This is a genomic window from Pseudomonas sp. CBS (assembly GCF_024734645.1).
Lineage (GTDB): Bacteria > Pseudomonadota > Gammaproteobacteria > Pseudomonadales > Pseudomonadaceae > Aquipseudomonas.
Map to the genome: position 1 here is coordinate 5,152,907 of NZ_CP102929.1, position 115,343 is coordinate 5,268,249.

Sequence of the window (115,343 nt, forward strand, 5' to 3'; positions counted from 1 at the left end):
CACTGGATGCCGTACACCGCCAACCGCAACTTCCATCGTGACCCGCGCCTGATCGTGGCGGCCGAAGGCAGCTGGTTGACCGATGACAAGGGGCGCAAGGTGTATGACTCGCTGTCGGGTCTGTGGACCTGCGGCGCTGGGCACACTCGCAAGGAAATCCAGGAAGCGGTCTCCAAGCAGCTGGGTACGTTGGACTACTCGCCGGGCTTCCAATACGGTCATCCGTTGTCGTTCCAACTGGCAGAAAAGATTACCGACCTGACCCCGGGTAACCTGAACCACGTGTTCTTCACGGACTCCGGTTCCGAGTGTGCCGATACCGCCGTGAAGATGGTGCGTGCGTACTGGCGCTTGAAGGGCCAAGCGACCAAGACCAAGATGATCGGCCGTGCCCGTGGTTATCACGGTGTGAACATCGCCGGTACCAGCTTGGGCGGCGTCAACGGCAACCGTAAGATCTTTGGTCAGGCGATGATGGATGTTGACCATCTGCCTCACACCCTGTTGGCGAGCAATGCGTTCTCCCGTGGCATGCCGGAGTTGGGCGGTATTGCCTTGGCGGATGAGCTGCTCAAGCTGATCGAGTTGCACGATGCGTCGAACATCGCCGCAGTGTTTGTTGAACCGATGGCGGGCTCTGCTGGCGTGCTGGTTCCGCCGCAGGGTTACCTGAAGCGTCTGCGTGAGATCTGCGATCAACACAACATCCTGTTGGTGTTCGACGAAGTGATCACCGGCTTCGGTCGTACCGGTTCGATGTTTGGTGCCGACAGTTTCGGTGTGACTCCGGACCTGATGTGCATTGCCAAGCAAGTCACCAACGGCGCGATTCCGATGGGCGCGGTGATTGCCAGCACCGAGATTTATCAGACGTTCATGAACCAGGCGACGCCTGAGTACGCGGTGGAATTCCCACACGGTTACACCTACTCGGCTCACCCGGTGGCTTGCGCGGCCGGCCTGGCGGCACTCGACCTGCTGCAGAAGGAAAACCTGGTGCAGAGCGTGGCCGAAGTCGCACCGCATTTCGAGAATGCGCTGCACGGCCTGAAGGGCAGCAAGAACGTGATCGACATTCGTAACTACGGCTTGGCCGGGGCGATCCAGATTGCCCCGCGTGACGGTGATGCGATTGTGCGTCCGTTCGAAGCCGGCATGGCTTTGTGGAAAGCCGGCTTCTACGTGCGCTTTGGCGGCGACACCTTGCAGTTCGGGCCAACCTTCAACAGCAAGCCGCAGGACCTGGATCGCTTGTTCGATGCGGTCGGCGAAGTGCTGAACAAGATCGACTGATTTCTCCTTCTATATAGAACAACTTTTCAGGAGCCCTGCATGAGCCTCATCCAGCATTTGATCAACGGCCAACTGGTGACCGAGAACGGTCGCACGGCTGACGTGTACAACCCATCGACTGGCCAGGTGATTCACCAGGTGCCGTTGGCCAGCCGCGAAACCATTCAAAGCGCCATCGACTCGGCCAAGGCGGCCTTCCCGGCCTGGCGCAACACGCCACCGGCCAAGCGTGCCCAGGTGATGTTCCGTTTCAAGCAATTGCTGGAGCAGAACGAAGCGCGTATCTCCCAACTGATCAGCGAAGAGCACGGCAAGACTCTGGAAGATGCGGCGGGCGAACTGAAGCGCGGGATCGAGAACGTTGAGTATGCGTGCTCTGCGCCGGAGATCCTCAAGGGTGAGTACAGCCGTAACGTTGGCCCGAACATTGACGCATGGTCTGACTTCCAGCCGTTGGGTGTGGTGGCCGGTATTACGCCATTCAACTTCCCGGCGATGGTGCCGTTGTGGATGTACCCGCTGGCGATCGTCTGCGGCAATTGCTTCATCCTCAAGCCGTCGGAACGTGATCCAAGTTCTACGCTGCTGATTGCGCAACTATTGCAGGAAGCGGGCTTGCCTAAAGGTGTGCTGAGCGTGGTGCACGGCGACAAAGGCGCGGTGGATGCGCTGATTGAAGCGCCGGAAGTCAAAGCGTTGAGCTTTGTGGGTTCGACTCCGATTGCCGAGTACATCTATTCGGAAGCGACCAAGCGCGGCAAGCGTGTGCAGGCGTTGGGCGGGGCGAAGAACCATGCGGTGCTGATGCCGGATGCGGACCTGGATAACGCGGTCAGCGCCTTGATGGGTGCGGCGTATGGTTCGTGCGGTGAGCGTTGCATGGCGATCTCTGTTGCGGTGTGTGTCGGCGATCAGGTGGCGGATGCGTTGATTGCCAAGTTGGTACCGCAGGTCAAGGCGCTGAAGATTGGTGCGGGCACCACGTGTGGATTGGACATGGGGCCGCTGGTGACCGGCCAGGCGCGGGATAAAGTCAGTGGCTATATAGAAGACGGTGTGGCTTCAGGCGCTGAGTTGGTGGTCGACGGTCGTGGGTTGAGTGTTGCAGGCCATGAAGAAGGTTTCTTCCTGGGTGGTAGCTTGTTCGATCGCGTGACCCCAGAGATGCGCATCTATAAAGAAGAGATCTTCGGGCCGGTGCTGTGTGTAGTTCGGGTGAGCAGCCTGGAAGCGGCTATGCAACTGATCAATGATCACGAATATGGCAACGGTACCTGCATCTTCACCCGTGACGGTGAAGCGGCGCGGTTGTTCTGTGACGAGATCGAAGTGGGCATGGTTGGCGTCAACGTGCCGTTACCGGTGCCGGTGGCGTATCACAGTTTTGGTGGCTGGAAGCGTTCGCTGTTTGGCGACTTGCATGCTTATGGGCCGGATGGGGTGCGTTTCTACACCCGTCGCAAGGCGATTACCCAGCGCTGGCCGCAGCGGGCCAGTCATGAGGCGTCGCAGTTTGCCTTTCCTAGCTTGTAAGTTCGGTCAGTAGAAGGCCGGCCCCTTGGGGCCGGCCTTTGCTTTTCAGGGCTTTTTTGACCGATATGACAGTATTGTGAAAAAAGGTGTTGACGGCAGATTCTGGAAGTCTATAATTCGCCCCACTTCCGGCGCAGTCGAAACGGAAAACTCCTTGGTAAACAAAGAGTTATGTAGGTTTCGACAGCGAGCTGCTTCAGATCATCGAAGCCCAGAAGGAGTTAATAAGGCGGTGTTGTTTAGCCCTATTAACGGTTCGATCTTCTCGGTCGAAAGCGGAGAAAAAGAGGTGTTGACAGCAGCGTGTAACGCTGTAGAATTCGCCTCCCGCTAACGAGAGATCGGAAGCGCAAGTGGTTGAAGTTACAAAGGAAACTTTGAAAGCTTCTTAAAAAAACCGCTTGACAGCAACAGAGGCTGCTGTAGAATGCGCGCCTCGGTTGAGACGAAAGATCTTAACCAACCGCTCTTTAACAACTGAATCAAGCAATTCGTGTGGGTGCTTGTGGAGTCAGACTGATAGTCAACAAGATTATCAGCATCACAAGTTACTCCGCGAGAAATCAAAGATGTAACCAACGATTGCTGAGCCAAGTTTAGGGTTTCTTAAAAACCCAAAGATGTTTGAACTGAAGAGTTTGATCATGGCTCAGATTGAACGCTGGCGGCAGGCCTAACACATGCAAGTCGAGCGGTAGAGAGAAGCTTGCTTCTCTTGAGAGCGGCGGACGGGTGAGTAATGCCTAGGAATCTGCCTGGTAGTGGGGGATAACGTTCGGAAACGGACGCTAATACCGCATACGTCCTACGGGAGAAAGCAGGGGACCTTCGGGCCTTGCGCTATCAGATGAGCCTAGGTCGGATTAGCTAGTTGGTGGGGTAATGGCTCACCAAGGCGACGATCCGTAACTGGTCTGAGAGGATGATCAGTCACACTGGAACTGAGACACGGTCCAGACTCCTACGGGAGGCAGCAGTGGGGAATATTGGACAATGGGCGAAAGCCTGATCCAGCCATGCCGCGTGTGTGAAGAAGGTCTTCGGATTGTAAAGCACTTTAAGTTGGGAGGAAGGGCAGTAAATTAATACTTTGCTGTTTTGACGTTACCGACAGAATAAGCACCGGCTAACTCTGTGCCAGCAGCCGCGGTAATACAGAGGGTGCAAGCGTTAATCGGAATTACTGGGCGTAAAGCGCGCGTAGGTGGTTCGTTAAGTTGGATGTGAAATCCCCGGGCTCAACCTGGGAACTGCATTCAAAACTGACGAGCTAGAGTATGGTAGAGGGTGGTGGAATTTCCTGTGTAGCGGTGAAATGCGTAGATATAGGAAGGAACACCAGTGGCGAAGGCGACCACCTGGACTGATACTGACACTGAGGTGCGAAAGCGTGGGGAGCAAACAGGATTAGATACCCTGGTAGTCCACGCCGTAAACGATGTCAACTAGCCGTTGGGAGCCTTGAGCTCTTAGTGGCGCAGCTAACGCATTAAGTTGACCGCCTGGGGAGTACGGCCGCAAGGTTAAAACTCAAATGAATTGACGGGGGCCCGCACAAGCGGTGGAGCATGTGGTTTAATTCGAAGCAACGCGAAGAACCTTACCAGGCCTTGACATCCAATGAACTTTCTAGAGATAGATTGGTGCCTTCGGGAACATTGAGACAGGTGCTGCATGGCTGTCGTCAGCTCGTGTCGTGAGATGTTGGGTTAAGTCCCGTAACGAGCGCAACCCTTGTCCTTAGTTACCAGCACGTAATGGTGGGCACTCTAAGGAGACTGCCGGTGACAAACCGGAGGAAGGTGGGGATGACGTCAAGTCATCATGGCCCTTACGGCCTGGGCTACACACGTGCTACAATGGTCGGTACAGAGGGTTGCCAAGCCGCGAGGTGGAGCTAATCCCAGAAAACCGATCGTAGTCCGGATCGCAGTCTGCAACTCGACTGCGTGAAGTCGGAATCGCTAGTAATCGCGAATCAGAATGTCGCGGTGAATACGTTCCCGGGCCTTGTACACACCGCCCGTCACACCATGGGAGTGGGTTGCACCAGAAGTAGCTAGTCTAACCTTCGGGAGGACGGTTACCACGGTGTGATTCATGACTGGGGTGAAGTCGTAACAAGGTAGCCGTAGGGGAACCTGCGGCTGGATCACCTCCTTAATCGACGACATCAGCTGCTCCATAAGTTCCCACACGAATTGCTTGATTCATTGAAGAAGACGATAAGAAGCAGCCCGAAATTGGGTCTGTAGCTCAGTTGGTTAGAGCGCACCCCTGATAAGGGTGAGGTCGGCAGTTCGAATCTGCCCAGACCCACCAATTTTGTGTGGGAAACGCCTGTAGAAATACGGGGCCATAGCTCAGCTGGGAGAGCGCCTGCCTTGCACGCAGGAGGTCAACGGTTCGATCCCGTTTGGCTCCACCACTACTGCTTCTACGTTATGAAAGCTTAGAAATGAGCATTCCATCGTTGTGATGGTGAATGTTGATTTCTAGTCTTTGATTAGATCGTTCTTTAAAAATTTGGGTATGTGATAGAAAGATAGACTGAACGTTACTTTCACTGGTAACGGATCAGGCTAAGGTAAAATTTGTAAGTAATTGCGAATTTTCGGCGAATGTCGTCTTCACAGTATAACCAGATTGCTTGGGGTTATATGGTCAAGTGAAGAAGCGCATACGGTGGATGCCTTGGCAGTCAGAGGCGATGAAAGACGTGGTAGCCTGCGAAAAGCTTCGGGGAGTCGGCAAACAGACTTTGATCCGGAGATGTCTGAATGGGGGAACCCAGCCATCATAAGATGGTTACCTTACACTGAATACATAGGTGTATGGAGCGAACCAGGGGAACTGAAACATCTAAGTACCCTGAGGAAAAGAAATCAACCGAGATTCCCTTAGTAGTGGCGAGCGAACGGGGACTAGCCCTTAAGTGGCTTTGAGATTAGCGGAACGCTCTGGAAAGTGCGGCCATAGTGGGTGATAGCCCTGTACGCGAAAATCTCTTAGTCATGAAATCGAGTAGGACGGAGCACGAGAAACTTTGTCTGAATATGGGGGGACCATCCTCCAAGGCTAAATACTACTGACTGACCGATAGTGAACTAGTACCGTGAGGGAAAGGCGAAAAGAACCCCGGAGAGGGGAGTGAAATAGATCCTGAAACCGTATGCGTACAAGCAGTGGGAGCAGACTTTGTTCTGTGACTGCGTACCTTTTGTATAATGGGTCAGCGACTTATTTTCAGTGGCGAGCTTAACCGAATAGGGGAGGCGTAGCGAAAGCGAGTCTTAATAGGGCGTCTAGTCGCTGGGAATAGACCCGAAACCGGGCGATCTATCCATGGGCAGGTTGAAGGTTGGGTAACACTAACTGGAGGACCGAACCGACTACCGTTGAAAAGTTAGCGGATGACCTGTGGATCGGAGTGAAAGGCTAATCAAGCTCGGAGATAGCTGGTTCTCCTCGAAAGCTATTTAGGTAGCGCCTCATGTATCACTGTAGGGGGTAGAGCACTGTTTCGGCTAGGGGGTCATCCCGACTTACCAAACCGATGCAAACTCCGAATACCTACAAGTGCCGAGCATGGGAGACACACGGCGGGTGCTAACGTCCGTCGTGAAAAGGGAAACAACCCAGACCGTCAGCTAAGGTCCCAAAGTTATGGTTAAGTGGGAAACGATGTGGGAAGGCTTAGACAGCTAGGAGGTTGGCTTAGAAGCAGCCACCCTTTAAAGAAAGCGTAATAGCTCACTAGTCGAGTCGGCCTGCGCGGAAGATGTAACGGGGCTCAAACCATACACCGAAGCTACGGGTATCACCTTCGGGTGATGCGGTAGAGGAGCGTTCTGTAAGCCTGTGAAGGTGAGTTGAGAAGCTTGCTGGAGGTATCAGAAGTGCGAATGCTGACATGAGTAACGATAATGGGTGTGAAAAACACCCACGCCGAAAGACCAAGGTTTCCTGCGCAACGTTAATCGACGCAGGGTTAGTCGGTCCCTAAGGCGAGGCTGAAAAGCGTAGTCGATGGAAAACAGGTTAATATTCCTGTACTTCTGGTTATTGCGATGGAGGGACGGAGAAGGCTAGGCCAGCTTGGCGTTGGTTGTCCAAGTTTAAGGTGGTAGGCTGGAATCTTAGGTAAATCCGGGATTCTAAGGCCGAGAGCTGATGACGAGTTATCTTTTAGATGACGAAGTGGTTGATGCCATGCTTCCAAGAAAAGCTTCTAAGCTTCAGGTAACCAGGAACCGTACCCCAAACCGACACAGGTGGTTGGGTAGAGAATACCAAGGCGCTTGAGAGAACTCGGGTGAAGGAACTAGGCAAAATGGCACCGTAACTTCGGGAGAAGGTGCGCCGGTGAGGGTGAAGGACTTGCTCCGTAAGCTCATGCCGGTCGAAGATACCAGGCCGCTGCGACTGTTTATTAAAAACACAGCACTCTGCAAACACGAAAGTGGACGTATAGGGTGTGACGCCTGCCCGGTGCCGGAAGGTTAATTGATGGGGTTAGCTAACGCGAAGCTCTTGATCGAAGCCCCGGTAAACGGCGGCCGTAACTATAACGGTCCTAAGGTAGCGAAATTCCTTGTCGGGTAAGTTCCGACCTGCACGAATGGCGTAACGATGGCGGCGCTGTCTCCACCCGAGACTCAGTGAAATTGAAATCGCTGTGAAGATGCAGTGTATCCGCGGCTAGACGGAAAGACCCCGTGAACCTTTACTATAGCTTTGCACTGGACTTTGAATTTGCTTGTGTAGGATAGGTGGGAGGCTTTGAAGCGTGGACGCCAGTTCGCGTGGAGCCAACCTTGAAATACCACCCTGGCAACTTTGAGGTTCTAACTCAGGTCCGTTATCCGGATCGAGGACAGTGTATGGTGGGTAGTTTGACTGGGGCGGTCTCCTCCTAAAGAGTAACGGAGGAGTACGAAGGTGCGCTCAGACCGGTCGGAAATCGGTCGTAGAGTATAAAGGCAAAAGCGCGCTTGACTGCGAGACAGACACGTCGAGCAGGTACGAAAGTAGGTCTTAGTGATCCGGTGGTTCTGTATGGAAGGGCCATCGCTCAACGGATAAAAGGTACTCCGGGGATAACAGGCTGATACCGCCCAAGAGTTCATATCGACGGCGGTGTTTGGCACCTCGATGTCGGCTCATCACATCCTGGGGCTGAAGCCGGTCCCAAGGGTATGGCTGTTCGCCATTTAAAGTGGTACGCGAGCTGGGTTTAGAACGTCGTGAGACAGTTCGGTCCCTATCTGCCGTGGACGTTTGAGATTTGAGAGGGGCTGCTCCTAGTACGAGAGGACCGGAGTGGACGAACCTCTGGTGTTCCGGTTGTCACGCCAGTGGCATTGCCGGGTAGCTATGTTCGGAATAGATAACCGCTGAAAGCATCTAAGCGGGAAACTAGCCTCAAGATGAGATCTCACTGGAACCTTGAGTTCCCTGAAGGGCCGTCGAAGACTACGACGTTGATAGGTTGGGTGTGTAAGCGCTGTGAGGCGTTGAGCTAACCAATACTAATTGCCCGTGAGGCTTGACCATATAACACCCAAGCAATTTGCGTCGAAGAGACCAGATTGCGGTGTGTGAAGACGAAACGAACCGAAAGTTCGAGATACTCACAAAACACCGAAGCTATCACATACCCAATTTGCTGAAGCGAGGCCATCTGGCCACGACTCAGTACCCGAATTTCTTGACGACCATAGAGCATTGGAACCACCTGATCCCATCCCGAACTCAGCAGTGAAACGATGCATCGCCGATGGTAGTGTGGGGTTTCCCCATGTGAGAGTAGGTCATCGTCAAGATTAAATTCCAGAACCCCTGATTGCTAACGCAATCAGGGGTTTTGTTTTGGGCGGTCGGAAAGTATGGCAAGCGCCCCCAAGTGTTCCTCACTTGCAGCCTACGGTTGCCTTCAATGCTAAAGTCCATCCCTCGATTTTGCTTTTCCCAAGGAAGCCGTTATGCCGGATGCGACGTCCCTCAGTGCTGGATTCATGGTGGTTCACGGCAACCGCCTGGATGAGCTGCGCAGCCTGGTTGTCAGTTGGATGCGTCGCTACCCGCTGGCTCCCCTCGAAAACGAAATCGCCCTGGTACAAAGCAACGGCATTGCCCAATGGCTCAAACTGGCGCTGGCTTCAGACCCTGAAGATGACGACATGGGCGGCTGCGGCATCGCTGCCGCTATCGATGTACAACTTCCAGGCAGCTTCATGTGGCAGCTCTATCGCATGGTCCTGGGCAAAGACGAAATCCCGCCCAAGTCCCTGCTCGACAAAGCCCCACTGACCTGGCGTCTCATGCGCCTGCTCCCCGAACTGATCGACCAGCCCCACTTCGAGCCCCTGCAACGCTTCCTGACCCACGACACGGACCTACGCAAACGCTACCAACTGGCAGAGCGCCTCGCCGACCTGTTCGACCAATACCAGGTCTACCGCGCCGACTGGCTGGAAGACTGGGCTGCCGGGCGCCATCAACTACGCAATGGCCGAGGCGAATCCAAACCCCTGAGCCCAGCCAACTGCTGGCAAGCCGAACTATGGCGCGCGCTGCTGCTGGATGTCGGAGAGGAGGGCATGGCCCAGAGTCGCGCCGGCGTTCACCAGCGCTTTATCGAGCGCATCAACACCCTCGAACAAGCGCCCGCCGGCCTACCTTCGCGCGTGATCGTTTTCGGTATTTCGTCATTGCCAGCCCAAGCCTTGGAAGCACTCGCCGGCCTCGCCCGTTTCAGCCAAGTGCTTTTGTGCGTGCACAACCCTTGTCGCCACCACTGGTCCGACATCGTTGCCGATAAAGACCTGCTCCGAAACGAATACAAACGCCAGGCCCGCAAAGCCGGAATGCCGGTCACCATCGACCCGCAAACCCTGCACCAGCACGCCCACCCGTTGCTCGCGGCCTGGGGCAAGCAAGGTCGCGACTACATCAACCTGTTGGACAGCTACGACGACCCCAACAGTTACCGCTCGGCATTCCGCGACGGCCGTATCGACCTGTTCAGCGAGAGCGAGCCCACCACTGTGCTCAACCAGCTCCAGGACGACATCCTCGAACTGCGCCCGCTCAACGAAACCCGCGAACTTTGGCCAAGCGTCGACCTGAAGCGCGACACTTCCATCCGCTTCCATATCGCCCATAGCGCCCAACGCGAAGTAGAAATTCTCCATGACCAGTTACTCCAGCGCTTCAGCGCCGACCCGACGCTACGTCCACGGGACATCATCGTCATGGTCCCCGACGTGGACAGCTACGCGCCGCACATTCGTGCCGTATTCGGCCAACTTGATAGAAGCGACCTACGCTTCATTCCGTTCACGCTCACAGACCAAGGCCAGCGCGGCCGCGACCCGCTGCTGATCGCCGTCGAACACTTGCTCAAGCTCCCCGACAGCCGCTTCCCGGTCAGCGAAATCCTCGACCTGCTCGACGTACCGGCCCTGCGCGAACGCTTCGGCATCAAGGAGCGCGACCTGCCGACCCTGCACCGCTGGATCGAAGGCGCAGGCATCCGCTGGGGCCTCAACGCCGAACAGCGCGCCGGCCTCGGTTTGCCCCAGGAGCTGGAGCAAAACAGCTGGCGTTTCGGCCTGCGCCGCATGCTCCTGGGCTACGCCGTCGGCACGGGCTCTGCCTGCGATGGCATCGAGCCTTATGATGAAATCGGTGGCCTCGACGCCGCCCTGATCGGCCCGCTGGTCGCACTGCTCGACGCACTGCACGACGCCCACCAGGCACTGTCACAACCCGCCGCGCCGACAGAATGGGGCGAGCGCCTGCAAAACCTGATGCAGCTGTTCTTCCTCCCGAGCAACGAGCACGACGACTACCTGTTGGGTCAACTCGAGCAACTGAGAGAAACCTGGCTGGAAACCTGCGAGTCCGTCGGCTTGCACGACGAATTACCCCTGACCGTAGTCCGTGAGGCCTGGCTGGCAGGGCTCGACCAGGGCCGACTGTCCCAACGCTTCCTCGCAGGTGCTGTCAATTTTTGCACCCTGATGCCCATGCGTGCGATCCCGTTCAAACTGGTGTGCCTGCTGGGCATGAACGACGGCGACTACCCGCGCGCGCAACCGCCGCTGGACTTCGACCTGATGGGCAGCGACTACCGCCCAGGTGATCGATCACGCCGCGAAGACGACCGTTACCTGCTGCTCGAAGCCCTGCTCTCGGCCCGCGACCAGCTCTACATCAGCTGGGTTGGCCGCAGCATCCGCGACAACAGCGACCGCCCGGCATCCGTCCTGATCGGCCAGTTGCGAGACCACATCGCCAGCGGTTGGCACACCACCAGCGGTGAACCCCTCTTGGAAGCCACCACCCAGGAACACCCGCTCCAGCCCTTCAGCGCCCGCTACTTCCACGAAGGTGATGAGCTGTTCAGCTACGCCCGGGAATGGCAGTTGCTCCATGCAACAGCGGACAATCTCCCAGATACCGGCAGCCTGGCACCCTACATCCAGGAAGAACCGCTGAGCCTCGGCCAACTGCAGGACTTCCTGCGCAACCCGGTCAAACACTTCTTCAGCCAGCGCCTGAAAGTGTTTTTCGAAGCAGCCGAAGTCCCGCTGGAAGATGAAGAACCCTTCGTCCTCGACGCACTGCAGCGCTACAGCCTGAGCGACAGCCTGCTCGCCGCCGCATTGACCCGGCCCGACAACCTCGACGAAGCCCTCAACGCCCAAGCCCTGCGCCTGCAAGGCAGCGGCTTGTTGCCCATGGTCGGTTTCGGCGAATGCCTGCGCAAAGAACTGATCGAGCCCTTGCCGGATCTGCTGCACCGTTATCAGCAACTCCTGGCTCTCTGGCCAACTCCACACACCAGTGCTGAACCGATCAGTTTTGAGTATCAGGGCATCCAGCTGGAAGGTTGGATCAGCGGCCTGCATCAACGCAGCGACGGCAGCTTTCTAAGTGTCACCGCCATTCCCAACAGCATCGGCTCGATCAAGACCCGCAAGTGGCATCGCCTGATTCGCCCGTGGGTGAACCACCTGGTGGCCTGTGCCTGCGGACTGCCATTAAGCACCGGCCTGGTTGCGAGCGACGACACCCTGCTACTGGCCCCGCTGGAGCAAGCCACCGCTCAGGAGCTCCTCGGCAACCTGCTGCTCGCGTGGAAAACCGGCATGAGCGAACCGCTGCCTATCGCCGTTAAAACAGCGTTCGCCTGGCTCGGCCAAACCGACCCTGCCAAAGCGCAAGCCGCGGCGAGCAAAGCCTATGAAGGCGACGGCCAAACCACCGACGGCGAGCGCCGTGAAAGTCCCGCGCTCAGCCGCCAGTTCCCCGACTACGCCGCCTTGATCGCCAGCGAAGAATTCGAGGGTTGGTGCGAAACTCTGTATCGACCGTTGATCAACGCCCCCTGGCGATCACTCACCAGCGCGGAGGCCAGCGCATGAGCGGCACAAAACCCCTGGCCCTGGCGTTCCCGCTCAAGGGTAGCCAACTGATCGAAGCCAGCGCCGGCACGGGCAAGACGTTCACCATCTCGGCGCTCTACCTGCGTCTGGTACTCGGCCATGGCGGTGACGAGTCGGGCTTTGGCCGCGAGTTGCTGCCGCCGCAAATTCTCGTCGTGACCTTCACTGATGCCGCCACCAAAGAGCTGCGCGAACGTATCCGTATCCGCCTGGCGGAAGCCGCACGTTTTTTCCGTGAAGAAATCGAAGAACCCGATGCACTGATCGCCGAACTGCGCGACCAATACAGCCCCGAACAATGGCCCGGCTGCGCCAATCGCCTGGACATCGCTGCCCAATGGATGGACGAAGCGGCCGTCTCGACCATCCACAGTTGGTGCCAGCGCATGCTGCGCGAACACGCTTTCGACAGCGGCAGCCTGTTCACACAGACCCTGGAAACCGACCACAGCGACCTGCTCGGCGAAGTGCTACGCGACTACTGGCGATTGTTCTGCTACCCGATGCACGACGACGCATTGAACTGGGTGCGCAACAATTGGGGCGGCCCGGCAGCACTGATGCCACGGGTACGCGCGTTGTTCAACAGCGAGCGGCCCACGGATGAAACTCGCGACCCCGCCGAGCTGATCAACGAATGCCTACAAGAACGCCGCCAAGCCCTCGTCGCGCTCAAGGCACCCTGGCAACAATGGGCAGAAGAGTTGCGCAACATTTGCTTGCAGGCCGTCGCTGCCAAAGCCGTCGATGGCCGCAAGATGCAAGCGCGTTATTTCGAGCCCTGGTTCGAAAAGATCAGCGCCTGGGCGGCTGATGAATCTCTTGAGCAACTGGACATCGGCACTGGTTTCACCCGTCTGACGCCAGACGGCATGGCCGAAGCCTGGAAAGGCGAACCACCACGTCATCCGGGTATCGACGCCATGGCCAGTCTCAAGGCCAGCCTCGACGCCCTGCCAACGCCCGATGCCGCCGTGCTGCAACACGCCGCCGGCTGGGTAGGAAAACGCTTCGAAGAAGAAAAACGCCGGCGCGCCGAAATGGGCTTCGACGACATGCTGATCCGCCTCAACGCCGCCCTGCAGGCCGACGGCGGCGAGCGCCTGGCCAGTGTGATCCGCGAGCAGTTCCCGGTCGCTTTGATCGACGAGTTCCAGGATACCGACCCGGTGCAATACAGCATCTTCGACAGCATCTACCGCATCGAAGAAAACCACCTCGACAGCGGCCTGTTCCTGATCGGCGACCCGAAGCAGGCGATCTACGCGTTCCGTGGCGCCGATATCTATACCTACCTGCGCGCGCGCCAATCCACTACTGGCCGCCATCACACTTTGGGCACTAACTTCCGTTCCAGCCACGCCATGGTCGAGGCGGTAAACCATGTGTTCCAGCGCGCCGAAAAAGGCCGCGGCGCGTTCCTGTTCCGCGAACCCGACGGTACGAATCCGGTGCCGTTCCAGTCAGTACTTTCCCAAGGCCGCAAGGAACACCTGCAGGTCAACGGTCAGACGTTGCCCGCACTGAACCTCTGGCACTTGCCTACCGATCAGCCGATCTCCAGCGTGCTCTACCGCCAACAGCTGGCCGCGACCTGTGCCAGCCAAATCGTTGCATTACTCAACGGCGGCCAGCAGGGAGCTGCGGGATTCCTGAGTAAAGACGGTAGCTTCAAGGGCGTGCTGCCGTCAGACATCGCCATCCTGGTGCGCGACGGTAAGGAAGCCCAAGCTGTGCGCGGTGAGTTGGCTGCTCGTGGCGTACGCAGTGTTTACCTGTCTGATAAGGATTCGGTGTTCGCCGCTCAGGAAGCCCACGACCTGCTGGCCTGGCTCAAAGCCTGCGCCGAGCCGGATGTCGAGCGCCCGCTGCGCGCTGCCCTGGCCTGCGTCACCTTGAACCTGTCACTACCCGAATTGGAACGTCTGAACCAGGACGAACTGGCGTGGGAAAAACGCGTGATGCAGTTCCGCGACTACCGCACGATCTGGCGGACTCAAGGTGTGCTGCCGATGCTTCGTCGTCTGTTGCACGACTTCCAATTACCGCAAACCCTGATCACTCGCAGTGATGGCGAACGGGTGCTGACCAACCTGCTGCACCTCTCGGAATTGCTGCAACAGGCGGCCGCGGAGCTGGACGGTGAACAAGCGCTGATTCGCCATCTGGCCGAACATCTCGCGCTCTCTGGTCAGGCCGGTGAAGAGCAGATCCTGCGCCTGGAAAGCGATGAGCAACTGGTCAAAGTGGTGACGATCCACAAATCCAAGGGGCTGGAATACGACCTGGTCTTCCTGCCGTTTATTTGCTCGGCAAAGCCGGTGGACGGCAGCCGCTTGCCGTTGCATTACCACGACGCAAACGGCAAATCCCAAGTCAGCCTCAAGCCCACCGCCGAGTTGATCGCCCAAGCCGATGACGAGCGCCTGGCCGAAGACCTGCGACTGTTTTACGTGGCATTGACCCGGGCCAAACACGCTTGCTGGCTGGGGATCGCAGACCTGAAGCGCGGCAATAACAACAGCTCGGTGTTGCACCTGTCGGCTCTGGGCTACTTGCTCGGCGGCGGTGCTTCGCTGGGCGAGTCCGCCGGCCTGACCCGCTGGCTGCTCGACCTGCAGGAAGGTTGCCCGGCGCTGCATTACTCAGAAATGCCTGAAGCCGATACGGTCGTGTTCCACCCGCCACGCAACGAAGCCACTTTGCTCGCGCCGCTGTTGCCCAAACGCAAGGCCGCAGAAAACTGGTGGATCGCTTCCTACAGCGCCCTGCGTATCGGCGAAAGCATGAGCGCCGCCAGCCTCGAAGCACCGGAAAGCCCACAAGCGCAGAAGCTGTTTGACGACGAACGCCTCGACCCGGATGCCCCGCGCGAAGTGCCGGCTTCCGGTGGAGATATTCACCGTTTCCCACGCGGGCCAAACCCCGGCACCTTCCTCCACGGCTTGCTGGAATGGGCGGGCGGCGAAGGCTTCAAGGTGACTCCGGAGGCCATCGAGGATGCGGTCGCCCGCCGTTGCAACCGACGTGGTTGGGAAGGCTGGATCGGCACCCTCAGCGGCTGGCTCGGGCATCTGTTGCAAGCCCGGCTGCCGCTGGGCAACGGGCAGATGGCCCTCAGCGAGTTGCAGCACTACCAGATCGAAATGGAGTTCTGGTTTGCCAGCCACAAGGTCGACGTCCTCGCACTCGACAAACTGGTGTGCCAGCACACTCACAATGGCGTATCCCGCGTGGCCGCCGAACCGGTGCTGCTAAACGGCATGTTCAAGGGTTTTATCGACCTGACGTTCGAGCACGAAGGCCGGTACTACGTGGCTGACTACAAATCCAATTGGCTTGGTCCCGATGATTCGGCCTACACACAACAGGCCATGGAGCTGTCGATCCTCGATCATCGTTACGACCTGCAATACGTGCTCTACCTGCTGGCTCTGCATCGTCAGCTCAAGGCTCGTCTGCCGGATTACGACTACGACCGTCACGTCGGTGGCGCGTTGTACCTGTTCCTGCGCGGCACCCATTCCGCGAGCCAGGGTGCGTATTTCACCCGACCGCCCCGGGAATTGATCGAAAGCCTGGACCTGCTGTTCCAGGGCAAACCGCTACCTCCCAAGGCCGAGCCCGCCTGGGAACAAGGAGAGCTGCTATGAGCCTGTCGCCGTTACCGCTTGAGGAGTTGACGCCCCTCAGTCGCGCCGCCGACCTGGTGCAATTGCTCGATCTCTGGGTGCAGCGCGGCTGGTTGCGTGCGTTGGATAAAGCCTTCGTCGGCTTCCTCCATGAGCTTGATCCCCAAGCTGATCCTCTGGTGTTGCTGGCCGCAGCCCTGACCAGTCACCAACTGGGCCATGGCCATGTGTGCCTGGACCTGTTCGAAACCCTCAAGGCGCCGGACTTTGCTCTGTCGCTGCCGCCCGAAGGCGATGCGCAAACGGGCGTCATGCTGTTGCCATCGCAATTGCTCGAAGGCCTGGAAGGCGCTCATTGGTGCCATGCCCTGGCCGCCAGTCGCCTGGTGGCACTGGCCGTCGATGGCAGCGAGGACGCGCAAAGCCGGCCACTGGTGCTGTCGGGCAAACGCCTGTATTTGCGCCGCTACTGGACTTATGAGCGGCGCATCGACAGCGCTTTGCGCCTGCGACTTGCCACCCGCGAAAGCGTTGCCGCCGATCTGCCTGAACGCCTGAATCGACTGTTCGACCAGGCCCCGCCGGACGGCGTCGTCGACTGGCAAAAACTCGCCTGCGCCTTGGCTACCCGCGGTGCATTCAGCATCGTCACCGGCGGCCCGGGCACCGGCAAGACCACCACGGTGGTGCGCTTGCTCGCGCTGTTGCAGGCGCCAGCGGTAGAGAGCGGTAGCGCGTTGCGCATCCGCCTGGCAGCACCCACCGGCAAGGCGGCCGCGCGCTTGACCGAGTCCATCAGCCAGCAAGTGCTGTCGCTGAAAGTGCCGGATGCGGTGAAGGAAAAAATCCCGACCCAAGTCACCACCGTTCACCGTTTGCTGGGCAGCCGGCCCGGCACCCGACACTTCCGGCATCACATAGGCAACCCGTTGCCCCTGGATGTGCTGGTGGTAGACGAAGCCTCGATGATCGACCTGGAAATGATGGCCAACCTGCTGGATGCCTTACCTCCCCATGCCCGCCTGGTGCTGCTGGGCGACAAGGACCAGTTGGCTTCGGTTGAAGCCGGTGCGGTGCTGGGTGATTTGTGCCGCGATGCCGAAGCCGGTTTCTACAGCCCGCAAACCCGCCAGTGGCTGCAACAGGTCAGCGGCGAAGACCTCGGCGCCAGCGGCTTGCAGGAAGACCTCGACGGTAGCCACCCCCTGGCGCAACAAGTGGTGATGCTGCGTTACTCGCGGCGTTTCGGCGAAGGCAGCGGCATCGGCCAACTGGCCCGCTGGGTCAACCAGCAAAACCCCGAGCAGGCCCGCAAACTGCTGGCAGCCCGCAGCCATGCCGATCTGTTTTGCGTCAGCCTCAAGGGCGAGCACGACCATGCCCTGGAGCGCCTGGTGCTGGACGGCCATGGTGACGGTGCCCTCGGTTATCGCTATTACCTGAAGCTGCTACAGACCGCGCGTCCGTCCCTCGACACGCCACGGGATGACGAAGCCTGGACGCTCTGGGCGCAAAAGCTGCTGAAAGCCTTCGACGCATTCCAGCTGCTGTGCGCCGTACGCAAGGGCCCGTGGGGTGTCGAGGGTTTGAACCTGCGCATCACCGCCGCGTTGCTCAAGGCCCGGCTGATCGACAGCGATCAGCAGTGGTACGAAGGGCGCCCGGTGTTGATGACCCGCAACGATTACGGCCTGGGCCTGATGAACGGCGACATCGGCATCGCCCTGAAATTGCCCGAAAGCGACGGTGGGCCACAGGTGCTGCGCGTGGCGTTCCCGCGTAACGATGGGCAGGGCGGGGTGCGCTTTGTGCTGCCCAGCCGGCTCAACGATGTGGAAACTGTCTATGCGATGACGGTGCACAAATCCCAAGGCTCTGAATTCACCCACACCGCCCTGATTCTGCCGGATGCCCTGAACCCGGTGCTCACCAAAGAGTTGATCTATACCGGCATCACCCGGGCCAAGGACTGGTTCAGCCTGATCGAACCCCGAGGGGGCGTATTTGAAGAGGCGGTGAGCCGCAAGGTGAAGCGCTTGAGTGGGCTGATGCTGGAACTGGGCACGTGATCGATAAAGAAGCTGACCGATGGGGCATCTAAATTTTCTGATCCAAATGTGTGATTTTTCTTAATAAAATGTCGGAATCCTCCTGGGTGTCGCCTCGGGGGTTTTCCGCCGTTGTGCTATCGTTGCGGCATCATCCCAAGAAGATCAAAGAGAATCGCTGCATGAACGTGGCTGTCTCGCCCACAGAGCGAAGTTTGAGCTGGAGACGAATGCTGCTGTTGGCGCTTCTCTGGATCTTCACGCCTCTCGCTTTTGCCCAGCCCCCCGCAGGCATGGCCGATCAGCGAGCCAAGTCGGTCACGCAGGTGGTCCTCGGCATCCTCAGTTACGCACGTTGGCCGGTAGAGCCCGCGCAATTGCGGCTGTGCATCGTAGGGCCGACCCAATACACCGATGACCTGGTCAAAGGCACCACCCAGGCGACCGGCCGTCCGGTCGTGGTGCAGCGTTTGCTGGCCGACCATCCGGACATCGCCAATGCCTGCGATGCCGTGTACATCGGCCAATTGACCAGCGACGAGCGCAGCCGCCTGTTCGCATCACTGATCGGCCATCCGGTGCTCAGCATCAGCGAAGGCGGCGACCAATGCACCGTGGGCAGCCTGTTCTGCCTGCGGGTGGCCGACGAGCAGGTGTCGTTCGAGGTCAACCTGGACTCCGTTGCCCGCAGCGGTGTACGCATTCATCCGAGCGTACTGCAGCTGTCCCGACGTCGAGCGCCGGGCTCATGAATATCGATACAGGGCCAGTGCGCCCTACCTTGCGTTCGGTGATCGGGCGTGGGCACCTGAGCCTGGCGCTGATGGCGGTCAGCATGGCCAGTATCTCCCTGACCCTGCTCGGCGTGCTCGCGCTGCGGGTGTATGCCGACCACAACCTGCACCTGATTGCCCGCTCCATCAACTACACCGTGGAAGCCGCGGTGGTGTTTAACGACAGCGCGGCGGCCACTGAAGCCTTGGCCGTGATTGCCTCGGAGGAAGAGGTGGCCGAGGCGGAAGTCTTCAACGTCGACGGCAAGCAACTCGCACATTGGGAACGACCGGAAACCGGGATGCTGTCGATGATTGAGCTGCAGTTGGCGCATGCGCTGCTCGAACAGCCCATCACCCAGCCGATCCTGCACCAGGGCCAGGTCATCGGCAGCGTGCACCTGACCGGCCATGGCGGCAGCCTGTTGCGCTTCCTGCTCAGCGGCCTTGCCGGGATTCTGGTGTGTACCGCCCTCAGCGCCTGGGTTGCGCTGTACCTGGCGCGGCGCCTGTTACGCGGCATCACCGGGCCGTTGCACAGCCTGGCCTCGGTGGCCCACGCCGCCCGCAGCGAGCGTGCCTTCGACCGGCGCGTACCCCCGGCGAAAATCGCCGAACTCGACAGCCTGGGCAACGACTTCAATGCCTTGCTCGACGAGCTGGAAGCCTGGCAGACCCACCTGCAAAGCGAAAACGAAACCCTCGCTCACCAGGCCAGCCACGACAGCCTGACCGGGCTGCCCAACCGTGCGTTCTTCGAAGGCCGACTGATCCGCGCCCTGCGCAGCGCCGCCAAACTCAACGAGAAGGTCGCGGTACTGTTCCTCGACAGCGACCGCTTCAAAGACATCAACGACAACTACGGCCACGCCGCCGGCGACGCGGTATTGGTGGCAGTGGCTGCGCGCATTCGTGCGCAACTGCGCGAACAGGACCTGGTGGCACGCCTGGGCGGCGATGAATTCGCCATCTTGCTGTCGCCCTTGCACAGGCTTGAGGACGCCCAGCGCATTGCCGAAAAAATCATCGCCAGCATGGACGCGCCCATTGCGCTGCCCGGCGACACCCACGTATTGACCTCACTCAGTATTGGCATTGCCATCTACCCTGATCATGGTGCCACCCCCGGTAACCTGCTCAACGCCGCCGATGCGGCGATGTACCAGGCCAAACGGCTCTCCCAGGGTGGCCAGCAAACGGCGGAGTCCGAGTCTCCCGCCGCCAATGTTCAACACAGGAGTTGATCCCTTGTTCTCGACTGCACGCTTTTTATTCATCACCTTGCTCGTGGCCTTGCTCGCCCTGAGTGGCTGCCAGACACCGCCGCCCAAGGGCCTGACACCGGCGCAAATCGCCGTGCTCAAACAGCAAGGCTTCGAGCTGACTGACGAGGGCTGGGCCTTCGGCCTGTCGGGCAAGGTACTGTTTGGCAGCGACGTCGAGAGCTTGAATGCCCCCAGCACCGAAATCGTCCAACGCATCGGCAAGGCACTGACGGGTGTGGGCATTGAACGCGTGCGTGTTGACGGTCACACCGACGCCTCGGGCAAGGAAACCTACAACCAGCAACTCTCCCTGCGCCGTGCAAAAAGCGTCGCACAGGTGTTGGTGGGCGTTGGCATGAAAGAAGAAAACGTACAAATGCGCGGGTTGGGCAGCAGCGAGCCGGTGGCGTCCAACACGACAGCGGCGGGGCGCACCGAGAATCGCCGGGTGTCGATTGTGGTGATTGCGGACTAAGCCGACGCCCTCGTTCGCTCTATGGAATGCGTTCAAAAATGTGGGAGCGGGCTTGCTCGCGAAGGCGGTGGATCAGTTGATGTATTGGGTGACTGACACACTGCTATCGCGGGCAAGCCCGGCTCCCACATTTTATTTAATCCGCAAACCTCATCTCCCGCGTTTCCCCCATCAACAACGGCTGATTCTGCTCCGTCACCTCACGGATGTAATCCCACAGCAGGGTGATCCGTTTCAACTTCCTCAGATCCTCGCGGCAGTACATCCAGAACTGCCGCGTAATATTGATCTCCTTGCCCAGCACCGGAAGCAACCGCGGATCCTGCGCCGCCAAAAAGCACGGCAGGATCGCCAGCGACCGCCCTTGCTGTGCCGCCACGTACTGCGCGATCACGCTGGTACTGCGCAAGCTCGCGCTGGCGCCGGGTACCACGTTCGCCAGGTACAGCAGCTCCGAACTGAACGCTAAATCATCCACATAACTGATAAACGGGTGTTCGGCCAAATCCGCTGCCCGGCGGATGGGCGGGTGCTGGTCCAGGTATTCCTGTGTCGCGTACAGCTGCAGCTTGTAGTCGCACAGCTTGCAGCACACGTACGGCCCATGCTCCGGCCGTTCCAGGGCGATGACGATATCCGCCTCGCGCTTGGACAGGCTGATGAAGTGGGGCAGGGGCAGGATGTCCACGGAGATCGCCGGGTAGGTGTCGACGAAGTGGCTCAGTTGCGGGGTGACGAAGAAGCTGCCGAACCCTTCGGTGCAGCCCATGCGCACGTGGCCGGACAACGCCACGCCGGAGCCGGAAACCTGTTCACAGGCCATGTGCAAGGTGCTTTCGATGGACTCGGCGTAACCCAGCAAACGCTGGCCTTCGGTGGTCAATACGAAGCCGTTGGTCCGGGACTTTTCAAACAGCAGAGTGCCCAAGGATCCTTCAAGGGAGGTAATGCGCCGCGACACGGTGGTGTAGTCCACCGCCAGGCGCTTGGCGGCGACGCTGGCCTTGCGGGTGCGGGCTACTTCGAGGAAAAACTTCAGGTCATCCCAGTTCAGGGAGCCTAGTGACGTGATGTTTTTTTGCATATTGGACCGGCTTTTATGTGCGTTCTTATTAGAAGTTTGCACATCTATACTCCAAAAACAGTCCGAACGCCTCATGTGTAGGAGCGAGCTTGCTCGCGAAGGGCGTTAACGATAACGCGGGGAGCCTGAATGAATGCGGCGCTCTCCGGTTCTTCGCGAGCAAGCTTGCTCCTACAAAAGTCCGAACGCCTCATCCTCAAGGCGATTCAACGCCTTGGTTCTCTGCATACCTACAAGAATTGGAGACCACATGAACGCATCTGCCGATATTTCCGTGCAACAGGTCAAGCTGCTGATCAACGGCGAGTGGGTCGAGTCCAAGACCACCGAATGGCAAGACATCGTCAACCCCGCTACCCAGCAAGTACTGGCCCGTGTGCCGTTTTCCACCCCCGCAGAAGTCAACGCTGCCATTGACGCCGCCCATCGCGCCTTCCAGACCTGGAAGTTGACGCCGATCGGTGCGCGCATGCGCATCATGCTCAAGCTGCAAGCCTTGATCCGCGAGCACTCCAAGCGCATCGCCGTGGTGCTCAGCGCCGAGCAGGGCAAGACCATTGCCGACGCGGAAGGCGATATTTTCCGTGGCCTGGAAGTGGTCGAGCACGCGTGCTCCATCGGCACCCTGCAGATGGGCGAATTCGCTGAAAACGTCGCGGGCGGTGTGGACACCTACACCCTGCGCCAGCCGATCGGCGTGTGCGCCGGCATCACCCCGTTCAACTTCCCGGCGATGATTCCGCTGTGGATGTTCCCGATGGCCATTGCCTGCGGTAACACCTTCGTACTGAAACCTTCTGAGCAGGACCCGCTGTCGACCCTGCTGCTGGTCGAGCTGGCGCTCGAAGCCGGTGTGCCACCTGGTGTGCTGAACGTGGTTCACGGCGGCAAGGATGTGGTGGATGCGCTGTGCACCCACAAAGATATCAAGGCGGTGTCCTTCGTCGGCTCGACCGCCGTGGGGACTCACGTCTACGACCTCGCCGGCAAACACGGCAAGCGCGTGCAATCGATGATGGGCGCCAAGAACCACGCCGTGGTGCTGCCGGACGCCAATCGCGAGCAAACCCTCAACGCTCTGGTTGGTGCCGGGTTCGGCGCGGCCGGTCAGCGCTGCATGGCGACCTCCGTGGTGGTGCTGGTGGGCGCTGCCAAACAATGGCTGCCGGACCTCAAGGCCCTGGCGCAGAAACTCAAGGTGAATGCCGGCAGTGAAGCCGGTACTGATGTGGGCCCAGTGATCTCCAAGCGCGCCAAGGCACGTATTCTCGACCTGATCGAAAGCGGCGTGAAAGAGGGCGCCAAGCTGGAACTGGATGGCCGTGGCATCAAGGTGCCGGGTTTCGAAGACGGTAACTTCGTCGGCCCGACCCTGTTCTCCGGCGTGACCACCGACATGCAGATCTACACCCAGGAAATCTTCGGCCCGGTGCTGGTGGTGCTGGAAGTCGACACCCTCGACCAAGCCATCGCCCTGGTCAACGCTAACCCGTTCGGTAACGGCACCGGCCTGTTCACCCAGAGCGGCGCGGCGGCGCGTAAATTCCAGAGCGAAATCGACGTCGGCCAGGTCGGCATCAACATCCCGATCCCCGTGCCAGTGCCGTTCTTCAGCTTTACCGGTTCCCGTGGCTCGAAGCTCGGTGATCTGGGCCCGTACGGCAAGCAAGTGGTGCAGTTCTATACCCAGACCAAGACCGTCACCAGCCGCTGGTTCGACGACGACAGCGTCAACGATGGCGTCAACACCACCATCAACCTGCGCTGATCGAGGAGACGACCATGAAGATTGCATTTATCGGCCTGGGCAACATGGGCGCGCCGATGGCGCGCAACCTGATCAAGGCCGGCCATGCGCTGAACCTGTTTGACCTGAACCAGACCGTGCTCAAGGAACTGGCCGAACTGGGCGGCACCATCAGCGCCTCACCGCGTGCGGCAGCAGCAGGTGCCGAGCTGGTAGTGACCATGCTCCCGGCTGCGGCCCATGTGCGCAGCGTATGGCTCGGTGAAGATGGCGTGCTGGCCGGCATCGGCAAAGGCGTGCCGGCGGTGGATTGCAGCACCATCGACCCGCAGACCGCTCGCGATGTAGCAGCGGCGGCGGCAAAACAAGGCGTTGTGATGGCTGACGCCCCGGTGTCCGGCGGCACCGGTGGCGCCCAGGCCGGGACGCTGACCTTCATGGTGGGCGCCACCCCGGAACTGTTCGCCACCCTGCAACCGGTATTGGCGCAAATGGGCCGTAACATCGTCCATTGCGGCGAAGTCGGCACTGGGCAAATCGCCAAGATCTGCAACAACCTGCTGCTGGGTATCACCATGGTCGGCGTCAGCGAAGCCATGGCCCTGGGCGACGCGCTGGGCATCGACACCCAAGTGTTGGCGGGAATCATCAACAGCTCCACCGGGCGTTGCTGGAGTTCGGACACTTACAACCCATGGCCCGGAATTATCGAAACGGCGCCGTCGTCCCGGGGTTATACCGGCGGGTTTGGTGCGGAACTGATGCTCAAGGACCTGGGGCTGGCCACTGAAGCCGCCCGCCAGGCGCACCAGCCGGTGATCCTCGGCGCAGTGGCGCAGCAGTTGTATCAATCGATGAGCCAGCGTGGGGAAGGGGGCAAGGACTTCTCGGCGATTATCAACAGCTATCGCAAACCCCAATAGGGGATTTTCCGGGAACCCGATTTAAATGGGTTCCCGGGTTTTTGCCTGTCAGCGAGCTTTCTGGCCTTTCAGCCAGCAACCTGCAACATAAGGCACCAGGCTTGATGCCTTTCCTCGGATGAATTCATATCCGTAGGGTTTACGCACAACCGCCAGTCCAATAAGGACTTTCTCGGCAGAGTGCCTGGCTTTGGTAACCAAGCCGGCGGCCGGCTGGGTGGTGAGTGATGTTCCCACTACCAGAACCTTCTCTGCGTTTTTGAAGTGCTGCTGTGCTATCTCAAGATTTGGTACGTTTTCGCCATACCAAACGACATGGGGCCGTAGCTGGCTACCTTTTTCGCACAAGTCGCCCAGTAAAATCGGGCCGCCATCGATCTTGTACATCAGTTGCTCATCGACGGTGCTTTGCGCCAGGTTGATCTGACCGTGAAGGTGTAAAACGCACGTGGAGCCTGCTCGTTCATGCAGGTCGTCAACGTTCTGAGTGATCACCACGACATCAAACCGCGACTCCAACGCTGCGATTGCAAGGTGTGCGGCATTGGGTTGTGCGGCATAGACCTTTTTCCGCAGTTGGTTATAGAACGTCAGAACTTCTTCCGTATTTCTATGCCAAGCCTCAGGAGTTGCCACATCTTCAACGCGATGATCCATCCACAGGCCGGTTTCGTCGTTGAAGGTGTCCAGACCGCTTTCAGCACTGATGCCGGAACCTGTGAAAATGACGATTTTTTGTCTATCGAATTCAGCTGCCATAAGTAGGTTCCTTGGCTAATGGCATGATGCGGAGGACTTCTTCGGGAGACGGAAACTGGCATCGAATAGGTCAGAAGATCTTGGATTCAAGCCCAGCTCAAGGCCACGTGCAATCTTGCTATTGTTTGCGCCCTCTGCCGCTAACGCGCTTTCGTGACGTCTCCACCGGCTTAATAAGAATCCCATCGGTATGGCACGTCAATATTCGAATTTTCTCAAGTGCGTGGTTTTCCAATCTCAATCGAGAAGGTCAGCTTTGGCAGCGTTCGCTGTTGGCAGGTGAGAACCGCTCATTTTTTATGAAAAAAACCGCCTTTTGGGGGCGGTTTTTTCTTGTGGGCTTTTCTGATTGCTAACTCAGGCAAACACAAAATACTTACGCACCGTCTCGACCACTTCCCACGTCCCCTTCATCCCCGGTTCCACCACAAAGATATCCCCAGCTCGCAAATGGATCGGCTCCAGGCCGTCGGGGGTGATCACGCAGTAGCCTTCCTGAAAGTGGCAGTATTCCCACTTCACATACTCCACCCGCCATTTGCCGGGGGTGCAGATCCAGGTGCCCATGATCTTGCTGCCGTCTTCGCTGGTGTAGGCGTTGAGGTTGACAGTGTGGGGGTCGCCTTCGAGTTTTTCCCATTTGCAGGCGTCCAGCACCGGCAGTGGGTGGGTGTCGCGCAGTACGGTGATCGGCTTGGACATGATGATTCCGAGGCAGTGGAAGGGAAGTCCGAACCCTATCGCCTTGGGCCGCCCGCCTGTGGTCTGAACTCGACATCGGGATGCCCAGAAGCGCAGGCGGCCGTTGATCTTGATCCCCTGTAGGAGCGAGCTTGCTCGCGAAGGTCGTTAACGATGACGTTGGCATTCTGACTACACGCGGGGCCCTCGAGTTTTTCGCGAGCAAGCTCGCTCCTACAGGGGGCAATGCCTGACCGGGGGCTTTGAAACATCCAATCACCAATCAGCCATTTCCTCGCAGTAAGTGCGAAAGATTTCCCGCTTTGCGCTGGAATTCGCAAGAATATTTACAGCTGGCCCTCGTATCATTCACCCCAGTAACGACCGAGAGCCTTGAAATGAATCCAATAACAACGTGGTGGGACATCAGCCCGCCCTTGAGCACCGCGACCCCGACCTGGCCGGGCGATACGCCGTTTCAGGAAGAGCGGGTGTGGCAGTTCGGCCCCGAGTGCCCGGTGAATGTCGGACGCATTACCCTGTCGCCCCACACCGGCGCCCATGTGGACGCGCCGTTGCACTACAGCGCTGACGGTGCGCCCATCGGCGAAGTGTCCCTGGATGTGTACATGGGCCCGTGCCGGGTGCTGTATTGCCTGGGCAGCGGCGCGCTGGTGCAGCCGCATCAGTTGGAAGGCCGCCTGGGGAACCTGCCGGAGCGTGTGCTGTTGCGCACTTATCAACAGGCGCCACTGGATAGTTGGGATTCGAATTTCACCGCCGTCGCTCCGCAAACCGTCGAGCTGCTGGCCAGCCTCGGTGTGCGCCTGATCGGCATCGACACGCCGTCCCTGGACCCGCAACAGTCCAAGACCATGGATTCCCACAACGCCGTCGCCCGTCATGGCATGGCGATTCTCGAAGGCATCGTCCTGGACGACGTACCGGAGGGCGATTATGAGTTGATCGCGCTGCCGCTGCGTTTTGCCAACCTCGATGCCAGCCCGGTACGAGCCATTCTCCGCCCGCTCAAGGAGCCCACGCGATGAGCCAGTGTCCTTTCTCCCCTGACTACCAGCCGCCGGAAGAATGGCATAACGCCGAGCTGAATTTTTCCGAGTCCATGAGCTATGGCGACTACCTGGACCTGGGCAAAGTGCTCAGCGCCCAGCACCCGCTGTCGCCGGACCACAACGAGATGCTGTTTATCATCCAGCACCAGACCTCCGAGCTGTGGATGAAACTGATGCTCCACGAACTCAAGGCCGCCCGCGAACACGTGCGCCTGGGTGAGTTGCCACCGGCGTTCAAGATGCTGGCGCGGGTGTCGCGGATCTTTGACCAACTGGTGCACGCCTGGGCGGTGCTGGCGACCATGACGCCGTCGGAGTACAAGTCGATTCGCCCGTACCTGGGCCAGTCGTCGGGCTTTCAGTCGTTCCAATACCGGGAAATCGAATTCATCCTCGGCAATAAAAGCGCGGCGCTGTTGCGGCCCCACGCCCATCGTCCGGACTTGTTGAACGAGCTGAAAGTGGCGATTGCCACGCCGTCGCTGTATGACGAAGCGATCAACCTGATGGCCAAGGCCGGGCTGGCGATCGACCCCACGCGCGCCGAACGCGATCCGACGGCGCCGACGGTTCACGATGAATCCGTGGAGGCGGCGTGGCGCGAGGTTTATCGCGACCCGAGCCGTTATTGGGACCTGTACCAATTGGCCGAAAAGTTTATCGACCTGGAGGATTCGTTCCGCCAATGGCGCTTCCGCCATGTCACCACCGTGGAGCGGATCATCGGCTTCCAGCCCGGTACGGGCGGCACCGAAGGCGTGGGCTACCTGCGCAAGATGCTCGACACCGTGCTGTTCCCCGAGCTGTGGCGAGTGCGTTCCACGCTGTAATCAAGGCCCAACAAAAAGCCCCGGTACTCATCAGTACCGGGGCTTTTCATTTGAAATACGATCCAAATGTGGGAGCGGGCTTGCTCGCGAAAGCGGTGGGTCAGTCAATACATCAGGTGACTGACACGACGCCTTCGCGAGCAAGCCCGCTCCCACACAAGCCCGCTCCCACATGGGTTATTGCGCTGTTACTGCCTTCGCGTTATTCAACCGCAACCGGTACGCCACATAGATAATCCCGACCCAAACCGGAATCGCATACACCGACGCCCGCACACCCGGAATCGCCAGCATCACGCAGATGATCATCAGCATGAACGCCAGGCACAGGTAGTTGCTGAACGGGAACCAGAAGGTCTTGAACGACGGCACCACGCCTTGCTCGCCCATGGCCTTGCGGAACTTGATGTGGGTCAGGCTGATCAGCGCCCAGTTGATCATCAGCGAGGCAACCACCAGCGCAAACAACAGCTCCAGTGCGTCATGCGGGGCGACGTAGTTGATCACCACGCACAGCAGCGTCACCAGGGCCGAAATGCCCAGGGCACGCAGCGGCACGCCTTGCTTGTTCAGCTTCATCAGCGCTTTCGGCGCATCGCCTTGCTCGGCTAGGCCGAACAGCATGCGGCTGTTGCAGTACACGCCGCTGTTGTACACCGACAGTGCCGCGGTCAGGACCACGAAGTTTAGGATGTGGGCGGCGGTGTCATTACCGATCAGCGAGAAGATCTGCACGAACGGGCTGCCGCTGTAGGCATCGCCCGATGCGCCGAGGGTTTGCAGCAGTTGGTCCCATGGGTACAACGACAGCAGCACGGTAAGTGCGCCGACGTAGAAAATCAGGATCCGGTACACCACCTGGTTGATCGCCTTCGGGATCACCTTGCGTGGCTCGCTGGCTTCGGCGGCGGTAATCCCCACCAGCTCCAGGCCGCCGAACGAGAACATGATGAACGCCATGGACATCAACAGCCCCATGCCGCCATTGGGGAAGAACCCGCCGTGGCTCCACAGGTTGCTCACCGAGGCCTGCGGGCCGCCGGTGCCGCTGAACAGCAGATAGCAGCCGAGCACGATCATGCCGACAATCGCCACCACCTTGATGATCGCGAACCAGAACTCGGTCTCACCGAAGAACTTCACGTTGAGGGTGTTGATCAGGTTGACCAGCACAAAGAACACCACCGCGCTGACCCAGGTCGGAATTTCCGGCCACCAGAACTGGATGTACTTGCCCACCGCTGTCAGCTCGGCCATGCCCACCAGCACGTAGAGTACCCAGTAGTTCCAGCCGGCGAGGAAGCCTGCGTAACCGCCCCAGTATTTGTGGGCAAAGTGGCTGAAGGAGCCGGCGACCGGTTCCTCGACGATCATCTCGCCCAGCTGGCGCATGATCAGGAACGCGATGAAACCGGCTACCGCATAGCCCAGGATCATCGACGGCCCCGCCGACTTGAGCACGCCTGCCGAGCCGAGGAACAGCCCGGTCCCGATTGCCCCTCCCAAGGCAATCAGCTGAATATGTCGGTTCTTCAGGCCACGTTTGAGGCCCACCGGGTTAACCATGTCATCCGCCATTAACATTCCCTTCTACTTGTTTTTTTCAGGGTTGATCGCACACCGAACCAGCCCCTCATACCGCTGAGGGGTCAGATATTACTCTCGGTAAACTTTTCGTAATACAGCTGAACGCCATCAAGTGCCTGATCCAGCAGCCATTGTTTGATGGATTCGACCATCGGTGGCGGCCCGCACACGTACATATCCGCCGATTGATCCCGTAATTCGGCCAGGTCGAAATGCTCGGTGAGGTAGCCACGCTTGCCGGCCCAATCGGGCGTCGGGTCGCTGAGTACTTCGGTGTAGCGAAAGTTTGGGATTTTTTCGGCATAAGCGGCGACGCGGGCGGCCTCGCACAAATCGGCCGCACCGCGCACGCCGTAATACAGGTGCACCGGCTGTTGGCAGGCGCTGGCGGCCAGGTCGTCAAGCATGCCCAGCAGCGCCGATAAACCGGTGCCACCGGCCACCAACACCAGCGGTCGGGTGACATGCCGAAGGTAGAAGGCACCCAATGGCGCTTCCAGCAGCACCTCATCGCCGACCTGGCAGCGCTCGCGGATGTAGTTGCTCATCACGCCATCGGGCAGCAGGCGGATCAGAAACTGCAATTGATTGCCCGGGCGGTTGGCGAAAGAGTAGGAGCGCCAACTGTCGGTGCCGGGAATCGACAGGCGGGCATATTGGCCCGGCAAAAAGTCCAATGGGTGTTCAAGCTGCAGGTGCAGGATCGCGGTGCTGGCCGAGACCTGCTGCACATCGCTCACCGTACTGCGGATTTGTACTGGCCCCGGCGCGTTGCACAGGCTGGAATCAAAATCGAAATAAAACGCCGCGTCGGACTGGACCCGGGTCTGGCAGCTGAGCATTTTGCGTTGTTGCAGGTCGAGGCTGGAGAGGGCTTCCTCGTCCACGTAGTCCTGGGTGAAATCGCCGGACTCGCACCGGCCCTGACAGGTGCCGCATACGCCTTCGCGACAGTCGAGCGGGATCTTGATGCCGTTGCGCAGCGCGGCATCCAGCAGGATCTCATTGGCGCCCACCGGGAAAAACAGGGTCTTGCCGTCGGCAAAACTGAAGGCCACTTTGTGATTCATATGATCGCTCTCTAAAACGCCGCGTAGCAGCTGTCGAGCCTTGGCGAGGCTGCGTCGGCGGCGCACCTGACACTCCGCAGACGCAGCCTCGCCAAGGCTCGACAGCTGCTACGGGGGAAGGTGTTCACAGGTGATAGAAATCCAGCACCGAGTTGATGGTGTCGTTGAGCAGCAGCGCATGCTTGCGGGTGATCAACCAACTGTCGCCATCGGGCTTGAGGCTGTAAGTGGCGCTGCCGTAGAACTGCTCCGACGTCGCCAGCCGATAGAACAGCGTGTGCCAGTTCAGCTTCACTTCCAGCAGCCCGTCCGGTTGCTCGGCAATCCGCACGTTGTTGATCAAATGCAGCGTCCTCGGCATCGGCGTGGCCGACGCGGCCTTGCCCGTGCGCAGGCGGAACACCCGATCCTCCAGGCCCGAGCGGTTGGCGTAGTAGATCAGCGACATCTCGCGCTTCGGGTCGCGGGTGTAGACGTGTTCCGAGTCCCACTGCGGCAGGTGGAACTCGCTCTGCGGGTCGAACAACTGCACGTAGGCGTCCCAATCCTGGGCATCGCACAGCTCGGATTTACGGTAAAAAAACTGTTCGATCCGGTACTGCAATTGCGCATTCATCATTTCACCTCACGCAGTTTCAGGGCTTGGGCATCGAGCCCGTCCAGCAGGAATTTCTGCCAGTTGCGGTGCTGGTTGACGTACAGGCCTTCGTGGGTGAATTCGGTGCCGGTCATTGCCGGCTGGATGCCGATGGCTTCGCTGTTGGGCGTCGGCCCGGTTTCCCAGCGATGGCTGCCACGGGAGATATCGCTCCAGCGTTCCAGGCGGCCCTGGAAGCCGCGCTGGGCTTCGCGAAATTCCACCAGGTCATCCGGCGTGCCCATACCGGAGACGTTGAAGAAATCCTCGAACTGGCGGATGCGGTTTTCTCGGTCGGCGTCAGACTCGCCTTTCACCCCCAGGCACTGGCTGATGATCTCGGTCTTGTTCCAGGCGATGGGGCGGATGATCCGCAACTGCGAGCTGATCTGATCGAGGAAAAACAGGCTCGGGTAGATGTTCAGGTTGCGCAGGCGGTGCATCATCCACTCGGCTTTTTGCTGGCCGTGTTCTTCGACCAGGCGCGGCATGATGGTGGCGTAGCCCGAACGCACGGTGGGGTTGGGCATGTCACTGAACAGCAGGCTGTGGCCATTGTTGAAGGCGAACCAGCCGTCATCGGTATTCGCGTCACCGGCGCCGAGCTTGCTGTAGTCCAGGGTCGTGCCCGAGCCGGTACCGTTTTCCGTGTTGACCTGTTGGCGATGCTGCACCGTGGCCACGTAGTTGTAGTGCACGGTGCTGACGTGATAACCGTCCAGGCCGTTCTCGTTTTGCAGTTTCCAGTTGCCGTCGTAGGTGTAAGCGGATTTGCCCGGCAGCACTTCCAGCTCGCCGGTGGCCGATTGGGCGACCATCATGTCGAAGAACACTTTGGCGTCGCCGAGGAAGTCTTCCAGGCTGTCACTGCCGTTCACGTCCAGGCTGATGAAGACGAAACCCTTGTAGCTCTCGATCCGCGCCTTTTTCAGGCCGCGAGTGGCTTTGTCGAACCCTTCCGGGTATTCCCCCGGCGCCTTGACCTTCACCAGCCGGCCATCGCTCTTGTAGCACCAGGCATGGAACGGGCAGGTGAAGGTGGACTGGTTACCCTTGCCGACCCGCGTCAGGGTGGTGCCCCGGTGTTGGCAGGCGTTGATCAGGGCGTTGAGCTGGCCTTCGCCATCGCGAGTGATGATCATCGGCTGGCGCCCGGCGCGCATCGTCACGAAGTCGTGCTTGTTGGCCAGTTCGCTCTCGTGACAGGCGTAGATCCAGTTCTTTTCGAAGATCAGTTCCATCTCCAGATCAAACAGCTCCGGCTCGGTGAACATGTCCCGGGCGATGCGGAACACTTCATCCACCGGACGAAAGTCCAGGCAGCCTTCGATAAAGCTTTTCCACTGCTCGACGCTTCTTGCACCACTCATGGGAGGCACCTTTTTGATAATGGCTAAACGGGTAGGCCATTAAGAGGCTGCGGCAGGGTGGTGGGCTATCCGGTTAATGGGGGAAGGTGGGCCACTTAGTTGGGCACGAAATACCCACGGCGGTGCAGGGCAGTGGTGGAATGCGCTACTGTCTTGCAAGGCAATTGTCGAAAAAGTCGGTGCGTTATCCACTTAATCGACGGTTGCTATCCACCCAGTGGCAATGCCGCTGGCGTGGCGCAAAACTTGCTGTTGCTCTACCAGGACGCGCCGTCAGAGCGCGCCGGCCACAATTGCCGTGGGTGCCCAGTGATGAGTAGCAATACACGCGATATACGTATCGAGCGCTTCGACCTTGAAGGCGCTTGCAGCTGGATGTCTGGCATTTGCGGGCCGCACCGGCTGCAGACCGCGACGCCGGAACGCATCCGCTTTCACCACAGTGCCAATGTGTTCAAGTCTCGCGCCACCACGCTGGGGATTATTGAGTACGGCACCGACGTCACGATCGACATTGAAGACGCCGAACACTTCAGCAGCTACAGCCTGAGCCTGCCGTTGGTGGGCGAGCAGGAACTGAGCAAGAACGGCGAGCGGCTCAGTTCCAACCGCGATCAGGGCGTGATCATCTCGCCCAATGAGCATCAAGTGCTGGCGATTTCCGGCGACTGCCGCAAGTTGCAGGTGGTGATCACCCGCGCGGCGATGAGCGAATCCCTGGAAGGCCTGCTGCAACGGCCGATTGAAGCGCCGCTGCGCTTTGAGTCGGTGATGGATGCGGTGGATGGCGCCCCGGCGTCGTGGTGGCGCATGGCGCGGTATTTCATCGCCGAACTGGAGCGCAGCAGCGAGCTGTATGACCAGGCGGCGTTTACCCGGGACTTGGAAAGCTCGCTGATCAAGGGCCTGATTCTCGCCCAGCCGAATAACTACTCCGAAGAACTGCGGGACGTGCTGGGGGTGAAGCTGCCGCACTATCTGATCCGTGCGCGGCAGTACATCCACGACAACGCCCGGGAGGCGGTGCATCTGGAGGACCTGGAGGCCGCGGCGGGGGTTTCGCGCTTCAAGCTGTTCGATGCCTTTCGCAAATACTTCGCCCTGTCGCCCATGGCTTACCTGAAGAAATACCGCCTGGGGGCCGTGCGCCAGGAAATTCTCGAACACGGTTCGACCCGCACCATCTCCGAGGTCGCCCTGGGTTGGGGCTTTACCCATTTGGGGCGATTCTCGGCCGAGTACCGCAAGCTGTTCGACGAGTCTCCCAGCCAGACGCTGCAGCGCAACGACGCCCGGCGCATGCGGGGGTGAACACTTTACTCAAAAACAACGGAGATCAACTGTGGGAGCGGGCTTGCTCGCGAATGCGGTGCATCAGCCAACTCATTCGGTGACTGACACTGCGCATTCGCGAGCAAGCCCGCTCCCACATTGGATGTGTGGTGTTCTTTTAAATCAACTCTTCAACCAGCTGCAGGCAATGAGTAAGCCCCGGCGACTGGTCATTGATCCTCCGGCTGAGAATGATCGGCGAAGTGGCGGTGGCTTCCACCACCGGCGTATAGCCGATGTCCGCCCGATGCAGCACCTGCACCGAGGCTGGCACCAGCGTCACGCCCATACCCGCACCCACCAGGCCGATGGCGGTCTGCAATTCATTGGTCCACTGCGCCACCTTCAGGCTCAAACCGTGGGCGTCGAACAGCGCGATCACATGGTCGGCGTAGCTGGGCCGCGGATTACCGGGGTACAGCACGAAAGGCTCTGCGGCCAATTGTGCCAAGGTGGCCGGTGCACCCAGCAAGGGATGCCCGGCGGGCAACACCGCCACCAGCCGATCTTCCACCAACACCCGCTGCACAATCGCCGGGTCGTCGATGCGAATCCGCCCGAAGCCCACATCAATCCGCCCGGCCTTGAGGGCTTCGACCTGTTGCAATGTGGTCATTTCCGACAGGCCCAACTCCAGCTCCAGGCCATCGTGGCTGCGCAGCCGTCGAATCAACTCCGGCAGTACGCCATACAGCGTCGACGGCGCAAAACCGATGCCCAGCCAGGTCTTTTTCGCCCAAGCCAATGCGCCGGGTGCTATCGCACACCTTGCCCAGTTGCTCCAGCAGCACGTTGGCGTGCTCATAGAAAAAACGCCCGGCCTCGGTCAGGCGCAATGGCCGCCCGCGTTCCAGCAGGACCACGCCCAGTTCGTCCTCCAGTTGCTGGATCTGCCGGCTCAACGGCGGCTGGGCAATGTGTAGGCGTTCGGCGGCGCGGGTGAAGTTGAGGGTTTCCCCCAGCACCTGGAAGTAACGCAGATGGCGCAGTTCCATAAGGACTCCATTCATACCTTAGGGGTATTGTTCGAGACTAATTCTATATTGGAAGCCAGAAAAAATGCGGAACAGAATCAAGCCAAATCTATAAAGAACCCAACGGGTATTGCCATGCCGATTTGCGCCATCGAGTCGATCGAGACCATCATCGTCGATCTCCCTACCATTCGCCCGCACAAGCTGGCGATGCACACGATGCAGAACCAGACCCTGGTGATCATCCGCGTGCGCTGCGCCGACGGTATCGAAGGCATTGGTGAATCCACCACCATCGGCGGCCTGAGCTACGGCAATGAAAGCCCCGACAGCATCAAGATCAACATCGACCGGCACTTCGCGCCGCTGCTGCTTGGCCAGGATGCGAGCAACATCAATGCCGCCATGTTGCGCCTGGAGCGCAGCATCCGGGGCAACACCTTTGCCAAGTCGGGTATCGAAAGCGCCTTGCTCGATGCCCTCGGCAAACGCCTGAACCTGCCGGTCAGCGAATTACTCGGTGGCCGTGTGCGGGACGCCTTGCCGGTGGCCTGGACCCTGGCCAGCGGCAATACCGAAAAAGACATCGCCGAGGCCGAGAAGATGCTCGACCTGCGCCGCCACCGCATCTTCAAACTGAAGATTGGCGCCGGTGAAGTCAGCCAGGACCTGGCCCACGTCATCGCGATCAAAAAAGCCTTGGGTGATCGCGCCAGCGTGCGAGTCGACGTCAACCAGGCCTGGGACGAAGCCGTGGCTCTGCGCGCCTGCAAGGTGCTGGGTGACAACGGTATCGACCTGATCGAACAACCGATTTCGCGCAACAACCGTGGCGGCATGGTTCGGCTCAACCTGTCGAGCCCGGCGCCGATCATGGCCGACGAATCCATCGAATGTGTGGAAGACGCCTTCAACCTGGCCCGCGAAGGCGCGGCCTCGGTGTTCGCCCTGAAGATCGCCAAAAACGGCGGCCCGCGTGCGGTATTGCGCACTGCGGCGATTGCCGAAGCGGCGGGCATCGGCCTGTACGGCGGCACCATGCTCGAAGGCGGTATCGGCACCCTGGCCTCGGCCCATGCCTTTCTCACCTTGAACAAACTGGCGTGGGACACCGAGCTGTTCGGCCCGCTGCTGCTCACCGAAGACATCCTCGCCGAGCCGCTGGTGTACCGCGATTTTCACCTGCATGTCTCCACCGCTCCGGGCCTGGGCCTGGCCATCGATGAAGAGCGCCTGGCGTTCTTCCGTCGCGATAAATAACCCGAGGACACCTGCGATGTTGTTCCACGTAAAAATGACCGTGAACCTGCCCGTCGACATGAACCCCGAGTGCGCTGCCGGCCTCAAGGCTGAAGAAAAAGCCTTCTCCCAGCGGCTGCAACAAGAGGGCAAATGGCGCCACCTGTGGCGCATCGCCGGGCTGTATGCCAACTACAGCGTGTTCGACGTCGACAGCGTGCAGGAACTGCATGACCTGCTGATGCAACTGCCGCTTTATCCTTACATGGCCATCGAAGTGAATGCCCTGTGCCGGCATCCATCGTCGATCCGTGAGGATGATCGCTGAGTCTGTTTTTTCACCTAATAATTACAAGATGAGGATTGCACCATGACCATCCGACTTTCCCAGACTGCTCACGCCCAACAGTTTCTCGAAGAAGCCAGCGGCAACCTGAACGACGGCGGCAACCCACGGGCCAAGGCGCTGATCTACCGGATCCTGCGGGACACGGTGAACATCATCGAAGACCTGGAAGTGACCCCGGAAGAGTTCTGGAAGGCGGTCAACTACCTCAACGAACTGGGCAAGAACCAGGAAGCCGGGTTGCTCGCAGCCGGCCTGGGCCTGGAGCATTACCTGGACATGCTGATGGACGCGGCAGACGAAGAAGCCGGCAAATCCGGCGGCACCCCGCGCACCATCGAAGGCCCGCTGTATGTGGCCGGTGCGCCGCTGTCCAAATTCGAAGCGCGGCTGGACGACGGGCAGGACCCGGGTGTGCCGCTGTTCATGCAAGGCCAGGTGCGCGACACCAACGGCAAGCCGCTGGCGGGGGCGATTGTCGACGTGTGGCAGGCCAACACGGGCGGCACGTATTCGTGGTTTGACGGCACGCAATCGGAGTTCAACCTGCGTCGGCGGATCGAGACCGATGCCCAGGGCAACTACCGTTTCCGCAGCATTGTGCCGTCGGGGTATGGCTGCCCGCCGACCGGGCCGACCCAGCAGTTGCTGGACCAGTTGGGGCGCCATGGCCAGCGGCCGGCGCATATCCACTTCTTCATCTCGGCGCCAGGCCATCGGCACCTGACGACGCAGATCAACCTGTCGGATGATCCGTACCTGCATGATGATTTTGCCTATGCGACGCGGGATGAATTGATCGCCGAGATTCGCTTCAGCGAGGACGCAAACCTGGCGAAGGAATTTGGTGTGGAAGGGCAGTTTGCGCAGATTGATTTTGACTTCGAGTTGCAGCCTGCGGCGGCGCCGGTAGAACAGAAGCGCATGCAGCGAGTGCGCGCCCTCGAAGACTGAGGTTGATCGTTCCCACGCTCCGCGTGGGAACGCCTCCTGTGACGCTCCGCGTCACGACCTTAAGAGCGGACGCGGAGCGTCCAGGGCGACATTCCCACGCAGAGCGTGGGAACGATCCGCTGTATCGTTTGGCCTACTTGCGAACAACCAGGTCGAGCAAATCATCCCGATCCTTGATCTTCTGCAACACGATCTCCGACCGAATATCCATCACCCCCGCCGTGCGGTTCAGGTGGTTCACGATAAAGTCCGAAAAGTGCTTCAAATTACGCGCCTGCACCCGCAGCACATAATTGCTCGCCCCGGTAATCACATACGCACTGGCCACCTCCGGCCACCCTTGCACCTTCTTGATAAACGTCTCGTGCCAATCCTCCACGTCCTGACGCAACGACAGGTGGACGATGGCCTCCAGCTCAATCCCCAACTGCTCGGCGTTCAGCACCGCCCGATAACCGCTGATGATTCCCTCGCTCTCCAGCAGGCGCAAACGCCGCAGGCAAGCCGAGGGCGACAGGGCGACTTTCTCCGCCAGTTCCTGGTTACTGATACGGCCATCCTGTTGCAGGAAATGCAGAAGGCGCAGGTCGGTAGCGTCGAGAATCATGGTTAGAATAAATCCGCGTGTTTGGGGGTTAAATTCGAATTTCCTACAGCTTAATTAGCCTGTTGCCCACCACTTTGCACGAAAATTCTCTAAAGCTTCGTTCATTATTTGGCTCATTGTTACTACAAGAACAGGACTGACCATGACCACCCGCACCCATTGCCTGACCCTCGACGCCCAGGATCCGCTGGCGCCACTGCGCGACCAATTCGCCTTGCCTGCCGGGGTGATCTACCTCGACGGCAACTCTCTGGGCGCGCGCCCGGTGGCAGCGCTGGCGCGGGCGCAAGCGGTGATCGTCGAGGAGTGGGGCAATGGCCTGATTCGCAGCTGGAACAGCGCCGGCTGGGCCGACCTGTCCCAGCGCCTGGGCAATCGCCTGGCACCGCTGATCGGTGCCCGCGACGGTGAAGTGGTGATTACCGATACCACCTCTATCAACCTGTTCAAGGTGCTCAGCGCGGCACTGACCGTGCAGCGCGAACGCGCGCCAAGCCGCAAGGTGATCGTCAGCGAAGCGAGCAATTTCCCCACCGACCTGTACATCGCCGAAGGCCTGACCGAACTGCTGCAACAGGGCTACTCCCTGCGCCTGGTCAACAGCCCGGACGAACTGCCCCACGCCATCGACCAGGACACGGCCGTGGTGATGCTCACCCACGTCAACTACAAGACCGGCTACATGTACGACATGCCGGCCCAGACCGCGTTGAGCCATGAGTGCGGCGCGCTGACGATCTGGGACCTGGCGCATTCGGCGGGCGCGGTGCCGATCGACCTGCATCAGGCCGGTGCCGATTATGCGATTGGTTGCACCTACAAATACCTCAACGGCGGGCCCGGCTCCCAGGCGTTTGTGTGGGTCAACCCGGCGTTGGTGGATGTGGTCACGCAGCCGCTGTCGGGCTGGTTCGGGCATACCCGCCAGTTCGCCATGGAATCGCGTTATGCGCCGAGCCAGGGCATCGCCCGCTACCTGTGTGGCACCCAGCCGATTACCTCGCTGGCGATGGTGGAGTGTGGCCTGGATATTTTTGCCCAGACCGACATGGCCAGCTTGCGCGCTAAATCCCTGGCGCTGACCGACCTGTTTATCGAGCTGGTGGAATCCCGTTGCGCTGCTCACGACCTGACCTTGATCACCCCGCGTGAACACGCGCGGCGGGGTAGCCACGTCAGCTTCGAACACCCGGAAGGCTATGCGGTTATCCAGGCCTTGATCGCCCGTGGCGTGATTGGTGATTATCGCGAGCCGCGGATCATGCGTTTCGGCTTTACCCCGCTGTACACCAGCTTTGCTGAGGTGTGGGATGCGGTGGAAATCCTGGGTGAGATTCTCGATCAGAAAACCTGGGATCAGCCGCAATTCAAGGTTCGCCACAGCGTCACCTGAGTAAACGCAGAGCAAAAAATGTGGGAGCGGGCTTGCTCGCGAATGCGGTCTATCAGTCTCTGATGTATTGACTGGCACACCGCATTCGCGAGCAAGCCCGCTCCCACAAGGGACAGTGTTTCAACCAGAAAGCAGTGCAATCACAATAATAAAGGGGCACGCCACGTGACCACGCCAGACCAAGGCTTTGCCGAAATCACCAATCGCGAACTGGGCCTCAGGCGCCAGCTCACTTCCGGCCAGATGAGCATGATCGCCATCGGTGGCGCCATCGGCACCGGGCTGTTCATGGGCAGCGCCTACGCCATCGGCTATGCGGGGCCCAGCGTGCTGGTCAGCTATGCCATCGGTGCGCTGATCACCTTGTTGCTGATGGGCTGCCTGGCGGAGATGACCGTGGCGCATTCCACCTCGGGCTCGTTCGGCGCGTATGCCGAGTTTTACGTCAGCCCGCTGGCGGGTTTCCTGGTGCGCTATGCGTACTGGGCGGCGATTGTGTTGGCGGTGGGCGCCGAGGTCACGGCGGTGGCGATGTACATGAAGTACTGGTTCGCCAACGTGCCGGAATGGGTGTGGATCGTGTCGTTTTCCAGCGTGTTGATCGTGCTCAACGCCATCAGCGTCAAGACCTTCGGCAACTTCGAATACTGGTTTTCCACGATCAAGATCAGCGCCATCGTCGGCTTTATCATCCTCGCGGTGTATGTGGTGTTCGGCTCCGGCAACCCGGATTACGGTGTGCAGAACTACACGGCCCACGGCGGCTTTTTCCCGAATGGCTTGAGCGGCATGTGGATCGCGGTGATCGTCTCGATCTTCAGTTACCTGAGCGTGGAAATGATCGCGGTGGCCGCCGGTGAAGCGGCCGACCCGGAGCAGGCGGTGAAGAAAGCCTTCCGCGCGACCATCGTGCGGCTGGTGGTGTTCTACCTGCTGACCCTGGCGCTGATGCTCGCCATCGTGCCGTGGAACCAGGCCGGCCATGCCCAGAGCCCGTTCGTCACGGTGATGCAGACCATCGGCATTCCCGGCGCCACCGGGGTGATGAACTTTGTAATCCTGATCGCCGCCTTGTCGGCGATGAACAGCCAGCTCTACATCACCACCCGCATGATGTTCAGCCTGTCTCGCGCTGGCTTCGCGCCCAAGTCCATGGGCGCCTTGAGCAAGAGCGGCATTCCGTTGAACGCCTTGCTGCTGTCCAGCTCGGGCATTGCCCTGGCGACCCTGCTGAATGTGGTGTACCCGGAAAGCTCGTTCACCCTGATGATGGCGATCTCGATGTTTGGCGCGATCTTCACCTGGTTCATGATCTTCCTGACTCACCTGTTTTTCCGCCGCTACCGCAAGCGTCACGGCGGGGCGAAGTTGTCGTTCCAGCTGGCGCTGTTTCCCTACAGCACGCTGCTGGGCCTGGTGCTGATGGGCGCGGTGATGATCACCACGTTCTTCACCGAGGCCTTCAAGATGACGCTGGTGTTCGGGGTGCCCTTCCTGCTGATTTTGTCGCTGGTGTACTACGTGTTTTTCCGCAAGGGGCGCCAAAACCCTGTAGGCGCGAGCTTGCTCGCGAAAAACCCGAGGGCGCCGGGTTAAATCAGAAAGCCCGCGTTATCGTTGACGTGCTTCGCGAGCACGCTCGCTCCTACAGGGGGAGAGGGCGTTTAGCAGTTGGGCGGCGTAACCGGGCAATTGGTCGAACCCGCGCGCGCATAACAGCAGTTTGCGACAGGCCCAATCCTCGGTCAGGGGGTGGGCCTGGAAGCGCCGCTCCAGCGGCCAGCGTTCCAGCGCGGCCAACGGCACGATCCCCAGCCCGGCGCCCCGGGCGACCATGCGAATCAATCCATCAAAACCGTCCGCGCGGATGCGGGTCTGCAAGCGGAAGCCTGCATGCAACGCCTGTTCTTCCAGGTACACCGCCAGCGCGCTGTCGGCGGCCAGGCCTACGTAGTCGTGCTGCAAGCTGTCGATAAAACTCACGGTGCGGTCTGCCAGCGGGTGATCAAGGGGCATGATCAGCACCAGCGGGTCGTCGCGAAAGGGCAGGGTCTGCAAGCCGTGGGTGTCCACCGCATCGGAAATAATCCCCAGGTCTGCCGCACCCTGGCGCAAAGCGTGGGTGATGCGCAGGCTTGGCAGTTCCTGCAGGTCGATATCCAGGTTGGGGTGTTCCCGCAGAAAGTCCGCCAGCAATTCCGGCAGGTATTCGCTCAGGGCCGTGGTGTTGCACAGCAGGCGCACCTGGCCTTTGACGCCGTTGGCGTATTCCGCGAGGTCTTGCTGCAGGTGCTCGGCCTGCTGCAACAGCAAACGGGCGTGGCGGGCCAGGGCTTTGCCTGCTGCTGTTGGCGTTACGCCACGGCGGCCGCGTTCCAGGAACGCAATGCCCAGCGAGGCTTCCATCGCCCGAATCCGCGCACTGGCGGCGGCCAGGGATAAATGGCTGCGGCTGGCGCCGGCGGTGATGTTGCCAGTGTCGAGGATGTGCAGATACAGGCGCAGGTCGATCAGGTCAAAGTGCATGGGCTGGGGTTCTCGGTGTCTGGACGGGCCTCTTCGCGAGCAAGCCCGCTCCCACATTTAGATCTGTGAACCCTTTCAAAATGTGGGAGCGGGCTTGCTCGCGAAGAGGCCATCTGCCTCATGCAAAACAAGAGGCTGCCTCAGTATATGGCGAATTTTCAGACATCACCCAAACCTGCAAAATCGACCCATGAATACCTTACTCGCGTTCTACCAAAACCTCGGCCCGGCCCTGACATTGCTGGTTATCGGCACCTTCCTGCTGGCCGGTACGGTCAAGGGCGTCATCGGCCTGGGCTTGCCCACCATCGCCATGGGAATGCTCGGCCTGGCTATGTTGCCGGCGCAGGCTGCGGCCTTGCTGATCATTCCGTCGACGGTGACCAACCTCTGGCAACTGGCGTTCGGCGGTCATCTGAGGGCCTTGATCAAACGCCTGTGGCCGATGCTCCTGCTGATTTTCCTCGGTACCGGGCTGGGCTCGTTGTGGCTGGGCATGGACGGCGGGCATTGGGTGGTGCGGGCGTTAGGCGGGGCATTGCTGGTGTATGCCCTAAGCGGATTGTTTCTGCCGACCTTCAAGGTCAGCCCGGCCACCGAGCGCTGGCTGGGGCCATTGTGCGGCGTGCTGACCGGGGTCATCACCTCGGCCACCGGAGTATTCGTGATCCCGGCCGTGCCGTATCTGCAAGCCTTGGGCTTGAACCGCGATCAACTGGTGCAAGCGCTGGGGCTATCGTTCACCGTGTCGACCCTGGCACTGGCGGCCGGGTTGTTCTGGCGCGGCAGCCTGGGCGGTGGGGAATTGAACGCCTCATTGCTGGCATTGGTGCCGGCGCTGCTCGGCATGTGGCTGGGCCAGGCCCTGCGCCAGCGCATCAGCGCGGTGCTGTTCAAGCGGGTGTTTTTTATCGGGATGGCCGCGCTGGGTGGTCATCTGCTGATCAGCGGTTAAGAATCTGCTGTTGATTTGTGTATTTTGGTCAAATACGTTTTGACCGTCCGGTGCGTATTCCAAAGCACAGGCCCCGTTATCCTGAGTCTGAAATGCGGCTAGTATCCGTGCAGCCGCTATAAAGAGGATTCACGTTGAAAGCCCGATCCGATGAGCTACAGATCTTCGTCTGCGTGATTGAATGCGGGTCGATTTCCGCCGCCGCCGAACAGGTTGGGCAGACGCCGTCGGCGGTCAGCCGCACCTTGTCGCGCCTGGAAGCCAAGCTCGACACCACCCTGATCAACCGCACCACCCGGCGCATGGACCTGACCGAAGAGGGCAAGTATTTCTTCGAGCGGGCCAAGGTGATCCTCGAGCAAATGGACGACCTGGAAGAGCGCCTGTCGTCGCGCCAGCAAACACCCTCGGGGCGTCTGCGGATCAACGCGGCATCGCCGTTCATGCTGCATGCGATCGTGCCGTACATCGCCGAGTTTCGTGGCCTGTACCCGGACATCCAGCTGGAGCTGAACAGCAACGACCTGATCATCGACCTGCTGGAGCAAAGCACCGACATCGCGATCCGCATCGGTGCCCTGGCCGACTCGACCCTGCACGCCCGCTCACTGGGTTGCAGCCCGCTGCATATCCTCGCCAGCCCGGCTTACCTTGAGCAACACGGCACGCCCAGCACCGTAGCCGAACTGGCCGAACACACCTTGCTCGGTTTCACCCAGACCGAAACCCTGAACCACTGGCCGCTGCGCCATGTGCACGGGGATCGCTGGCAGATCCAGCCGGGCGTCGCCGCCTCCAGCGGTGAAACCTTGCGCCAGTTGGCGCTGGAAGGGCAGGGCATCACCTGTCTATCGGACTTCATGACCGCCCAGGACATCAAAAGCGGGCGCCTGATACCGGTGCTGGCAGAGTTCAACAGCGGCTATCGCCAGCCGATCAATGCCGTGTACTACCGCAACTCGCAATTGGCCTTGCGCATCCAGTGCTTCCTGGACTTTATCCAGGGCAAGCTGTCCAGCTACGCCCGTTGATTCGTGACCCCTGCGCAAGAGTGAATTGGGCAATGCGGACTTATTCGGAATGGATGGGGCCGCAATACTGACGCCATCAATTACTCACGCAGGGAGACACCTCCATGAACGTATTCATTACCGGCGCTGCCGGTTTTATCGGCGGCTCCATCGCCACTGGCCTGGTTAAGGCCGGCCATAAAGTCACCGGCCTGGTGCGCAGCGCCGAACAAGCCGAAGAAATGACTGCACTGGGCATCACGCCGGTGATCGGCACGCTGGATGACAGTGCGTTGTTGACCGAGCAAGCGAAGAAAGCAGACGCCGTGATCAACGCCGCCAGCAGTGACCATCGCGGCGCGGTGGAAACTTTGCTGGCCGCGTTGCGCGGATCCAACAAAACCTTCCTGCACACCAGCGGTTCGAGCATCGTCGGCGATGCGTCGGGCGGTAAGTCCAGCGATGTCATCTACTTCGAAGACAACTTGCCGGATCCGACCGTCGACAAGGCCGCTCGCGTGGCTATCGACAATTTGATCCTGGCTGCCGCCAAAGACGGCGTGAACTCGGCGGTGATCTGCAACACGTTAATCTACGGTCACAGCCTGGGTGTTAAGCGCGACAGCGTGCAGTTGCCACGTTTGCTTAAACAGGCACGCAAAAGCGGTGTGGTTCGTCATGTAGGTACCGGTCAGAACATCTGGTCCAACGTGCATATCGAAGACGTGGTTGCGCTGTACCTGCTGGCGCTGGAAAAGAATGTGCCGGGCACGTTCTACTTTGTGGAAAGTGGCGAAGCGGCGTTTGTCGACATGACCACCGCGATTGCCGAAGCGTTGAAGCTGGGTAAACCGCAGGATTGGCCATTGGCGGATGCTGAGGCAGAGTGGGGTTATGAGATGGCGAACTATGGCTTGGGCTCCAACAGCCGGGTGCGTGGCAAGCATGCGCGGGAATTGCTGGGGTGGGCGCCGAAGCGGACCTCCGTAGTTGAGTGGATTCGCAACGAGATGGTTTGATGTTCGCTTGAGACCGAGGCGAGCCCTTCGCGAGCAAGCCCGCTCCCACATTTGACCGCATTCCAAAGTTGGAACTCGGTTAAGTGTGGGAGCGGGCTTGCTCGCGAAAGGGGCGACTCGGTCCAACGGTCTTACCCAACACTAGCCCCACCCCGCCCAATTCCGTACCATCCCCCGCCTTATCCCTCGCAACTCCCCGGTACTTCAATGAACCTCACCCGTCTGCGCGCCGACGCCCTGGCCGGACTCACCACGTCTTTTGCCTTGCTGCCCGAATGCATTGCCTTTGCCCTGGTGGCTCACCTCAACCCGCTGATGGGCCTCTATGGCGCGTTCATCATCTGCACCCTCACCGCGCTGTTCGGCGGCCGGCCCGGCATGGTCTCCGGTGCCGCCGGCTCGATGGCGGTGGTGATCGTTGCGCTGGTGGTGCAGCACGGCGTGCAGTACCTGCTGGCCACGGTGTTGCTGGGCGGCTTGATCATGGTCGCCTTCGGCCTGTTGCGCCTGGGCAAGCTGGTGCGCATGGTGCCGCACTCGGTGATGCTCGGGTTCGTCAACGGCCTGGCGATCATCATTGCCCTGGCGCAGTTGGAGCATTTCAAGAGCGGTGACACCTGGCTCAGCGGCACGCCGTTGTACGTGATGACCGGGCTGGTCGCTGCCACCATGGCCATCGTCTACCTGCTGCCGCGCCTGACCCGCGCGGTGCCTCCGGCCTTGGTGGCGATCCTCGGCGTGGGCCTGGCGGTGTACCTGCTCGGCCTGCCTACCCGCACCCTGGGCGACATGGCCCACATCGCCGGCGGCCTGCCGACCTTCGCGTTGCCGCAGATTCCCTGGACCCTTGAAACCCTGCACATCATCGCGCCTTACGCGATCCTGATGGCCATGGTCGGCCTGCTGGAAACCCTGCTGACCCTCAACCTCACCGACGAAATCACTGAAACCCGCGGCTACCCGGACCGTGAAAGCGTGGCCCTGGGCGCAGCCAACATGGTCTCGGGCTTGTTTGGCGGCATGGGCGGCTGCGCGATGATCGGTCAAACCGTGATCAACCTCAGCTCCGGCGGGCGCGGGCGCTTCTCCGGGGTGTTTGCCGGGGTGATGATCCTGTTGTTCATTCTGTTTCTGTCACCGCTGATCGAGCGCATTCCGCTGGCGGCGCTGGTGGGGGTGATGTTCGTAGTGTCTCAGCAGACGTTTGCCTGGGCTTCGTTGCGGGTGATCAACAAGGTGCCGCTGAACGATGTGCTGGTGATCATGGCGGTGACGGTGATTACCGTGTTCACCGACCTGGCGACCGCAGTGCTGTGCGGGATTGTGATTGCGGCGCTGAACTTCGCCTGGCAGCAAGCGCGTGAGCTGTACGCGGACGAGCATATGGAAGCGGACGGCAGCAAACTCTATCGGGTGCACGGCACGCTGTTTTTTGCCTCGACCACGCCGTTCCTGAACCGGTTCGATCCGGCCAACGACCCGGCCCAGGTGACGCTGGATTGTCGTCACTTGAGCTTCGTCGACTATTCGGCGATTGCCGCGTTGATGACCTTGCGGGAGCGCTACGCCAAGGCCGGTAAGCATTTGCGGGTGCTGCACCTGTCCGAGCGCTGCCGCAAACTGCTCAAGCGTGCACGGGTGCAGCACGACTGACCGTTGTTGAAGTACGATGATCGTTCCCACGCTCTGCGTGGGAACGCCGCTTGGGACGCTCTGCGTCCGCTCTTAAAGTCGTGACGCGGAGCGTCACAGGATGCATTCCCACGCAGAGCGTGGGAACGATCATGGGCCGACCAGGTTTTCCAGTTCCTGGGCGCGGGTCTGGGTCATGTCCAGCACGCAGCCGGAGCCGTTGACCTGATCAATGGTGCCGCCGGTTGCCGAGCCAATGAAGCCGCAGTTGGCATCGCGAAACTTGAGCCACTGGCGTTGCACGTCCTGCAATTGCTGTTTACGGTTGCCTTCCATCGCGGTCATGGCGGCTTTGTAGGCGGTGTTCAGGCGTGCGTCCTGCACCTTGGTTTCCTTGGCGTTGCAATCGACCATGTCGGCGGTGGTGTTGGCGCCGTCCATGCATTTTTTCAGCGCCGCGTTCTCATCGGCCGAAGCCGTGCCGCCCAAGGCCAGCAACAGCGCGCCGGCGGCGAAAGGGACAAGCAGGTGGTTACGATTCATTCTGGGTTTTCCTGGTCATGAGTCGGTGTGCAGTCTAAGACTCGGCCTGCGCAGTTGAGTTTCCAGCCCGGCGATCTTCATGTAAGAACGCCCCCCGAATTTTCATCCACTGACCCAGGGCATATCCCTGTGCGACAGGGCGTGTCTGTGGGCGAAAATTACTTTCATAAAAATTGAAAATCCACCTCGGTAATGATTTATGACTTTCACAACCTATTCGACGTGACCCTTTCCGAGGAGTACCGCATGGCCGCATCACCGGGGTATTGGCTGTTGATCTACGCCGCCATCGCCATCATTGCATTGATCGTATTGATCGCGCGTTACCGGCTCAACCCGTTTATCGTCATCACCCTGGTGTCCATCGGCCTGGCGCTGTTGGCCGGGATGCCGGCGGATACGATCATGGGTTCCTACGAGGCTGGCGTCGGCAAGACGCTGGGGCATATTGCGCTGGTGGTCGCGCTGGGCACCATGCTCGGCAAGATGATGGCCGAGTCCGGCGGTGCCGAGCAGGTGGCGCGCACGTTGATCAATCGGTTCGGCGAGCGGAATGCGCACTGGGCAATGGTGTGCATTGCGTTCCTGGTGGGGCTGCCGCTGTTTTTCGAGGTCGGTTTTGTGTTGCTGGTGCCGATCGCCTTTACCGTGGCGCGGCGAGTGGGCGTGTCGATCCTGATGGTCGGTCTGCCGATGGTGGCCGGCTTGTCGGTGGTGCATGCGCTGGTGCCGCCGCATCCGGCGGCGATGATGGCGGTGCTGGCGTATAACGCGTCGGTCGGGCAAACGGTGTTGTATGCGATTTTGATCGGCATACCCACGGCGATCATCGCAGGTCCCCTGTACGCAAAACTCATCGTGCCGCACATTCACCTGCCGGCGGAAAATCCGCTGGAGCGCCAGTTCATCGACCGCGAACCGCGCACCCGTTTGCCGAGTTTCGCCCTGACCATGGGCACCATCCTGTTGCCGGTGGTGCTGATGATGATCGGCGGCTGGGCTAACCTGATCTCCACACCGGGCACCGCGTTCAACCAGTTCCTGTTGTTTATCGGTAACTCGGTGATTGCGCTGCTGGTGGCGACCCTGGTGAGTTTCTGGACGCTGGGCCTGGCCCAGGGTTTCAACCGCGAATCGATCCTCAAGTTCACCAACGAATGCTTGGCACCAACGGCCAGCATCACCTTGCTGGTGGGCGCGGGCGGTGGTTTGAACCGGATTCTGGTAGACGCTGGCGTCACCAATGAAATCCTCGGCCTGGCCCATGCCTTCAACCTGTCGCCCTTGGTGATGGGCTGGCTGTTTGCCGCGTTGATGCGCATCGCTACCGGCTCGGCCACGGTGGCCATGACCACTGCCTCGGGCGTGGTTGCGCCGGTCGCCATGGGCCTGGGTTATCCCCATCCGGAATTGCTGGTGCTGGCCACTGGTGCGGGTTCGGTCATCTTTTCCCACGTGAACGACGGCGGCTTCTGGCTGATCAAGGAATACTTCAATATGACGGTGATCCAGACCTTCAAGACCTGGACCGTGCTGGAAACCCTGATTTCGGTGGTTGCCTTCGGTCTGACGTATGGTCTGTCCTGCATCCTGTAACCGGAGACCTCATGGACATCCTCTACCAGATCCGCGCCCGCCAGGATTCCTTCAGCGCTGGCGAAGGGCGTATCGCCAAGTTGATGCTCGATGACGTCGGCTTCGCAGCGTCCGCCAGCCTGGAAGCGTTGTCCCAACGGGCGGAGGTCAGCACGGCTACTTTGTCGCGGTTTGCCCGCAGCGTCGGGTGCCGCGACCTGCGTGACCTGCGCCTGCAACTGGCCCAGGCCAGCGGCGTCGGCAGCCGGTTTCTCGACCCGGCGGGCCTGCCTGAGCAGTCGGCCTTTCACCGGCAGATTCTCAGCGATATCGAATCAACGTTGCGCCGGCATTTGTCCGGCTTCAACCAGCGCAGTTTTGTCGACGCCGTGAGCCTGCTGGGCAAAGCGCGGATGATCCACGCGTTCGGCATGGGTGGGCCATCGAGCCTGTGCAGCGATGAGTTGCAAGTGCGCCTGGTGCGGCTGGGCTACTCGATCGCCGTTTGCCACGACCCGGTGATGATGCGGGTGACGGCCGCCACCTTGGGGCCGGAGCATGCGCTGATTGTTTGCTCGCTGACCGGTATCACCCCGGAGGTATTGGGCGTGGTGGCGCTGGCGCGTAACTACGGCGCAAAAATCATCGCCATCACCCTGCCGGACTCTCCGCTGGCGCAGTTGGCCGATGTGCTGCTGCCGCTGCAACCGGCGGAAACCAGTTTTATCTACAAGCCAACGGCGGCGCGCTACGGAATGCTGTTGGCCATCGACGTGCTCGCCACCGAGCTGGCCTTGGCCATGCCGGACGACAACCAGGAACGCCTGCGACGGATCAAGCTGGCCCTGGACGATTATCGCGGCGGCCCCGACAGCCTGCCGCTTGGAGATTGAAATGAAGTACCACACGTTGATCCGCCAGGCGCTGATCATTGATGGCAGCAACACTCCCGGCTATGTCGCCGATGTGGCAGTGCACGAGGGCCGTATCGAGAAGATCGGCGACCTGTCCCGAGACAGCGCCGAGCATGAAATCGACGCCACCGGGCGCGTATTGGCACCGGGGTTTATCGACGTGCACACCCACGATGACACGGTGGTGATCCGTCACCCGCAGATGCTGCCCAAGCTCAGCCAGGGCGTGACCACGGTGATCGTCGGCAACTGCGGCATCAGCGCCTCGCCCGTGAGCTTGAAGGCTGATCCCCCGGACCCGATGAACCTGCTGGGCACCGCCGAGGCCTTTGCCTACCCACGGTTCAGCGATTACCGCGCGGCGGTGGAAAGTGCCCATCCGGCGGTCAACGTGGCGGCGCTGATCGGCCACACGGCGCTGCGCAGCAACCATATGGACGAGCTGCACCGCACCGCCACGCCCGATGAAATCGCCGCGATGCGCGTGCAGTTGCAGGAGAGTCTGGCGCACGGTGCCCTGGGGTTATCCACCGGCCTTGCCTACGCCAGCGCCTTCAACGCCGAGACCGATGAAGTGCTGCAACTGAGTGAAGAACTCACGGCGTTCGGCGCGGTGTACACCACCCATTTGCGCAGCGAATTCGAACCGGTGCTGGAGGCTATGGACGAAGCGTTTCAGATTGGCCGCCACGCCAATGCCCCGGTCATCATTTCCCACCTCAAGTGCGCCGGCGCTGGCAACTGGGGACGCAGCCCGCAGTTGTTGGCTTCTCTGGAGCACGCGGCGAAGACTCACCCCGTCGGCTGCGATTGCTATCCCTATGCGGCCAGTTCCTCGACCCTGGATCTGAAGCAGGTCACCGACGCGTTTCGCATCACCATCACCTGGTCCACGCCGCATCCGGAAATGGGCGGACGGGATCTGCAGGACATCGCCGCCGAGTGGGCGGTGCCGCTGATGGACGCCGCCCGTCGCCTGCAACCCGCCGGAGCGGTGTATTACGGGATGGATGAGTCCGACGTGCAGCGCATCCTGGCGCATCCACTGTCGATGATTGGTTCGGATGGTTTGCCGGAAGATCCGTTTCCTCATCCGCGTTTGTGGGGCGCGTTTCCCCGGGTACTGGGGCATTTCAGCCGGGACCTTGGCTTGTTCCCGCTGCACACCGCCGTGCACAAGATGACTGGCTTGTCGGCAGCGCGCTTTGGCTTGGCCGAGCGCGGTGAAATCCGTGAAGGACACTGGGCCGATCTGGTGCTGTTTGATCCGTTGCGGGTGCGGGATGTGGCGGACTTCAAGGAGCCGCAGCGCGCGGCGGAAGGGATTGACGGTGTGTGGGTCAATGGCGTGCTCAGCTACAGCGACGGGCAGGCCAATGGGCAGCGGTCCGGACGATTCCTGGCGCGCAGCGGGGATTTGCGTAAGGGGTTTGCGGCCGTATAGTGGCCGCTCTCAAACACGGAGCAATCGCCATGCACTTAGGAAAAGTCACACCCATTTTGCGCAGTTTCGACGAGGCCAAGACCCTGGAATTCTACGTCGATTTCCTGGGGTTCAAGGTCGATTGGCAGCACCGTTTTGAAGACAACTTTCCGCTGTACTTGCAGGTGTCGCTGGGGGAATGTGTGCTGCACCTGTCCGAGCACCATGGCGACTGCACGCCGGGTGCGGCGGTGCGGATTCAGGCCCAAGGGCTGGAAGCGTACCAGCAACAATTGCTGGCCAAGCATTACCGCAACGCCAAGCCGGGGATTGAAGACACGCCTTGGGGCAGCCGCGAAATGAGCATCAGCGACCCGTCGGGGAACCGGTTGGTGTTTGTTGAAGAAGTCAGCAGCTGAGGCTGCGCGCATAAATCGCAGGCAATAAAAAACCGCCTTAGTAGGGCGGTTTTTTATTGCAATCCCAGTTCGCGGCTGGGGTTGCGCCTCACCGGAAGCATTGACCTGCTGACCGGATACTACTGTCGGTTCAGGCATCACGCAAGGCCTGGTGACACTCGGTGTTTTCAGTTCTTTGAGATCTACGCTATTTAAGGACGACTGCAAAAACTGGCAATAAATTCTTGGAGCATTACCGGTGGATTAGTTCTCCCAGGTCACACCTTTGAGTGGGATGTTGGTTAGTATCGCCCCCGTTCTGTGTATGTCGTTTGTAGGTGGGCTGGGTACGCGCGCGAATTTATGGACCGAACGCCACGGGCTAGTAATCCGTGCCGGATTCATGCGGGAGGACCCAAAGCCCGGCCGCCTCACTGGAAGCATTGACCTGCGTCCGAAGGCTCACGTGTTCCGGTAAGTGCGCTGGAGGTAGGCCCAACTGATGGAGGGCCGAGTATGTCCAAGTTTGCACGACGTACGTGGGACCTCGTAGTGAACTCCCTGCGTGTTTATCACGTGTGGAAATTCCTGCGGGACAGCTTCGATGACCGTTAAGGTCTGAGAAGTGGGCCGCCCCGGTTTCGACCGGGGCGGCTTTTTTGTGCCTGGGATTTACACCCGGAAATGGCTGACCATCTGCTGCAACTGCCCGCCCAAACGTGCCAGTTCCACACTCGACTTGGCCGTCTCATCGCTGGCTGCCGCCGTCTGCTCCGACACGTCCCGCACGTTCACGATGCTGCGGCTGATCTCTTCCGCCACGGCACTCTGCTGTTCGGCGGCTGCGGCAATCTGCTGGTTCATCGACTGGATATTCGACACCGTACGGGTGATGTTTTCCAGTGATACACCGGCCTTGCGCGTCAGTTCGACGCTGCTGTCGGTGAGGTTGCGGCTGTTGTTCATCACGGCAGCCACTTGCTGGGTGCCATTTTGCAAACCGGCCACCAGGCCTTCGATTTCTTCGGTGGATTTCTGGGTGCGCTGGGCCAGGCCACGAACTTCGTCGGCGACCACCGCAAAACCCCGACCGGCTTCACCGGCACGAGCGGCTTCGATGGCGGCGTTGAGTGCCAGCAGGTTGGTCTGCTCGGCTACGGCCTTGATCACGTCCATCACGCTGCCGATCTTGTTGCTCTCTTGTTGCAGGTGCGTCATGGCGTCGGTGGAGCGCGCCACTTCGGCAGCCAGACGTTCGATCTGGGCGATGGCTTCGGCCACCACTTTGTCACCGGCACGGGCTTCGCCGTCGGCGGCCGAGGCAGCCTGGGACGCTTGTTCGGCGTTGCGTGCGACTTCCTGCACGGTGGCAGTCATTTCGTGCATGGCGGTGGCCACTTGATCGGTCTCGATCTTCTGGCTGTTGACCCCGGCGCTGGTCTGTTCGGTCACGGCTGACAGCTCTTCGGCGGCAGCGGCGATCTGGGTCACGCCGTCGCGGATGCCGCTGATCAGTTCACGCAGGGTGGTGCCCATGCGCTGAATGCCTTGCTGCAACACGCCGAGTTCGTCGCGGCGCGTCACCTGGATGTTGTGGCTCAGGTCGCCGGAAGCGATGCGCTCCACCACCGCGAGGGTCTCGCGCAATGGGCGGGTGATCTGGCGGGTGATGATCACGGCCGCCACGATGCCCACCAGCAAGGCCAGCAATGTGCTGATCAGTTGCAGGCTGCGGGCCTGGGCGCTTTCGGCGTCGCGGCGTTGCAGCTGGATGTCGTACAGCTTGTCGCTGATGGTCACGATGTCGGCACCCTGGGTGGTCATTTCTGCCCGGGCCGAGACGATGTTGGCGTTGGCTGCCTTGTAGTTCTGGACGGCGCTGCGATACGCGCCGAGGGCGGTTTCCAGTGAGCTCAGGGCTGTCTGCTGGCTGGCGCCGAACACCGCATGCAGGCCTTTCAAACCGTCGATGGCTTTCTCGATCTGCGCGGCGGCACGGGCTTCAGTCTCGGCGTTGACGTTGCCGGTGTAGCCGCGCACTTCGTAGCGGGCCAACTGAAACTGTTCCTTGGCGGTGTTCACGGCCTCGAACTGAGTGAAGCGCTCGGTGCTCTCGGGCATCTGGCGCACGCTGGCGTCCAGGGCACTGATCTGCGCGTTGGCGATGTCAGCCTTGTCGCCCATGACCTGGCGCGCGGCGTTACCGTTGCGGTAGGCCTCGCGCATTTTGTTCAACGACTGCTGGTAAGCGGTGATGATCGCTTTTTGCTCATTGAGCAGCTTGAGGTTGTCCGGGCTCTTGAAGCTGTCCAGCAGCTTCTGTTGCTGGGCGACAAAACCGTCGAGGTTGGTCTGCACGTTTTGCGCCACGGCTTCGTCGCCGTTGGCCAACATGTATTGCAGGCGCACGATCCGCAGTTTGGTCAGCGAAGCGTTGAGCTGGGTGATGTCGCTCATCCAGTTACTGCGGTCGATCAGGCCGCCCAGGCTGGTCCAGCCGGTGAGCGCGAGGATCGAGGTGAGTACCAGTACCAGGCCGAAGCCCAGGCCCAGTTTCATATTGACGCTGATGTTGCCGAACCAACTATTCATCGCATTCCTCCAGGAACAGATTTGCGGGTACATCCGGTTGCTGGAAGTAGCGACCAGCCGATGGGTAGTCAGGAGGTATCGGCAGCCCTGGCGAGAGCTGAAACGGTTTTTTCGTGAGGGGAAGATTTATGGACCGTGAGCGACGAGCGGTCGCACCGCCCTCATGCAGAGGGCGGTGCGAGGGTCAGTGGACTTGGCGCATTCTTTTGCTGGTGGTGATGATGTCGATCAACGCTTCCCTGCTGCGGAAACGGCGGTCATCCAGGTTCCAGCGATTGACGAAGTGCCCCCTGGCATCCTGCTGCAACGAGGTGTGGACCAGTACACCGTCGCGGTTTTTATGGACCATCTCCAACCCGTCGTCCAAGGTGCGCTGAAGCAGGTAATCGCCTTTGCGCCGCAGGCGTTGTTCGAGGCTGAGGGATGGCGCGGGCACGACCGGTGGCGGCAATGGCGCACCGGCGACTTCGACGTTTTTCTTGAAGTCGTAGCGCACCAATGGCCATTGCTGCTCGCGCGGCAGCGCCTGGACGCTGGCGGGCTCACGCACAAAGCCGCTGGCCGAGCCGGGAGGCACATCGTCCAACAGCAAACTGATGCCGTTGTTGAGCTCGGCAATGCCCGGCACGCCGCGATGGGTATTGGCGTGCGTTTCGCCCACCAGTGCGACCCACTTGTGCGGCCCCTGTTGAAGCTGATCGGCGCGGATCACCTGGGTCGCAAAGTAGTTGAACATTGATGTCCTGGAGGCGGTCATGCCGTCCACCCGCAGGCTGGCGACACAGTCGAGCGCGCGGATCCGCACGTTATGCTTCATCGCCACCTGCACCAGGCTGACAAAACTGTAGGGGCTGTCGGCCGGTACGCCGTGGCCTTTGTCCAATGCGTTGAGGTAGCTCCACAGCTCATCGGGCATAAAGCCCAGGCTGTGGACGATATCCAGGTCGGCCTGATGCAGCTCGGTGGTGAGTTGCTCCATGTACAGGGTTTTTACTTCGCGCTGGCCTTTCAGGTATTCCATGTGCCGGCTGAGGAAGCCTTTGCTCGATGTACCGGCGTGGGCTTCGCCGACTACCAGGCCATCGGCGGTATCCAGCAGTTGATCGATAAACTTCGCCTCATCCAGGGCCGGGTCGACCGCAGGCAGTGCTCCCCGCGCAGGCGGTGTGTGTTCGGTAAAAAACGCCTGGGCCTGATCCTGAAGTTTTTTGCGAGTCTGGTCGAACGTGGTTTGCGCCGCGCGACGGCTGCTGGCGGTCTCCCTGTAGGCGGTGGCGAAGAGCGCTTCACGCGTGCCCATCGGCAAGGTGATTTCTTCGCTGATCAGGCTCAGGTGTTCATGTGGCAGGTCAAAGGTGCTGAAGTGGCGCGGCGCCTCAACAGGCAGAGGGCGCGTTGGCCGTAGCGAGTGTGAGCGTTCCACCGAGGGGCCCGGGCGCGGTGCCGGTTGGCTTGCCGTGTGCAACGAGAGCTTCAGGTCGCCCTTGGCCAGGGCATCGCCGGGAATGCCGCCGGCCACATCCGCGATGACCTGGGTGGGTTGGTCGAACGCATCATCGACCCGCAGGGCAATGCTCTTTTGCAGGTCGGCCAGGCCCGGTGTGCCGCGATAGGTGCTCATGCGTTTTTGATCAACCAACGCTATCCAGCGTTCGCCCGGTTTTTTCGCCTGGTCGTCGTTGATGAGGGTGTGGGAGTAAAAGTTGGTCAGCCGGTTGGCGCGAATCGGTGCCGGGCGTGAATCAAACAGGCACAGGGTGTTTTCCAGGTCGTAGGAGCTTGAGGCGTTCAACGGTCTGACCTCAATCCCGTGCTGTTGCGCGGTCTTTACCAGCATCCAGTGGCCGTGCAACCCTTCGGGGTCGCGGTAATTTTCCTTGTCGATGGATTTGAGCTGGCCCTCGGCCCGTTTGGAGAGGCCACTGGAAAACCGTGAATGGGTTTTCAAGTGATGAATGTCGCGCCACAGCGGCTCGATATAGAGAACCGTGACGTTCAGTTCGCGCAGGTACTGCATGTTTTCGATCAGCACCTGTTTAGCCACGGTGGAAAACGGTGCCTCGCCCACCACCAGGTTGTGCGCGTCATCGATCAGCAGCTTGAGCAAATCACGCAGGGCAATGTCTGGCGCCGGGTTCAGGGTTTCGGCCCGGGGAACCACGGCGGGCAAACGTGCAAAAAACGCGTCGGCGTCATCCGTCAGTGCCCTGACATTGTCCAGGTGCTGTTTGAGTGCCGGGTCGAGTCGCTGGCGCGAGATCCAGATGCTGTGGGTATTGAGGTCACGATCCAGGTAGGCGATTTGCAGGAACAGCGCCGACCGGTCCTCGGGGGCGATGACAGCCGATACGTCCCGACGAAACTTTTCCGACAACTCATAGGGCTGCCCGAGCCTTTCAGGGCCAGGCATGCCACCGATGACACCGGAGCGCTGCCACTGGCCGTCCACCGTCTGGTTCACCAGCTTGCCGGTGGAGCGCAATTGCCCGCTGGTGTTGTCGTAGCGAAACAACAGGAATCGCCCCAGGCTGTCCGGGGTGTGGGAGGCCCACAGGCTGTCGCCGGCAAACAGCACGGGCTGCATGCCCTGGGGCAATGGGGGCTGCGGTTGCAGTTGCTTGATCAAGGTCATGGCCTGTTGGTCCTTGGTCACCCGGGCAACGTGGCGCAACGGCGGACGGGCGAGTTTGACGGGGGCGAACAGCAGGGGGCGCAGGTCGGTCAACAGCGCCCCGCCGGCATTGAGCAGCGCGCCCAGATAATGTCCCAGCGCGGCAGCGGTGTCGTTGCGGCTGTAGGCATGCAGGGCGAGCATCGAATCCTTGAACACCAGCAAGCCGCCCAAGGCCAGGCTCAGGGTCGGGAAGGGCGCGGTCAGCACGGCAATGGTGAGTTCACCGATGACGCTGACCAGTTCCATGATCATCTGCAAGCGCCCGGTGGTGGTGCTTTTGACTTCGTCGATACGGTGGCGCAGCTGTTTGTCGTAGGTGTGGTAATGCAGGTTCTTGAGCGGCAGTGCGGTGCGAGGCACTTCGTCGAACACCGGCTTGGAATACACCCCCTTGAGCTGTGCCGGCAGGCCGGCCACCAACGCATGCAACCTCGGCTCGAACGCCGCACGCTCAACGCTGGCGACCCGGCTGATGTAGTAGGTGTCCATGCCTTCAAGGTTTTTCAGGCGTTCGTTGAATTCCCGTTGCGGCCTGAAGGCGATGCCATCCGGTGCGTGCGGGGTGTAGAGCAGGGGCAGGTCGTCGGCGTGGTGGAACAGGTAGCAGCCATCGATCACTTGCCCGCTGATTTGCAGGGGATAGAGCCGATACCGATTGCGCACGGCATCGCTGTTATCGGCCAGGCTGTCGATGCTTTTTTCCAGCCAGGCCAGGTCGCTTGTTGCCAGGCAGCCTTGCAGGCAGCACTCAAGCGCGGCGACATGCATGTGCAGTTGGGTAACCTCCAGGGCCATGTTGCGGCGCCATGCATAGTGAGGGGCTTGCGGGTCCAGCAGGGTTTTCTCGATCTCGGCGACATAGCGATCACCGATCCAAGTGCCTCTGACCGAGTTGCTCACCGTTTGCGCGGTGAGTCGACTCAGGTCGACGCCGGGCGGTCCCTTGAACTGCGCGGTGGTGCTGGCGTCGGGGTTGATAAAGCCCAGGCTGGCGTCGTAGCCGTTGCGGTACAGCGTGGTGTAGCTGACGCGTTCGCGCGGGGTGATCACGCCCACGAGGTTTGGGTCTACCGCCGGGATCGGGTTGCCGAGCAGTTGGTTGAGGGCGGTTTTTGCCGCCTTGTGCAAGTAACTGTCGAAGTCGGGAAACTGTTGTGGGCTACCCGGGCTTGCGGCGTAGGCCTGTGCAGCGCCCTGTGCCTGTTCCTTGAGGTCGGCGAGTTTCTGTCGGTCGGCTGCCGATGCCTGGCTCAGCCACTTGGGCATCTGATGCAGGTATTCATCGGCCTGCATGGCCAGCGTCGTGGTACTCATTTCCACCAGGCAGGCTTCATAGGTGGAGGGCGCGCCGAAACTGATCATCAAATACTCAAGGCTGGCCGGGGCAAAACCCAGGGCGGAAAGCATCGCGCTGTATTTGGGCCGGATCCGGCTGACCAGTTGTTCAAGCAGGTAGTCTTTCATGCTGCGCGAACCGGGAGCGGACGCTACCTCCTGGCTCCAGCCGAGGATGTGCGCCTGCAGTTCCCGCTCGCTGCCAAAGGCCTGGAACTGCTCGGCGCGTGGCGCGTGAGGCGTGCACAGCAGCAAGCGTTTGACCGCGCCCGTTGCATCGGTCTGGCGCAGCACCCACAGGTCTTTGAGCGGAGCCTTGTGCAGGAACAGGCAGCAGGCGGTGAGTGTGGGCGAGGGGCCTTCACTGAGGGTTTGCAGCAGTGCGTAGTCGTCAGTGCTGATATGGTTTTGCAACGACGCACTGTAGGCCAGCGCGTGCAGGCGGCTGTCGAGCATCTGCTGCATGGCTTCCTGTACGGCGGGCAAACTGTGGGCGCGCTTTTGTTCTTCGGCGAAGACCAGGCTTGGTTGAACCTTGGCCAGCAGCTCGGCCAGGTAAGCCGGGGTGACGTCCTGGAACTCAGGCGGCAATGGCTGCTGGGCGTAGGTCAGTTGGGTGTGCTTGAGAAACGCGGAGCCGGCGTGTTCATCGCCACGGTGCAAGCCACGTACCGCCAGTTGCACCAGGTTGTTGTGCTGGTTGTACGAGTTGCCTGACTTGAGGGTGCGCTCGGTGCTGATCTGCAGTTGCTCGGGGATCAGGCCCTGGATATCCAGGTCGTCATCCAGGTGCTCAAGCAATTGCAGGCGTGCCATGGCCTCGGGCGAGGCCGCCGGGCCGAGCAGTGCCAGCACTTGCAGGCTGAGGTGTTCGTAAGTGCGCAGGTGTTCGGCGAGGGTTTTGCGCTGAGACTCATTGGCGCTGCGGTACCAGTCGGGGGCGGATTCGTGGAGCAGTTTTTCCAGTAACTGTTGCGCGCGCAGTTCCAGGCGCGAGGCCAGGTCCCAAGGCGAGCAGCGCAGCGCCTGGTCCAGTTCGAGGGTCATTCTGGCAACGTCTGTCGGCGCTGGATGGCCGTCCAGGCCAAGGGCAAACGCGATGTCCTGATGTTGTTTGTCCTGCAGGGCGTTGTAGGTGTGTTCGTTCAGCGGGAGGCTGTCGATAGGCTCTGGCACCAGCGGCCAGATACTCGCCGCGCGCAAGTGCTGGTAACGGCGCGGCAAGTGTTGCAGCAGTTCCTGACGCCAGGCCGCCTGCTTCATGCGCTCTTGCAGCGTGCGATCCAGATGCTTGAGCGAGGTGAAAGCCTCCAGGCCTCTGGACGGGGTGAACAGCAACACATCGCCGTCCTCGATCTCCAGGTGGGTGGCCGGTGTTTGGCTGCGCGTGAGGACGAACACCCCGGCGAACTCGATGGTCTGCTGGCGGTAGCGAAACGTCAGGCGATGGATGCCCGGGCGCAGCTCGGGACCGCTGACGATATTCGTCACCAGCAGCTGGTCGGCAGGGCTGAGCAGGCGATCCTTGACCTTCAGCCTGGCCTCGGCCTCCAGCATCGGCTGATGGCTGTCGAGTATCCAGTTCTTGCGTAAATGGCCGTTGGGCCGCCGTTCGATTTCCAGGGCGGCCAACTTCTTGTGCAATGCCTGGCTGATGCGCGTGCGGTTCAACCGGCCGGGTTCGCCCTGGATCATCCAGTTGCCGGGGACGGTGTAATGCACTTGTGCGTTCTGCAGGCTCCAGCGGCTCTCTTCTGCCAGGGCTGCGTGCAGCGCCTGCATCTCCAGCAACTCGGCAGAGGATTGTGCTGCGGGCGCCTGGCCATTGGGGAAAACCTGCAAGCGATGACCGATTTGCAGCAGGTAGTTGTTCAGTTGTTCGGGGGTAAGTGGTGATGTGTTCGGGGGCAGGGCGGGCATGGCCGGTCCTCAGGGTGGATTGATCCCTGAGGGTGCGCAGTCTTGCAGTGTCGATGGCGGTAGTTAGTTACTCGTGGCCGGCGCCTCTTTCATCACTGCTCGACGAAATAGTACGGCTGACGGTTAATCGCCATCTCCTTGACCACCGTCACCGGTACGTTCAGCCGGTCAGTATTGTCCACCAATGCCACGTTGCCGGGCTTGGCCGCGAGGTAGCTTTTGAGTTCTTCCGGCGTTTGCAGAATCGTCAAATAACCCTGCATGTAAAACACCCCGGCCCCGGCGATTCGCTCGTTGGCCTGATACAACACCACCTCTTTGCCCTGCGCCTGCATTGCCTGGATCTGGCTGATCACCGGCACAAACGACTGGCGCACATCGGCCTTGGGCGCGAACCAGAAAGCGGCAATCAGGTAGCAGGCCACCACCACGGTGAAAAAGCCGCCCACCAGGCCACGACGATGCTCATAAACGTGTTCGGCAACGTTGGAAACCTGCCCGCGGCTTTTCAGCCAGCCCAGCAAGACGCCGGCATACTCGGCGGCCAGCACTGCGGCGGCGGGCGTCAATGCCATCAGGTAAACCGTGCGCTTGCTGGAGGCGAGCGTCAGCAGGGTGAACTGCGCCACCAGCCACACGCTGAAAAACAGCCGGTAGCGGTTGCGCACCAGGCTTTTACGGAAGTGCCACAGCCCCAGGTACACCAGGATATTCCAGGGCAAAAAGGCTTCGGGCAGTTTGACGATGTAGTAATAGAACGGCTCGTAGTGACCGGCTTCGACAAACGAACCGCTGAAGCGCCCGACACTGTTGGTCAGCAGCACTTCACGTACTGCTTGCAGCCCGTCGCGTTGGTACAGGAAACCCAGCCAGATCATCAGCGGCACCAGCGCCAGCAGCGTGAACAGCCCGGGTTTGATCCAATCGCCGAGCTTGAACCGTTTATCCATCAGGCTGGTGCTGGCCAGATAGACGAAGATCACCACGCCCGGCATGGCCAGGCCTAGAACCCCTTTACTCAGTGTGGCGATGACCATCCCCAAGGTGAACAGTAACCAGGTGCCCAGGTTGGAACGGTCGCGCTCCGACTCGGGGCGGTTGGCCTGATAAAACGCCAGCAGTGCCATGGTGACCCCGAGGGTGAGCAGCGAGTCTTCACCCACACCGCGCACATTGCTCCAGTAACTGGCCATGGTCGCCAGCATCAGCGCCGCGACAAACGCCAGGGTCTTGGGCCGGCCAAACTTGCGCAGCATCCCGTACAGCAGCATCACACTGAACAGTCCGGCAAACGCCGACGCCAGGCGCACTGCCCAAGTGGTACCGCCAAACAACCGGATCGCCCCGGCGTCGAGCCACAGGCTCAGTGGCGGTTTTTCCAGGAAGGGTTCACGGAACAGTCGCGGCACCACCCAGTCGTTATCCAGGTGCATGGCCATGGCGATCCCGGCCACACGGGCCTCGGTCGAGCCTTGCAACTCGTGATTGCCAAGGGCAAAGAAGAACAACAGCGCAGCGAGCAGGAGCAGCAGAGGAGCGGAACGCGTCATGGATTCTGGCTACCGGGGCAGGGGGCCGTTCGGGGGAACGGCCCGGGCGATCGGCGAGTATACGAGGGCGATTCTTAATAATTCGTGAATGAATGTGAGGTTTTTGTAGGGTCAGGGTTGTTTCAGCAATGGCCAGTGGTTTAGCCAGCCTTTGGAGGTGATGCGTTGTTGGTAAATGGCGTGTTTCTCTTCGACAAAGCGGTGGGTGGGTCTGAGTTGCAGATTGAACAAGTCCTCCAGGCCAAGTGGCGCTGAAACTTCGCATACGTCCCCTGCGGTTCTTCTGACGGCGACTGCGGTGGCGGTCTCCGGCCAGAAGCGCATGGCATCGCTGGCGTCGCGATAGGGCGCATCGCCGTTTCGCAGGTGCATGCGGGCCTGGTTTTTGACGGACCAGTCGATGGAGGGTTCTGCTGCGCGTAACAGCGCTTCGAGGCGGCGGTCTTCGCTGGGGTTGGTGCAGGTGGCGTCGAACCACAGTACGTCGACGTCACCCGTCAGTGGCGATAGCGCGCGACCGTGCAGGTGATCCCACACGGCGTTACGTACAAAGCCGGCGCCGATCCAGCAATCGGGCAGGGCCAGGGTGCGGACGACGCCCAGCAGATACCAACGCTGGGCGTCGCGGCTGATCAGGGTCTGGAGGCGGTGTCTGAGCACGGTATGGCGGTCCTTGTATGCTGACGCCAGTCCTGTGAATTGCCTCGACGGCGTCTGGCGACAATGGTCAGCCTGCCCCGGGTTAGTGGTCGACCGGCTCTGGCATTGTTTGTACCACGACCTTGCTGACTCCCTTGGCTTCTACGAGGTTTTTTATGGCATGTGAAAGCATGAAGCGCCCGTCGGAACTGCAATAGCTGATGCCCAGGCTATCGGCAATGTATCGCCATTTGTAGGCATCGTGACAGTCCATCAAAGTGAGGTAGATCTCCCTCTCCTGACCCTGATGGATAAAGCTGATCTTGTAGTTTTTTGGTTCAGGCATAGCTTCTCCTTGACGGTAACCGACCTGCTAGGAACTCTTCACTTTGAAGCGGCTGAGACCGCGTTGCATGGTATTCGCCCGTTCCGACAGGTTCTTGGCCGCCACCGCGCACTCCTGGGAGTTGGACTGATTCTGCTGAGTGACCTCATCGATCTGCTCAAGGCCGATGCTGGCCTGTTGCAAGCCGGATGCCTGCTCGCTTGATGCCTGGTAGATCAATGACACCAGGCTCGAAACCGCACTGGTTCCGCTGACGATATTTCTCAGCGAGTCGGCGGTACGGCCGGCAATGACCATGCCGCGCTGGGTCTTGACTGAAGAGTCGGCGATCAGGGCGGCGGTTTGCTGAGCGGCTTCAGCACTACGTGCGGCGAGGCTGCGGACTTCATCGGCGACCACGGCAAATCCCCGTCCAAGCTCTCCGGCTCTGGCCGCTTCAATCGCAGCGTTCAACGCCAGCAGGTTGGTTTGGGCCGCGATGTTGTCGATGGTGGTGATGATGGCGGTGATGTCTTTGCCGGAGTTGTCGATTTCGGCCATGGCGGCAATCAACTCGCTCATTAACTTGTCACTTTCGCCAGCGTCGGCCCGTGAAGCCTGGGACTGTTCGTCAGCCTTCCTCGCATTGGCGGCGTTGTCGGTGGTCTGTGCGGCCATCTGCGTCATCACGGCGCTGATTTCGGTGATCGACGAGGCCGAATTGGACGCCCCATCGGACAGCGACTGACTCAACTCGGTGACTTGTGCGGAGCTGCCGGTGATCTGAGTCGCGCTGACCTGGACTTCCGAAATCAGGTTATTCAGGTTGCTGACCATTTTCTCCAGTGATTTGCCGAGGGCGTCCTGGGGAGATGAAAGGCGAACCTCCAGGTCCAGGTCACCTTCGGAAATGCGCTCGGCGATTCGCACCTGGCGTTGCAGACTTTCTGACATGTCATTCAGGGCAAAAGATAACTGTCCGACTTCATCTTCAGACTTTTGAACCAGGCGGCGTGAGAAATCACCCAAGCTGATACTCGCCGCCAGCGCGGCTGCCTCACGAATCGGCCCGACAATTTTTGCGGTGGCAAACCACAGCGCCACCAGGGCCAGCAAGGAAATGACTACGCCCACCGACACCTGCCAGACACTGTTGCTGACACTGCGCGATTGCATTTCCTGCTCCAGGGCGATCGCCTGGCTCATCACCACGGCCTTGGGCAGGCGAATCAATATGGCCCATGGCTTGCCGGTGCGGCCCAGCTGAATCGGCATCAACACTTCGATGTTCTGACTGTCCTTGTTGAACTGCCCGACACCGCGCGCGCTCTGGATATCGGCCAGGACTTTTTCCCAGGTATCGGGCAGCAATCCCTTCAACGGTTGGCCGATCAGATCGGTCCTCTGGCTGTCCGCAACCACCAGCCCCTGATTGCTCAGGATCGAGACGGAGCCTTTGCCGCCGTAAAGGTCGGCTGACATTTGTTCGCTGAGCTTCTGGATGAAGGCAATATCGAAGTCTGCGCCGACTACGCCATAAAATTTGCCATTGGCGGTGATCGGCACTGAAAGTGTGGTCAGCCACACGTTCTTGCCTTGAACGACGTACGGGATGGGGTCCAATACACTTTCTTTCTGGGTGTCGCGGGGCCCCGTGTACCAGCCACCTTTGGGGGCGCCATTGGGATGACGGGCCTGGGAGTCATACTCCACCAAGGGTTGAACCGCGATATGGCCGTCCGAACTGCGTGTCCAATAAGGCGTGAAGCGCCCGGTCAGTGGGTTATTGCCGCCTTCGCCATTGCGGAACGCCTGATCCTGGCCGTCCACGGCGTCCGGCTCCCAGCAGGAATAAGTACCGTTGAAGTCGGGGTTATCCTTAAGCACGCTGAGCAACATCGTGTTGATCTGTTCACGGCCTAATGACAGTGAGCTTTGTGCGGTTTTGCTGGCCGCAAATGCATTGGCCAGTGTTCTCGCCGCATCCAGTGCATTTTGCAGTTTTGCCTGAATAGCATTGGCCCGTGACTCTGCCAGGTTCTGCACTTCGCGTATGGTTGAATTCTCAATAAGTGCAGATACTTCGCCGGCTACGTATTTTTCGTTGGCCGTGGAAGAGAACAGTCCATATAGCACCAGGCTCGCCGATGATATAAACAGGCAGATGCCTGCAGTGAAACAGATCCGAGTCTGCAATGAGTTGAATTTCATGATGTCTCCCGCCCACAGTAATAGTTGCCAGCATCCTCTGATGTTGACAAGCCAATATGTTTTGCACGCGCGGCTAAATAATCATCTGCTGCTTGCGTCGCTGAGCTGTTACTTGAAAGTCCAGCTACAGTTGACGGTACAGCTTGGGGTCTAGGTTAAACGTGTTCAGGCACTGCATTATCTTCGAGCCATAGTGACTCGGTGTTTTTAAAACCATAACGCTGGGCAGGAACGCGTGCAGCGATTTGGTCCTTCTGTAATGGATCACTCAGGTCGACAGTTCTAGGTGTTATATAAATATTCAACACCGGCAGGAAGAACACCTTAACTTTTGGTGTCAGGAGCGAATGACTGTGCTGTTCGGTCACCACACCGATGCCACCACTTTTAAGTTGAACAATGGACCCGACAGGGTAAATGCCAACAGACTTTAAAAAAGCCCGGAATACTTCATCGTCAAAGTGTCCTTCCCACGTGGACATCTGCTGCATCGCGACAGCCGGATCCCAACCCTCGTTATAGGCGCGGTCGGAGGTGATGGCGTCATACACGTCGCAGACCGCGGCCATCTTGGCAAACAAGCTGATCTGGGCCCCTGCCAATTGATGCGGGTAGCCCTTGCCATCGATCCTTTCATGATGGTGCAGGCAAACATCCATGACCATCTCGCACACCTGTGAGGTACCTGAAAGCATTTGTTCCCCCTCCAACGGATGGGTGCGAACCAGTTGTAACTCTTCGCTGCTCAACCTCCCGGGCTTGTTCAGGATGGCGCCGGGAATGGCCATCTTGCCGATGTCGTGCAGCAGGCCGGCGAGCCCTGCCCGTTGAATCAGCGTTTCAGGCAGACCCAGTTGATTGCCCAGGGCAATCATCAAGGCGCAGACCGCGACCGAATGCATATAGGTGTAGTCATCGAGACTTTTAAGCCGGGCCAGGCTGATAAACGCGTCTGGATGGCGGGCGATTGAATTGGAGATGTCTTCAACCAGCGCGCGGACGTTTTCAAGTTCCAGGGCCCGCCCCATGCGCGCATGACTGAACATCTGAATAACCGCGGCTTTGGCCGTTGCACAAATGTGCATGGCGGCGACCAATTCGTCTTTCATTGGCGTGCGCGGGTCTTGCCGGTAGCAGGCACGGTCCTCGGACGGCAAAGGCTGCGAGGCGTTCGAGTGTTTTGGCGTGTCACTGGCGCAACCCACCGCGCAGCGGACACTCAAGTCAGAATGGGAAGGAGAATTTCTCCAAAAGGGTCTTGCCTCACTGTCGGAGGCCACTGGATAGAGCTCGTTGCATTTCAACATGACCTGACCTCTTTATTTTTATGGTGTTTCCTATAAAGCCTCCTTGGCTCGAACGTACGATCTTTGAAAATCAACAGACGCTGGTGGCTTTGATACGGGCTACCACGCGGCCAGCTAGGTCATCGGGACGAAACTTCGCCAGGAAGTCATCGGCGCCCACCTTCTTGACCATGGCCTGGTTGAACCCACCGGACAGCGAGGTATGCAGCACAATGTGCAGGTTCGCCATACGAGGGTCGTTGCGGATTTCGGCAGTCAATGTGTAGCCGTCCATCTCTGGCATTTCGATGTCTGAAATCATCATCAAAAACTCCTCATCCGGCTTGCGGCCTTCCTCGAGCATTGCGCGAAGATAGTCCAGAGCCTGTCGACCATCATTCAATGCGACGACCTCAACGCCGACGGTTTCCAGACAACGGGTGACCTGTTTACGGGCCACCATGGAGTCGTCTACGGTCAGAACGCGTAACTGTCGCGCCAACCGGCTCACCTCGTCATCGACTACACCCAATGAGATTTCCTCGGACGATGGCGATATCTCGGTCAAGACTTTTTCTACATCAATAATCTCTACCAGTTGGTTGCCTGTGTGCGTAACAGCCGTCAGGTAGTTGTTTTCGCCACTGCCCTTGGGCGGTGGATGTATGTCTTCCCAGTTCAAATTGACAATCTGTTCAACGGCATACACCAGGAAGCCCTGCACGCGGCTGTTATATTCCGTCAGAATGACGAAGGCACTTTCAGTGTCCTTGACGCCCGGCAGTCCGGTCGCCATCGCCAGGTCCAGTATTGGAATACTGGTACCTCTAATATTCGCCACTCCGCAAATATTGATATTAGACTTAGGTAGTATCGATAGCTTTGGGCAACGAATGACTTCCCGGACTTTAAATACATTTATTCCGTACAGTTGGCGGTCGTTGAACCGGAACAACAATAGTTCCAGTCGATTTTGACCCACCAGCTGGGTACGACTGTTAACTGACGCCATTAAACCTGCCATACCCACTCCTTAGACGGCTTGCATGACGATAATGTCGTAGTGGAATCATCTTAAAAAGGACTATGTAAAATATTTGTGAAAATAAAGAGGGTATTTGGGCGGGGAGTGCCAGAAAAGTTAAAGTATTGTTGTTCGTCTATTCGAATGGATATTAGAAAGTTAGCTGGCTAATTTGTTTTGTGAGCGATTGAGAAGTGTTTTAATTTAGCGGGTCAATTGTCCATGCACTGGCGAAGAGAGTTTTTCTGAAGACCTGATTATTCGTCGTCCGAAAAAAGGTGGCGGCGTTATTGTTGGGAAATAGGTCGCTCACCTTTTTCTGACTTTTTGGTGCGTCCCCGCTGGATGGCTATTTCAGGATTGGAAAGCGGTCCTTCCCGCTGCTTCTGAATCTGCTGTTGGCACCAGAATGTCCAGTGCGCGCGTCACCAGCAACTCACCCAGGACGCCCAGTTGCTGAGTGGCCAGAAGCTTATGGCGATAGGCGCCATCCAGCTCGAAAGCCAGGTCAGTCGTGAGTGCGTTCAGCGAGGCGAGGGTTTCGCAGGCCTGTACCAGCAGGGTTTCGGGATCGATGCCTTGGGCGATACAGAAGATATCCGCGCCGGATTGGCTTGGGCATGGGGGATTGGGGCTGTGCTTTTTCATGACTGCAACTCCTTGATTGGTGGAGTCGCCAGACATCGCTGCTAAACGAAAAGGGTGGCGACTGTACGCGGGTTAGCAGACCAGGAATCAAGGAACCCAGCGCACTCGAAAGTGCCCCACGCACAGCCGCCATAACGTGGACAAGCGAACGCAAGATGCTTCGCTTGAACGGATGGTGGCATTGCATGCCTTGATATTAACCGAGCTGCTAAACCCGGTCGCTGATTTTGCAGCGACGTTTCAAGGCTAGTCGTGTCGATTGATGAGCACCAGTTCACCAAGGGCGCGACGTCTTGCGGGAAAAATCCGAAGGTCCATTCTGCGGTGTGTTTTCAGGAGCCCAGAACAGCAAAACCCGCACGACGAGGCGGGTTTTGGTGGTGCTTCGTGTTTGGGCCGGGGTAAGTTGAATTAGATCCGTAATATATTGTTTTTAATATAAAAACTCTGGTTTTACTGATCGGTTGGAATACCACCTGGAATGCTTCAGTGCTAACATTTCTCCCCAGTGAGAAGATTGAGTGCTCAGGTTTGGTGGCAGTAACAGAGTATCAGGGCAAGCAACAGTTATACGTCGCAGTCCCCCGAAGCCCTCAAGGGCCTGCGCCAGATCGCCTTGGTCGAATTCAGCAAGATATGCAACCGATTGGAAGGTGTTGTTGTCTCGTCCTCACGACTGAAGTCTCTGGATCCGCAATGCAGCACCGAAGAGTCGCTTCGAACAGCAGATCGCCGGCTACCGCGATGCCCTGGCGTTGATCCACGAATCGGCCGAACACATGACCTTCAACGAAGGCGCGGCGCTGTAACTGTACAGCATGATGTATCGGTGCATGCCGCTGCCCAGCGGACGCTGGAAAGCCGCCAAAAAATGATATCATCGAACACCTTCCGGACGGCACGTCACGGCCGCGTGTCCAGCCAGTAGCCGCTCATTTGACGCCGATGGCCGTGGCCGACTTGACTCGGTACTCTCCACCGCACTGGATCAGCACCTGGCCGACCCACTGGGGCTAAATCCGCTGGCGATACTTGACCTCCTATGTATTTACACCTTCCAAGACGGCAATGGCCGCATCTCTCGCTTGCTGAGTCTGTGCTGCTCTACCAACTCGACTACGCCGTGGGTCGCTATATCAGTCTAGAGCGCATCTTCGAGGACGCCAAGGAAGGCTATACCAGACACTGGAAGCAAGCTCACAGGGCTGGCATCAAGGGCAACACGACGTCAAACTCTGACTCGACTACTTCTGGTGAGCTCTGCTGCGGGCCTACCGCGAGTTTGAAGAGCGTCGGCACCATTGAGCGCTTTCGAGGTAGCAAAGGCCACCGGGTTCGCACGGAAATCCTGGATCGAGCCCTGCCGTTTTCTATTTCGGAGATCGAGGAAACTTGCCCAGGCGTCAGCCGGGACGTAGTGCGGCTGGGGCTGCCGACAATGAAATCGGAGGAGTTGATTGAATCGACTGGCAAAGGGCGTGGCGCGAAATGGCGTCGCACGACGTAAAAAATAGGGACTTAGCATGAAGTTCAATGAAGACACCCGAGTCAAAATCCCAGTCATCCTCCATCTGATGCGGCTGGGCTATCAGTACCTGTCACTCAAGGATCAAACCTGGGATCAGAATACCAATATCTTCCCAACGCTTTTTTTTGCCGCCATAAGCAAAATCAACCCAGGCATCAAACCGGATGATGTGCATCGCCTGCTGGAAGACACCAAACTGCTGCTGGATAACGAAGACCTCGGCCGCGCTTTCTTTGAACGCCTGAGCGCTCGCTCCAATACCCGGCTGATTGATTTCGAAAACTTCAACAACAACAGCTTCCATGTCGTCACGGAACTGACCTGCCAGAATGGCGATGAAGAATTCCGGCCAGACATCACCTTGCTGATCAACGGCATGCCGCTGGTCTTTATTGAGGTGAAAAAGCCCAACAATCGTGAAGGTATACTGGCCGAGCGTGATCGCATCAACAAGCGCTTTCAAAACCCCAAATTCAGACGCTTTGCCAACACCACCCAGTTCATGATCTTCTCCAACAACATGGAGTACGACGACGGCGACCCGGAGCCTGTACAAGGTGCTTTCTATGCCAGCAGCTCCTACCATAAGCCGGTCTTCAACTACTTCCGCGAAGAAGAAGTACTGAACCTGACGGCCCTGCTCAAGCCGCTGCCGGAAGCGGAAGAGATCAGGGTATTGAAAGACAACAACCTCGAAGTGATCCGTAACAATCCCGAGTTCCAGACCAACAAAGATCCGAACCGGCCAACCAACCGTATCTGCACCTCATTGCTTGGCAAAGAGCGGCTGGCATTTATCCTGCGTTACGCGCTCGCCTATGTGTCGGAGGCTGACGGGCTGCACAAGCACATCATGCGTTACCCGCAGCTATTCGCCACCAAGGCCATCGAAAGAACACTCGATAACGGCATCAAGAAGGGGATTATCTGGCATACCCAGGGCAGCGGCAAAACCGCACTGACCTTCTACAATGTTCGCTTTCTGACCGACCATTTTCAGAAGCGGCAGATCGTTCCCAAGTTCTACTTCATCGTCGATCGGCTTGATCTACTACAACAAGCACAGCGGGAATTCATCGCACGCGGCCTGACGGTTTACACCATCGATTCGCGCGAAGCCTTTACCCGTGCCATCAAGGCAACCCAGGTGATCCACAACCATTCGGGCAAACCGGAAATCACCGTGGTCAACATCCAGAAATTTAAGGACGACCCGGATGTCGTTTCGACCAATGACTACGACGTCGCCATCCAGCGCGTGTACTTTCTTGATGAAGTACACCGCAGCTACAACCCCACGGGCAGTTTCCTTGCCAACCTGGGCCAGTCGGACACCAACGCCATCAAGATCGGTCTTACCGGCACACCACTGCTGGGCGACGACTACAACTCGCGGGCGCTTTTTGGCGGCTACATCCACAAATACTATTACAACGCCTCCATTGCCGACGGTTACACGCTACGCCTGATCCGGGAAGAGATCGCCACTAACTACAAAATGGTGCTGCAACAGGCACTGGAAGACGTGGAAGTCAAAATGGGCGACGTAGACCGCAAGCTCATCTATGCCCATGCAAGTTTTGTCGAGCCGATGCTGGACTACATCGTCACCGACTTTGAAAAAAGCCGGGGCACGCTTAACGATGCCAGCATTGGTGGCCTGGTGATCTGCGACAGCTCGGAACAAGCCAAGCAGATGTTCGACATCTTCAACGCGGTCTATGCACAAACTTCCAGCGCACCTTATGAAGTCAAGGACTCCGCACAAATCCTGATTGCTGCCGCCAAACCAAACAGCTATGCCGCCAGAGTCAGGCTGGATAACAAGGTCAAAAGCGCAGCGCTGATCCTGCACGACATCGGCACCAAGGAAGAACGCAAAGACTGGGTGGAAGACTTCAAGGCAGGAAAAATAGACCTCCTGTTCGTCTACAACATGCTCCTCACCGGCTTTGATTCCAAGCGCCTGAAAAAGCTGTATCTGGGCCGGGTGATTCGCAAACACAACCTGCTGCAGGCGTTAACCCGAGTCAACCGCACCTACAAGGATTTCCGTTATGGCTACGTGGTGGACTTTGCCGACATCAGCAAAGAGTTCGAGGCAACCAACCAACGCTACCTAAAAGAGTTGAACGATGAACTCGGCGACGAAATGGAGCACTACTCCAAGCTGTTCAAATCCCGCGAAGAAATTCAGCAGGAAATTGAGCAAATCAAAGATGTGCTGTTCCGCTTCGATATTGAAAACGCCGAAGTCTTTGCCGACCAGATCAACCAGATACAAGATCGGCACACCATCCTGGCACTGAAAAAGGCACTGGAAAATGCCAGAAGCCTCTATAACCTGATCCGCCTGCAAGGCGAGTATGGCGCTCTTGATGAGCTGGATTTTGCCAAGCTGAACATTCTGTATCGGGAAACCTGCAACCACCTGGACATGCTCAACCTCAAGGAAAGCATCGAGCAAGGTGCGGACACCACTAACCTGCTGAATGTCGCCCTTGAGGATGTCATCTTCAAATTCATCAAGATCGGCGAAGAAGAACTGGTACTGGCCGACCAGTTGAAGAACACCCTGCGCCAAACCCGCGAGGCGCTGGCCAGCAACTTTGACCAGCAAGACCCGCAGTTCATCAGTCTGAAGGAAGAGCTGGAGCGCTTGTTCAAGAAAAAGAACCTCAGCGAAGTCACCCAAGATGAAATGGTCGCCAATATCGGCGCATTGGAAAAAATACATGTACGTGTAAAAGAGCTAAACCGCCAGAATAACCAACTCCGGCAGAAGTATCTGGGCGATGCCAAATACACCCGCATCCATAAGCGCTTGCAAGAGCGTCAAAACAGTAACAACGACATAAATGAATCAGAACGCAAAATATTCGCGGCACTTACCGGGGTAAAACAGGACGCCGACGAACAGGCGCTGAATAACCATCAGATATTGCTCAATGAAAACTACTTTGAGCGACAAATGATGCCACGAGTCATAGTCCGATTCCTGGATGAGCAACAGATACAACTTAACCCCGACACCTCAGATTACATCAATCATTTGGTCGTCACCGAATACCTGAATGAATACAACAGTGGAGCACGTTCGTGGTAGAGTTTGAGTTTCAACAGAAAGCCAAGGCATTGATCGACAGCCTGAAAAGTATTTGCGCCAACTATGGTTTGGGCAATGATGGCAACGAATTCAAGATCATCACCCAAGCATTTCTGTACAAGTTTCTCAACGACAAATTCGCCTACGAGGCGAAACGAATCAAACCTATCTTGGTTGCCGAAGCCAGCTTGGAGGACGCACTGGCAAAGATGCCAAAAAACGAACTGGAAATGCTGCAACGGCGGATGGGCGGTGACACGGCTCGGCTGAAACCAGTGCACTTCATCGGTTACCTCTACAATAGGCAGGCCACCGCTGATTTCGCCAAGCTATTTGACGATACCCTGCTGGATATAGCCATCAGCAACAACGACGTGTTCGCAGTAAAAACCGATCGCGGTACAAAAGTTGTGCTGTTTGACCGTCTGAGCCAGTACATTGCCGACGAATCCAAGCGTGATGATTTCTGCCGGGCCATTATCAACAAGCTAGTGGACTTCAGCTTCGAGCGTATTTTCACTCAGAAATTTGACTTCTATGCCACCCTGTTTGAATACCTGATCAAGGATTACAACAGCAACTCAGGTGGCAAATACGCCGAATACTTCACCCCCCATGCGGTAGCGCGCATCATGGCGGAAATCTTGGTGCCGGAGGGCACCCGCAGCGACGTACGCAACGTCAGCGTATACGACCCCTCCGCAGGTTCCGGTACCTTGCTGATGAACGTCGCACATGCCATCGGTGAAAACCGTTGTAGCATTTATACCCAGGATATTTCGCAAAAATCCTCCAGCCTGCTGCGGTTGAACTTGATTCTGAACAACCTAGTGCACTCCATCCCCAATGTGATTCAGGGCAACACCGTCTTGCACCCCTATCACCGTGATGGCAAAGACCTGAAGAAATTTGATTACATCGTCTCCAACCCTCCCTTTAAACTGGACTTCAGCGATTTTCGCGATGCGTTGGACAGCAAGGAAAACAAGTCACGCTTCTTTGCCGGTATTCCCAAGATAAAACCGAAAGCAACGGACAAAATGGAAATCTACCAGTTGTTCTTGCAGCACATCATCTATTCGCTCAAGCCCGGTGGAAAGGCTGCCGTGGTAGTGCCCACCGGCTTTATCTCCGCGAAATCAGGTATCGACAAGGGCATCTTACAATATCTTGTCGAACACAAGATGCTGGCCGGTGTGGTATCCATGCCCTCCAATATTTTTGCTACCACCGGCACAAACGTCTCCATTCTATTTATAGATGCCAGCAGCAAAGACAAGGTAGTGCTGATTGACGCGTCTAATCTCGGCGGAAAAATCAAGGACGGTAAAAATCAGAGGACCGTTCTCAGTCCGAAGGAAGAGCAGTTCATTATCGATACCTTTAACTCCAGAGAGGCCGTAGAAGATTTTTCCGTGACTGTTAGTTATGAGCAGCTCGAAGAAAAAAACTACAGTCTGAGTGCAGGTCAGTATTTCGATGTTAAGGTTGAATATATTGATATCACGCCAGATCAATTCGCCGAGAAGATGAACAGCTTTACCGTAAATCTAGAAAGCCTATTTGTGCAGTCACATGAGCTGGAGGCTGAAATAAAGAAACAGCTGGCGGGGTTGAAGTATGAGTAATGGTCATGCAGTATCGTCGTATTTAAAAGGTTTTCCAGGAAAAACCATTCCATTAGATGATCTGTGCACTTCAATTACGGACTGCCCTCACTCAACCCCTAAGTGGGCTGATGAAGGTGCGATCGTCATAAGAAACTTTAACATAAAGGGCGGTGAGCTTGATCTGTCCTCGCCGTCCTTTACAGACCAAACTTCATTTAAAGAGAGGGTTAAAAGAGCCGCGCCAGAACCAGGCGACATAATTATAACTAGAGAGGCCCCAATGGGAGAGGTTTGCTTAATCCCAGCTGGTCTAGAATGTTGCCTTGGCCAACGCATGGTGTTACTTAAAGTCAACCAAAAGAAAATATCGAGCCAATATTTGCTCTTTGCGCTACAGTCTGAATTTGTGCAGAAACAAATCAGGAAGAGTGACAGAACCGGCTCGACTGTTAGCAATTTGTGTCTGCCGGATCTGAGAGCGCTAGAAATACCTATTTTAGAAAATACTAGCAATATTGCGGCAGCACTAAAAGCAATTACTGACAAGATCAAGACGAACAATCGCATAAACTCCGAGCTAGAAGCTATTGTCAAAACACTTTACGACTACTGGTTTGTTCAGTTCGACTTCCCTGACACTAATGGCAAGCCCTACAAGACCTCCGGCGGCAAAATGGCCTACAACCAAACTCTGAAGCGGGAAATCCCGGAGGGATGGGATGCCACAACGTTGTCGAAAATCACTCCTGTTAGCAGTCAGTCAGTAAATCCAGCGAACTATCCTGATAAGGTCTTCAGGCACTTTAGTATCCCAGTATATGACGCCACTAATAACTTTGGAATTGAGGCTGGCGAAACCATTGGGAGTAACAAATTCACTGTCAAAGATAGTGATGTTTTGGTCTCAAAGCTGAATCCGTGGTTCAGCCGAGTTATTTACGCCATGGAAGAAGAGGGCTTGATTTGTTCCACGGAATTTGTCGTGTGGCGAACACCAAGCAGTAGTATCAAGAACTTTCTGTACATGGTGGCCACGTCGCCACAATTTATCGCGCACTGTACACAATCAGCAACGGGCACCTCCAACAGCCATAAACGGGTAAATCCAGGTGTCATGATGCGCTTTCCAGTTCCGTTCAATCTCGAAGTGGCTAAGGCTCTTGGCGAAAAACTAGACTCCATGATTAAAGCAATAATTGTGAACCAAAGAGAGAATACTGGATTGGCAAGACTTCGCGACTGGCTTCTCCCTATGCTAATGAATGGCCAGGTCAAAGTAATATGACGGAACAATAACGGGAGAGTTTTATTTGGTCTGCGCTTGATGATGAGCAATAAATCTTGTCCCCATTTTTTGAAGTTGCCCCTTTTGATTTTTCATGTAACGAGGTCTATGAATTGCTTAGAATGGATTTGGGCTGTCGAGCGTCGGCTTAGCCAAGCGATTCGTCGAAGTAATCGCTATCGAGCCTGGGCACTTTGCAAAGCTGCGAGCTGACCCCCACCTCGTGGTCGAGCATCAAGGTTACCAAGCGTTTACCGTCGACCAGTACCAGCCCCTCGACCGAGTGCGCGAAGTCAACGGCCTGGGCGGTGAAGCCAGAGGTGGTAATGAATACACCGCGTTTGGCTTTCTGCCCGGCCAGGGCGCCATAAAACGCTTGCAGGTCGGGACGCCCAACGGTGTTCTGCCAGCGCTTGGCCTGCACGTAGACCTTTTCCAGCCCCAGTGCGTCCAGCGAGATGACGCCGTCGATGCCACCGTCGCCACTGCCGCCGACTTGTTGCAGAGCCTGCCGGTTCGCGCCATAGCCCAGGCTGTGCAGCACGTCGAGTACGATGTGCTCGAAGCGCGTAGGGCTGGCTTGCAGCAAATTGTCCAGCAGGTCTCCTGCGACGCTGGTGCGCAGCTCAAGGATGGCTTGGTTTAGGCGCTCCTGCGGGCTGCTAGTGGCGAGGCCGGCTTTGGCAATAGGCTCTGACGTGTCGCTGCTTTCATCCAGCGAGGCGGCGTCCGGTGCTGTCTTCAGCTTCACGCTCATGAAGTTCACAGCTAGGTGCTCGACTTGCTCTGGGCTCAACGGGGTCGGGTTGGCCTGGGCGAATGCGCGGCCGGTGTCGGTCAACTGCCAGTAGCCACGCTTGGCGCTGCTGGAGTAGCCAGCACGCTTTAGCCGATCATGCGCCCAGCCTGATCGATTCTTGTAGGTGGCCTGGCCACTTGCGATGGTCTCCTGCCGCTGTGACTCGCTCAGGCCAAGAGACATGGCGGCGGCTTCGTGAGCCTCGCTGGCGGAGGAACCGTCAGGGAGTGTGGCGAGAAAACGTAGGATGGGCTCTATGAACTGGTCGTAGGTCGGGACTGACATGGCTCTTTCTATTCCTGATGAGAGGCTTAGTCCAACGTAGTAGCTCAGCGACTGCGCTTTGTCTTAGTGAGCCAAATTGCTGATCTCAACGCGCTGCCTACCATATTTATACCCATGACTTTTCTAAGCGACGAGCGAGCAGTCGCAGGGTTAGGAGGTAGTAATACCGCGTTGCATTGCTGCGCCGGGCTAGACGCTTTTCTAGGAACCAAATCACATGCTTCCGCTGCCAAGTCCAAGGCGTTTCTCGCTGCCAGCGCTCTGCAATCTCAGCCTGGATGATTTTCGCCTGTCGTACATGGCGTTGTCGAGTTGCGTGCGAGCCCGTTAACACCGCAGACAAGAACAGCTCCATTTCGAATGACTTGCTCATGCGCACCCTCCAATGTAGGCAGCGACCACGTCGATCCGCCCGTGCCCCAGCTCATAGCTGATTTGTCGTCGGGCCTCTCGATCAAGGTTCCTGTCTACCTGGCAACATTGGCCGCCATTGATTGGCGCGGGGTATTGGGTTATGTGCTCGTAGCGCTCACATGCATACGCCGCTCGTAGCTCATGAAAGCCTTTGAGGTTGTGCTCATGGAGGATGCCCCGAGCAGGTCGGACGAATTCTTGCAGAACCTCCAGGTAACGTTCGTTTGGTGCAATCAGGTTGCGGCTACCCGCAGGTGACACCTGCCGTGCAAACCCAAGTGCACCTCGAACATGGTCGTCCACCGCAATCCAACGTGGTGCCGAGGCGCCGGCGCGACCGCCTTTGGTGCCATCCTGAATGTTAATCCTGCCTAGGACATTAGCCTCATGGCTCAACCGTGGCAGGTCAGCCAAGATGGCCTCACGTAAGCGCATGCCGGTGGCTCGCGCCAATAGGACGACAGCGGCGGCGCGTAGCTGATGGTGGCGGCAAAGCGCATCGACGATCTGCTTAACCTGTTCGCGATCCTGGCCCTGCGGGATCGTGTGACGAACCCCGGTGCGCTGCATACCCAACGCCTTGCTCGGATTGGGCAACTTCACGCACTGATCACCGCGTAGCGCTGCCATGGTCCTGTTAACGCTGGAGAGCCGGTTTTGAGCGGTGCTGACGGCGAGGTCACCGCGTCTAACCACGTCGTGAAGATACGCCGCATAGTCGGCCAACACCTTCCGATCAATCTGCCGCGCATCATTGATACCGGGACCCTGTTCGGAGCGGCACCACTTCACGAATGCCAGCCACCGATCACAGTGCGCTTTAACCGTGCCGTAGTGGCCACAGCCGAACATATCTTTTAGCGCCTGCGGTCCTGCATAGCTCAACTGCCTGCCGTAACCGAAATTACGACCATCGCGCCTACCCACTAATGCCATGTCGGTCACCTCACGTTTCGTTCTCCCGTCCTCACCCCACGTCTTCCCGCCAAGAGTGCTGAGTGTTATCAGGGATCAAGGCCCCTGCGACCTGTGGGGGGTATCCACTACACGGGACTGGCGGCTCCTTACGACCGGGAGCAAGGGCATCTCATGATCTGGCCTCCTGAGCACCGATACCGGTGGGCGGGTGGAGGCTGCACTGGCTGACGAGACCGGTGCCGCGAGATCCTGAGTCGGGTGGAAGCAGTAATGCGATGACCGGGGCATGCCTGACTGTCAGTCAGGTGCAGTCCATTCCGTGGTCTGCGGCACCATCATCTACATCGCTGTTGCTGGTGACATCGGCGTTTGTCACACCGATTGTCACGAGGGGAATTGCCGCAAAGCCAAGTGCGATAAGGGCTGCAGCAATGCTAGAAGTGCCCGTCTCTTTCCAGGAGAAAGAGACGGGCACAGGCTGGCGCAAGATTCGGCCAAGCGGATAGGTTGCTGCAGGGCAGCGAAGTAGGAAGTGTCGTCTGGCGCACGAGGGCCATGATCTGAAGTAGGCATCCATCACCGGGGGAGGTGACCGGGCGAGCTGCCGGATGCGAATCGCCATTTGGGGGGAGAACCACCGCGAGAGCGGCGTGACCTTCAAGGTTCGGGTCACCTGGGTTGCTGTCATCGACAGCGCTTGCACGGCCAGTTCTACGCCTGTGGATAAACCCGGTCAAGGTTTGAAATTCAGCGTCACTTTGGACTTGAAGAACGGTTATCCACCGATGGAACTCCGTGGCAAACGCCGGACAACGTGGTTGCTTTTAGCTCTTCAAAGTAAGGTCCATCCAAACAGGGCGGCTTTGCAGCCCTGTTTGGATGGACCCGTGTTAAAAAGCGGATACGCGAGGCTGCCTCCCCGAATCTTGAGCGCTCAAATGTTGCTGCTGCCGTTCTTGCGCTGTACAGAGCTAGCGGATCGGCACCACGTTCTTGTCTCTGGCTTGGCCGTATGCGGAGGCGAGCAGGCTGCCGGTGGCGGCTTTCTGGATGTAGTCACTCCACCAGGCCATCATCGGTCGTCTGCGTTCAATGTAGTCGGCTCGGTTGTAGGCGCTGCGCACCTCATCCTTGTCTACATGCGCCAGTGCGACCTCAATGAGCTCCGGGTCCCACCCATGTTCATTCAAAATGGTGCTGGCCATCGAGCGCATGCCATGGCTGACCAACCGATCTTGGAAGCCCATACGTTTTAACGCCATGTTGGCGGTCTGGCTATTGGCGTGGGTACGTGGATTTCTGTCGGCCGGGAAGACGTACTCGCGATGACCGCTGTGAGTCCTCAGTGACTCCAACAGTGCGACCGCGTGATCACTCAACGGGATGCTGTGAGGGCGGCGTTTTTTCATCCGCTCCGGTGGGATAGTCCAAACACGCCTCTCGAAGTCGATGTCTGCCCAACGAGTAGTCGCCGCCTCGGCGGGGCGAGTCATCGTGTGCAGCTGCCATTCGATCAGGCAGCGGGTGGTGCGTTTGATACTGGCGTTCGCGATCTCTAGCATGAGTTCGGGGAGCTCTTCGGGCGGAAGCGCAGCCATATTCTCTTTCTTGGGCTTCTTGAATACTGCCCTGATGCCGCTGAGTGGGTTGGCGAAGATCAGACCGGAGTTCACCCCGTAGGTCATGATCTCGTTAAGCCGCTGACTAAGACGCTTGACCGTCTCCAGGCTGCCTTTAGCTTCGATTGGACGAAGTAACCCGATCACCATCGGCGCGGTGATTTTCGCGAGTGGCGTCGTCCTCAAGTCAGGGAGCACATGCAGCGTGAGCGACCGCCAAATGTCCTCGGCGTAGGCCGGGGTGACCGAGTCTTTCTTGAGCTCGAACCAGGCGGTGGCCACGTTCTCGAAGGTGTGTTCGGTTTCCGCGCGCTTGGCTTCATTCAACGTATTGCGCTGCACCTTCGGATCGATGCCCTGGGCGAGCAGCTCGCGTGCTTCGACTGCCATCTTTCGTGCGTTCGCCAGCGACAGCTCGGGGTAGGTCCCGAAGCCGATGTTGATGCGCTTCTTGGTCACCGGTTCGCGGTAATTGAAATTCCACAGCAACGAGCCGTTGCTGCGTACGCGGAGCTGCAAACCGTCACCGTCGGTGAGGACGTAATCCTTGGACGCGGGTTTGACTCCCTTGAGCTGTCGATCGGAGAGGCGGAGGGTTTTAGCAGGCATGAGATTGTCCTCAGGCACTGATTCGGTATTCCAAAGATTAGCACCGGATGGGCTGGAATACCGTCTGGAATACCCGAGCGGCCGGAACTCAAAAAATCTCAGAAGACCGAAAAAGCGCTGGAGGCCGCGTATTTACTGGATCGCAGACACAAAAAAAGACGTCCGTGGACGTCTTTAGATGTTGAAGTGGTGGAGCCGGGGGGATTTGAACCCCCGTCCGCCAGTACTCCGCTGTCGGTACTACATGCTTAGCCGTATCTATTAAGTTAACCCTCAGCGACCCGAAGGGCAGGGTGCTTTGGGCGAGTTGTGTAAGTTTTAGCCGATTCGTCCACAACGTACTGCACGGCGATTCTGTTCTATATGACAATCACTTTGGGTTTACAGACATCCCCTGGTGATTGCTGGACCCGAAGGTACCAGAAGCTCAGGATCTAAAGCTGCTTACGCAGCGAGAGAGAATTCCTGGCCGTAGGTTTCGTCATTGGCAACTATAAGAAGTTGCAACAGTGGATTTACGAGTTCTGTTACCAACTCGGCATGCACCTAAAGTTTCGCAACCGGCGTCGAATCCTAAACGGCCCCGTGCTTGTAACTCGTTGTTTCTTAGTGAGTGACAAGCCTGTGCAGTGTACGCCAATCGGTCACAGAAGGCCAACCCGAAGGTTGGCCTGAGCAGTCAGCAGGTTACTGATTGCCGCCTTTGTCCGAGTCCTGCAGGCTTTGCAGCGCCTTGGAGGTGATCTCGATGCATTTTTTGTCATCGCCAGCTGCATGGGCTGCCTTGGCTTGGGAAACGGCGGTGTCGATTTCGCCAGATTTGCCGCTGGTGTCGGTGGCGAGCAACGCTTTCCCGTTGTTGATTTTGTCCAGGTTGATTTGGCACAGATCGTCTTTTGTTCCGGCGGCAAAAGCGGGGGACGCCAGCATCGCAGCGGTAATGAACAAACCAGCAAGAGCGGAACGCTTCATGGGTATCTCCTCGTGCAAATAGGGCTCGATGCTGCCGGTTTTCCGTGCAGCCAGCGAGGTCACTGATGAGCCTCGTTTGTCGAGGCCTATGCAGATGACTACGCCGGCGCGCAGGGGTTCTGTTTTGTCGCTGGATTAGTCGAAAAACCCCGAAATCATTAGGTTTGGCACCAAAAAGGGGCGGCTCTAATGGGCCCGCGGCTGGGTTACTCGGTCCACGAGGTACACCAGGCCGTGGTAATCAATTCCACCGTGTTGCGTCAGACCAATCTCACATGTACGGCTGGTGGAAATGCCCTCGCTGCAATGTTGCACGGCGTCCTTCAGGCTGCGCAGTGAGTGCGCGTTCAGCTCCGGCGTGGTGAAGCCTTTGTCGCCGGCAAACCCACAGCAATGAATGCCTTCGGGGATCACCACGTTTTTGCTGCACTGCCTGGCCAGGTCGATCAGCGCCTGGCTTTCTCCCAAATGCTGGGTGCTGCAGGTGACATGCACGGCGATCGGGGCTTCCTGGGGGGTGAAGTCGAGGCGGTCCATCAGGTGGGTGCGGATAAAACGCACGGGGTCGTAGAGGTCGAGACGGGTTTCGGCCAGGTCCTGGACCAGGCGCAGGGTGCACGGGCTGGTGTCGCAGTAGATCGGGTCGAGGCCGCCACGGCTGGCGTGGAGCAGGGCGCCGATCAGTTCCTGGCGTTTGTGTTCGGCTTGTTCGGCGTAGCCCTTGGATGCGAAAGGCTGGCCGCAGCAGAGGTTGTCCTGATTGTCGGGGAAGACTACCTGGTAACCGGCTTTTTCCAGCAGGCCGCGGGTTTTGTCGTACAGCGACATCTGTTCCTGGTCACCGGCTGCCGGGCCCATCGCACGTGATACGCAGGCAGCGAGGTACACCACCCGTGGACGCTCATCGCTCACGGCGGGGCTGAAGCGAATGGCCTTTTCCGGTTGCGGCATGGCGTTGGTCCACTGGGGGATTTGCCCCTTGGACAGGCGGGTTACCGTGGCCGAGAGCTTCGCCAGTCGCGGCGCGCCCAGCAGCATGCGCGCGCCGTTGGCTACGTGCAGGGTGAAGCGCGCACCTTGCAGTGCTGTGGCGAAGTGCGTCGACAGCCATTCAGCTGTTTTGGTGCGGTCGGCGTCGCGGCCGCGCAGCTTTTTCACCAGGTCGCCGGTATTGATGCCTACCGGGCAGCGTTGGGCGCAAAGCCCGGTGGCCGCGCAGGTGTCGATGCCTTGGTATTGATAGGCCGCCTCCAGTTCGGTGGTGTCGATGCCGGCGCGTTTCCGGGCCTGGATATCGCGCCAGATCACAATGCGCTGGCGCGGGCTCAGGGTCAGTCCCTTTGATGGGCAAACCGGCTCGCAGAAGCCGCACTCAATGCACTTATCCACAAGCTCGTCGGCGGCGGGCAGTGGCTTGAGGTGCTTGAGGTGGATTTGCGGGTCTTCGCTGAGCACCACGTCCGGGTTGAGAATGCCGTTGGGGTCGAGCAGGCGCTTGAGTTGCCACATCAACTGGTAGGCATCGCTGCCCCATTCCAGTTCGACGAAGGGTGCCATGTTGCGACCGGTGCCGTGCTCGGCCTTCAGCGAGCCGCCAAACTCCACCGCCACCAACTGGGCGACGTCGTCCATGAACGCCTGGTAGCGCGCGACTTCTTCCGCGCTGTTGAAGCCTTGGGTGAACACAAAGTGCAGATTGCCTTCCAGAGCGTGTCCGAAAAGGATCGCTTCATCGTAATGATGTTTGTCGAACAACTCGATCAGGCGATTAACGCCAATGGCCAGTTGTTCCACCGGGAAGGTCACGTCTTCGATAATCACGGTGGTGCCGGTTTTACGCACGGCGCCCACGGCGGGGAAGGTGTCTTTGCGGATCGCCCACAGGCGGGCGTTTTCCACCGGGTCTTCGGTGAAGTCGACTTGTTTCTCCACCGGGAAGCTGGCCAGGGAGGCCATGATCAGCGCCAGTTGTTCATGCAGCAGCGAGGGCGAGGCCGCGCGGGACTCGATCAGCAGGGCGCAGGCATTTTCCGATAGCTGCTGTACGAAAGCCGGCATGCCGGGTTTGTCCTGCACCGAACGCATGCTGCGGCGGTCCAGTAGTTCAACCGCTGAAACAGGTTGGGTTTTGAGTACGGTCACCGCGTTGCAGCAGGTTTCCACATCGGGGAACACGATCAGGGCCGAGGCTTTGTTCGGGTGATCGATCACCGTGTCGTAGGTCACTGCGCTGATAAAGCCCAAGGTGCCTTCGGAACCCACCAGCAGATGGCTGAGGATATCCAGTGGCTCGTCGAAATCCACCAGGGCGTTGAGTGACAAGCCGGTGGTGTTTTTCAGACGGTATTTGTGGCGGATTTTCGCAGCCAATTCGGCGTTGGCCCGCGTTTCGCGGCCCAGGGTCGCCAGGCGTTCAAGCAGGTCGCCATGACGTTGGCGAAAGGCCGCGACACTGGCCGGATCTTCGGTGTCCAGGCGGCTGCCGTCGGCCAGCACCAGGCGAATTCCTGCCAAGGTGTGATAGGTATTCTGCGCCGTGCCGCAGCACATACCGCTGGCGTTGTTGGCGACGATGCCGCCAATCTTGCAGGCATTGATCGACGCCGGGTCCGGGCCGATCTTGCGCCCGAATGGCGCCAGCCAAGCGTTGGCCTGCGCCCCGATCACGCCGGGCTGCAGGCGGATTTGTGTGCCCTGGCCGCGAATCTCGCGCCCGTTCCAATTGTCCCCGAGCACGATCAGTACCGAGTCGCTGATGGCCTGTCCCGAAAGGCTGGTGCCCGCCGCACGAAAGGTCACCGGCACGCGGTCGCGTTGGGCCAGTTGCAGCAGCGCCACCACCTCATCTTCCGACTCGACACGGATCACCAGTTGTGGGATCAGTCGGTAAAAGCTGGCGTCGGTGCCGAAGGCGAGGGTGGAGAGTGGATCGTCGAAACGACGATCTTTCGGGATCAGTTGTGCGGCGTCGCTCAGAAAAGCAGCAGGCAGGCTCATCGGTCCTCCAGAAATAGCAGACGCCGGAATCGCTGCCCGGCGTCGGTTCTTACCCTATCGCGTGCAGGTCTTAGTGCACCAGCATACCGGTGAACCAGTAAGCCTGGGCCAAGGTGATCAGCCCGACGATCGTCGCGAAAAACAGGCTGTGCTTGAGGGTAAAGCGGAACAGGTCGGATTCCCTGCCCACCAGGCCAGTCGCGGCGCATGCCACGGCGATCGACTGCGGCGAGATCATCTTGCCGGTCACGCCGCCGCTGGTGTTCGCCGCTACCAACAAGGTGTCGTTGACGCCGATCTGGTGCGCGGTGGTGGCTTGCAGTGAGCTGAACAGCGCGTTGGACGAGGTGTCGGAGCCGGTCAGAAACACGCCGAGCCAGCCAAGGAATGGCGAAAAGAATGGGAAGGCTGCGCCGGTACCTGCGAGCACCAGGGCCATGGTCGATGACATGCCTGAGTAGTTGGTGACGAAGGCAAAGGCCAGCACCATGCCGATGGACAGGATCGGCCAGCGCAGCTCATAGAAGGTTTCTTTCAAGGTGGTCAGACCAGTTTTGAAATCGATCTTCAGCACCAGCATCGACACCAGGGCGGAGAAGAAAATCGCCGTGCCGGTTGCGGAAATCGGATCAAGCTTGAATACCGCAGGGATGGCCGTTGGCGTAGCAACGATGGGCGCAACCTTGATCACCAGTTGATCCAGGTGCGGAATCGCAAAGTTGAACACCGAGCTGTACATCGCGCCGCCAGCGGCGAACATCGCCTTGAACGGCTTCAGGGTCCAGATGGTGACCAGCACGGTCAGGATCAGGAATGGCGACCAGGCTTTGAAAATTTCCCCCAGGCTGTAAGGCGAAGCCAGGGTGTTGCGAGGCAGGCCAAAGCCACCGGCGCTGGCAGTGACGGCAGTGCCGGACGTTGCGCCAGCGATTTGCGCGCCGGCAGTGCGCTTGGGCTGCCAGACTTTCAGGAACAGGGTCAGGGAAATAAGGCTGGCCAGGGCCGAGGTGATGTCCGGCAGTTCAGGCCCGATGTAGTTCGAGGTGAAGAACTGGGTAACGGCGAAGCTCAGGCCCGCAACCAGTGCGGCTGGCCAGGTCTCTTTGACACCGCGCACGCCGTCCATCATGAACACCAGCCAGAACGGTACGAACAACGACAGTAGCGGCAACTGGCGACCGGCCATGGCGCCGATCTTGAACGCGTCGATGCCCGTCACCTGGCCGGCGACGATGATCGGAATCCCCAGTGCGCCGAAGGCAACGGGTGCCGTGTTGGCAATCAGGCACAGGCCGGCGGCGTACAGCGGGTTGAAGCCCAGTCCTACCAGCAATGCGGCAGTAATCGCCACCGGTGCACCGAAGCCGGCTGCACCTTCCAGGAACGCGCCGAAGCAGAAGCCGATCAGCAGTACTTGCAGGCGCTGGTCGTCGGTAATCGACAACACGGAACTGCGGATGATCTCGAACTGGCCGCTCTTGACCGTCAGTTTGTAGAGGAATACGGCGGCGACGATGATCCAGGCAATGGGCCACAGGCCGTAGGCAAAGCCGTAACCGGCGGCGGCGAGTGCCATATCGACCGGCATCTGGAAGGCAAAGATCGCCACCAGGATCGACAGTGCCAAGGTGATGCTGCCCGCAACGTGGCCTTTGAGGCGGAACACCGCCAGGGCCAGGAAGAAAAATACGATGGGAATGACGGCGGCCAGTGCGGACAGGCCGAGGCTGCCGAGCGGGCTGTAGAGCTGTTGCCAGGTTTGCATATGGGGTGGCCCCTAATTGTTGTTGGTCAGGCACTGCTTTGGTGATTTGGGTAATTGGTATTACCAATTTACAATCACCGTTGGCTAGGTTAAAAGCCTTCAGGGGGATGTGTCAATTTGCCGCTTGCGAATCTTTGGTCGTAGGTCAGCGTGAGTGGATGCTGATTGGCTGAAACGAGGACGTTCTGATAGGTGCCGGATACACGGCAATAGGCCAGAATAGGGGCCCCGGCGAGTGGTCGGGATGGTGGAGAGTGAGTTATGGGGTTTGATCAGGTGCGTCAGCGCCGTTTGTCTGACGATATCGTCGAGCAGCTTGAGGGCATGATCCTTGAGGGCACGCTGAAGTCGGGCGAGCGCTTGCCGGCCGAGCGCGCACTGGCTGAGCAGTTCGGGGTGTCGCGTCCGTCGTTGCGTGAAGCGATCCAGAAGCTGGCGGCCAAAGGTTTGCTGATCAGTCGTCAGGGCGGGGGCAATTATGTGGTGGAGTCGCTGGGTTCAACCTTCAGCGATCCGCTGCTGCATCTGCTGGAAAATAATCCCGAGGCACAGCGCGACCTTCTGGAGTTTCGTCAGACCCTGGAAGCCTCGTGCGCGTATTACGCAGCGTTGCGCGCCACTGAGGTGGACCGCGAGCGGCTGACGGCGGCCTTCGAAGAGCTGCAGGATTGCTATACGCGGTCAGATGAAGTGAGTCGGGCGGAAGAGGGCGCGGCGGATGCGAGGTTTCACTTGGCCATTGCCGAGGCCAGCCATAACGCGGTATTGCTGCATACCATTCGCGGCCTGTTCGATCTGCTCAAGCGTAACGTGGTGACCAACATTGGTGGCATGTATCAGCAGCGTACCGAAACACGGGACATGTTGATCAATCAGCACCGTGATCTGTACCTGGCGATTATCGAAGGGCGTGCCGAGCAGGCGCGGGAGGTTTCAACACGTCACCTGCTGTATGTGCAGGAAGTGCTGGAAGAAGTTCGTCAGGAGGTTCAGCGCATGGCGCGGGCGGAGCGGCGCAAGGGGATGTAGCGATTGTTGTGGCTGAGGGAGTGGGCTCCCTCAGCCACATCAAGTCACAAGAAATTCAATCTTCCTTGCCCTTGTTACGCACGGCGCGCTGCAATTCCCGGTTGGAATCGCGTTCGCGCTCGGTGTCACGCTTGTCGTATTCCTTCTTGCCCTTGCCCAGTGCGATCTCGCACTTGACCAGGTGCTTGCTCCAGTACCACGACAGGCAGACGCAGGCGTAGCCTTTTTGCTGCACGGCAGCTTGGAGTTTTTCCAGCTCGCGAGCATTGAGCAGCAGCTTGCGCGTGCGCACCGGGTCGGCAATCACGTGGGTGCTGGCGGCCATCAGCGGCGTGATATGACTGCCGAGCAGCCATGCCTCACCGTCCTTGAGCAGCACGTAACTGTCGACCAGTTGCAGCTTGCTGGCACGCAGACTTTTTACTTCCCAGCCGGCCAGGACCAGACCAGCCTCGAACCGATGTTCGATGAAGTAATCGTGTCGCGCCTTTTTATTTTGCGCGATGGTCCCTGTTGGGTGTTTCTTTTGTTTAGCCATAGGGGCGGCATTATAGGGAGTTGCGAGCGCGTCGGCTACGGTCAACCTGCGTGCTTGAGCGTGTTGAATGAATCCCGGACAATGTAGGCTGGTTTTTGATTTTTTCTTTCGCGAATCTTCTTGTCCTTTCGCGATGTTTGCCGCTCAGCTGTGGAACTAACGCTCACATGACGACGCATATTCAACGTTCGGCCCTGCTGCCTTACCCGGCACAGGCGCTCTATGACCTGGTCAACGACGTGGCGCGTTACCCGGAGTTCCTGCCTTGGTGTTCGACTGCCGAGGTGTTGGAGAACAGTGATGAGCATATGGTTGCCAGCGTGGGGGTGGCGAAGGGCGGCTTGAGCCAGCACTTTGTCACGCGCAACACGCTGGTGCCCGGGCAGTCCATTGAGATGAATCTCGAAGAAGGCCCGTTCACTCAGTTGCATGGTGTGTGGGTGTTCAAGGCGTTGAACGAGAAGGCCTGCAAGATCAGCCTGGATCTGTCGTTCGACTATGCCGGCCCTATCGTGCGTGCCACCTTGGGCCCATTGTTCAATCAAGCGGCCAATACCTTGGTGGACGCGTTCTGCCAACGCGCCAAGCAAATGCATGGCTGAGCCATTGGTTGATATCGAGGTGGTGTACGCCGCGGTGGATCGCCAGGTGTTGATGAGCCTGGCAGTAGCGCCGGGTTCAAGCCTCAGGGCGGCGGTGCAGGGTTCTGGAATGGCCGCGCAATTCCCGGAGCTGAATTTGGAGAATTGCCCTTTGGGGATTTTCGGCAAGGTGGTTGCGGACGCGGATGTTCGTTGTGTGCAGGCTGGAGACCGAATCGAGATCTATCGGCCATTGCTGGCAGATCCGATGGAGATACGTCGCTTGCGTGCGGCGAAGGCTGCCAAGGCAAAACAGCAGAATTCATAGCTTGAGAAACGGTAGGCAACAAAAAGCCCGGCATGCCGGGCTTTTTATCGAGTGTTACAAACTTACTGCGGGCTGGCGTCCAGAGGTTCTGGAGTTGGCACCGGAACGGTTTGCACGCCGTCGACGCCTTTCTGGATCTCGTCCAGCAAGGAGCCAGGCTTGGCCGGTACTTCGGACTTCGGCTTCTCCTCGTTCTGCGCGGGCGCAGGAGTCGTGGTGCCGGTGTCTTTGCCCAGCAAGGCTTCATCGCGGCTTACGCCCGGTTTGAAGTCCCCCGACAGGCTGACGAGCTGGTCATTGCCATTGAAGATGACACTGACCCGCTCCTGCTGGCGTTCACCGCCACCAGGTTGGATGCTATAGAGATAATCCCAGCGATCGGCATGGAATGTGTCGGTCAGCAGGGGATTGCCCATGATAAACCGTACTTGCCGTCGGGTCATTCCCGGGCGTAACTGGTCTATCATGTCCTGCGTGACGACATTGCCCTGCTGGATGTCGATTTTGTAAACCCCGGGGAATGAACAACCGGCGAGTGCGAGCAGTCCCACAAAGGTGAAACTGGTTAGCAAGAGCTTGGTGTTTTGCATCGGTGGGCGACTTCCACTATCTTGGCTGGGACAACGTAAACGCCGATCATACCCGTATTAAGAGAAGCTGCGAAGCAGCATCCGCGAGAAAGCTAACCATGGTTGAAAATAGCGAACTACGCAAAGCCGGTCTTAAAGTGACTCTGCCACGAGTCAAGATTCTACAAATGCTCGATTCTGCTGAGCAGCGCCACATGAGTGCCGAGGATGTATACAAGGCGCTGATGGAGTCTAACGAGGACGTCGGCCTGGCCACGGTTTACCGTGTACTGACCCAGTTTGAAGCAGCAGGACTGGTGGTTCGTCATAATTTCGACGGCGGTCATGCAGTGTTCGAATTGGCCGACGGCGGTCATCACGACCACATGGTTGACCTGGATACCAATGAGGTTATCGAGTTCACCAGTCCGGAAATCGAGAAGCTCCAGCACATGATCGCTGAGCAGCATGGATTCGATTTGGTGGACCACAATCTGGTTCTCTACATACGTAAGAAAAAGTAAGAAAGCTACGCAGATTCGCTCTGCGAAACGATCGAAGGCGACCCTAGGGTCGCCTTCGTGCTTTCTATAGAAAGAAAAGTGCTCAGTAAGTCAGGCTTCAGACCTTCGCGGTTACCACCATTTTTTTCGCGTGAGCCAAGGACTCCTTGGTCAGGTCAATGCCGCCGAGCATCCGCGCCACTTCTTCTACCCGTTCGGTCTTGTTCAGTTTGGATACGGCGGTATGGGTCGCATCACTGCCCCGCACTTTGTGCACGAACAAGTGTTGATGCCCTTGGGCGGCCACTTGTGGCAAGTGAGTGACGGTCAGCACCTGGCCACGATCGCCCAGTCGGCGCAGCAGCTGGCCAACGATCTCGGCAGTCGGGCCACCGATCCCTACGTCCACCTCATCGAATACCAGCGTTGGCACGCGTGAGGTCTGGGCGGTGATCACCTGGATCGCCAGGCTGATCCGTGACAGCTCGCCGCCGGACGCTACTTTTGCCAGTGCCTTCAATGGCTGGCCCGGGTTTGCGCTGACCAGCAGTTCTACCTGTTCAAGACCATTGGGCAGCAGCTCATTGCTGGTGTTGGTGTGCAGCTCGATGGTGAAGCGCCCGCCGGGCATCCCCAGGCGCTGGATCTCTTGTTCCACCGCGCTGGCCAGGCCGGTCGCTGCCTGATGGCGCAGGTCACTGAGCTCTCGGGCTTTCTCTTGATAATGGCGAGCAAACGACGCTAGTTCTTCACCCAGTCGCTCAATGGATTCGTCATTGGCGTTCAGGGTTTCGATTTCATCCAGCAGTTTTTGCTGCATGGTCGCGACTTCGGTCGGCTGGATCCGGTGTTTGCGCGCCAGGGTGTAGATGGTGTCCAGGCGCTCTTCTATGTCCTGCAGGCGGGCCGGGTCGGCATCGAAGTGGTCGAGGAAGCGGTTCAACTCGCCCACGGCTTCTTCTACCTGGATTTGTGCGCTGGTGAGCAGTGTGGTGGCTTCATTCAGTGAGCCGGAGGCATTGTTCACGCTGGACAGGCGATTGAGGCTCGCCGTCAGGGCGTTGAGCACATTGCCGGAATCACTTTCGCTGCACTGCTCCACCACTTGCCGGCAGATGCCCAGCAGGGTTTCGGCGTTGGTGAGGTTCTTGTGTTCCTGTTCCAGTTGCTCCAGTTCTGTCTCGCCGAGCCCCAGGCTTTCCAGCTCTTCCAGTTGGTAGCTGAGCAATTGGTGGCGGGCACGCTGCTCATCGCCGGAGTTGGAGAGGCGCTCCAGCTCCTGGCGGGTCTGGCGCCAGCGCTGCGCGGCCAGTTGCACTTGGCGCGCAAGGTCCGTGGCGCCGGCGTACTCGTCGAGGAGCCGGCGATGGGTGTCGGTTTTCAGCAGGGACTGGTGTTCATGCTGGCTGTGGATGTCGATCAGCAGCTCACCCAGGGCTTTCAAGTCGCCGAGGGGGCAGGGGGTGCCATTTATATAGCCGCGGGAGCGCCCTTCGGCAGTGATCACCCGGCGCAGAATGCACGGGCCTTCATTATTAAGGTCGCGCTCGGCAAGCCAGGCTTCGGCTTCCGGGATGTCGGCCAGGTCAAAGGTGGCGAGGATGTCGGCTTTGTCGGCGCCGGGGCGGACCACGCCGCTGTCGGCACGATCGCCCAGGGTCAGGCCCAGGGCGTCGAGCATGATCGACTTGCCGGCGCCGGTTTCGCCTGTGATTACGCTCATCCCGCGATCCAGTTCAAGATCCAGATGTTCAACGATGGCGTAGTTATGTACGGACAGGTGCACCAGCATGACGGCCGCTCCCAGGCTTTAGGTCTGGTTATTTATACAGTGTTTTGTTTGGGGGTGACAATCCTGATGCTTAGTCCGATTTGCTTGAATAACTGTCTTTTTAAGTGCGACAGGGAATGATCGGGGGAAATTGATCCAGGACAAGTGAAAGACTTTTGGTAACGCCCCAGCCCTTGAACCTGAAAATTGTGGCCCCATATACCGGAACAGAAGCGCGAGTCGAGTTCGCGCATGATTTTGAAAGGAGAAATCTATGGCTGACGAACAGACGCAGGATACGCAAAATCCAGACGCCAACCAGGCCGCAGGTGAAGATCTGGCAGCTCGTGTGCAAGTGCTCGAAGAGCAGTTGGCAGGCGCACAGGATCAATCGTTGCGTGTTGCCGCTGATCTGCAGAACGTCCGCCGCCGCGCCGAGCAGGATGTAGAAAAGGCTCACAAGTTCGCCCTGGAAAAATTTGCCGGTGATCTTTTGCCGATCATCGACAGCCTGGAGCGTGGCCTTGAGCTGTCCAATCCGGACGACGAAAACATCCGCCCAATGCGCGAAGGGATCGAACTGACCCTGAAAATGTTCCAGGACACCCTGAAGCGTTATCAGTTGGAAGCCATCGATCCACAAGGCGGCGAGCCGTTCAATGCTGAGCATCATCAAGCGATGGCGATGCAGGAAAACGCTGATCTTGAGCCGAACAGCGTGTTGAAGGTGTTCCAGAAGGGTTACCAGCTCAACGGTCGCTTGCTGCGCCCGGCAATGGTTGTGGTGAGCAAGGCTCCCGCACCGGTTGCACCTTCTATTGATGAGCAGGCTTGAAATACGTCGTAACGGCCCCATCTATAAGTCAAGCGTTTAAGTACTGCCGCAGTTAGCCACCACTGCTGTGGCAACAAAATCTAAGTTTCGGGAGAGTAAATCATGGGCAAAATTATCGGTATCGACCTGGGGACTACCAACTCCTGCGTCTCCGTGCTGGAAAACGGCGTATCCAAAGTTATTGAAAACGCCGAAGGCGCACGTACCACCCCGTCCATCGTGGCTTATGCCAACGACGGCGAAATCCTGGTTGGCCAGTCCGCCAAGCGTCAAGCTGTGACCAATCCGCATAACACCCTGTACGCGGTGAAGCGTCTGATCGGTCGTAAGTTCGACGAAGAAGTCGTACAGAAAGACATCAAGATGGTCCCGTACAAAATCGCCAAGGCTGACAACGGTGACGCCTGGGTTGAAGTGAACGGCCAGAAAATGTCGCCGCCGCAAATCTCGGCTGAAATCTTGAAAAAGATGAAGAAAACCGCCGAAGACTACCTCGGTGAAGCAGTGACTGAAGCGGTGATTACCGTTCCGGCCTACTTCAACGACAGCCAGCGCCAGGCGACCAAAGACGCCGGCCGTATTGCTGGCCTGGACGTAAAACGTATCATCAACGAACCAACCGCAGCCGCTCTGGCCTACGGTATGGACAAGGCCAAGGGCGATCACACCGTGATCGTTTACGACCTGGGTGGCGGTACCTTCGACGTTTCCGTGATCGAAATCGCTGAAGTCGATGGCGAGCACCAGTTCGAAGTGTTGGCCACCAACGGCGACACGTTCCTGGGCGGTGAAGACTTTGACATTCGTCTGATCGACTACCTCGTTGACGAATTCAAGAAAGAAAGCGGCATGAACCTTAAAGGTGACCCGCTGGCCATGCAGCGCCTGAAAGAAGCCGCTGAGAAAGCCAAGATCGAACTGTCTTCGAGCAATTCGACCGACGTGAACCTGCCGTACATCACTGCAGATGCCACCGGTCCTAAGCACTTGAACGTGAAAATCTCCCGCGCCAAGCTGGAGTCGCTGGTAGAAGACCTGGTTCAACGCACCATCGAGCCTTGCCGCATTGCGCTGAAAGACTCGGGTATCGACGTTGGCGCGATCAACGACGTGATCCTGGTCGGCGGTCAGACCCGTATGCCACTGGTTCAGAAGCTGGTGACCGAGTTCTTCGGTAAAGAAGCGCGTAAAGACGTGAACCCGGACGAAGCGGTTGCCATGGGTGCTGCCATCCAGGGCGCGGTATTGGCCGGCGACGTGAAAGACGTTCTGCTGCTGGACGTTAGCCCGCTGACCCTGGGTATCGAAACCATGGGCGGCGTGATGACTGCGCTGATTGAGAAAAACACCACGATTCCTACCAAGAAATCGCAAGTGTTCTCGACTGCCGATGACAACCAGGGCGCCGTGACCATTCACGTGCTGCAAGGTGAGCGTAAGCAGGCCGGTCAGAACAAGTCCCTGGGCAAGTTCGACCTGGCCGAGATTCCACCAGCACCACGTGGCGTGCCACAAATTGAAGTGACCTTCGACATCGACGCCAACGGCATTCTGCACGTAGGCGCCAAAGACAAGGCCACCGGCAAGACTCAGTCGATCGTGATCAAGGCAAACTCGGGTCTGTCCGAGGAAGAAATTCAGCAGATGATCCGTGATGCTGAAGCCAACGCTGACGAAGACCGCAAGTTCGAAGAACTGGCCGCTGCCCGCAACCAGGGTGATGCACTGGTTCACTCGACGCGCAAAATGATCGCTGACGCTGGCGACAAAGTGACTGCTGAAGAGAAAACTGCAATCGAAGCCGCCGTAGTTGCCCTGGAAGCCGCCGTTAAAGGCGACGACAAGGCTGCTATCGAAGCCAAGGTTGAAGAGCTGTCGAAAGTCTCTGCGCCAGTCGCTCAGAAAATGTACGCCGAACAAGGCCAGCCGGCTGACGGTGCTGCACACCAGGCAGAACCTGAAGCCAAGCACGACGATGTTGTCGATGCTGAGTTCGAAGAAGTCAAAGACCAGAAGTAACTTGGTCGCCCGGTTGACCGCTCACAAGCGGTGACTGGTAGGATGTCGCCGCGCGGGAGCTTGCTCCCGCGTTGGCGTGTCTGGGGTACGCGAATTTTTACAGCATGCGACGACGCTCGGATGCTGGCGGTGTGATCGGGAATGCTCCTGCTTTCCGGACGACAGTCACCGCGTTTTTGGCCGGTTGCCGGCTGAAAGCAGTAACGACCAGGATCGTTGAATTGACGTGAGTTGGGTCCGGGCCTGTATTGGGGCTCAACGAGTTTGGCAAGGCTCAGGAGGGTTTTGCCGGACGTCCTTAAGAGTGCAAAGACTTATGGCAAAGCGTGACTATTACGAAGTGTTGGGTGTGGAGCGCGGCTCCAGCGAGGCGGACCTGAAAAAGGCTTACCGTCGCCTGGCAATGAAGCACCACCCGGACCGTAATCCGGATAACAAAGAATCCGAAGAGCTGTTCAAAGAGGCCAATGAGGCCTACGAATGCCTGTGTGATCCAAACAAGCGTGCCGCTTATGATCAGTACGGCCATGCCGGTGTCGACCCAAGCATGGGCGGCGGCGGTGCAGGCTTTGGTGGTCAGAACTTCTCCGATATTTTCGGCGACGTGTTCAGCGACTTCTTTGGCGGCGGCCGTGGTGGCCAGCGTGGTGGTGCTCAGCGTGGCAGCGACCTGCGTTACACCCTGGAACTGAACCTTGAAGAAGCGGTGCGTGGCACCAGCGTCAATATCCGTGTTCCGACGCTGGTCAATTGCAAGCCGTGCGACGGTTCGGGCGCCAAGAAAGGCTCCTCGCCGATCACTTGCCCGACCTGCGGCGGTATCGGCCAGGTGCGTATGCAGCAAGGCTTCTTCTCGGTGCAGCAGACCTGCCCGCGCTGCCATGGCCAGGGCAAGATCATTTCCGATCCGTGCGACTCGTGCCACGGCGAAGGACGTGTCGAAGAGTACAAGACCCTCTCGGTGAAAGTGCCGGCGGGTGTTGATACCGGCGACCGCATTCGTCTGTCGGGTGAAGGCGAGGCGGGCACGCAGGGCGGCCCGACGGGCGACCTGTACGTGGTGATCAATGTGCGCGAGCACTCGATCTTCCAGCGCGACGGCAAGCATCTGTTCTGTGAAGTGCCGATCAGCTTTGTCGACGCGGCCCTGGGTGGCGAGCTTGAGATTCCGACGCTGGACGGTCGGGTCAAGTTGAAGATTCCTGAGGGTACGCAGACCGGCAAGCAGTTCCGTATCCGTGGCAAAGGTGTTGCGCCGGTGCGCGGTGGCGGTGCTGGCGACCTGATGTGTCGTGTGGCGGTCGAGACGCCGGTGAACCTGGGGCGTCGTCAGCGCGAACTGCTGGAAGAATTCCGCAGCTCCCTGGCCGGCGATGACACTCATTCGCCAAAGACCACTGGTTGGTTCGAAGGCGTGAAGCGTTTCTTCGGCGACCTGTAAGGAAGTGAGTATGCGACGTATCGCGGTGATGGGCGCTGCCGGGCGCATGGGCAAAACCCTGGTCGAGGCCGTACAGGCGCGCTCGCCGGCCTCCGGGCTGACAGCGGCGATTGTTCGTCCCGGCAGCACCTTGATTGGTGCGGACGCGGGTGAGTTGGCGTCCCTGGGGCGGATCGGCGTTTCGTTGTCCGGCAATCTGGAACAGGTCGCCGACGAATTCGACGTGCTGATCGATTTCACCCTGCCGGACGTGATGCTGAAAAACCTGGCGTTCTGCCGCAAGGCGGGCAAGGCCATGGTGATCGGCACGACAGGTCTGAGCGCCGAGCAAAAGCAGCTGCTGGTGGAAGCGGGCAAGGATATTCCTATCGTGTTCGCGGCCAACTTCAGCGTCGGTGTCAATCTGTCGCTGAAGTTGCTCGACATGGCAGCGCGCGTGATGGGCGATGAGGCTGACATCGAGATCATCGAGACGCATCACCGGCACAAGATCGATGCGCCGTCGGGTACGGCGTTGCGCATGGGTGAGGCGATTGCCGATGCCCTTGGGCGGGATCTGTCGAAGGTGGCGGTGTATGGTCGTGAAGGTCATACCGGGGCTCGCGCCCATGACACCATCGGTTTTGCCACCGTTCGCGGCGGTGACGTGGTGGGCGATCACACCGTGCTGTTCGCGACCGAGGGTGAGCGTCTTGAGATCACCCACAAGGCGTCGAGTCGCATGACGTTCGCCAAGGGTGCTGTACGTGCGGCGCTGTGGCTGGACGGTCGTACGCCGGCCTTGTACGACATGCGTGACGTGCTGGATCTGCATTAAGAAGTAGCTAAAACGGGGTCTCAGGAATATGCTGAGGCCCCGTTTTTACCCGCTAAGCGACGTCCTGTCGCATTCCCCTGCCTTTAAGGCTCATTAGCGGTGGACCAAAAAAGCCTTTTTCTGTAAGCTACAGCTTTAGTGTGTCCACTAAAAGCGCGCAGAATAATTCGGTGAAGAAGCGGGGTGACGTGTCCATACGTCACTCCGCTTTTTTACAACCTGCGATCGCCCTTTCAGGCTTTATTTACGGGAGGTCTTCTTGACTAAGCCAGCCATACTCGCCCTTGCTGATGGCAGCATTTTTCGCGGCGAAGCCATTGGAGCCGACGGTCAGACCGTTGGAGAGGTGGTGTTCAACACCGCCATGACCGGCTATCAGGAAATCCTTACTGATCCTTCCTACGCCCAACAGATCGTTACCCTGACCTATCCGCACATCGGCAACACCGGTACTACACCGGAAGACGCCGAGTCTGATCGTGTCTGGTCGGCTGGCCTGGTCATCCGTGACCTGCCACTGGTAGCGAGCAACTGGCGTAACACGATGTCCCTGTCCGATTACCTGAAAGCCAACAACGTTGTGGCGATCGCCGGTATCGATACGCGTCGCCTGACACGCATCCTGCGTGAAAAAGGTTCGCAGAACGGCTGCATCATGGCCGGTGACAACATCTCCGAAGAAGCAGCGATTGCAGCGGCCCAAGGTTTCCCTGGCCTGAAAGGCATGGACCTGGCGAAAGTCGTCAGCACCAAGGAAAAGTACGAGTGGCGCTCCACTGTCTGGGACTTGAAGACCGACAGCCACGCGACCATCGAAGCTTCCGAGCTGCCGTACCACGTTGTGGCCTACGACTACGGTATCAAGCACAACATCCTGCGCATGCTGGTCGAGCGCGGTTGCCGCGTGACCGTGGTGCCGGCGCAAACCCCGGCCAGCGATGTACTGGCCCTGCAGCCGGACGGTGTGTTCCTGTCCAACGGCCCGGGTGACCCGGAGCCTTGCGACTACGCCATCAAGGCGATCAAGGAAGTGCTGGAAACCGAGATCCCGGTATTCGGCATCTGCCTCGGCCACCAGTTGCTGGCCCTAGCCTCCGGCGCCAAGACCCTGAAAATGGGCCACGGCCACCACGGTGCCAACCACCCGGTGCAGGACCTGGACACTGGCGTCGTGATGATCACCAGTCAGAACCACGGTTTTGCGGTGGATGAAGCGACGCTGCCGGGCAACGTCCGGGCGATTCACAAGTCGCTGTTCGACGGTTCCCTGCAAGGCATCGAACGCACCGACAAGAGCGCGTTCAGCTTCCAGGGCCACCCTGAAGCAAGCCCGGGCCCGAACGACGTAGCGCCGCTGTTCGACCGTTTCATCAATGAGATGGCCAAGCGACGCTAAGTGAGCGGCCCGAGGGTGGCCCGGGAAACCGGCGGCCCCCTCGGGCTCTTCAAAGATTGTTCAAGACGGCTTGCCGACTGACCTGCGGATTTGAGTGACAAACCCATGCCAAAACGTACAGACATAAAAAGCATCCTGATTCTCGGCGCTGGCCCGATCGTGATCGGCCAGGCCTGCGAATTCGACTACTCCGGCGCCCAGGCCTGTAAAGCCCTGCGCGAAGAGGGCTATCGCGTCATCCTGGTGAACTCCAACCCGGCCACCATCATGACCGACCCGGACATGGCCGACGCCACCTACATCGAGCCGATCAAGTGGCAGACCGTTGCCAAGATCATCGAAAAAGAGCGTCCGGACGCGCTGCTGCCAACCATGGGTGGCCAGACCGCCCTGAACTGCGCACTGGACCTGGAGCGCGAAGGCGTCCTGGAGAAGTTCGGCGTAGAGATGATCGGCGCCAATGCCGACACCATCGACAAGGCTGAAGACCGTTCGCGTTTCGACAAGGCCATGAAGTCCATCGGTCTTGACTGCCCGCGTTCCGGTATCGCCCACAGCATGGAAGAGGCCAATGCGGTTCTGGAGCGCTTGGGCTTCCCGTGCATCATCCGTCCGTCCTTCACCATGGGCGGCACCGGCGGCGGTATCGCCTACAACCGTGAAGAATTCGAAGAAATCTGCGCTCGCGGTCTGGACCTGTCGCCGACCAAAGAGCTGCTGATCGACGAATCCCTGATCGGCTGGAAAGAATATGAGATGGAGGTTGTCCGCGATAAGAAGGACAACTGCATCATCGTCTGCTCGATCGAAAACTTTGACCCGATGGGCGTGCACACCGGTGACTCGATCACTGTTGCGCCAGCACAGACCCTGACGGACAAGGAATACCAGATCATGCGTAACGCCTCGTTGGCGGTACTGCGTGAGATCGGCGTGGAAACCGGTGGCTCCAACGTCCAGTTCGGCATCTGCCCGGACACTGGCCGCATGGTTGTGATCGAGATGAACCCGCGTGTATCGCGCTCCTCGGCGCTGGCATCGAAAGCTACCGGCTTCCCGATTGCGCGCATCGCTGCCAAGCTGGCGATCGGTTACACACTGGACGAGCTGCAGAACGAAATCACTGGCGGTGCAACACCGGCGTCCTTCGAGCCGTCGATCGACTACGTCGTCACCAAGCTGCCACGCTTCGCTTTCGAGAAATTCCCGAAAGCCGACGCCCGCCTGACCACTCAGATGAAGTCGGTCGGTGAAGTCATGGCTATCGGCCGGACCTTCCAGGAGTCCCTGCAGAAAGCCCTGCGCGGCCTGGAAGTGGGTGTTTGCGGTCTGGATGAAAAGCTCGACCTGAGCAACCCGGAAAGCATGAGCGTGCTCAAGCGCGAGCTGACCGTGCCGGGTGCCGAGCGTATCTGGTACGTGGCCGATGCTTTCCGCGCCGGCATGACCGTCGAAGACATCTTCGGCATGAACATGATCGACCCGTGGTTCCTGGTACAGATCGAAGATCTGATCAAGGAAGAAGAGAAGGTCAAGACCCTCGGTCTGTCCTCCATCGACCGCGACCTGATGTTCCGCCTCAAGCGCAAAGGCTTCTCCGACATGCGTTTGGCCAAGCTGCTGGGCGTGACCGAGAAGAACCTGCGCACCCATCGCCACAAGCTGGATATCTTCCCGGTCTACAAGCGCGTTGATACCTGCGCGGCCGAGTTCGCCACCGACACCGCGTATATGTACTCCACCTACGAGGAAGAGTGCGAAGCAGCGCCGTCGGGCCGCGACAAAATCATGATCCTGGGTGGAGGTCCAAACCGTATCGGCCAAGGCATCGAGTTCGATTATTGCTGCGTACACGCCGCTCTCGCCCTGCGCGAAGACGGGTACGAGACCATCATGGTCAACTGCAACCCTGAAACTGTTTCCACCGACTACGACACCTCCGACCGTCTGTACTTCGAGCCGGTAACGCTGGAAGACGTACTGGAAATCTGCCGCGTCGAGAAGCCAAAAGGCGTGATCGTCCAGTACGGTGGGCAAACCCCGTTGAAACTGGCTCGCGCACTTGAAGCTGCTGGCGTACCAATCATCGGCACCAGCCCTGACGCTATCGACCGCGCCGAAGACCGTGAACGCTTCCAGCAGATGGTTGAGCGTCTGAACCTGCGTCAGCCGCCAAACGCCACTGTGCGCAGCGAAGACGAAGCGATCCGCGCAGCCAGCAAGATCGGTTACCCGCTGGTGGTGCGTCCGTCCTATGTACTGGGCGGCCGGGCGATGGAAATCGTCTACGAAGAAGACGAACTCAAGCGTTACCTGCGTGACGCGGTGAAAGTGTCCAACGACAGCCCGGTGCTGCTGGACCACTTCCTCAACTGTGCCATCGAGATGGACGTGGATGCGGTCTGCGACGGCACCGACGTGGTGATCGGCGCGATCATGCAGCACATCGAACAGGCTGGCGTTCACTCCGGTGACTCCGCTTGCTCGCTGCCGCCGTACTCGCTGCCTGCGCACATTCAGGACGAGATGCGCGAACAGGTCAAGAAAATGGCCCTGGAGCTGGGCGTGGTCGGCCTGATGAACGTGCAGTTGGCGCTGCAAGGCGAAGACATCTACGTCATCGAAGTCAACCCGCGCGCTTCGCGTACCGTACCGTTTGTTTCCAAGTGCATCGGTGTGTCCCTGGCGATGATTGCTGCTCGTGTGATGGCCGGTAAGACGTTGAAGGAAATCGGCTTCACCAAGGAAATCATTCCGAACTTCTACAGCGTGAAAGAGGCGGTGTTCCCATTCGCCAAATTCCCTGGTGTGGACCCGATCCTGGGCCCAGAGATGAAGTCCACCGGTGAAGTCATGGGCGTGGGCGATACCTTCGGTGAAGCGTTCGCCAAGGCCCAGATGGGCGCCAGCGAAGTGCTGCCGACCGGCGGTACTGCGTTCATCAGCGTGCGCGATGATGACAAGCCGCTGGTTGCAGGCGTGGCCCGTGATCTGATCAACTTGGGCTTCGAAGTCGTGGCTACTGCCGGGACCGCCAAGCTGATTGAGGCTGCCGGCCTGAAAGTACGTCGCGTGAACAAGGTAACGGAAGGCCGTCCACACGTGGTCGACATGATCAAGAATGACGAAGTCACCCTGATCATCAACACTACCGAAGGTCGCCAGTCGATCGCGGACTCCTACTCCATTCGTCGTAACGCCTTGCAGCACAAGATCTACTGCACCACTACCATTGCTGCTGGCGAAGCTATCTGCGAAGCGCTCAAGTTCGGTCCTGAAAAAACCGTGCGTCGCTTGCAGGATCTACACGCAGGATTGAAGGCATGATCAAATACCCAATGACCGTCCAGGGCGCAAAAGCCCTGGAAGAAGAACACGCCCACCTGACCAAGGTCGTCCGTCCGAAGCTGAGCCAGGACATCGGCACGGCCCGGGAATTGGGTGACCTGAAGGAAAACGCTGAATACCATGCTGCCCGCGAGCAGCAAGGTATGGTCGAGGCGCGGATCCGTGATATCGAAGGCCGCATGCAGAATGCGGTGATCATCGATGTCACTACCATCCCGCATACCGGCAAGGTGATTTTCGGTACCACCGTGGAAATTGCCAACGTCGAGACTGACGAAAGCGTGGTTTACCACATCGTGGGTGAAGACGAGGCCGACTTCAAACTCGGCAAGATCTCCGTCGGTTCGCCGCTGGCCCGCGCCTTGATTGCCAAGGAAGAAGGTGATGTGGTGGCCGTCAAGACGCCTGGTGGCGTGATCGAGTACGAGATTGTCGAAGTTCGTCACATCTGAAAGACGGCGCCCGCTTCATGCGGGCGCCATGCTTTGGCAGTTTGCCCAGATGCTTTGGGTTGGCGGCCTATGGCTGTTACACATTGGTGTTCTGCCGGTGCTGGGCCTGATAGGCCTGGCACCGTTGCTGATCGATGAGGTCGGCGGATTACTGAGTGCGTTGCTGGTGGGGTTTGCAGCGGCGTGCGTGACGCTTCAGGCGCTGGTGCTGATCAAGGCCGAAGGCTTGGAGAGTTTGTGGCGGGATATACGCGGGCAACTGCTGTTGATGGCGCTGTATGCGTGCGCAATGTTTTGCGTAGTGCGCATCTTTCTGCCGGAAGCGTTGCGCTGGCAGCTGTTCAGCTATCTTGTGCTAGGGTTTTCCGGGTTGGTGCTGGTTGTACAGCCGGCGCCAGGATGGAGCGGCAGGGCGCGCGAAGCACGCCCGTGACCCTTTGTTTCACTTGAAGCGGTGTACGTTCGACAGTTGCTTGTTGGCGCTGAAGTTCTTGCGATACAGCAGTGCCATCTTGCCGATGACCTGAACCAGGTCCGCTTTGCCAGCCTTGCACAGTTCTGCAATGGCTGCCAGGCGCGCCTCGCGATCAAGGATGCTGACCTTGATTTTGATCAGTTCGTGATCGCCCAATGCGCGTTCAAGTTCGGCTAACACACCTTCAGTCAAACCGTTGTCAGCCACAATCAAAACTGGTTTCAGATGGTGGCCAATGGATTTGTACTGTTTCTTCTGCTCTTGAGTGAGCGGCATAATCTGACCCCTGCGTCTGATCTTGTAAAAAGCGGCGGCCAGTTTACCCGAGCGAGTCCGGGACCGCCCAGTTAATCACGACCCGTTTTATTTTCGAGGTGGCCCGTGGCCCGTTCCAAAACTAGCCTTAAGTGGCTGCAAGAGCATTTCAACGACCCTTACGTCAAAATGGCGCAAAAGGATGGCTACCGCTCCCGGGCCAGCTACAAGTTGCTGGAGATCCAGGAAAAGGACAAGTTGATCCGTCCTGGCATGAGTGTGATCGACCTGGGTGCCGCCCCGGGTGGCTGGTCCCAGGTGACCAGTCGTCTGATTGGTGGGCAAGGTCGTTTGATCGCTTCCGATATTCTGGAAATGGACAGTATCCCCGACGTGACCTTCGTTCACGGCGATTTTACCCAGGATGAAGTGCTGGCACAGATCCTGGAAGCCGTCGGTAATTCGCAGGTAGACCTTGTGATTTCCGATATGGCCCCCAATATGAGTGGATTACCGGCTGTTGATATGCCGCGAGCCATGTTCCTGTGCGAATTGGCACTGGATCTGGCGGGACGGGTACTGCGTCCGGGTGGTGACTTCTTGGTCAAGGTCTTCCAGGGTGAAGGCTTCGACGAGTATCACAAGAACATCCGCAAGCTGTTCGACAAGGTACAGACACGCAAGCCTGACTCTTCCCGGGACAGGTCCCGTGAGCAGTATTTGCTGGGTCGCGGGTTCCGTGGCATTGAAGGCGCTGCCAGTGAAGAGCGTTTTTGAGAAATTTGACGGAGGCGATAGGTTTTTTTATATCGCTTTCGTCACGAAGCTTTACGAATATTGTGTAGTCAAAGTTTCACAAAGGGTTACAGACGGCGCCTGCCAGAGTTGTAGGTAATGTAGTAAGTTAGGCCGGTGAATATCATGCGAAGCACGCGCCAGTAGCGGAGCTTGCTTCAGAGGGTAGTTAATTGAACGATATGGCAAAGAATCTGATCCTGTGGTTGATCATCGCGGCTGTCCTCGTGACGGTGATGAACAACTTCTCCAGCCCTAACGAGCCGCAGACCCTCAACTATTCCGACTTCATCCAGCAAGTTAAGGATGGCAAGGTCGAGCGCGTAGCAGTTGATGGCTATGTGATTACCGGCAAGCGCAACGATGGCGACAGCTTCAAGACCATTCGTCCGGCAATCCAGGACAATGGCCTTATCGGCGACCTGGTGGATAACCACGTAGTCGTCGAAGGCAAGCAGCCTGAGCAGCAGAGCATCTGGACCCAGCTCCTGGTGGCCAGCTTCCCGATCCTGGTGATCATCGCCGTGTTCATGTTCTTCATGCGCCAGATGCAAGGTGGTGCGGGAGGCAAGGGCGGGCCGATGAGTTTCGGCAAGAGCAAGGCGCGCCTGCTCTCCGAAGACCAGGTGAAAACTACCCTGGCTGACGTTGCTGGTTGCGACGAAGCCAAGGAAGAAGTGGGCGAGCTGGTTGAATTCCTGCGGGATCCGGGCAAGTTCCAGCGCCTGGGTGGTCGTATTCCTCGCGGCGTGCTGATGGTTGGCCCGCCAGGTACCGGTAAAACCCTGCTGGCCAAGGCCATTGCCGGCGAAGCCAAAGTACCTTTCTTCACCATTTCCGGTTCCGACTTCGTCGAAATGTTCGTCGGTGTCGGTGCCAGCCGTGTTCGCGACATGTTCGAACAGGCCAAGAAACACGCGCCTTGCATCATCTTCATCGATGAAATCGACGCCGTTGGTCGCCATCGTGGCGCGGGCATGGGCGGCGGTCATGATGAGCGTGAGCAGACTCTTAACCAGTTGCTGGTTGAGATGGACGGTTTCGAAATGAACGACGGCATCATCGTAATCGCCGCAACCAACCGTCCAGACGTACTCGACCCTGCGCTGCTGCGTCCGGGCCGTTTCGACCGTCAGGTTGTGGTTGGTCTGCCGGACATTCGTGGTCGTGAACAAATTCTGAAAGTGCACATGCGCAAAGTGCCAATGGGCGACGACGTGGCTCCGGCCGTGATTGCCCGTGGTACTCCAGGCTTCTCCGGTGCCGACCTTGCCAACCTGGTGAACGAAGCGTCGCTGTTCGCTGCCCGTACCGGCAAACGCATCGTTGAAATGAAAGAGTTCGAGCTGGCGAAAGACAAGATCATGATGGGCGCCGAGCGCAAGTCCATGGTCATGTCCGAGAAAGAGAAGCAGAACACTGCCTATCACGAGGCGGGTCACGCCATTGTTGGTCGTGTCGTGCCTGAGCACGACCCTGTCTACAAAGTATCGATCATTCCTCGTGGTCGAGCGCTGGGCGTCACCATGTTCCTGCCGGAAGAGGATCGCTACAGCCTCTCCAAGCGTGCCTTGATCAGCCAGATCTGCTCGCTGTATGGCGGCCGGATCGCGGAAGAGATGACCTTGGGCTTTGATGGTGTTACCACCGGCGCGTCCAACGACATCATGCGTGCGAGCCAGATTGCACGGAACATGGTGACCAAGTGGGGTCTGTCGGAAAAACTCGGTCCTTTGATGTATGCCGAGGAAGAAGGCGAAGTATTCCTGGGTCGCGGTGGTGGCGGTCAAGCTGCCAGCTTCTCCGGTGAGACAGCCAAGCTGATCGACTCCGAAGTGCGCAGCATCATTGACCAGTGCTACGGCACGGCCAAGCAGATCCTCACCGATAACCGCGACAAGCTCGACGCCATGGCTGACGCCCTGATGAAGTACGAGACCATTGATGCCGATCAGATCGACGACATCATGGCTGGTCGTACACCTCGCGAGCCTCGCGATTGGGAAGGTGGTTCGGGGACTTCGGGTACGCCTCCAGTGGTACAGAACGAACGCCCTGAAGCTCCAATCGGCGGCCCGGCTGCTGACCATTAAGGTTTGAAATGACTTCTGCGTTGTCCTCGACCCGGTTGCCTTGCGGCAGCCGGGTTCTTGATTTGGCCCGTACGCACGTGATGGGCATTCTTAACGTAACCCCTGATTCCTTTTCCGATGGCGGTCGCTTCAGTCAGCTTGATGCTGCGTTGCGCCACGCGGAAGCCATGGTGGCTGCCGGTGCGACCTTGATTGACGTGGGCGGCGAGTCGACCCGTCCCGGGGCTCGCGCGGTTTCTCCCCTTGAGGAGTTGGAGCGTGTTGCGCCGATTGTCGAGCGCATCCATCGAGAGCTGGATGTCATCATCTCTGTCGACACCTCTACACCGGCTGTCATGCGTGAAACCGCGCGGCTGGGTGCAGGGTTGATCAACGATGTGCGCTCCCTGCAACGTGATGGTGCTCTGGATGCAGCTGCCGCCACGGGGTTGCCGGTTTGCCTGATGCATATGCTCGGTGAGCCGGGCACGATGCAGGACGACCCGCATTACGACGACTTGGTCGGTGAAGTGAAAGACTTCCTTGCCGGGCGCATGGCTCAATGCGCCGCAGTGGGGATTGCCCCCGAGCGGATAATCCTCGATCCGGGATTTGGTTTTGCCAAGACCTTGCAGCACAATTTAAGCCTGTTCAAGCATATGGAAACCCTGCATGCCCTTGGTCGCCCTTTGTTGGTTGGGGTTTCGCGCAAGAGCATGATAGGTCTGGCGTTGAATCGTCCGGTGGGCGAGCGGCTGCATGGCGGCCTGGCACTTGCGGCACTTGCCGTGGTCAAGGGTGCACGTATCTTGCGCGTCCATGACGTGGCCGAGACGATAGATGTAGTGCGGATGATCGCTGCGGTTGAATCAGCCGAATAAGAATGATGGAGCACTTATGACTAAAAAGTATTTTGGTACCGATGGCATTCGCGGTCGGGTCGGCGAATTCCCGATTACTCCCGATTTCATGCTCAAGCTGGGCTGGGCTGCCGGCATGGCGTTCCGCAGCATGGGGGCCTGCCGCATCCTGGTGGGTAAAGACACGCGTATCTCGGGCTATATGTTTGAGTCCGCGCTGGAGGCCGGGCTGTCCGCTGCCGGCGCTGATGTAATGCTGCTGGGGCCGATGCCTACGCCGGCGATTGCTTACCTGACGCGTACCTTCCACGCTGAAGCCGGTATTGTGATCAGTGCCTCGCACAATCCTCACGATGACAACGGCATCAAGTTCTTCTCGGGCCAAGGCACCAAGCTGCCGGACGAGATTGAGCACATGATCGAAGAATTGCTCGATGCGCCGATGACCGTCGTCGAATCGAGCAAGTTGGGCAAGGTTTCACGGATTAACGACGCTTCCGGTCGTTACATCGAATTCTGCAAAAGCAGCGTGCCAAGCAGCACCAATTTTGCCGGGCTGAAAGTCGTCATCGACTGTGCCCACGGCGCGACCTACAAAGTCGCACCGAGTGTGTTCAAGGAGCTTGGTGCAGACGTTACTGTGCTGTCGGCTCAGCCGAACGGCTTGAACATCAACGACAACTGCGGCTCAACCCACATGGGGCAGTTGCAGGCGGCTGTCCTGGCTGAGCATGCCGACTTGGGTATTGCGTTCGATGGTGATGGCGACCGCGTATTGATGGTCGACCACACTGGCGCGATCGTCGATGGCGACGACCTGTTGTTCATCATTGCCCGTGACCTGCACGAGCGTAACAAGCTGCAAGGTGGTGTCGTCGGCACCTTGATGAGTAATCTGGGGTTGGAGCTGGCCCTGGCAGATCTGGGTATTCCGTTTGTGCGCGCCAATGTCGGTGACCGCTACGTGATCGCTGATCTGCTGGAGCGTAATTGGCAGGTGGGTGGCGAAAACTCCGGGCATATCGTCTGCTTCCAGCATACGACTACCGGGGATGCGATCATCGCCGCGCTGCAGGTGCTGCTGGCGCTGCGTCGTCGCAAAGAAAGCCTGGCCCAGGCGCGCCAGGCGTTGCGCAAGTGCCCTCAAGTACTGCTCAACGTGCGCTTTGCGGGTGGGGACAACCCTATCGAGCATCCGGCTGTGAAAGAGGCCAGCGAGCGCGTCACTGCCGCCATGGCGGGTCGTGGTCGGGTCTTGTTGCGCAAGTCGGGTACCGAGCCTTTGGTGCGTGTCATGGTCGAAGGCGAGGACGAAACACAGGTTCGCGGCTATGCCGAAGAGCTGGCAAAACTGGTAACTGAAGTTTGCGCCTGAATTCGGCTTGCCAGTGATGATGTGGTTGGGTAACATCTGCGCCCACTTTGACCGACGAGGTACAGCATGCGTCGCACTATGGTAGCTGGTAACTGGAAGATGCACGGTACCCGCGCCAGTGTCGCTGAGCTGATCAACGGCCTTCGTCACTTGGCCTTGCCTAGCGGTGTTGATGTCGCGGTATTCCCGCCTTGCTTGTATATCAATCAAGTGATTGATGGCTTGAAAGGTAAGTCGATCCAGGTCGGCGCGCAGAACTCTGCGGTGGAATCCATGCAAGGTGCGTTGACCGGTGAGATTGCACCGAGTCAGCTGGTTGATGCGGGTTGTTCCCTGGTGCTTGTTGGGCACTCCGAGCGCCGCCAGATCATGGGCGAGCGTGATGGGACACTCAATCGCAAATTCGCAGCGGCACAGGCTTGCGGCTTGGTTCCGGTGTTGTGCATAGGGGAGACCCTTGAGCAGCGTGAGTCCGGTAAAACTCTTGAGGTTGTCGGGCGTCAGCTGGGCAGCATCATCGAGGAGCTGGGGGTCGGTGCCTTTGCAAATGCAGTAATCGCTTACGAGCCGGTCTGGGCCATTGGCACCGGGCTGACTGCTTCGCCGCAACAGGCGCAGGATGTGCACGCAGCCATCCGCGCGCAGTTGGCGGCAGAGAATTCTGAGGTCGCACGAGGTGTGCGGCTTCTATACGGCGGCAGCGTGAAGGCGGCCAATGCGGTCGAACTGTTCGGCATGCCGGATATCGATGGGGGGCTCATTGGTGGAGCTTCCCTGAATGCAGATGAGTTCGGTGCGATTTGTCGCGCCGCGGGAAACTGAAAAAATGCTGGAAACAGTCATCGTTGTTTTTCATCTGCTGGGTGCACTGGGCGTAGTTGCTCTGGTTTTGCTGCAGCAGGGTAAAGGTGCGGACGCTGGTGCGTCTTTCGGGGCAGGTGCTTCAAATACTGTGTTCGGAAGCCAAGGTTCCTCTACCTTTCTTAGTAAGTTTACTGCTATACTTGCCGCCGGTTTCTTCATAACCAGCTTGGGGTTAGGTTACTTTGCTAAAGAGAAAGCTCATGTGCTGACTCAGGTAGGTCTCCCAAACCCAGCAGTGTTGGAAGTACCAAAAGCAAAGCCGGCTTCTGATGATGTCCCGGTGCTTCAAGAGCAAAAGTCGGCTACTCCAGCGACTGACGTACCTCCAGCTCAAGAGCAGAAGTAAGAAGGTTGTAAACGCTGTATTGCCGAGGTGGTGGAATTGGTAGACACGCAACCTTGAGGTGGTTGTGCCCATAGGGTGTAGGGGTTCGAGTCCCCTTCTCGGTACCAATTATCAGGAGAGCCCGCTGTTGCGGGCTTTCTTGTAGGTGGAAGGTTACATTGACCCTGTAAGGGATCGGTCGTATACTTCCGCCCCAGCTTTGTCGCGGGGTGGAGCAGTCTGGTAGCTCGTCGGGCTCATAACCCGAAGGTCGTCGGTTCAAATCCGGCCCCCGCAACCAGTTTTAGCGGAGCCCCTTTTAAGGGGCTTTTTGTTAGCTGGACACTTTCAACGCCGCTGTTCGACGGCGTTTCAAGGATGGGCGTTTCGCCCATTTTTTTATTTTGCACAGCATGCACATACATGCACGAGGGGGTTCAGGTGTCGAGCAAGCTAGAAGAGTTGCAGGCCTTGTTGGCCCCGGTGGTCGTGGCCCTAGGCTATGAATGCTGGGGTATTGAGTTTTCGGCTCAAGGTCGCCACTCAATGTTGCGCGTTTATATCGATAAAGAGGGCGGCGTGCTGGTGGACGATTGTGCCATTGTCAGCCGTCAGATCAGCGGTGTCCTGGATGTTGAAGATCCGATCTCCGTTGAATACACCCTCGAAGTTTCCTCGCCTGGCATGGAACGCCCACTGTTCACTATTGATCAGTTTGCAAAATTTGCCGGTGAACAAGTGAAGATCAAGCTGCGCTCTCCCTTTGAAGGGCGACGCAACTTTCAGGGCCTTCTGCGCGGTGTAGAAGAGCAGGACGTCGTGGTGCAGGTAGAAGACCATGAATTCCTGTTGCCGATCGATATGATCGACAAGGCCAACATTATTCCCAGTTTTGACTGAGACGCGGATCCCGCGGATCCAATGGCTTGCGAAAGGCGAGGCGTACGATGAGCAAAGAAGTACTGCTGGTTGTTGAGTCGGTATCCAATGAAAAGGGCGTACCGGCAAACGTGATTTTTGAAGCGCTGGAGCTGGCTCTGGCCACTGCTACCAAAAAGCGTTTTGAAGACGAAGTTGATCTGCGTGTGGAAATCAACCGCCACACCGGTGCCTACGAGACTTTCCGTCGCTGGACGGTCGTCGAAGAAGCCGATCTTGATGATCCGGCCATCGAAACCTGGCCGAGCAAGGTTGCTGAAACGCATCCGGGCGCCCAGGTCGGTGATGTCGTCGAAGAAAAGATCGAATCCATCGAGTTCGGCCGCATCGCTGCACAGACTGCCAAGCAAGTCATCGTGCAGAAGGTCCGCGAAGCCGAGCGCGCTCAAGTCGTTGACGCTTACCGCGAGCGCCTGGGTGAAATCATCTCCGGCACCGTGAAAAAAGTCACCCGCGACAACGTGATCGTCGACCTGGGTAACAACGCTGAAGCGTTGCTGGCCCGCGAAGACATCATTTCTCGCGAAACTTTCCGGGTTGGCGTGCGTTTGCGTGCGCTGCTCAAGGAAATCCGCACCGAGAACCGCGGCCCTCAGTTGATCCTGTCGCGTACCGCGCCGGAAATGCTGATCGAGTTGTTCCGCATCGAAGTGCCGGAAATTGCCGAAGGCCTGATCGAAGTCATGGCTGCGTCCCGCGATCCGGGTTCGCGCGCCAAGATCGCGGTCCGCTCCAAGGACAAACGCATCGACCCGCAAGGTGCTTGCATTGGTATGCGCGGTTCGCGCGTCCAGGCAGTGTCGGGCGAATTGGGCGGTGAGCGTGTGGACATCGTCCTGTGGGACGATAACCCGGCGCAGTTTGTGATCAACGCAATGTCGCCTGCTGAAGTGGCGGCAATTATCGTTGACGAGGATGCCCATGCAATGGACATCGCCGTTGGCGCAGACAATCTGGCTCAGGCCATCGGTCGCGGTGGTCAGAACGTACGTTTGGCCAGCCAGTTGACCGGCTGGACCCTGAACGTGATGACCGAATCGGACATCCAGGCTAAGCAGCAAGCAGAAACCGGTGACATCCTGCGCAACTTCATCGACGAGCTGGAAGTCGACGAAGACCTGGCGCAGGTGCTGGTAGATGAAGGCTTCACCAGCCTGGAAGAGATTGCCTACGTACCGTTGGAAGAAATGCTCAACATCGACGGCTTTGACGAAGACACCGTCAACGAGCTTCGCGCTCGGGCCAAGGATCGTTTGTTGACTAAAGCCATCGCTACTGAGGAAAAGCTGGCAGACGCCCATCCGGCCGAAGACCTGCTCTCGCTTGAGGGTATGGACAAGGATTTGGCGATGGAACTGGCGGTGCGCGGCGTAATTACCCGCGAAGACCTGGCCGAGCAGTCTATTGACGACCTGCTCGACATCGACGGCATTGACGATGATCGTGCCGGCAAGTTGATCATGGCCGCCCGAGCCCATTGGTTCGAGTAATTAGGCGCGGCCTGAGGAGAGAAGTGCATGACGCAAGTCACGGTGAAACAACTGGCCGATGAGGTCAAAACACCGGTAGAGCGCCTGTTGCAGCAGATGCGTGAGGCAGGTCTGCCGCACACCGCCGCCGACGAAGGTGTGAGCGATAGTGAGAAGCAGTCTTTGCTGACTCACTTGAAGAGCAGCCACAAGGCGAAAGTGGAAGAACCGCGCAAGATTACATTGCAGCGCAAAACCACCAGCACCCTGCGTGTTGCTGGCAGCAAGAGCATCAGCGTTGAAGTACGCAAGAAGAAAGTCTTCGTACAGCGCAGCCCGGAAGAAATCGAAGCCGAGCGCAAACGCGAACTGGAAGAACGTCGCGCAGTAGAAAATGCTGCTCGTCAGAAGGCTGAAGAAGAAGCCAAGCGTCGCGCCGAAGAAGAAGCGCGTCGCCAGCCTGCTGCTGCGCAACCTGCTAACACTGAGGCCGTTGCCGCGCCTAGCGCGCCTGTTGAAGCTGTTCGTGAGGCCGCTCCGGTTGCCGCCGCGCCGGCTCCTGCAGCCGACGCTCGCAAACGCGAAGAACCTCGTCGTCCGGACAAACCACGTGCCGACGATAACAATCGTCGGGGCAGTGGCGATGGTGAGCGCAAAAACGCTCCACATCGTGCTTCGGTCAAAGAGAAGGCGCCAGCGCCACGTGTTGCTCCACGTACTACCGACGAAGAAAGCGACAGCTTCCGTCGCGGTGGTCGCGGCAAGGCCAAGCTGAAGAAGCGCAACGCCCACGGTTTCCAGAGCCCAACCGGCCCTGTCGTGCGTGATGTGCAGATCGGCGAGACCATCACTGTTGGCGATCTCGCCAATCAGATGTCGGTCAAGGCTGCTGAAATCATCAAGTTCATGTTCAAACTGGGTACCCCAGCGACCATCAACCAGGTACTGGACCAGGAAACTGCCCAACTGGTTGCTGAAGAGCTGGGCCACAAAGTGACCCTGGTCAGCGACACCGCCCTGGAAGATTCCCTGGCTGAGTCCCTGAAGTTTGAAGGCGAGACTTTCTCCCGTGCGCCAGTCGTGACCGTAATGGGCCACGTTGACCATGGTAAGACCTCGCTGCTCGACTATATCCGTCGTGCCAAGGTAGCTGCAGGCGAAGCCGGCGGCATCACCCAGCACATCGGTGCATACCACGTTGAAACTGAGCGCGGCATGGTCACCTTCCTCGACACCCCAGGTCACGCCGCGTTTACCGCCATGCGTGCCCGTGGTGCCAAGGCGACTGACATCGTGATCCTGGTAGTTGCAGCGGACGACGGCGTAATGCCGCAGACCATTGAAGCTGTCCAGCACGCCAAGGCCGCTGGTGTTCCTCTGGTTGTTGCAGTGAACAAAATCGACAAGCCGGGCGCCGATCTCGATCGCATCCGTAGCGAACTGTCGGTTCACGGCGTGACTTCCGAAGAGTGGGGCGGTGATACGCCATTCGTTTCGGTTTCGGCGAAAGTCGGTACCGGTGTAGACGAACTGCTCGAAGCTGTCCTGCTGCAAGCCGAAGTTCTCGAACTGAAAGCAACTCCATCGGCCCCGGGTCGTGGTGTTGTGGTTGAATCGCGTCTCGACAAAGGTCGTGGCCCGGTTGCAACCGTTCTGGTTCAAGACGGTACCCTGCGCCAAGGCGACATGGTCCTGGTCGGTTCGAACTATGGCCGTGTACGGGCCATGCTCGACGAGAACGGCAAGCCAATCAAGGAAGCCGGTCCTTCCATCCCTGTCGAGATCCTCGGCCTGGACGGTACCCCGGACGCTGGCGACGAGATGAGCGTGCTGTCGGACGAGAAGAAAGCCCGTGAAGTGGCTCTGTTCCGTCAAGGCAAGTTCCGCGAAGTCAAGCTGGCCCGTGCTCACGCCGGCAAGCTGGAAAACATCTTCGAGAACATGGGCCAGGCAGAGAAGAAGACGCTTAATATCGTCCTCAAATCTGACGTTCGTGGTTCCCTCGAAGCGTTGAACGGCGCCTTGAACGGCCTGGGTAACGACGAAGTGCAAGTGCGTGTTGTCGGTGGCGGCGTCGGTGGTATCACCGAATCCGACGCCAACCTGGCACTGGCTTCCAACGCTGTACTGTTCGGCTTCAACGTGCGTGCCGATGCTGGCGCACGGAAGATCGTCGAGCAGGAAGGCCTGGACATGCGTTACTACAACGTCATCTACGACATCATCGAAGACGTCAAGAAAGCCCTCACCGGCATGCTTGGCAGCGACGTCCGGGAGAACATCCTGGGTGTGGCCGAGGTGCGTGACGTGTTCCGCTCGCCGAAATTCGGCGCGATCGCCGGTTGCATGGTTATCGAAGGTGTTGTGCACCGTAACCGTCCAATCCGTGTACTGCGTGAAGACATCGTTATCTTCGAAGGCGAGCTGGAATCCCTGCGCCGCTTCAAGGATGACGCTTCCGAAGTACGTGCCGGCATGGAATGCGGTATCGGCGTCAAGAGCTACAACGACGTCAAGGCGGGTGACAAGATCGAAGTCTACGAGAAGGTTCAGGTTGCTCGCAGCCTCTAACTCGCGCACTTCAAGGGCCACGCGGCGCCCGGGCATGCAAATGCCTGGCGCCGTGTTCGGACTCTAAACGCAACGCCCGGTCTGGCTTTTGTCAGGCCGGGCGTTTGCCGCTTTCAGACCCCACGGGTTTCACCGTGTGGCAGTAACAGGTAACAAGACATGGCAAAAGAATACAGCCGTACCCAACGTATCGGCGATCAGATGCAGCGCGAGCTGGCACAGCTGATCCGTCGTGAAGTAAAAGACCCACGTGTTGGCCTGGTCACCATCACCGCCGTTGAAGTCAGCCGTGACGTTGGTCACGCCAAGATCTTCATCACCGTGATGGGTCAGGACAGCAGCGAAGAAATCGCGCAAAGCATCAAGGTGCTCAACTCTGCCGCAGGCTTCCTGCGCATGCAGTTGGCCCGTGAAATGAAGCTGCGCAGCGTTCCACAGTTGCACTTCCACTACGACGAAAGCGTCGTGCGTGGCGCGCATCTGTCGGCACTGATCGAGCGGGCCGTGGCTGAAGACAATCAGCACCCGGTCTCCGCTACGCCTGAAGACGCCAAGGAGTAATCGGTGGCTCAGGTCAAACGTATCCGTCGTAACGTCAGCGGCATCATTCTGCTGGACAAGCCCATTGGCTTTACCTCCAATGCGGCGTTGCAGAAGGTCCGCTGGCTGCTCAATGCCGAGAAGGCAGGGCACACCGGCAGCCTCGACCCCTTGGCCACCGGCGTGTTGCCGTTGTGCTTTGGCGAGGCCACCAAGTTTTCGCAATACCTGCTTGATTCCGACAAGGGTTACGAAACCCTGATGCAACTGGGCAAGACCACCACCACGGCAGACGCCGAAGGTGATGTTTTGCAGGTTCGCGAAGTGACCGTTGGTCGTGCTGATATCGAGGCTGCCTTACCTGCTTTTCGTGGGCAAATCAGTCAGATACCGCCGATGTACTCGGCTCTCAAGCGTGATGGTCAGCCGCTTTACAAGTTGGCACGTGCAGGTGAAGTGGTGGAGCGCGAACCGCGTTCTGTTACTATTGCGCGCTTGGAATTGCTCGCCGCTGAAGGCGACACTGCCCGGTTGGCGGTGGACTGCAGCAAAGGCACCTATATCCGTACCCTCGTGGAAGATATCGGTGAGCAACTAGGCTGTGGCGCATACGTTGCAGAACTGCGACGCACCCAGGCCGGCCCTTTCACCCTGGCCCAGACGGTCACGCTGGAAGAGCTGGAAGCGGTACATGCCGAAGGCGGCAACGAAGCGGTTGATCGCTTCCTGATGCCATCGGACAGCGGTTTGCTGGATTGGCCATTGCTGCACTTCTCGGAGCACAGCGCGTTTTACTGGCTTAACGGCCAGCCAGTACGAGCACCGGATGCCCCGAAGTTCGGCATGGTGCGAGTACAAGATCACAACGGTCGCTTTATCGGTATCGGTGAAGTGAGCGAAGACGGGCGCATCGCGCCGCGTCGACTGATTCGGTCAGAATGACCGGAACCAGTTTGTGGTAAAAGCGTAGCGAGCGAAGGTAAGACAAGGAAAAAACAGGCGAGGAAGCGGAGTTAACTGCTGTTAATGAGCATTCCGAGCCTGTTTTTGACGCAGGATTACCGAGCGCAGTAGCTTTTACGCAAACTGGAACGAGGGTGGCTGTTAGCAGGCATGGTCACTACTCATTTTTAGATACAGGGATTTGTCCCTGGCCTGTTGAAACCGCCCTTTGGGTGGTTTCCTGAAAAAAGGATTGCCTCATGGCTCTCGACGTTCAAGAAAAAGCTCAAATCGTAGCTGACTACCAGCAAGCTGTTGGTGACACTGGTTCGCCAGAAGTGCAAGTTGCACTGCTGACCCACAACATCAACAAGCTGCAAGGTCACTTCAAGGCCAACGGTAAAGATCACCACTCCCGTCGTGGTCTGATCCGCATGGTAAACCAGCGTCGTAAGCTGCTGGACTACCTGAAAGGCAAGGATCTGGGTCGTTATCAGGCTCTGATCGGTCGCCTGGGTCTGCGTCGCTAATAAGCGATTGCGCTAGAGGTTGGTTGGCTGTCGTGTGTCAGTGGGTTTCCCGCTGGCCCATGGCAGGCTTCCAGCCTCAAGTTTTATCTGGATACACGTTTTACCCTGGACAGGCGTTGGGCCGATTCCCGACATTGCCCAAGAATTTCGCAAGAAGACAAGTTCCCCAAGAGCCACAAAGAAGGTAGGACACCGTGAACCCGGTTATCAAAAAATTCCAGTTCGGTCAGTCGACCGTTACCCTCGAGACAGGCCGTATCGCCCGTCAAGCCTCCGGCGCAGTGCTGGTTACCGTTGACGACGACGTCACCGTATTGGTGACCGTTGTAGGCGCCAAGACCGCTGACCCGAGCAAAGGCTTCTTCCCTCTTTCCGTTCACTACCAGGAAAAGACTTACGCTGCCGGCAAGATCCCTGGTGGTTTCTTCAAGCGCGAAGGCCGTCCTTCCGAGAAAGAAACCCTGACTTCCCGACTGATTGATCGTCCGATCCGTCCGCTGTTCCCAGAAGGCTTCATG

Annotated in this window: 84 protein-coding genes, 4 tRNA genes, 3 rRNA genes, 1 other RNA gene and 3 pseudogenes (2 of these 95 running past the window's edge); 62 read left to right on the top strand and 33 right to left on the bottom strand. The window is 58.6% G+C overall.

Going from position 1 to position 115,343, the window contains the following annotated elements; all coding sequences use genetic code 11:
* The 13 genes from NVB75_RS23520 to NVB75_RS23580 form a co-directional block, all read left to right on the top strand.
* Positions 1 to 1,293, top strand: the 3' portion of a protein-coding gene (locus NVB75_RS23520; RefSeq protein WP_063033278.1) for an aspartate aminotransferase family protein. Its footprint begins 57 nt before the window's first position; the window shows 1,293 of its 1,350 coding nt (coding positions 58–1,350); the start codon falls outside the window, past its left edge; the stop codon is at positions 1,291 to 1,293.
* A 39-nt stretch (positions 1,294 to 1,332) separates the two neighbouring features.
* Positions 1,333 to 2,826 (top strand): CoA-acylating methylmalonate-semialdehyde dehydrogenase, encoded by a 1,494-nt coding sequence (locus NVB75_RS23525; protein ID WP_258343568.1) that lies wholly within the window; start codon positions 1,333 to 1,335, stop codon positions 2,824 to 2,826.
* A gap of 626 nt (positions 2,827 to 3,452) precedes the next feature.
* Positions 3,453 to 4,989: ribosomal RNA gene (locus tag NVB75_RS23530) — 16S ribosomal RNA — on the top strand.
* Between the two features lie 82 nt (positions 4,990 to 5,071).
* Positions 5,072 to 5,148 (top strand) — tRNA-Ile (locus tag NVB75_RS23535).
* 30 nt (positions 5,149 to 5,178) lie between these two features.
* Positions 5,179 to 5,254 (top strand) — tRNA-Ala (locus NVB75_RS23540).
* Between the two features lie 234 nt (positions 5,255 to 5,488).
* A 23S ribosomal RNA gene (locus NVB75_RS23545) occupies positions 5,489 to 8,382 on the top strand.
* Between the two features lie 153 nt (positions 8,383 to 8,535).
* Positions 8,536 to 8,651 (top strand): 5S ribosomal RNA (gene rrf, locus NVB75_RS23550).
* The 16S, 23S and 5S rRNA genes sit together here with 2 tRNA genes alongside, the layout of an rRNA operon.
* Positions 8,652 to 8,810: 159 nt before the next feature.
* Complete coding sequence (gene recC / locus NVB75_RS23555; RefSeq protein WP_258343569.1) at positions 8,811 to 12,260, top strand: exodeoxyribonuclease V subunit gamma; 3,450 nt, start codon at positions 8,811 to 8,813, stop codon at positions 12,258 to 12,260.
* Positions 12,257 to 15,934 (top strand): exodeoxyribonuclease V subunit beta, encoded by a 3,678-nt coding sequence (recB, locus tag NVB75_RS23560; protein ID WP_258343570.1) that lies wholly within the window; start codon positions 12,257 to 12,259, stop codon positions 15,932 to 15,934. The genes recC and recB overlap by 4 nt, the downstream gene beginning before the upstream one ends.
* Positions 15,931 to 17,982 (top strand): exodeoxyribonuclease V subunit alpha, encoded by a 2,052-nt coding sequence (recD, locus tag NVB75_RS23565; protein WP_258343571.1) that lies wholly within the window; start codon positions 15,931 to 15,933, stop codon positions 17,980 to 17,982. Before recB ends, recD begins: the two co-directional genes overlap by 4 nt.
* Positions 17,983 to 18,143: 161 nt before the next feature.
* The gene (locus tag NVB75_RS23570) at positions 18,144 to 18,713 is read left to right on the top strand and encodes a YfiR family protein (RefSeq protein WP_226477032.1); all 570 of its coding nucleotides are present in this window, start codon (positions 18,144 to 18,146) and stop codon (positions 18,711 to 18,713) included.
* Positions 18,710 to 19,978 (top strand): diguanylate cyclase domain-containing protein, encoded by a 1,269-nt coding sequence (locus tag NVB75_RS23575; protein WP_258343572.1) that lies wholly within the window; start codon positions 18,710 to 18,712, stop codon positions 19,976 to 19,978. The genes NVB75_RS23570 and NVB75_RS23575 overlap by 4 nt, the downstream gene beginning before the upstream one ends.
* 4 nt (positions 19,979 to 19,982) lie before the next feature.
* Positions 19,983 to 20,474, top strand: a complete 492-nt coding sequence (locus NVB75_RS23580; RefSeq protein WP_258343573.1) for an OmpA family protein — start codon at positions 19,983 to 19,985, stop codon at positions 20,472 to 20,474.
* 136 nt (positions 20,475 to 20,610) lie between these two features.
* On the opposite strand, the gene NVB75_RS23585 is transcribed toward NVB75_RS23580, so the two are convergent.
* The gene (locus NVB75_RS23585) at positions 20,611 to 21,558 is read right to left on the bottom strand and encodes a LysR family transcriptional regulator (RefSeq protein WP_258343575.1); all 948 of its coding nucleotides are present in this window, start codon (positions 21,556 to 21,558) and stop codon (positions 20,611 to 20,613) included.
* A 250-nt stretch (positions 21,559 to 21,808) separates the two neighbouring features.
* Here NVB75_RS23585 and NVB75_RS23595 point away from each other — a divergent pair, with 250 nt between their 5' ends.
* Entirely contained in the window at positions 21,809 to 23,326 is a 1,518-nt protein-coding gene (locus NVB75_RS23595) for a CoA-acylating methylmalonate-semialdehyde dehydrogenase (protein ID WP_258343576.1), read from the top strand.
* Positions 23,327 to 23,340: 14 nt separating this feature from the next.
* A complete protein-coding gene (gene mmsB, locus NVB75_RS23600; protein ID WP_258343577.1) occupies positions 23,341 to 24,228 on the top strand; it encodes a 3-hydroxyisobutyrate dehydrogenase in 888 nt (295 codons plus the stop codon).
* Positions 24,229 to 24,276: 48 nt separating this feature from the next.
* Here mmsB and NVB75_RS23605 read toward each other — a convergent pair whose 3' ends face one another.
* Together NVB75_RS23605 and NVB75_RS23610 are read right to left on the bottom strand one after the other, a co-directional pair.
* On the bottom strand, positions 24,277 to 24,987 hold the full coding sequence (locus NVB75_RS23605) for a Sir2 family NAD-dependent protein deacetylase (protein WP_258343578.1): 711 nt from the start codon (positions 24,985 to 24,987) through the stop codon (positions 24,277 to 24,279).
* Positions 24,988 to 25,344: 357 nt separating this feature from the next.
* Entirely contained in the window at positions 25,345 to 25,689 is a 345-nt protein-coding gene (locus tag NVB75_RS23610; protein ID WP_003212331.1) for a cupin domain-containing protein, read from the bottom strand.
* A 377-nt stretch (positions 25,690 to 26,066) separates the two neighbouring features.
* Here NVB75_RS23610 and kynB point away from each other — a divergent pair, with 377 nt between their 5' ends.
* Together kynB and kynA are read left to right on the top strand one after the other, a co-directional pair.
* Positions 26,067 to 26,717 (top strand): arylformamidase, encoded by a 651-nt coding sequence (gene kynB, locus NVB75_RS23615; protein WP_258343579.1) that lies wholly within the window; start codon positions 26,067 to 26,069, stop codon positions 26,715 to 26,717.
* On the top strand, positions 26,714 to 27,571 hold the full coding sequence (gene kynA, locus NVB75_RS23620) for a tryptophan 2,3-dioxygenase (RefSeq protein WP_258343580.1): 858 nt from the start codon (positions 26,714 to 26,716) through the stop codon (positions 27,569 to 27,571). Before kynB ends, kynA begins: the two co-directional genes overlap by 4 nt.
* Before the next feature lie 177 nt (positions 27,572 to 27,748).
* Here kynA and NVB75_RS23625 read toward each other — a convergent pair whose 3' ends face one another.
* The 4 genes from NVB75_RS23625 to antA all read right to left on the bottom strand — a co-directional run bounded on the left by NVB75_RS23625 (position 27,749) and on the right by antA (position 32,235).
* The gene (locus tag NVB75_RS23625) at positions 27,749 to 29,149 is read right to left on the bottom strand and encodes an amino acid permease (protein ID WP_003212324.1); all 1,401 of its coding nucleotides are present in this window, start codon (positions 29,147 to 29,149) and stop codon (positions 27,749 to 27,751) included.
* A gap of 71 nt (positions 29,150 to 29,220) precedes the next feature.
* Positions 29,221 to 30,228, bottom strand: a complete 1,008-nt coding sequence (gene antC, locus NVB75_RS23630) for an anthranilate 1,2-dioxygenase electron transfer component AntC (RefSeq protein ID WP_258343581.1) — start codon at positions 30,226 to 30,228, stop codon at positions 29,221 to 29,223.
* 124 nt (positions 30,229 to 30,352) lie between these two features.
* Entirely contained in the window at positions 30,353 to 30,844 is a 492-nt protein-coding gene (gene antB / locus NVB75_RS23635) for an anthranilate 1,2-dioxygenase small subunit (protein WP_003212320.1), read from the bottom strand.
* Positions 30,844 to 32,235, bottom strand: a complete 1,392-nt coding sequence (gene antA, locus NVB75_RS23640) for an anthranilate 1,2-dioxygenase large subunit (protein WP_258343582.1) — start codon at positions 32,233 to 32,235, stop codon at positions 30,844 to 30,846. Before antA ends, antB begins: the two co-directional genes overlap by 1 nt.
* 312 nt (positions 32,236 to 32,547) lie before the next feature.
* Here antA and NVB75_RS23645 point away from each other — a divergent pair, with 312 nt between their 5' ends.
* Positions 32,548 to 33,546 carry a helix-turn-helix domain-containing protein gene (locus tag NVB75_RS23645; protein ID WP_258343583.1) on the top strand — a complete coding sequence of 333 codons (999 nt, stop codon included), beginning with the start codon at positions 32,548 to 32,550 and terminating at the stop codon, positions 33,544 to 33,546.
* A gap of 139 nt (positions 33,547 to 33,685) precedes the next feature.
* Here the strand turns inward: NVB75_RS23645 and NVB75_RS23650 are convergent.
* Positions 33,686 to 34,562, bottom strand: a pseudogene (locus NVB75_RS23650) (LysR family transcriptional regulator).
* A gap of 114 nt (positions 34,563 to 34,676) precedes the next feature.
* Here NVB75_RS23650 and NVB75_RS23655 point away from each other — a divergent pair.
* From NVB75_RS23655 to catA, 3 genes are read left to right on the top strand one after another with little or no spacing between them, the layout of a single operon-like run.
* Positions 34,677 to 35,801 carry a muconate cycloisomerase family protein gene (locus tag NVB75_RS23655; protein ID WP_008436677.1) on the top strand — a complete coding sequence of 375 codons (1,125 nt, stop codon included), beginning with the start codon at positions 34,677 to 34,679 and terminating at the stop codon, positions 35,799 to 35,801.
* A 16-nt stretch (positions 35,802 to 35,817) separates the two neighbouring features.
* A complete protein-coding gene (gene catC, locus NVB75_RS23660; RefSeq protein WP_258343584.1) occupies positions 35,818 to 36,108 on the top strand; it encodes a muconolactone Delta-isomerase in 291 nt (96 codons plus the stop codon).
* Between the two features lie 42 nt (positions 36,109 to 36,150).
* Positions 36,151 to 37,080, top strand: coding sequence for a catechol 1,2-dioxygenase (catA, locus tag NVB75_RS23665; protein ID WP_258343585.1), 930 nt, complete (start codon positions 36,151 to 36,153; stop codon positions 37,078 to 37,080).
* Between the two features lie 133 nt (positions 37,081 to 37,213).
* On the opposite strand, the gene NVB75_RS23670 is transcribed toward catA, so the two are convergent.
* Positions 37,214 to 37,687 (bottom strand): Lrp/AsnC family transcriptional regulator, encoded by a 474-nt coding sequence (locus NVB75_RS23670; protein ID WP_003212305.1) that lies wholly within the window; start codon positions 37,685 to 37,687, stop codon positions 37,214 to 37,216.
* Positions 37,688 to 37,829: 142 nt separating this feature from the next.
* Here NVB75_RS23670 and kynU point away from each other — a divergent pair, with 142 nt between their 5' ends.
* Together kynU and NVB75_RS23680 are read left to right on the top strand one after the other, a co-directional pair.
* On the top strand, positions 37,830 to 39,080 hold the full coding sequence (gene kynU / locus NVB75_RS23675) for a kynureninase (RefSeq protein ID WP_258343586.1): 1,251 nt from the start codon (positions 37,830 to 37,832) through the stop codon (positions 39,078 to 39,080).
* A gap of 165 nt (positions 39,081 to 39,245) precedes the next feature.
* Positions 39,246 to 40,676 carry an amino acid permease gene (locus NVB75_RS23680; protein ID WP_258343587.1) on the top strand — a complete coding sequence of 477 codons (1,431 nt, stop codon included), beginning with the start codon at positions 39,246 to 39,248 and terminating at the stop codon, positions 40,674 to 40,676.
* Positions 40,677 to 40,691: 15 nt separating this feature from the next.
* On the opposite strand, the gene NVB75_RS23685 is transcribed toward NVB75_RS23680, so the two are convergent.
* Complete coding sequence (locus tag NVB75_RS23685; RefSeq protein WP_258343588.1) at positions 40,692 to 41,606, bottom strand: LysR substrate-binding domain-containing protein; 915 nt, start codon at positions 41,604 to 41,606, stop codon at positions 40,692 to 40,694.
* Between the two features lie 190 nt (positions 41,607 to 41,796).
* Here NVB75_RS23685 and NVB75_RS23690 point away from each other — a divergent pair, with 190 nt between their 5' ends.
* The 4 genes from NVB75_RS23690 to NVB75_RS23705 all read left to right on the top strand — a co-directional run bounded on the left by NVB75_RS23690 (position 41,797) and on the right by NVB75_RS23705 (position 46,243).
* On the top strand, positions 41,797 to 42,561 hold the full coding sequence (locus NVB75_RS23690) for a sulfite exporter TauE/SafE family protein (RefSeq protein WP_258343589.1): 765 nt from the start codon (positions 41,797 to 41,799) through the stop codon (positions 42,559 to 42,561).
* A gap of 134 nt (positions 42,562 to 42,695) precedes the next feature.
* On the top strand, positions 42,696 to 43,592 hold the full coding sequence (locus NVB75_RS23695) for a LysR family transcriptional regulator (RefSeq protein ID WP_008436694.1): 897 nt from the start codon (positions 42,696 to 42,698) through the stop codon (positions 43,590 to 43,592).
* Between the two features lie 104 nt (positions 43,593 to 43,696).
* On the top strand, positions 43,697 to 44,590 hold the full coding sequence (locus NVB75_RS23700; protein ID WP_258343590.1) for an NAD-dependent epimerase/dehydratase family protein: 894 nt from the start codon (positions 43,697 to 43,699) through the stop codon (positions 44,588 to 44,590).
* 207 nt (positions 44,591 to 44,797) lie between these two features.
* Complete coding sequence (locus tag NVB75_RS23705) at positions 44,798 to 46,243, top strand: SulP family inorganic anion transporter (protein ID WP_258343591.1); 1,446 nt, start codon at positions 44,798 to 44,800, stop codon at positions 46,241 to 46,243.
* Between the two features lie 129 nt (positions 46,244 to 46,372).
* Here NVB75_RS23705 and NVB75_RS23710 read toward each other — a convergent pair whose 3' ends face one another.
* Positions 46,373 to 46,765 carry a lysozyme inhibitor LprI family protein gene (locus NVB75_RS23710; protein ID WP_258343592.1) on the bottom strand — a complete coding sequence of 131 codons (393 nt, stop codon included), beginning with the start codon at positions 46,763 to 46,765 and terminating at the stop codon, positions 46,373 to 46,375.
* 192 nt (positions 46,766 to 46,957) lie between these two features.
* Here NVB75_RS23710 and NVB75_RS23715 point away from each other — a divergent pair, with 192 nt between their 5' ends.
* From NVB75_RS23715 to NVB75_RS23730, 4 genes are read left to right on the top strand one after another with little or no spacing between them, the layout of a single operon-like run.
* A complete protein-coding gene (locus tag NVB75_RS23715; protein ID WP_258343593.1) occupies positions 46,958 to 48,361 on the top strand; it encodes a GntP family permease in 1,404 nt (467 codons plus the stop codon).
* 11 nt (positions 48,362 to 48,372) lie between these two features.
* Positions 48,373 to 49,233 (top strand): MurR/RpiR family transcriptional regulator, encoded by an 861-nt coding sequence (locus NVB75_RS23720; protein WP_258343594.1) that lies wholly within the window; start codon positions 48,373 to 48,375, stop codon positions 49,231 to 49,233.
* A 1-nt stretch (position 49,234) separates the two neighbouring features.
* Positions 49,235 to 50,698, top strand: coding sequence for an amidohydrolase family protein (locus NVB75_RS23725; protein WP_258343595.1), 1,464 nt, complete (start codon positions 49,235 to 49,237; stop codon positions 50,696 to 50,698).
* A 29-nt stretch (positions 50,699 to 50,727) separates the two neighbouring features.
* The gene (locus tag NVB75_RS23730; protein WP_258343596.1) at positions 50,728 to 51,096 is read left to right on the top strand and encodes a VOC family protein; all 369 of its coding nucleotides are present in this window, start codon (positions 50,728 to 50,730) and stop codon (positions 51,094 to 51,096) included.
* A 651-nt stretch (positions 51,097 to 51,747) separates the two neighbouring features.
* Here NVB75_RS23730 and NVB75_RS33470 read toward each other — a convergent pair.
* The 10 genes and pseudogenes from NVB75_RS33470 to NVB75_RS23775 form a co-directional block, all read right to left on the bottom strand.
* A complete protein-coding gene (locus tag NVB75_RS33470) occupies positions 51,748 to 52,611 on the bottom strand; it encodes a methyl-accepting chemotaxis protein (RefSeq protein WP_371103582.1) in 864 nt (287 codons plus the stop codon).
* Positions 52,603 to 53,700 (bottom strand): annotated as a pseudogene (locus NVB75_RS33475) (methyl-accepting chemotaxis protein); the annotation flags it as partial. The gene NVB75_RS33470 and the pseudogene NVB75_RS33475, both read right to left, overlap by 9 nt.
* 151 nt (positions 53,701 to 53,851) lie before the next feature.
* Positions 53,852 to 59,596, bottom strand: coding sequence for a membrane-targeted effector domain-containing toxin (locus NVB75_RS23740; RefSeq protein WP_258343598.1), 5,745 nt, complete (start codon positions 59,594 to 59,596; stop codon positions 53,852 to 53,854).
* 92 nt (positions 59,597 to 59,688) lie between these two features.
* A complete protein-coding gene (locus tag NVB75_RS23745) occupies positions 59,689 to 61,146 on the bottom strand; it encodes a glycosyltransferase family 39 protein (protein ID WP_258343599.1) in 1,458 nt (485 codons plus the stop codon).
* A 111-nt stretch (positions 61,147 to 61,257) separates the two neighbouring features.
* Complete coding sequence (locus NVB75_RS23750; RefSeq protein WP_258343600.1) at positions 61,258 to 61,806, bottom strand: nucleotidyltransferase family protein; 549 nt, start codon at positions 61,804 to 61,806, stop codon at positions 61,258 to 61,260.
* 82 nt (positions 61,807 to 61,888) lie between these two features.
* Positions 61,889 to 62,131, bottom strand: coding sequence for a hypothetical protein (locus NVB75_RS23755; protein WP_258343601.1), 243 nt, complete (start codon positions 62,129 to 62,131; stop codon positions 61,889 to 61,891).
* A 27-nt stretch (positions 62,132 to 62,158) separates the two neighbouring features.
* Entirely contained in the window at positions 62,159 to 64,321 is a 2,163-nt protein-coding gene (locus NVB75_RS23760; protein WP_258343602.1) for a methyl-accepting chemotaxis protein, read from the bottom strand.
* A 155-nt stretch (positions 64,322 to 64,476) separates the two neighbouring features.
* Positions 64,477 to 65,628 (bottom strand): HD-GYP domain-containing protein, encoded by a 1,152-nt coding sequence (locus NVB75_RS23765; RefSeq protein ID WP_258343603.1) that lies wholly within the window; start codon positions 65,626 to 65,628, stop codon positions 64,477 to 64,479.
* 70 nt (positions 65,629 to 65,698) lie between these two features.
* Positions 65,699 to 66,631, bottom strand: coding sequence for a chemotaxis protein CheV (locus NVB75_RS23770; RefSeq protein ID WP_026078109.1), 933 nt, complete (start codon positions 66,629 to 66,631; stop codon positions 65,699 to 65,701).
* A gap of 354 nt (positions 66,632 to 66,985) precedes the next feature.
* On the bottom strand, positions 66,986 to 67,279 hold the full coding sequence (locus tag NVB75_RS23775) for a DUF6124 family protein (protein ID WP_258343606.1): 294 nt from the start codon (positions 67,277 to 67,279) through the stop codon (positions 66,986 to 66,988).
* A gap of 489 nt (positions 67,280 to 67,768) precedes the next feature.
* On the opposite strand from NVB75_RS23775, the pseudogene NVB75_RS23780 reads away from it, so the two are divergent.
* From NVB75_RS23780 to NVB75_RS23795, 4 genes and pseudogenes are all read left to right on the top strand, one after another.
* Positions 67,769 to 68,786 (top strand): annotated as a pseudogene (locus NVB75_RS23780) (Fic family protein).
* Positions 68,787 to 68,802: 16 nt separating this feature from the next.
* The gene (locus tag NVB75_RS23785) at positions 68,803 to 71,913 is read left to right on the top strand and encodes a type I restriction endonuclease subunit R (protein WP_258343608.1); all 3,111 of its coding nucleotides are present in this window, start codon (positions 68,803 to 68,805) and stop codon (positions 71,911 to 71,913) included.
* Positions 71,907 to 73,541, top strand: coding sequence for a class I SAM-dependent DNA methyltransferase (locus tag NVB75_RS23790; RefSeq protein WP_258343609.1), 1,635 nt, complete (start codon positions 71,907 to 71,909; stop codon positions 73,539 to 73,541). Before NVB75_RS23785 ends, NVB75_RS23790 begins: the two co-directional genes overlap by 7 nt.
* Positions 73,534 to 74,808 (top strand): restriction endonuclease subunit S, encoded by a 1,275-nt coding sequence (locus tag NVB75_RS23795; protein ID WP_258343611.1) that lies wholly within the window; start codon positions 73,534 to 73,536, stop codon positions 74,806 to 74,808. Before NVB75_RS23790 ends, NVB75_RS23795 begins: the two co-directional genes overlap by 8 nt.
* Positions 74,809 to 74,956: 148 nt before the next feature.
* On the opposite strand, the gene NVB75_RS23800 is transcribed toward NVB75_RS23795, so the two are convergent.
* The 8 genes from NVB75_RS23800 to NVB75_RS23835 all read right to left on the bottom strand — a co-directional run bounded on the left by NVB75_RS23800 (position 74,957) and on the right by NVB75_RS23835 (position 85,186).
* Positions 74,957 to 75,892 (bottom strand): restriction endonuclease, encoded by a 936-nt coding sequence (locus tag NVB75_RS23800; protein ID WP_258343612.1) that lies wholly within the window; start codon positions 75,890 to 75,892, stop codon positions 74,957 to 74,959.
* A 106-nt stretch (positions 75,893 to 75,998) separates the two neighbouring features.
* A complete protein-coding gene (locus tag NVB75_RS23805) occupies positions 75,999 to 76,265 on the bottom strand; it encodes a hypothetical protein (RefSeq protein ID WP_258343614.1) in 267 nt (88 codons plus the stop codon).
* Positions 76,262 to 77,242: an integrase domain-containing protein gene (locus tag NVB75_RS23810; RefSeq protein WP_258343615.1), complete on the bottom strand. Its 981-nt coding sequence runs from the start codon at positions 77,240 to 77,242 to the stop codon at positions 76,262 to 76,264. The genes NVB75_RS23805 and NVB75_RS23810 overlap by 4 nt, the downstream gene beginning before the upstream one ends.
* 953 nt (positions 77,243 to 78,195) lie before the next feature.
* Positions 78,196 to 79,452 carry an integrase domain-containing protein gene (locus NVB75_RS23815; protein WP_258343616.1) on the bottom strand — a complete coding sequence of 419 codons (1,257 nt, stop codon included), beginning with the start codon at positions 79,450 to 79,452 and terminating at the stop codon, positions 78,196 to 78,198.
* Between the two features lie 187 nt (positions 79,453 to 79,639).
* Positions 79,640 to 80,037, bottom strand: a transfer-messenger RNA (tmRNA) gene (ssrA, locus tag NVB75_RS23820).
* 102 nt (positions 80,038 to 80,139) lie between these two features.
* Positions 80,140 to 80,424, bottom strand: a complete 285-nt coding sequence (locus NVB75_RS23825; protein ID WP_008436825.1) for a hypothetical protein — start codon at positions 80,422 to 80,424, stop codon at positions 80,140 to 80,142.
* A 186-nt stretch (positions 80,425 to 80,610) separates the two neighbouring features.
* Positions 80,611 to 83,421 carry an FAD-binding and (Fe-S)-binding domain-containing protein gene (locus tag NVB75_RS23830; protein WP_258343617.1) on the bottom strand — a complete coding sequence of 937 codons (2,811 nt, stop codon included), beginning with the start codon at positions 83,419 to 83,421 and terminating at the stop codon, positions 80,611 to 80,613.
* A 70-nt stretch (positions 83,422 to 83,491) separates the two neighbouring features.
* Complete coding sequence (locus NVB75_RS23835) at positions 83,492 to 85,186, bottom strand: lactate permease LctP family transporter (RefSeq protein WP_258343618.1); 1,695 nt, start codon at positions 85,184 to 85,186, stop codon at positions 83,492 to 83,494.
* A gap of 261 nt (positions 85,187 to 85,447) precedes the next feature.
* Here NVB75_RS23835 and NVB75_RS23840 point away from each other — a divergent pair, with 261 nt between their 5' ends.
* Positions 85,448 to 86,215 carry an FCD domain-containing protein gene (locus NVB75_RS23840; RefSeq protein ID WP_226477075.1) on the top strand — a complete coding sequence of 256 codons (768 nt, stop codon included), beginning with the start codon at positions 85,448 to 85,450 and terminating at the stop codon, positions 86,213 to 86,215.
* Positions 86,216 to 86,270: 55 nt separating this feature from the next.
* Here the strand turns inward: NVB75_RS23840 and smpB are convergent, their stop codons facing one another.
* The gene (smpB, locus tag NVB75_RS23845) at positions 86,271 to 86,753 is read right to left on the bottom strand and encodes an SsrA-binding protein SmpB (RefSeq protein ID WP_258343619.1); all 483 of its coding nucleotides are present in this window, start codon (positions 86,751 to 86,753) and stop codon (positions 86,271 to 86,273) included.
* 167 nt (positions 86,754 to 86,920) lie between these two features.
* Here smpB and NVB75_RS23850 point away from each other — a divergent pair, with 167 nt between their 5' ends.
* Positions 86,921 to 87,355 carry a type II toxin-antitoxin system RatA family toxin gene (locus NVB75_RS23850; protein ID WP_177019335.1) on the top strand — a complete coding sequence of 145 codons (435 nt, stop codon included), beginning with the start codon at positions 86,921 to 86,923 and terminating at the stop codon, positions 87,353 to 87,355.
* Positions 87,348 to 87,662, top strand: a complete 315-nt coding sequence (locus NVB75_RS23855; RefSeq protein WP_258343620.1) for an RnfH family protein — start codon at positions 87,348 to 87,350, stop codon at positions 87,660 to 87,662. The genes NVB75_RS23850 and NVB75_RS23855 overlap by 8 nt, the downstream gene beginning before the upstream one ends.
* Positions 87,663 to 87,724: 62 nt before the next feature.
* Here NVB75_RS23855 and NVB75_RS23860 read toward each other — a convergent pair whose 3' ends face one another.
* Positions 87,725 to 88,252 carry an outer membrane protein assembly factor BamE gene (locus tag NVB75_RS23860; protein ID WP_177050969.1) on the bottom strand — a complete coding sequence of 176 codons (528 nt, stop codon included), beginning with the start codon at positions 88,250 to 88,252 and terminating at the stop codon, positions 87,725 to 87,727.
* A 98-nt stretch (positions 88,253 to 88,350) separates the two neighbouring features.
* On the opposite strand from NVB75_RS23860, the gene fur reads away from it, so the two are divergent.
* Positions 88,351 to 88,755, top strand: a complete 405-nt coding sequence (gene fur, locus NVB75_RS23865) for a ferric iron uptake transcriptional regulator (RefSeq protein ID WP_003212228.1) — start codon at positions 88,351 to 88,353, stop codon at positions 88,753 to 88,755.
* A gap of 97 nt (positions 88,756 to 88,852) precedes the next feature.
* On the opposite strand, the gene recN is transcribed toward fur, so the two are convergent.
* Positions 88,853 to 90,526, bottom strand: coding sequence for a DNA repair protein RecN (gene recN / locus NVB75_RS23870; protein ID WP_017478557.1), 1,674 nt, complete (start codon positions 90,524 to 90,526; stop codon positions 88,853 to 88,855).
* A 253-nt stretch (positions 90,527 to 90,779) separates the two neighbouring features.
* Between recN and grpE the strand changes: the two genes are divergently transcribed.
* From grpE to NVB75_RS23910, 8 genes are all read left to right on the top strand, one after another.
* Complete coding sequence (grpE, locus tag NVB75_RS23875) at positions 90,780 to 91,340, top strand: nucleotide exchange factor GrpE (RefSeq protein WP_003212224.1); 561 nt, start codon at positions 90,780 to 90,782, stop codon at positions 91,338 to 91,340.
* 102 nt (positions 91,341 to 91,442) lie between these two features.
* A complete protein-coding gene (dnaK, locus tag NVB75_RS23880) occupies positions 91,443 to 93,359 on the top strand; it encodes a molecular chaperone DnaK (protein WP_063033219.1) in 1,917 nt (638 codons plus the stop codon).
* Positions 93,360 to 93,675: 316 nt separating this feature from the next.
* Positions 93,676 to 94,800: a molecular chaperone DnaJ gene (dnaJ, locus tag NVB75_RS23885; RefSeq protein WP_063033218.1), complete on the top strand. Its 1,125-nt coding sequence runs from the start codon at positions 93,676 to 93,678 to the stop codon at positions 94,798 to 94,800.
* Between the two features lie 10 nt (positions 94,801 to 94,810).
* Complete coding sequence (dapB, locus tag NVB75_RS23890; RefSeq protein WP_017478561.1) at positions 94,811 to 95,617, top strand: 4-hydroxy-tetrahydrodipicolinate reductase; 807 nt, start codon at positions 94,811 to 94,813, stop codon at positions 95,615 to 95,617.
* Positions 95,618 to 95,876: 259 nt separating this feature from the next.
* Positions 95,877 to 97,013 carry a glutamine-hydrolyzing carbamoyl-phosphate synthase small subunit gene (gene carA, locus NVB75_RS23895; protein WP_258343621.1) on the top strand — a complete coding sequence of 379 codons (1,137 nt, stop codon included), beginning with the start codon at positions 95,877 to 95,879 and terminating at the stop codon, positions 97,011 to 97,013.
* 105 nt (positions 97,014 to 97,118) lie between these two features.
* Positions 97,119 to 100,340 carry a carbamoyl-phosphate synthase large subunit gene (gene carB, locus NVB75_RS23900; RefSeq protein ID WP_003212212.1) on the top strand — a complete coding sequence of 1,074 codons (3,222 nt, stop codon included), beginning with the start codon at positions 97,119 to 97,121 and terminating at the stop codon, positions 100,338 to 100,340.
* Positions 100,337 to 100,813: a transcription elongation factor GreA gene (greA, locus tag NVB75_RS23905; RefSeq protein WP_122540392.1), complete on the top strand. Its 477-nt coding sequence runs from the start codon at positions 100,337 to 100,339 to the stop codon at positions 100,811 to 100,813. The genes carB and greA overlap by 4 nt, the downstream gene beginning before the upstream one ends.
* A gap of 28 nt (positions 100,814 to 100,841) precedes the next feature.
* Positions 100,842 to 101,246 (top strand): MFS transporter, encoded by a 405-nt coding sequence (locus tag NVB75_RS23910; RefSeq protein ID WP_076013756.1) that lies wholly within the window; start codon positions 100,842 to 100,844, stop codon positions 101,244 to 101,246.
* Positions 101,247 to 101,255: 9 nt separating this feature from the next.
* Here the strand turns inward: NVB75_RS23910 and yhbY are convergent, their stop codons facing one another.
* On the bottom strand, positions 101,256 to 101,564 hold the full coding sequence (gene yhbY / locus NVB75_RS23915; protein ID WP_003212205.1) for a ribosome assembly RNA-binding protein YhbY: 309 nt from the start codon (positions 101,562 to 101,564) through the stop codon (positions 101,256 to 101,258).
* Between the two features lie 105 nt (positions 101,565 to 101,669).
* On the opposite strand from yhbY, the gene rlmE reads away from it, so the two are divergent.
* The 15 genes from rlmE to pnp all read left to right on the top strand — a co-directional run.
* Positions 101,670 to 102,320, top strand: coding sequence for a 23S rRNA (uridine(2552)-2'-O)-methyltransferase RlmE (rlmE, locus tag NVB75_RS23920; RefSeq protein ID WP_003212203.1), 651 nt, complete (start codon positions 101,670 to 101,672; stop codon positions 102,318 to 102,320).
* A 200-nt stretch (positions 102,321 to 102,520) separates the two neighbouring features.
* Positions 102,521 to 104,431 carry an ATP-dependent zinc metalloprotease FtsH gene (ftsH, locus tag NVB75_RS23925; RefSeq protein ID WP_017478564.1) on the top strand — a complete coding sequence of 637 codons (1,911 nt, stop codon included), beginning with the start codon at positions 102,521 to 102,523 and terminating at the stop codon, positions 104,429 to 104,431.
* An 8-nt stretch (positions 104,432 to 104,439) separates the two neighbouring features.
* On the top strand, positions 104,440 to 105,291 hold the full coding sequence (gene folP, locus NVB75_RS23930; RefSeq protein ID WP_258343622.1) for a dihydropteroate synthase: 852 nt from the start codon (positions 104,440 to 104,442) through the stop codon (positions 105,289 to 105,291).
* Positions 105,292 to 105,307: 16 nt separating this feature from the next.
* A complete protein-coding gene (gene glmM, locus NVB75_RS23935; RefSeq protein ID WP_258343623.1) occupies positions 105,308 to 106,645 on the top strand; it encodes a phosphoglucosamine mutase in 1,338 nt (445 codons plus the stop codon).
* A gap of 66 nt (positions 106,646 to 106,711) precedes the next feature.
* Positions 106,712 to 107,467, top strand: a complete 756-nt coding sequence (gene tpiA, locus NVB75_RS23940) for a triose-phosphate isomerase (protein ID WP_003212194.1) — start codon at positions 106,712 to 106,714, stop codon at positions 107,465 to 107,467.
* Positions 107,468 to 107,471: 4 nt separating this feature from the next.
* On the top strand, positions 107,472 to 107,855 hold the full coding sequence (gene secG / locus NVB75_RS23945) for a preprotein translocase subunit SecG (RefSeq protein WP_026078118.1): 384 nt from the start codon (positions 107,472 to 107,474) through the stop codon (positions 107,853 to 107,855).
* Positions 107,856 to 107,876: 21 nt separating this feature from the next.
* Positions 107,877 to 107,962: transfer RNA gene (locus NVB75_RS23950), tRNA-Leu, on the top strand.
* A 96-nt stretch (positions 107,963 to 108,058) separates the two neighbouring features.
* A tRNA-Met gene (locus NVB75_RS23955) sits at positions 108,059 to 108,135 on the top strand.
* 140 nt (positions 108,136 to 108,275) lie between these two features.
* On the top strand, positions 108,276 to 108,734 hold the full coding sequence (rimP, locus tag NVB75_RS23960) for a ribosome maturation factor RimP (RefSeq protein ID WP_003235029.1): 459 nt from the start codon (positions 108,276 to 108,278) through the stop codon (positions 108,732 to 108,734).
* 47 nt (positions 108,735 to 108,781) lie between these two features.
* Positions 108,782 to 110,263, top strand: coding sequence for a transcription termination factor NusA (gene nusA / locus NVB75_RS23965; protein WP_003212187.1), 1,482 nt, complete (start codon positions 108,782 to 108,784; stop codon positions 110,261 to 110,263).
* Between the two features lie 27 nt (positions 110,264 to 110,290).
* Positions 110,291 to 112,813, top strand: coding sequence for a translation initiation factor IF-2 (infB, locus tag NVB75_RS23970; RefSeq protein WP_003212186.1), 2,523 nt, complete (start codon positions 110,291 to 110,293; stop codon positions 112,811 to 112,813).
* 159 nt (positions 112,814 to 112,972) lie between these two features.
* Positions 112,973 to 113,374, top strand: coding sequence for a 30S ribosome-binding factor RbfA (gene rbfA / locus NVB75_RS23975; RefSeq protein ID WP_017478568.1), 402 nt, complete (start codon positions 112,973 to 112,975; stop codon positions 113,372 to 113,374).
* Between the two features lie 3 nt (positions 113,375 to 113,377).
* Positions 113,378 to 114,295, top strand: coding sequence for a tRNA pseudouridine(55) synthase TruB (gene truB, locus NVB75_RS23980; RefSeq protein WP_003212182.1), 918 nt, complete (start codon positions 113,378 to 113,380; stop codon positions 114,293 to 114,295).
* A 260-nt stretch (positions 114,296 to 114,555) separates the two neighbouring features.
* Positions 114,556 to 114,825, top strand: coding sequence for a 30S ribosomal protein S15 (gene rpsO / locus NVB75_RS23985; protein WP_003176135.1), 270 nt, complete (start codon positions 114,556 to 114,558; stop codon positions 114,823 to 114,825).
* Between the two features lie 194 nt (positions 114,826 to 115,019).
* Positions 115,020 to 115,343 carry the 5' portion of a polyribonucleotide nucleotidyltransferase gene (gene pnp / locus NVB75_RS23990; protein WP_003212180.1) on the top strand. 1,782 nt of this gene lie beyond the right edge of the window, so the window shows 324 of its 2,106 coding nt (coding positions 1–324); the start codon lies at positions 115,020 to 115,022; its stop codon lies off the right edge, out of view.

Coding starts and splice junctions, on each gene's coding strand:
- NVB75_RS23720 (WP_258343594.1), top strand. CDS start 48,373: ATGGACATCCTCTACCAGATCCGCGCCCGCCAGGATTCCTTCAGCGCT.
- NVB75_RS23860 (WP_177050969.1), bottom strand. CDS start 88,252: ATGCAAAACACCAAGCTCTTGCTAACCAGTTTCACCTTTGTGGGACTG.
- NVB75_RS33470 (WP_371103582.1), bottom strand. CDS start 52,611: ATGGGCACCACCCTGCGTGAACTGATCAGCGGCATCCGCGACGGCGTG.
- smpB (WP_258343619.1), bottom strand. CDS start 86,753: ATGGCTAAACAAAAGAAACACCCAACAGGGACCATCGCGCAAAATAAA.
- NVB75_RS23685 (WP_258343588.1), bottom strand. CDS start 41,606: ATGCACTTTGACCTGATCGACCTGCGCCTGTATCTGCACATCCTCGAC.
- NVB75_RS23840 (WP_226477075.1), top strand. CDS start 85,448: ATGGGGTTTGATCAGGTGCGTCAGCGCCGTTTGTCTGACGATATCGTC.
- antB (WP_003212320.1), bottom strand. CDS start 30,844: ATGAATGCGCAATTGCAGTACCGGATCGAACAGTTTTTTTACCGTAAA.
- folP (WP_258343622.1), top strand. CDS start 104,440: ATGACTTCTGCGTTGTCCTCGACCCGGTTGCCTTGCGGCAGCCGGGTT.
- NVB75_RS23625 (WP_003212324.1), bottom strand. CDS start 29,149: ATGGCGGATGACATGGTTAACCCGGTGGGCCTCAAACGTGGCCTGAAG.
- NVB75_RS23705 (WP_258343591.1), top strand. CDS start 44,798: ATGAACCTCACCCGTCTGCGCGCCGACGCCCTGGCCGGACTCACCACG.
- kynU (WP_258343586.1), top strand. CDS start 37,830: ATGACCACCCGCACCCATTGCCTGACCCTCGACGCCCAGGATCCGCTG.
- NVB75_RS23810 (WP_258343615.1), bottom strand. CDS start 77,242: ATGGCATTAGTGGGTAGGCGCGATGGTCGTAATTTCGGTTACGGCAGG.
- NVB75_RS23785 (WP_258343608.1), top strand. CDS start 68,803: ATGAAGTTCAATGAAGACACCCGAGTCAAAATCCCAGTCATCCTCCAT.
- NVB75_RS23830 (WP_258343617.1), bottom strand. CDS start 83,421: ATGAGCCTGCCTGCTGCTTTTCTGAGCGACGCCGCACAACTGATCCCG.
- NVB75_RS23700 (WP_258343590.1), top strand. CDS start 43,697: ATGAACGTATTCATTACCGGCGCTGCCGGTTTTATCGGCGGCTCCATC.
- kynA (WP_258343580.1), top strand. CDS start 26,714: ATGAGCCAGTGTCCTTTCTCCCCTGACTACCAGCCGCCGGAAGAATGG.
- kynB (WP_258343579.1), top strand. CDS start 26,067: ATGAATCCAATAACAACGTGGTGGGACATCAGCCCGCCCTTGAGCACC.
- NVB75_RS23710 (WP_258343592.1), bottom strand. CDS start 46,765: ATGAATCGTAACCACCTGCTTGTCCCTTTCGCCGCCGGCGCGCTGTTG.
- NVB75_RS23910 (WP_076013756.1), top strand. CDS start 100,842: ATGCTTTGGCAGTTTGCCCAGATGCTTTGGGTTGGCGGCCTATGGCTG.
- NVB75_RS23670 (WP_003212305.1), bottom strand. CDS start 37,687: ATGATTCTCGACGCTACCGACCTGCGCCTTCTGCATTTCCTGCAACAG.
- NVB75_RS23850 (WP_177019335.1), top strand. CDS start 86,921: ATGACGACGCATATTCAACGTTCGGCCCTGCTGCCTTACCCGGCACAG.
- NVB75_RS23645 (WP_258343583.1), top strand. CDS start 32,548: ATGAGTAGCAATACACGCGATATACGTATCGAGCGCTTCGACCTTGAA.
- NVB75_RS23800 (WP_258343612.1), bottom strand. CDS start 75,892: ATGTCAGTCCCGACCTACGACCAGTTCATAGAGCCCATCCTACGTTTT.
- recD (WP_258343571.1), top strand. CDS start 15,931: ATGAGCCTGTCGCCGTTACCGCTTGAGGAGTTGACGCCCCTCAGTCGC.
- NVB75_RS23725 (WP_258343595.1), top strand. CDS start 49,235: ATGAAGTACCACACGTTGATCCGCCAGGCGCTGATCATTGATGGCAGC.
- NVB75_RS23585 (WP_258343575.1), bottom strand. CDS start 21,558: ATGCAAAAAAACATCACGTCACTAGGCTCCCTGAACTGGGATGACCTG.
- NVB75_RS23740 (WP_258343598.1), bottom strand. CDS start 59,596: ATGCCCGCCCTGCCCCCGAACACATCACCACTTACCCCCGAACAACTG.
- NVB75_RS23525 (WP_258343568.1), top strand. CDS start 1,333: ATGAGCCTCATCCAGCATTTGATCAACGGCCAACTGGTGACCGAGAAC.
- NVB75_RS23825 (WP_008436825.1), bottom strand. CDS start 80,424: ATGAAGCGTTCCGCTCTTGCTGGTTTGTTCATTACCGCTGCGATGCTG.
- fur (WP_003212228.1), top strand. CDS start 88,351: ATGGTTGAAAATAGCGAACTACGCAAAGCCGGTCTTAAAGTGACTCTG.
- secG (WP_026078118.1), top strand. CDS start 107,472: ATGCTGGAAACAGTCATCGTTGTTTTTCATCTGCTGGGTGCACTGGGC.
- ftsH (WP_017478564.1), top strand. CDS start 102,521: ATGGCAAAGAATCTGATCCTGTGGTTGATCATCGCGGCTGTCCTCGTG.
- NVB75_RS23755 (WP_258343601.1), bottom strand. CDS start 62,131: ATGCCTGAACCAAAAAACTACAAGATCAGCTTTATCCATCAGGGTCAG.
- NVB75_RS23715 (WP_258343593.1), top strand. CDS start 46,958: ATGATTTATGACTTTCACAACCTATTCGACGTGACCCTTTCCGAGGAG.
- dnaJ (WP_063033218.1), top strand. CDS start 93,676: ATGGCAAAGCGTGACTATTACGAAGTGTTGGGTGTGGAGCGCGGCTCC.
- NVB75_RS23770 (WP_026078109.1), bottom strand. CDS start 66,631: ATGGCAGGTTTAATGGCGTCAGTTAACAGTCGTACCCAGCTGGTGGGT.
- nusA (WP_003212187.1), top strand. CDS start 108,782: ATGAGCAAAGAAGTACTGCTGGTTGTTGAGTCGGTATCCAATGAAAAG.
- NVB75_RS23815 (WP_258343616.1), bottom strand. CDS start 79,452: ATGCCTGCTAAAACCCTCCGCCTCTCCGATCGACAGCTCAAGGGAGTC.
- recN (WP_017478557.1), bottom strand. CDS start 90,526: ATGCTGGTGCACCTGTCCGTACATAACTACGCCATCGTTGAACATCTG.
- NVB75_RS23775 (WP_258343606.1), bottom strand. CDS start 67,279: ATGAAAAAGCACAGCCCCAATCCCCCATGCCCAAGCCAATCCGGCGCG.
- rpsO (WP_003176135.1), top strand. CDS start 114,556: ATGGCTCTCGACGTTCAAGAAAAAGCTCAAATCGTAGCTGACTACCAG.
- dnaK (WP_063033219.1), top strand. CDS start 91,443: ATGGGCAAAATTATCGGTATCGACCTGGGGACTACCAACTCCTGCGTC.
- dapB (WP_017478561.1), top strand. CDS start 94,811: ATGCGACGTATCGCGGTGATGGGCGCTGCCGGGCGCATGGGCAAAACC.
- NVB75_RS23835 (WP_258343618.1), bottom strand. CDS start 85,186: ATGCAAACCTGGCAACAGCTCTACAGCCCGCTCGGCAGCCTCGGCCTG.
- recC (WP_258343569.1), top strand. CDS start 8,811: ATGCCGGATGCGACGTCCCTCAGTGCTGGATTCATGGTGGTTCACGGC.
- NVB75_RS23570 (WP_226477032.1), top strand. CDS start 18,144: ATGAACGTGGCTGTCTCGCCCACAGAGCGAAGTTTGAGCTGGAGACGA.
- NVB75_RS23765 (WP_258343603.1), bottom strand. CDS start 65,628: ATGTTGAAATGCAACGAGCTCTATCCAGTGGCCTCCGACAGTGAGGCA.
- infB (WP_003212186.1), top strand. CDS start 110,291: ATGACGCAAGTCACGGTGAAACAACTGGCCGATGAGGTCAAAACACCG.
- NVB75_RS23655 (WP_008436677.1), top strand. CDS start 34,677: ATGCCGATTTGCGCCATCGAGTCGATCGAGACCATCATCGTCGATCTC.
- NVB75_RS23605 (WP_258343578.1), bottom strand. CDS start 24,987: ATGGCAGCTGAATTCGATAGACAAAAAATCGTCATTTTCACAGGTTCC.
- NVB75_RS23760 (WP_258343602.1), bottom strand. CDS start 64,321: ATGAAATTCAACTCATTGCAGACTCGGATCTGTTTCACTGCAGGCATC.
- NVB75_RS23745 (WP_258343599.1), bottom strand. CDS start 61,146: ATGACGCGTTCCGCTCCTCTGCTGCTCCTGCTCGCTGCGCTGTTGTTC.
- antA (WP_258343582.1), bottom strand. CDS start 32,235: ATGAGTGGTGCAAGAAGCGTCGAGCAGTGGAAAAGCTTTATCGAAGGC.
- tpiA (WP_003212194.1), top strand. CDS start 106,712: ATGCGTCGCACTATGGTAGCTGGTAACTGGAAGATGCACGGTACCCGC.
- antC (WP_258343581.1), bottom strand. CDS start 30,228: ATGAATCACAAAGTGGCCTTCAGTTTTGCCGACGGCAAGACCCTGTTT.
- NVB75_RS23595 (WP_258343576.1), top strand. CDS start 21,809: ATGAACGCATCTGCCGATATTTCCGTGCAACAGGTCAAGCTGCTGATC.
- NVB75_RS23690 (WP_258343589.1), top strand. CDS start 41,797: ATGAATACCTTACTCGCGTTCTACCAAAACCTCGGCCCGGCCCTGACA.
- grpE (WP_003212224.1), top strand. CDS start 90,780: ATGGCTGACGAACAGACGCAGGATACGCAAAATCCAGACGCCAACCAG.
- NVB75_RS23575 (WP_258343572.1), top strand. CDS start 18,710: ATGAATATCGATACAGGGCCAGTGCGCCCTACCTTGCGTTCGGTGATC.
- NVB75_RS23610 (WP_003212331.1), bottom strand. CDS start 25,689: ATGTCCAAGCCGATCACCGTACTGCGCGACACCCACCCACTGCCGGTG.
- NVB75_RS23795 (WP_258343611.1), top strand. CDS start 73,534: ATGAGTAATGGTCATGCAGTATCGTCGTATTTAAAAGGTTTTCCAGGA.
- NVB75_RS23805 (WP_258343614.1), bottom strand. CDS start 76,265: ATGAGCAAGTCATTCGAAATGGAGCTGTTCTTGTCTGCGGTGTTAACG.
- catC (WP_258343584.1), top strand. CDS start 35,818: ATGTTGTTCCACGTAAAAATGACCGTGAACCTGCCCGTCGACATGAAC.
- recB (WP_258343570.1), top strand. CDS start 12,257: ATGAGCGGCACAAAACCCCTGGCCCTGGCGTTCCCGCTCAAGGGTAGC.
- glmM (WP_258343623.1), top strand. CDS start 105,308: ATGACTAAAAAGTATTTTGGTACCGATGGCATTCGCGGTCGGGTCGGC.
- carB (WP_003212212.1), top strand. CDS start 97,119: ATGCCAAAACGTACAGACATAAAAAGCATCCTGATTCTCGGCGCTGGC.
- NVB75_RS23730 (WP_258343596.1), top strand. CDS start 50,728: ATGCACTTAGGAAAAGTCACACCCATTTTGCGCAGTTTCGACGAGGCC.
- NVB75_RS23855 (WP_258343620.1), top strand. CDS start 87,348: ATGGCTGAGCCATTGGTTGATATCGAGGTGGTGTACGCCGCGGTGGAT.
- yhbY (WP_003212205.1), bottom strand. CDS start 101,564: ATGCCGCTCACTCAAGAGCAGAAGAAACAGTACAAATCCATTGGCCAC.
- rbfA (WP_017478568.1), top strand. CDS start 112,973: ATGGCAAAAGAATACAGCCGTACCCAACGTATCGGCGATCAGATGCAG.
- mmsB (WP_258343577.1), top strand. CDS start 23,341: ATGAAGATTGCATTTATCGGCCTGGGCAACATGGGCGCGCCGATGGCG.
- catA (WP_258343585.1), top strand. CDS start 36,151: ATGACCATCCGACTTTCCCAGACTGCTCACGCCCAACAGTTTCTCGAA.
- greA (WP_122540392.1), top strand. CDS start 100,337: ATGATCAAATACCCAATGACCGTCCAGGGCGCAAAAGCCCTGGAAGAA.